Origin of the sequence: Bifidobacterium simiiventris, assembly GCF_019331715.1 — a bacterium.
In the GTDB taxonomy this organism is placed as follows: domain Bacteria; phylum Actinomycetota; class Actinomycetes; order Actinomycetales; family Bifidobacteriaceae; genus Bifidobacterium; species Bifidobacterium simiiventris.
Genome location: NZ_JAHBBG010000012.1, coordinates 1 through 89,569 on the forward strand (window position 1 = coordinate 1; position 89,569 = coordinate 89,569).

An 89,569-nucleotide genomic window follows, 5' to 3' on the forward strand; every position below is an offset into this window, starting at 1 on the left:
CACGCGCATGCTGCTGACTCATCGACACACTAACACTGCTACCCTTGACCACGGAGGCTCCTTCGCTAGAACGGTTAGGTTTAAGGCACCACCCATTCTGCCTAGAAGCCTCTCGTCATACCAACCCATCCATCAAAACAACAAACACGGTCCACGGGTCTTTTTTCATGATCGCTGAACCTTCCTGTTGTATTTTTGTATCGGAAGGAAAGTTGAGGAAAGTTAAATCCGATAAGGCTGTTCATGATGAGACCGTTGGAATTTCAACGATCATAGGATTTTTGTGAGTGATGCGGTCAAAGGGAAGATGCCGGATTGGAAAGTTAGGGAAAGTTAAATCCGCTGGTAGGTGACTCGCGCTGTGCTGCTCTGCTCATCGTCTCGGATCCGAGGTTCGGGACATGTGTCTCGGGCATGATATGTTGGGGCGTCCGCATTCTTCTGGTACGCGGGCTCTTCTGGAAGGATCCGGACGCTGCGGCGGCGTATTGAGGGCGTTTGCTCCTAGGATGGCCGTTTTCTGGCGGAATCCGGACGTTCGGGGTCGGATCGGTGTCCGTTTTCTCCTAGAAGGAGGTTTGATATGTGGGGTTCTGTGTGGGATTGCTGGATTTCCTGCTGGATTTCCACCCCGTCGTCGGATACAGGAAAGCCCCGAACCGTTGGTATTTCAACGGTTCGGGGCTTTCGCTCCTGCGTGCGAGTGGGGGAGTTGAACCATCCGGGATTGTTGCTATTGGGCCGTTTTTGTTGATATTTCAACGTTTCTCTATGATTGTTTATCACTGTAAATCACTGTAAATCAACGTTGATTGTCATATTTTTGTCATATCAGGCGATACCCGCAAGTCTTCCGGCATCTACGTTTTTCGGTGCTAGACTTGCTTCTTGGACAATGCGAGGTCTTCGCCTTCGGGTGGGAGTTCTCCGGCCCCGTCTCCGGGCGGGGCTTTTTCATTTGTCACGTATGGTTTGGATGTATCGGGCGGCTTCTTCGATGGTGTGGAACCCGCTTTTGCGGTGTCTGCGCCCGTTGATGCGTATGGCGACTAGGTAGCAGTTTCGGTCTTTGCGCCATGTGACGCCGCGAACGCCGGTGGTGCTGAGGCTGGACGCCTTGCGGCGCGTGGCGGCTTGCGAGCGTGTCACGGCTTCGAGGTGGTCGGGGTTGACGCAAGCGGGGACGCCGCATGTGGCGGTTACGACCATGCCGGCCGGCATTGTGCCGTGTGCGAGTTCGTAGGCGATACGGCGGGCCTGTCGGGGCTTGTTGCCTATGGATATGACGGGGTGCCCGCTTGAGTCGGTGTGCGCCGTCCATATCCAGTGCCCGCCCGCCTGTTTGTCGGTCTTGGCGTCGATGCGTCGGCGCAATCGTTCGGCTTCGGTGTCGTTCATGTGCCTTGCCTTCCCTTGGTTATGGTTTTGTTACGCTTGAACGGCGGTATTGCAACGTTTTCGGGTATTGCCGGCGTGGTGGCGTTCCGGTTTTCGCCTGTGTATGCCGTTGCCGCGTGGCGTGTATCGGGTCTGGTGGGGGTATGGGAAAGCCCCGGAAAACGGCCGTTATGGCGGTTTCCGGGGCCGTGGCGGCTTTTCCCCTTGGGATAAAACCGCCTTGCGGGGGTATCGGGCCCTATGACCCGAGAGGGGCTAGGCGGGCGGGGGAGGGTATACCGCCCCTATGCCTTCGCGGCCTTGCCGCTCGCGGCGGCTCCCACGGTGAGCTTGGCGAGCCGGTCGGGACGCAGCACGCCGAAGCCGAAGCGGAACGTGAGACGGATCGCGTAGTTGTCCGAGTCGAAGTAACGCTGATCCGACACGGCCACTTCGAGCTGTCCCACGGCGCTGAGTATCTGCGACTGGTCGATGAGCAGCAGCGTTCCGGCCGGCGTGTTCTTGTTGATGACGACCGGAAGACCGGCGAGACGCAGCGCCGTGGCCTCGGCGGGCGAGCCGATAAGCGGCGTGTTGTAACCGCTGCCGGCCTTCATCTTCTGGATGTACGCCCACGCGGTCGGGCTGGCGATGATGTGCGTCGGCTCGGCCCCGTTGGTCTGCACGGTGGCGATGGCGTCGGTGAGCGCGTCAAGGTTCGTGTCGATGTTGCCGCCGTCCACGATGCCGGCCGTGTTCACGAGTCCGATGGGGCCGGCCTCTCCCTCGGCGGGCTTGTTGGCGAGATAGATCGCGTCGGCCTTCTTGATGACGGCGCGGCCCAAGCTGTTGGTGAGCAGTTCGCCCACGCCGGCGTGCGAGTACGCCTCGCGGCTGATCCTGTGTAGCACCGAAAGCTTGTGCGTGTTCACAGTCAGCTCGGTAAGCTCGGGGTCGGCCTCGCTGATCTGTTCGCCTTCCTTGACGATATCGGCTTCCGGGTCTTCGCTGACGAACGGGACGCGCACGCTCGGCGCGTCGCCTTCCACGTTCGCGCCGATGCTGCTGGTGGAGATGATAAGCGCCTCGGGGATGATGTCCTCCGGTGCGAAGCGCTGTACGTCGGGGAAAGCGCCCTTGTTCTGGCTGGTGATCGTAAATGCCATGATGAATCCTTCACGGGTATGAGAAAAACATGCGTGTATGCCTGCCGCGCGCACTGTCGCGCCACGGTGCCCCGCAAGGGCCGAAGAAAACGGACGGCGGGGCCTCAAGCCACATCGGACATCCGTATCAATGCCCAAGTGTAGCCCAAAGCCCCGCCGCGCTCACGATGATTTCCGATCATCCGAAAAGGTCTTCGGCCATCTTCGCCTCCCAGTCGGGTATCTCTCCGCTCCTGTGCTTCTTCCGCATATCGTCCAGAAAAGCCTCGTTTTTCGAGTCTATCTCTTGGTGGGCTATGCGGTATTTGGCCTCCTTCGCCTTATGCATCGGATCGTCTGGGGTTGACATCCCCATGTCGTACCACAGCAGCCGCATACGCCAATAGACGTGCCCGTCGTAATGCTTGTTGTATTCGCTGGCGAGCGCCGCGAGCTGTTGAAGGTCGATGTTGCCGTGTTCGTCTATGACCGTCTCGATGTGCATGGTCTGGAAGAACCTGTTCATGTGCCGGGCCTCGGCCATCTTTGTCTTGGCGCTTGTGTCCCGGAGAAGATAGCTTATCGCCCTGCTGCCTATGAGGTTGTGTCCTTGCCATGCCTTGTCCGCGCGGCTCATGGCGGCGGCGTACCGTTTGCGGTATTTCTCGGTCTGCATTGCCGCTTTCGTCTTTCTCATTGCCGGCCTCCCGCGCTCATGATGGTGTTCCTGAACCGTTCCTTCGGCGAGCCGCCGAAGTCATATGACCTGTCGTGCATCGGCATATGCGGTATAGGGTGGCTGCGATGCCAGATGATGTCTGGGTGGTATGCGCTTTTCAGCTCTTGCACTATCCGTTTTCCTTCCTCGGTTAGTTCTTCGTCTTCCGTGAAGTACGCCTGTATGTCCATTTCGGCGAGGTCTGCGGCGAGGTCGGGGGCCGTTTCGTGCCATCCGTAGCCGGCTATGTCCCTTCCGAGCTGTTCGATACGGTAGTCGTGTAGTTTCCGCTCCATCCGGTCGGCGAGCGCTTCGGCCTCCTTCGCCTTGATGCGCCATTTCGCGGCCTCGCTGTTCTCGTCGTCCGGCTCTTCGCCGTCTTCGGTCTGTTCGGCTTCGTCCGCTTCGTCGGCGTCGGCCTGTTCCCCGGCGTCGTTTTCGGTCGTCTCCGTGGTTTCCTCGCTTGTCGCGGTCTCTTTGTCGTCCGTCGCCGGTTCGGCCGTCTGCGGCGTGGTTTCGTCGGTTTGCGGCGCGGCCGGCGCGTCCTGCTCCGGCGTGGCGTCTGGCGTCTGTTCCATGATGGTTGATCCTTCCTTGATGGTCGGTGTATGGTTGCCTGTATGTGATCGATCACTAGCCCTTGTCTTTCTGTCGGCGGTGGGACAGGGGCGAGCATGGTTGGCCGGGCGTCGTCCGTGGAAGGCGACGCCCGGCCTTCTCTTTGCCTATGAGGCCAATTCCGTCACCTTCTTTCCCTTGATCGTGGCGGCGTCCACGAGTCCGCGAAGCGATTCGTTGGCGAGCGCCACGTATATCTGCGTGGTTTCGGTGCTTGCGTGGCCTAGGGCGGTGCTGACGGCGAGCATGTCGTGCGAGTGCTGGTACGCGACGGTGGCGAACCGGTGGCGTAGCTTGTGCGGGCCGTATCCTTCCGGCAATAGGCGTGATATGTGCTTGCCTATGTGCGATTCCTCGCAGTGGCCCTTCCACCGTCCGGGGAACATCCAGCCGCCGCAATGCGTGACCGTCTCGGCGAGGTCGTCGGGAAGGGGCACTATGCGCTGTTTGCCGCCCTTGCCGTGCACGACGAGCGAGTACGCGCCCGGCGTGCCGATCACGTCGTCCCGGTGCACTTGGGCGATCTCGGCGCGGCGCAACCCGCATTCCGCCGCCAAGAGGATCATGACGCGCTCGGCGCTCGTGGCCTTCTCCAATGCGGCGGTGATGTACCGGTCTGGGCACGGCTTGGGGTGCGGGCGCGGCTTCCTGACGTTCGGCAGCGTCGCGGCCGGGTCGTGGTCGGCGAGTCCCGCCGCCTTCATCCAGCGGAAGAACGTGGCGAAGCAGTTGCGCAACCCCTTGCGCGAGTCCTGCGAGCGCCCGTCAGCGAGCGCTTCCACGAGCTGCCCGGTCGTGACCCGTTCGGGCGGCGTGCCGAACGTGTCCGCGAAGTGCCGTAGCTGGTAGTAGCGGGTGAGCAATGTTTTCTCGCTGCAACCGCCAGCACGCTTGTACTCGATGAAGCCCGCCACGGGATCACGCCACGAGACGGGTAGTTTGCTCATATCCATGTGTGCCATATGCCGCCCTTCCCTAGAACAGGGTCAGTTGCTCGCCTTGCCCGGCGTCGTGTCTGCGCGTGTCGCCGGGCATGGCCTCGTATCCCATCTCGATCAGCGTGGCGCGAAGCTCGCACAGGGGGCACATGACCCAATCGCCCCGCTGCGTCTCGTTCGTCCGCTCGTGATCCGTCTCGCACGGCAGCCCGCACAGGGTCACGGCCTTCATGTGGTCGCGCTGCTGGAACGTGTGGTGAAGCACTGTGGTTTCGACGCTCATGATTCCTCGCTTTCCGGGAACAATCCAAGGTCTTGCGTGTTCTGTTCCGCGTTCCTCGCGCGCGCGGGGGCTTGAAACGCGGAAGTATTCGCGGAAGTAATCGGAGGCGTTGCAATCATTGGGGTTTGATTACTTCCGTGATTACTTCCGCGTTCTGTACCCCCGCGCGCGCGAGGGGCGGCGGTAGTATCCGCGAGCGCCCATAGCCGTTTCTGTCCGCGTCCCTCGTAGGTCGGGTCTGGGACGGTGATGATACGGCCGTCCGAGCGTTCGCGGGCGTTGGTGAGCTGCCGTCTGCTGTAGCCTTCGACGTTCGCCGCCGCCGCTATGTCCTTGAACGCCACGGGGCCGTCCTTGAGGTAGTCGGTGAGCCATTCGAGCACCTCGCCGCGTTCCGTGTGCGTCGTGTCGCCGCCCGCCGCCTGTATGTTGCGGTTTATCACCTCGTTCACGTCGCGTTCGGTCTTCATGAAGCCCGTGACCTTCGGAACCGCGAACGTTTCCCCGTGATCGTCCGCCACGTCAACGGACATAAGCCCGTAGCTGTATGACGTGCCCTGAGCCGTCGTGTAGCTGCTCTTGTCGATCGTGGCGACGCAATCGCCGTTGTCGTCGTCCTTGGCGATAAGCACCAGAGAACGGATCACGTCGCGGAACGCATGACTGCCGCTGATCTTGTCCGACGCATAGCCGCCGCCCTTGTTGAAGTGAAGGATGCCGACAATCGCCATGTCCAAGTCGTCCGCGAGCGCGGCCAACGGGTCGAGCGCCCGGCGCACGTCGTCGCGCTTGTTGCTGTCGCCGTCCATGCACGAGGTTATCGGGTCGATGATCCACAGGCGCACGCCCTCGGCCCTGAACGAGTCCGCGAGCGCCGGCAGATCGTCAGGCAGTCTCACGCCGGTATCCGTGCCGTTGCCGTCGCTGTTCGTGTCGAGCATGGACAGAAACCGCACGCGATCCAAGTCCGCGCCGGCCGCTTCCAGCCTCATGCGCTGAATCGACTTCGAGTCCTCGATGCCGCTGATGGCCACGGTGGCGGGCTTGCCCTTCCAATCGCCATCGAGAAGGCCGCGAGTGGCGAGCGCGGCACGGTACAGGCTCAGCGTGCTTTTAGACACGCCAGCACGTCCGGCCATAAGCGTCAGCGTCCCGGTCGGAATCATCGGATAGTCCAAGAACCTCGGCCGCTGCTTCGCCACGGTGGACGCCGGCACGAGCAGCGGCGTACGCCCCTTATAGGGCACGGCGAGCGTATGCGCCGCCGTGGTGGCCGGCATGTCGTCCAACGCGGTGAAGTAATCCGTGAGCGTCGCCCGCTGATCCAACGTCAACGCGCTCATATCAAAATCGATCGTCATGGCAGCAACGCCCCTTTCACACGATTCATCGTCCCGTCAGCGCCTTCGCAAGCGCCCTGTTGCATCCCGCCGTATACCCGTTCGCGTACGTCCGCCGCGAACCCTGCGGCCACACGCCATGAAGGTATTCCAGCTCCCTCAATTCCGCCGCCCGGTTCAGATACCGGTAATACGCGGCCACGTCCTCCATGTAACGGCGCTCGCCTGTGTAGTCCCGTGTGGGTAGACTGGACGACACGAGGGCTTCGGGTTTGTCCAAGGTTCGGAACCTCTCTCTCACTGCCCGGCGTCGGCTCCCCAAAATTCCCGACGCCGGGCGTTTCCATAAGCCACAGGCACAGTCCTGTGACGGCGAGCGCCGCGAGCGCCGGCCCGTAGTCCTCGGCTTGGGTGAAGCCGATAGAAGCGATCCAGCACACGGCGGCGAGAATGCGGACAATCATCACAATGCCTGCCGTCATCGGTTCCCGCCTTCCGTCATATGCCGGTACATCCAATCGACCACATGTCGGCGTTCGTACACGGTTGCGCCCTTTACCTGCGTCTCATACGTCGGCCCGACGCCGTGACGCCGCCAGTCGGCGAGCGCCGTCACCGTCACGCCCATGCACGCGGCCGTGCCCGGTTCCGTGCAACGCTTCGGCATGGCCTTCGCGTCCTCTATCTGCCGTGCCGTGAAAACCGGTATCGGAATCATCTGCACCCCTCCCCGCCAAGGAACGCCACGAGGTCGCCGACCTGAGACGGCGACAGGCTCACGGGATGAGCCGTCAACGCCTCCGCGCCGATCCGAAACACGTAGAAGCCGGCCGGGTAACGGTCAACGATCAACGGACGATCCGGGTCGTACTCGTTCTCGAAACGAATCGTGCCGCTCATGCCGTCGCCCCCTTGCCCGCGAGCGCCTTGCGCTTCGAGCGGCCGGCATCGCTGCCGAGCCATGCGTCAACGTCGCTTTTCTTGTACACGACCTTGCGGCTGGTCGGCTTGTAGAACCTCGGCCCCTTCTTCGCATAGCCCATCGTGGCCAAGGAACCCGCAGAGGTCTTCGCGTACGCCGCCACCTCCTTCCGGGTCATCCACACGTCCCCGCTATCGATCGTCGGCAATGGGCCGGTAGCTATTGCTGCCATCTTCAATACCTCCAATGATTCAATCGACATCAATTTGATGTTTTCAACATCATGTATACTCATTTTGTCTCAAAAATGTCAAATTGAGCTCATCGGCGTGTTGCGTGATTCATCACACATCAATTTGATGCGTTATGCTGTTTGGTATGGATGATGCAGCAAAGAAAAAACGTTCTGTGAACGGTGTAGATGCCACGGGGCGGCAAGTGGCCGCTAATGTCAAGCGGTTGCGTGGCGGCATGACATACAAGGAATTGTCGCAAAAGATGGCAGCTGTCGGACGAGAGATAACAGTACTAGGCTTGCGACGTATTGAGTCGGGTGAGCGGAAGGTGGACGTGGACGACCTTGTGGCGTTCGCCGTCGTGTTCGATGTGTCGCCGTTAACGCTGCTGCTGCCTGAAAGCGGGTCACGCGACGTGAAGACGCACATAACCGGCCGTCCCGACGCTCTGCGCTGCAATCAGGTGTGGAACTGGGCGACCGTCGTGCAGCCGTTGCCGAGCCTTGAACGGGACGAGAAGGCGGAAGAACTCATAGAACGCCGCGCCGCGTTCCGCGAGCGCTCCAAGCCACAAATCGACTCGGCGCGCATCAGCGAGGATACCGACGCCGACAACGGGGCCAAAGCGATAACGAGGATGCTTGCCGAAGCGATCGGCGGAACTGGGGTGCCGGTGTCCGGCGATACGCTGAAGGACGCACTGGCCGCTATGGCGTCCGGGGTGTAGTCATGGTTTCGTTCGAGTCGTACGGCCTTAAGGACGGTTCTAGGCGTTGGCGCGTGTGGTGGTACGACCCCGACCACGTCCACAAGAACAAGAGCGGTTTCAAGACGAAGCGGCTTGCCCAAGACTGGGCGGCGCGGTATGTCACGGCCGCGATGAACGACGGCGCATATGTAGACCCCCAAGGCTCCAAGGCGTTCATAGAGCCGTTGGGGGACGAATGGGTGGCGGCGCACGAGAGCGTATGGAAACCGTCGCATTACAACAGCGTCGAAACGTCGTGGCGCGTTCATGTGCGGCCCAAATGGGGGCATAGGCGGCTGGGCGAGGTCACGCACTCGGAGATTCAGCAATGGGTGAACGACCTCAGCAAGACAAGAAGCGCGTCGGTGGTCATCCGGGCGTTCGGGATCATCAAGAACATCTATGAGACGGCGGTAAGGGACGGCCGCATAGTCCGCACGCCGGTAACGGATATCCAACTGCCGAAGAAGACACGCAAGCCACGAACGTACCTCACGCCGGCGCAACTGGCGAAGCTGGCGGAATGCTCCGGCGAATACCGGCCGCTTATCCTCGTTCTCGGCCTGTGCGGGCTTCGGTGGGGCGAGGCCACGGCGCTCAACGTGGAAGACGTGGACTTCGAGAAGAACCGTCTTCATATCACGAAAAGCGTCACCAAGGTAAGGAAGGTGTACAAGCTGGGCACGCCCAAAAGCAACCGGTCGCGGGACGTTCCCATGCCGGAACCCGTGCGCGAGGCGTTGCGGGCGCATGTCTTGGGCAAGCGCTCCGACGAACTCGTGTTCGTCGGTGACAAGGGCGGCTATGTGGCCCCTCAGAGTCTTGGCAAGAATCATCGTTGCTGGTACAAGACGGCCGTCATCAAGTCCGGGGTGCCGCCGCTGACGTGCCACGACCTGCGGCACACGGCGGCGAGCATCGCCGTGCATTCCGGCGCGAACGTGAAGGCCATACAGCGCATGTTGGGCCATTCGTCAGCCGCCATGACCTTGGACGTGTACGCCGACCTTTTCGACGACGATCTAGACGAGCTTTCCGGCCGGATAGACGCCGCCGTGGGCGAGTTGTTCAATTTGAATCAATCTAGCTCAATGTAGATTGTCATTTTTTCCGTCATATTTTGGCGGTTTCATCATATACAGGAAAGCCCCGAACCGTTGGTATTTCAACGGTTCGGGGCTTTCGCTCCTGCGTGCGAGTGGGGGGAGTTGAACCCCCACGAGCATACACTCACTGCCACCTGAAGACAGCGCGTCTACCATTCCGCCACACTCGCAGACAATCGACTAACTTACACCCGACTTGTATTTTGCGCCACTTCGGCGTGTCGCGATGGGTGCCGGATGCGGCGCGGTGGGGAACGCGGCGGAAAGCACGGTGAAGCGATGTGTCCAAAAGCGAGTGTTTTCGCCGTTTTTGGCGCGTCGCGTGGGGATGGCTGTTTGTATGGTGGGATCGTATCGTCCAAGTTGTGGGGTGGAGAGACGAAAATGAATCGGCTGCAATCTCGATCGCGGTGCATGATGCTCATGTGCGCCATGTTCGTGGGCGCGGTCATCCTATTGTTCTGCTCGTGGTTCGCGACGGCCGCACTGTTCGCCGTCGCAGCGGCTGTCACGGGCCTATGCTCGCTGCGTGAATGCCGCATCTGCCACCGGTTCGCCACCCTGATCCGCACTGACCAATACGGTCCGATCTGCCCTACCTGCCAGCGCATGATCCTCGAAGGCCGTCAGCAGGAACTGCTGGAGCGGCGAATCGGTTGAATGGCATGAGCTGCGTCCTGAAAGGATGCCTGACTTGCCTGCGATTCGGCCTGACATGACAGCGGTAAGGCACAGCTCGGCCGGAGCGGCCGCGCGGTAACGGTATCTTGTCGCGACGATAAACCAGCATAAGTTCGCCGGTCAGTCGATCCGTGTCTACGGCTGAATTCCTGACTCAACGCCGTATCGGCGGCCGAATCCGACTACCAGCACGCGATATTGCTGTCGGTGCGCGACTCGGTGCCGCCGACCAGCGAGATCGGCTCGGCGGACGACCCTGATGCGCCGCCGCCATGACCGCCGCGATCGTCGTCGCCGCAGCTGCGGCAGCCGTCCACCCGCATGATCATCTGTCCGCGCCCGAAATCGGCCGTTTCCAAACCGACCGTCACCTCGTGCCCGCGCCGTGCCAGCTCCCGTGCGACCGCCGCGTCGAACCGTGTCTCCACGCGCATCTCGTTGCCGTGATCCCATCGCCAGCGCGGCGCGTCGAGCGCCTGCTGCGGGTCCATGCCGAAATCGATCGCGTTCATCGCCACTTGCACATGCCCCTGCGGCTGCATATACGCGCCCATCACGCCGAACGGCCCGATCGGCCGGCCGCCCCGCATCAGAAATCCCGGAATGATCGTGTGATACGTGCGCTTGCCCGGCTTGAGCGCGTTCGCGCGCGTCGGATCGAGCGAAAAATCGGCCCCGCGGTTCTGCAGCGCGATCCCCGTCCCCGGCACGACGATGCCCGAGCCGAATCCCATGTAATTCGACTGGATATACGACACCATGTTTCCTTCGCTGTCCGCGCAGCACAGATACACGGTGCCCGAGCTTGACGGTGTGCGCGTCGTGCGCACCTCGGCCGTCTCGCCGATCAGCCGCGCCTTCGCCTCGCCGTATTCGGGCGTGAGATACCGCGCGTAGTCGAATCCGGTGTCGTCCGGATCGCTGACCGTGTCGAACGCGTCCGCGAACGCGAGTTTGATCGCCTCGATCTGACGGTGGTACGTGAGTACGCGGTCGTCGTGCGCGACGTCGAAATTGCGCAGGATGTTCAACGCCATGAGCGCGACGATGCCCTGTCCGTTCGGCGGGATCTCGCATACCTGCCAGCCGTCGCGGTAGTCGAGCCGCATCGGATCGACCCAGCGCGGCGCGTATGCGGCCAGATCGTCGTATCTGAGATAGCCGCCCGCCGCGCGGCTCGCTTGGTCGATCGCGCGCGCCAGGTCGCCTTCGTAGAACGAGCGTGCGTTGGTCGCGCCGATCTCGGTCAGCGAGTCCGCATGATTCGGCAGCGTGACGATGTCGCCGGCCTGCGGTGCATGATGATCGTCGCCGTACGTGAATGTGCGGAACCATTCCGCGAACCGGCCATCGTTGTCATCGCTGCCACCGTTCGCACGGCGGTAACCGTCGGCTCCGCGCTGCCACCAGTAGGCGAGGTTCGGATTGGCCGCGTAGCCGTTGCGCGCGTAGTCGATGGCCGGCGCAAGATCGTCGGACAGGGAGAGATTGCCGTATCGTTCGTTGAGCGCGGCCCATGCGGCGGGCGCGCCCGGCACGGTGACCGGCGTCCAGCCGAGGTACGGCATGCGACCGTTCGCAGTGATGTTGCCGTCCGCGATGACGCGGTCGATGGAGATTCCGCGCGGCGCCGGGCCGCTGGAGTTGAGACCGACGAGCCGCTGATCGCGGGCGCTCCAGGCGATGCAGAACGCGTCCGATCCGATGCCGTTCGACGTCGGTTCGACCACGGTGAGTGCGGCCGCGGCGGCGACCGCCGCGTCGAACGCGTTGCCGCCCTTGAGCATGACCTGCAGCCCGGCTGCCGACGCCTGCGGTTCGGAACAGTTGACCATCGCGCGGTTCGCGTAGATGGGGCAGCGCTGGGACGGGTAGCGCTGGGTGAGCGGATCGAAGGTTGCGGATGCCATGCGTCCATTATCGCGCCGTCGGGCCGTTTGTCGCCGTATTCGGCATGCGTTGCGCGACTGGATGGGGAGATGCCCGCAAGCTCCGCGTGCGTCGCGAAAAAATTCTTATGGGAATCGGGAATAAAAAGTTGCGACACAAAGTTGAGTGGTGTAGGCTCAAGTTTTGGAAAACAAAAAAGGCCGACATCCTCGAGACGAGGGCGGTACGGCGGCGATCATGAGATCGCGGCCGCGCGGCTTCCCGAAACTTGAGCGAAGAAACGTCAACGAATCATCAACCAAAGGAGCACATTATGGGACGTGCAGTAGGTATTGATCTTGGTACTACGAACTCCTGCATCGCTACGCTGGAAGGCGGCGAGCCGACCGTCATCGTGAACGCGGAAGGCATGCGTACCACGCCGTCCGTCGTCGCGTTCTCCAAGTCCGGCGAGATCCTCGTCGGCGAGGTCGCCAAGCGTCAGGCCGTCACCAACGTCGACCGCACTATTTCTTCCGTCAAGCGTCACATGGGCACCGACTGGACCGTCGAGATTGACGGCAAGAAGTGGACCCCGCAGGAGATCTCCGCGCAGATCCTGATGAAGCTGAAGAGGGACGCCGAAGCGTACCTCGGCGAGCCGGTCACGGACGCCGTCATCACCTGCCCGGCATACTTCAACGACGCCCAGCGTCAGGCCACCAAGGACGCCGGCACGATCGCCGGCCTGAACGTGCTGCGCATCATCAACGAGCCGACCGCGGCCGCGCTGGCGTACGGCCTCGAAAAGGGCAAGGACGACGAGCACATCCTCGTCTTCGATCTGGGCGGCGGCACCTTCGATGTTTCGCTGCTGGAGATCGGCAAGGACGAGGACGGCTTCTCCACCATTCAGGTGCAGGCCACGAACGGCGACAACCACCTCGGCGGTGACGATTGGGATCAGAAGATCATCGACTGGCTGGTCGGCGAGGTCAAGAACAAGTATGGCGTTGATCTGAGCAAGGACAAGATCGCGCTGCAGCGTCTGAAGGAAGCCGCCGAGCAGGCGAAGAAGGAGCTGTCTTCGTCCACCTCGACCTCCATCAACATGCAGTACCTGGCCATGACCCCTGACGGCACCCCGGTTCACCTCGACGAGACGCTGACCCGTGCGCACTTCGAGGAAATGACCTCCGATCTGCTCGGCCGTTGCCGCACGCCGTTCAACAACGTGCTGCGCGACGCGGGCATCGGCGTGAGCGACATCGACCACGTCGTCCTCGTCGGCGGTTCGACCCGTATGCCGGCCGTCAAGGAACTCGTCAAGGAGCTGACCGGCGGCAAGGAAGCGAACCAGTCCGTGAACCCGGATGAGGTCGTGGCCGTCGGCGCCGCCGTGCAGTCCGGCGTCATCAAGGGTGACCGCAAGGACGTCCTGCTGATCGACGTGACCCCGCTGTCGCTGGGCATCGAGACCAAGGGCGGCATCATGACCAAGCTCATCGAGCGCAACACCGCCATCCCGACCAAGCGTTCCGAGGTCTTCTCGACCGCCGAGGACAACCAGCCGTCCGTGCTGATCCAGGTCTACCAGGGCGAGCGTGAGTTCGCCCGCGACAACAAGCCGCTGGGCACCTTCGAGCTGACCGGCATCGCGCCGGCTCCGCGTGGCGTCCCGCAGATCGAGGTCACCTTCGACATCGACGCCAACGGCATCGTGCACGTGTCCGCCAAGGACAAGGGCACCGGCAAGGAGCAGTCGATGACCATCACCGGCGGCTCCGGCCTGCCGAAGGACGAGATCGACCGCATGGTCAAGGAGGCCGAGGCCCACGAGGCCGAGGACAAGCAGCGCAAGGAGGAGGCCGAGACCCGCAACCAGGCCGAGGCGTTCGCCTACCAGACCGAGAAGCTCGTGAACGACAACAAGGACAAGATCTCCGACGAGATCGCCAAGGAAGTCACCGAGAAGGTCAACGCGCTGAAGGAAGCCCTCAAGGGCGACGACATCGAGAAGGTCAAGACCGCGCAGAGCGAGCTCATGACCTCCGCGCAGAAGATCGGCGAGGCGCTGTACTCGCAGCAGGCCGCGGCCGGTGCCGCCGGCGCTGCTGGCGCGGGTGCCGCTGCTGGTGCCGGTGCGTCGGGTGCCGCGAACGGTGGCGACGACGACGTGGTGGACGCCGAAGTCGTGGACGATGACGACGACAAGAAGGACAACAAGTAATCATGTCCGAGTTCAACAAGGATGATTACCTGAACGACCTGCCGGACGTGGACGACGTGGCTGCTGGCGCGGCTGCATCGGCCGCGGCCGGCTCGGCCGCCTCTGCCTCGGCTGACTCGGCGAAGACCGAGCAGCCGGCCTCGGATTCCGCGGCTGAGGGAGCGTCGGAGGACAAGCCCTCCACGAAGGAAGAATCGGCTGAGAAGCCTGAGGATTCCAAGGATGCTTCCGCTACTGCTGATGCCGCCGCTGACTCCGACGCCAAGTCCGACCAGTCCGCCGACGACACCCTCACCCCGCTTGGCAAGGCCAAGAAGGAGGCTGCCGACTACCTCGAGGCCCTGCAGCGTGAGCGTGCGGAGTTCGTCAACTACCGCAACCGCGCCCAGAAGGAGCAGGAGCGCTTCCGCCAGCACGGCATCATCGACGTGCTGACCGCGCTGCTGCCCGCCCTCGACGACATCGACCGCATTCGCGAGCACAGCGAGATGGACGATTCCTTCAAGGCCGTGGCCACGAAGATCGACAAGGCGTTCGAGAAGTTCGGCGTCGAGAAGTTCGGCGAAAAGGGCGAGGACTTCGATCCGACCAAGCACGAGGCGATCCTGCATCGTCCGGATGCCTCGGCCGAGAAGGAAACCGTCGACACCGTGGTGGAAGCCGGCTACCGCATCGGCGACCGCGTCATCCGTGCCGCCCGCGTCGTAGTAGCCTCCCCCCAGAACTAAATCCCATCCCAATCCCCAAATAAACAGTTTGTAGAAGTCGACCATCCCAATCATCAATCATCAGAGATCGGCTTCTACAAACCAGGGATCATGCATAACTGAGCGAACCGCTAACCAACGTGAGTTATGCACTTACTGAGCGAAGGCTGGCAGTATATGTTGCTCGACCGTAAGACTTGGCCGCTGAGCCGTTAAAGGAACAGTCCGGTGGACTGTTCCTAGGCGAAGTGAGCGGCTATGCCGCGAAGGCCGGCGTCAGCCGGCATCCGGAGCGTGTCGAGCGGCATATACTGCCAGCCTTCGCGGTTACCGGATAAAAAATATAAGCCGGCAGCTCTCGAACATTCTTAAGCTTTGACTACCCCTCAGTTTGCTTCGCAGACAGCTCCCCTGACAAGGGGAGCCAATCATGGGGGAGAAAGGAGACATAATGGCTGAAAATGAATGGCTGAGCAAAGACTTCTACAAAGTCCTTGGTGTCTCCAAGGACGCCAGCGACGCCGACATCACCAAGGCATACCGCAAGCTGGCCCGCAAATACCATCCTGATCTGAACAAGACCAAGGAGGCCGAGGAGAAGTTCAAGGACATCTCCGAGGCATACGACGTACTTAATAACAAGGAAACCCGCCAGAAGTACGACGCGATCCGCCAGTTCGGCATGGGAGGCGCGCGCTTCGCCGGCGGCTCCGGCAGCGGAGGATTCGACGCGTCCGGCTTCTCCGACGTCTTCGGTTCGATGTTCGGCGGTGGCAACGGCGGCAACATCCGCTTCTCCACGAGCGGCGGCGGCCCGACCAATCTCAACGACATCTTCTCGATGTTCGGCGGCGCGGCGGGTGCCGGCGCAGGCCGTGGCGGTTTCGGCCAGCAAGGCGGCCCGTACGGCCAGTACTCGCAGTACGAGTCCGCTCCCGAGCCGGAGAACGGCGAGGACCGCACGTCGAAGATCAAGCTGACGTTCCGTCAGGCGGTCAAGGGCGCGACGGTTTCGCTGAGCGTGGACGGCAAGAAGTTCAAGACGCATATTCCGGCCGGCGTGAAGGACGGTCAGAAGATCCGTCTGGCCGGTAAGGGCAAGCCGGGCCGCAACGGCGGCAAGGCCGGCGACCTGTATCTGAACGTGAGCGTGGCGGATGACCCGAAGTTCACGATGAACGGGCATGATCTGGTCGTGGATCTGCCGGTGACCGTGGGCGAGGCCGTGGCCGGCGCGAAGGTTGAGATGAAGGACATCGACGGCGAGCCGGTGACGTTCAAGGTGCCGGCTGGTTCGTCGAGTGGTACGGAAGTGCATGTTGCCGGTAAGGGCGTGAAGAACGGCAATGCGTTCGGCGACCTGATCGGGCGCGTGCAGATTCACGTGCCTGCCAAGCCGGGGCTGGGCCTGAAGCACGCGGCGAAGGAGTTCGACAAGGCGTCGGACGATTTCGCGGCGGAGCTGGCCGAGCAGCGGTGATGTGATTTCCTGTTATTGTGGCTGAGCGAGGCGAGCGGAGAAATCTTTTCAGGGGGAGTGACTCGATGAAGATTTCTCCGCTCGGCTGCGCCTCGGTCGACATGACAGGGGTGAGACTCTGCTCGGGTGACATGACGGGGCGTGGGTATGACGCTCCCTCAGTCTCGCTTTCGCGAGCCAGCTCCCTCAGCCGAGGGAGCCAAGAAACAGTAAGGAGATGAGTGCATATGGCGAGAATCGCGCAGGAAGTCAAGCGTGCCTACGCCGCGTGTGCGGCGGCGCTCGTCTCCGGTCGCGCCGATCTCGACGCGGTGGACTCGTTGGGATTGAACGTTGAGCTGCCGGTGTTCGCGGTCGGTCAGGCGGCCGAACTGGCGGGTGTGCATCCGCAGACATTGCGGCAGTACGACCGTCTCGGGCTGGTTGTGCCCAAGCGCACTGAAGGCGGTGCGCGCCGCTACACGTTGCGTGACATCGACCGGCTGGCCCAGGCTCAGCATCTGAGCCAGTCCGAGGGTATCAATCTGGCCGGTATCACGCGCATCCTCTCGTTGCAGGAGGAGAATCGCCAGCTGCGCCGGCAGAACCGTCATCTGCGTCGTCGGCTTGAGGGCGACAGCGTGTTCGAGGCCGGCATCGACGGCGAGGTCGTCGAAGTACGTCAGGCCAAGTCGAAGTATTACCGCATCTGGCGGCGTGGCAGCGGCAAGCCGTTGCAGATTACGGCCGGCCCGGCCGACGAGGCCGAGCTCATCCCCTCCGAGCTTGTGCTGCTTGGCGATTAGCCGGTCGGTCGCGGCCTCTTGTGCCGTCTTTCCGATCCTGATACGGGCCGATACGAAATCGACATTGCGCGGCGCGTGCTCGTCCGTGAGGTTTGGTGAGATAGATACAGCAAACCGATATCGAAGGAAAGGTGCCTTGCGATGCTGCTCAAAGCCGTGTTCTGGGATATGGATGGCACGTTGATCGACTCCGAGCCGTACTGGCATGCCGGGGAAATGGAGATCGCCAAGGCACATGGCGGCTACTGGGATCTCGACCTCGCATGGCAGGGGTCGGGCACGCCGGTGCCGCAGGTCGCGCAGCGCATGGTCGACCACGGATGCCAACTGTCGATCGAGGAGATCGGCAAGGGCATGATCGATTACGTGGCGAAGGCCGAAGCCGCGCACATGCCGTGGATCCCCGGCGTGACCGCCGTGCTCGAATCGTTGGTCGCCGCGGGCATCCCGTCTGTGCTGGTCACCACGTCGCCGCGCCATCTGGCTCAGGGACTGGTCGATCAGGCGCCGAAGGACGCGTTCGCCGGGTTCATCTGCGGTGACGACGACGTGGAGAAGAAACCGTCTCCCGAACCGTATCTGGCCGCGGCCAAGTTACTGGGCATCGCGCCGGAAGACATGGCATATTGCGTGGCGCTGGAGGACTCGATGAGCGGCCTGAAGTCGGCGGCCGCGTCGGGCGCGACGTTGATCGCGCAGACCGGATACATCAACACGGATACCTCCAACGGCCCGCAGTTCGCGTCGATCTCCTCGTACGACGGCGTGACGGCCGACGTGCTCGACGGCTACGTGCGCCAGCGTGTCGGCGCGTGATGGTTATTAAACGTGTGAATGGGTGTGACGCTCCCCCAGTCAGCTTCGCTGACAGCCCCCTCAGCCGAGGGGGCCAAGATTCTTCCAATGTCGCAAGGCGTTTTGACCGCTGAAGTCGCGTGAAAATATAGCTTGCGCGGAGTAGGCTGGTCAGTGACCATACACGCGTATTAAGGAGGCGTATCATGGCTGATTTTGATTTTGGCGATGGCCTGCGCAAGGTGTTCCTTGCAGGCGTCGGTGCTCTTGCCACCACCGTGGAGAAGAGCCAGGAGATCGTCGACGATCTCGTCAAGAAGGGTGAACTGACGGTCGAACAGGGCAAGGCTCTCAACACCGAGCTCAAGCGCAAGGCCGCCGAGGTCAAGGAGGAGTCCGCCAAGAAGGACGCGGCCGCCGAGGAGCCCAAGGCCGAGTGACCGCAAGGTCATTCATCGTCATTTCGACCGAACGTCAGTGAGCGGAGAAATCCTATGAAGCCTACCAGCGCATAGGATTTCTCCGCTTGTCATATCAACCGTCATATCAAGCTCAGGGGTGCTTATGGCCAACGGAATCAACGCATACACGCAGACTGAATGGTCGGGGGAAACGCTCGACCTGTTCGGTCCGCGCCGCGACGTGTTCTCCGAACGCTACCATCTCACCCGCTGGGGCAAGATCAAGCGGCTCAAGCAGATCGCCGGCATCGCCAAGCAGTTCGACGTCGCCCACGGTCTAACCCCGGTCAAAATGCGGCTCATGCTCGAGGCGCTCGGGCCCACGTTCGTCAAAGTCGGCCAGATCCTGTCGATGCGTTCGGAAATGCTGCCGCAATCGTTCTGCGACGAACTGGCTAAACTGCGCGCCGACGCCGATCCGATGCCGTACGAAACCGTCGTCGAAACGCTGTCGCACGAATACGGCCGCCCGGTCGACGAGATCTTCGAGCACATCGACGCCACACCGCTCGGTTCCGCATCGCTCGCACAGGTCCACCGCGCCACGCTCCTCACCGGCGAGGACGTGGCCGTCAAGGTCCAGCGACCCGGCGTGCGAGAAACGATGGCACAGGACGTGTCGATCATGCGATCGATCGCAAAAGTCGCCACCAAAGTCGTCTCCACCGCGCAGGTCGTGGACCTCGGCGGCGTGGTCGAGGAACTGTGGGACACGTTCGAATCCGAAACCGACTTCCTCGTGGAGGCGCGCAATCTCGCGGAATTCAAACGATTCTGCGAGCCGTACAAGTACATGGACTGCCCGAAGCCGTACATGGACCTGTGCACTGAACACGTTGTCGTGATGGACTACATCGAAGGCATCTCCGTCTCCCATCCCGACCGGCTCATTGCCGCCGGCTACGATCTCAAGGAAATCGGCACCAAACTCGTCGACAACTACGCCACGCAGATATTGGACGACGGCTTCTTCCACGCCGACCCGCACCCCGGCAACATCATGGTCGCCGGCGGACAGATCGTCCTGCTCGATCTCGGCATGACCGGTCGGCTCAACATGAAGACGCGGCAGGTCATGAAACAGATGATCTTCGCCGTTGCCAAGCAGGACACGCCTGCGCTCGCCGACGGTTTGCTGCGGTTCGCCGGATCTGCCAATAATCCTGAGGACTATCCCGCGCTGCTTGCCGATCTCGACACGATCGTCGCCGAGTACGGCACGGTCGATCTGTCCGATCTGGACATCGCCGCGTTCATCACCGAACTGACTCAGCTCGCGCAACGGCACGGGATCGAGGTGCCGAGTTCGGTCACGACGGTCGGGCGCGCGTTGGTGACGCTCGAGGGGTTGCTCGACGAGTTCATTCCCGACGTGAACATGATCGAGATCATCTCGAAGCACATCGCGACGAGTAAGTCGCCCAAACAGGCGGCGCGAGACGAACTGGAGTCACTTGGTGTCGAGGGACATCTCGCGCTGCACGGGCTGCTGAGCGCGCTGGCCGAGGCGAAGACCGCGTCGCGCATGCTTACGCGCGGGCAGTTGCGCGTCAATGTGGAACTGATCGGTGCGGAGGAGCCGATGAACAAGCTTTCCGACATGGTGAACCGCTTAACTATGGCGCTGATCGTCGTTGGGCTGTTCGTCGGGTCATCGATCGTGTATTTCGCCGGCATGAAGCCGATCATTTTCGGCATCCCGGTGGTTGGTTTTATGGGCTACGTGGTCGCGTTCGTGCTGTCCGCGTGGATCGTCTTCGACATCAACTTCAAGCGCCGCAAGAAGCGGTGAGCGCTGGGCGGTACTCGTGTTCGCAACTTCATAAGTCAGTTATGAAGTTATGGACCAAACTTCATAAAAATTTTATGAAGTTGCGGTGGTGTCAGTTGAGTGCCGCGAGAATGTAAGGGTCGGTGAGCGCGGGCGGTACTTGGTCTACGGTGGCGCCATCGTTGTCATTTCGACCGAGCGCAGCGAGCGGAGAAATCTTCCGCGGATTTGCGTTTTCGGAAGATTTCTCGACTCGGCTTCGCCTCGCTCGAAATGACATGAAGACAGCTTCGCTCCGCTTGAAATGACACAAAGACAGGTTTGACTCACTCAGAATGACGTGGAGACAGCTTCGCTCCGCTTGAAATGACGTGGAGATGTATGGGCTTCCGCTGTTACCGGCGGCGGGAGGAGATCCACCAGTTGAGGATGGAGCCGGCGGCGACGAGGAGCGCGCCGCACCAGAACGGCAGGGACAGCGCGAGACCGAGCAGGACAGCGCTGGCGGCGGTGGACAGAACTGGTGCGGCGTAGCTCGCCATTGCCAACGTGCGCATGCTGCCGTGCAAAATGCCGTGACCCCAGCAGGCGTAGCCGCCCGCGATCGACGCCGCCGCGCCGAGCACGGCCAGCCATCCCCAGATCGACGGGGCGGCTGGAGGCCAGCCCTCGCCCGACGTGAAGTGAATCACCCACAATGCCACCGCCACGAACGGGAAGAACACGGACGTGCCATCCTTGCCGTCGGCCATCGCGGGCGTGAACACCGCATACACCGACCATGCGGACGCACCTGCGAACGCAAGCAGATACGGCAGGGGATTGCTTGCGATGTGCTGCGCGGCCAGTCCCCAGTCCAATCCGCTGTTGCCGCCGACCGCCAGCACCACGCCGGCCGTTGCGACGATTGCGCCCGGCAACACGCGCAGTACGGAGCGCAGTCGGCTGGGACGCGTGTTGCCGTCGCTGCGCCCGCCGACGCCATCGGCGGTGCCATCGTTGGCAGCCGCGGCGATATCGCGGCGATCTGCCGCAACGCCGCGTCGCCGCACGGTCGGGAACACGGCGGCCGTCAGCAGCACCATCATCGTCGGCCACAGATAATTCACCAGACTCACCTCGACCGACGATTCGGCCGTGCTCGCGAGCCCGATCGACAGCGAGATCGACGATTCGTAGAACACGAACAGCAATCCGCCGAACAGCAGATACCTGCGCGGGTATTCGCGCAACGGCGCGGGACGGTGGAAGATCATGAGCAGCACGACGCCGGTCGTGTAGATGAGCGCCGAGCCGAGCGTCGCGCCGAACGAGTCCGCGACCACGCGCACGAGACCGGTCATCATGCTCCACAGCAGAATCGCGCACAAGCCGACCGTCGTCGCGGCCGACGAGATGGGGTGGCCGGTAGGGGAGGGATGGGTTGCCGGCGGTTGCGGTTGGCCGGATTGCTGCGGACGGTTGGTCATGGCGTGGTCCTTCGGCTGGGATGATGCTGATGCCAGAGCCATTCTATGTGGGATGGTGCCGGGCTGGGCCTGGATGCGCGGAACGACTTGCCGACGGTTTCTCGGAGCTGCCCTCGCAGGTATGGGGCGGGTGCGTGCGATGGAGAGCAGGCGTCACCCGCCTTGGCGACTGAAGATGCGGCCGGTGCTTTCGAGCGGGGTGCGGCGCGTGGGGTCGGTGGACTCGCGCACGACCATCGGGCATTCCACGGTGAACACCCCGTGATGCGGCCGCCCGGCCAGCGCATCCAGCAGATACCGCGCGGCCATCTTGCCGAGCATCGGAATGTTGTTGTCGAACGTGGTCAACGTCGGATGCGCGTTCGCCGCGAACACGAACCAGTTGTCGTGCCCAACCACGGCCACGTCCTGCGGCACGCGTTTGCCGGCCGCCATCAGCCCGCGCACCGCCCCACGCGCGATCTCGTCGCTCAAACAGTAGATCGCGTCGAGATGCGGGTGCTGCTCGATCAGCAGTTGCGCCGCCCGCTCGCCCCACTCCTCGCTCCACGCGTCGAACAGCACCGCCACGGGCCGGAAATCGTACAGTGTGAACGTGCGCCACGCCCCGCGCGCACGGTCCTTCGCGGCCTGGAAATCCTCCGGCCCGGCGATGATCGCGATATACCGCCGACCCAGGCTGAGCAGGTACTCGATCGCCTGCGCGCCCGCGCCAACGTTGTCACAGATGATCGAGCAGTCGGCCGGATCGCGCGACGGATCGTACGCGTAGATGACCGGCAGTCCCATCGTGGTCTTCGGATCGAGCGGAGGCCGCGGGTTCGTCGTGCTGCCGACGACGATCAGGCCGTCCACGCCATGCGCCGCGAGCCGGTCGATATGGCTGCGTTCGAGCGCGGGTCGGCCGTGCGAACTCATGAGCAACGCGGCGTGATTGGAGGCTCCCAGCGTGGTCTCCGCGCCGGTGAGCATCGGCAGGGCGAATCGGCCGTTGTAGTCGGAGGTGATGAGTCCGACGAGTCCGGAGCGTTGGCGGTGGTGCGGCGACGACGCGGAGGCGGATTCGGTCGATTTGCGATAGCCGAGCTGCTGGGCGGCTTCGATGATCGCGCGCTGCGTGCTCGCGGAGACGCGGTCGGTGCGGTTGGGCGCCTTCGATGCGGTGGCGATGGATACGTTCGCAAGACGCGCGACGTCGGCAAGGGTGGGACGGCGGCGTGACGGTTGCGGGGCGGGAGGGAGATTTCTCGACTCGCTGCGCTCGCTCGAAATGACAGGGGATGGAGAGTGGCGTGCCGACTGATGCGATTGCGACGGTGCGATATCGGCGATGGTTGCGTGAGCGTTCACAAATAATAGGGTATGCGAAAATTTTCGCATTCGCAAGACCCGCGGACGCGACGGTTAACGCTCACTTAATATCGTCATCGACAACAGCCGAAAGGGCGCCACCGCATGGCAGCGGACCTCTCCGACGGCCGGAAACAACAGCAGTAAGCAGTACCTACAGTGTCGAAAGGACGCACCATGACTACGCAACATGTCACGGTCACTTCGCCGTTCTGGAAGCGGTATCGTGAGAACGTTGCCAAGGAAGTGATCCCCTACCAGTGGGCGGTCATCAACGACGAACAGAAGATCGACATCCCGCGCGACCCGTCCGGCGCCAAGCAGGACATCGACTACCACTACAGCCGCGCCGTGCGTAACCTGCGCATCGCCGCCGGCGACGAGAAGGGCGAGTTCAAGGGCTTCGTCTTCCAGGATTCCGACGTGTACAAGTGGCTCGAGGAAGCCGCGTACTCGCTCGCGTACGAGCCGGACGACCAACTCAAGGAGCTGTGCGACAAGCTCGTCGACCTCATCGCCCGCGCCCAGCGCCCCGACGGCTACCTCGACACCCCGTACATCATCAAGTCCGGCGCGTTCGCCAAGCGCAACCGCTTCACCCAGATCCAGCAGTCCCACGAGATGTACGTGATGGGCCACTACATCGAGGCCGCCGTCGCGTACTACGAGGTCACCGGCAACCAGCAGGCGCTCGACGTCGCCAAGAAGATGGCCGACTGCCTCGACGCGAACTTCGGCGAAACCGACGGCAAAATCCCCGGAGCCGACGGCCACCCGGAGATCGAACTCGCGCTCGCCCGCCTGTTCGAGGTCACGCACGAAGACAAGTACCTGAAGCTCGCGCAGTTCTTCATCGACGTGCGCGGCAAGGACCCGAGCTTCTACGACAAGCAGAACGAGAAGATCGGCGACGGCTCGACCGACATCTTCCCGCAGATGCGCGGCTGGACGCACGAGTACACGCAGACCGCACGTCCGATCCGTCAGCAGCTCACCGCCGAAGGCCACGCCGTGCGCGTCGGCTACATGCTCACCGGCGTCGCCCACGTCGCCCGTCTGACCGGCGACACGGAACTCGAGGAGACCGCCAAACGCCTGTGGCACAACATCGTCACCAAGCGCATGTACATCACCGGCGGCGTCGGTTCGACGCACGTCGGCGAGGCGTTCACCTACGACTACGACCTGCCGAGCGACACCATGTACGGCGAGACCTGCGCGTCCGTCGCCATGAGCTTCCTCGCGCACCAGATGCTCGAACTCGAGACGCGTGGCGAATACGCCGACGTGCTCGAGAAGGAGCTGTTCAACGGCTCCATCGCCGGCATCGCGCTCGACGGCAAGCACTTCTACTACGTTAACGCGCTCGAGGCCGACCCGCAGGCTACCGAGCACAACCCCGACCGCTACCATGTGCTCATGCACCGCGCCGAATGGTTCGGCTGCGCGTGCTGCCCGGCCAACATCGCGCGACTCATCGCGTCCGTGGACCGCCACCTGTACACCGTGCATGAGGACAAGCGTGAGATCATCGCCCACCAGTTCATCGCGAACGACGCCGAGTTCTTCGACGGCGTGAAGGTCTCGCAGAAGTCCAACTTCCCATGGGACGGCCACATCGAGTTCACGGTGAGCGTGCCGGAAGGCGCGCAGCCGGTTCAGTTCCTCGTGCGCATCCCGTCGTGGTCCGCATCCAAGCACGAGATGACCGTGAACGGCGAGGACGCGCGCCGCCTGCCGGTCGTGGACGGATTCGTGACGATTGCCGCGGCCGCCGGCGAGACGACGACCGTGACGCTCGACCTGGACATGGCCGTGAAGTTCATGCGTTCGAAGACGCTGGTTCGCCACGACATCGGCAAGATCGCCGTGATGCGCGGACCGATCGTGTTCTGCGCCGAGGAAACCGACAACACCGCACCGCTGTGGAACTACCACATCGGCAGCCACGACGCCGACCGCGCGAAGGCCGAATACCACTTCGGCGAACTCGACGGCGTGGAGGTCATCACGATCCCGGCCACCAAGCGCACGCATGACGGCGACGACTTCCCGCTGTACGCGGACGTCGAGGAGCACCCGGTCGGGGAGAAATCCTACGACTTGAAGCTCATCCCGTACTACGCGTGGGCCAACCGCGAGATCGGCCAGATGCAGGTCTGGTTCGACTCCGACTTCTGATCCCCGTCCTGGCCCCTCGGCCGAGGGGCCGTCGCCCTGTCATTTCGACCGGGCGAATTGACCCACCTGTCATTTCGACCGAGCGCAGCGAGCGGAGAAATCTTACGAGAGCGTATCGCATCGAAGGATCTCTCGACTGCGCTTCACTCCGCTCGAGATGACAGTGAAGTGACTTCACTCCGCTCGAGATGACAATCCGACAGTTTTTCACCAATCAACGAAGAAGGAAACAACAACAATGAGTGCTGCAACTCAGGACGCTTCCGCAGTGAAGCTTTCTACGAAGGAGAAGATCGCCTACTCCTTCACCGACATGGCCGGCAACCTGCTGTACGTGACGATCTCGTCGTACATCATGTACTTCTACACCAACGTCTTCCACATCCCGGCCGCCGGCGCGCTGGGCGCGGCGACCATCCTGCTCGTCGCCCGCTTCGCCGACGCGATCTCCGCCATCGTGTGGGGCTCCATCGTCGACCACACCAACACCAAGTGGGGCCAGTCCCGCCCGTGGTTCCTGTGGCTGTGCGTGCCGTTCGCGGTCACCGTGTGGATCGCGTTCACCGCGCCGAGTCTGCCTGAAGGCGCCCCGAAGTTCGCGTACGCGCTGATCACCTACATCCTGGCCGCCGGCGCCGTCTACACCGGCATCCAGACCCCGATCACCGCCATCCTGCCGAACCTCACCTCCGACCCGACCGAGCGCAACAACGCCAACTCCTTCCGCATGGCCGGCGGCCAGATCGGCTCCTTCATCACCTCGTCCTTCACCATCCCGCTGGTCGGTGTCTTCGGCACCATGGTTGGCGGCGGCGACAAGGCCGGCTTCATGATCGTCACCGCGATCTGGGGCGTCATCGCCATCGCGCTGCTCCTGTTCTCCTTCAAGAACCTCAACGAGCGCAACTACCACCCCGAACTCAACAAGCCGATCCCGCTGAAGGACTCCTTCAAGGCCGCCAAGGGCAACTGGCCGTGGATCATCCTCGTCGTCGCGTTCGTGATCTACTGGGTCGCCCAGTCCACCCGTAACGGCGTGTCCACCTACTACGCGCAGTACGTGCTCGACAACCGCAACCTGACCTCGCTGTTCAACGGCGTGCAGGTCCTCGGCCTGCTCGGCACCATTGCCATGCCGATCATCGCCAACAAGACCAAGAACAAGACCCTGACCATGATCATCGGCCTCGTCATCGGCGGCGTCGGCCAGGCGCTCATGCCGCTCGCCGGCACCAACGTCCCGCTGCTCGTCATCTTCTGGACCATCGGCGTCTTCGGTGCGGCCATCGCCATAGGCATGCCGTTCGGCATGCTCGCCGACACCGTCGACTACGGCGAGTGGAAGACCGGCGTGCACGCGGCCGGCTTCCTGACCGCCGTCGGCTCCGCGTTCTGCATCCAGGTCGGCTCCGGCTTCGGCGCGTTCCTGCCGCTCGAGATCATGGGCGCGGCCGGCTACGACGCCAACAAGGAAGTCCAGTCGCAGTCCGCGCAGGACGCGATCAGCTTCTGCTTCATCTGGCTGCCGGTCATCGTCTACGTCATCGTCGGCGTGATCATGTGCTTCTACCGCAAGTACGAGAAGATGGAGCCGCAGATCAAGGCCGAGCTGGCCGAGCGTCACGCGAAGGCGCTCGCCGAAGCCGGCGAGTGATCCCGCCTCGGTCGGTCTGTCAGCCGATCGCAACAGCCGAATGCCGATAACTGAATAACCAAACGGATTCCGCGTGGAGCGTGACCCGGTGCGCGATTGGCCGGGGCGTCACCCGCGCGGGATCCGACTCGTCATCCGCAAGCCGTGTGTATGTAGCGTTACGCCCCGCCGCATCCGCACGGCTTGCGTCGTATCCGGCTGCATTCCGAATCGGTGATCCTTGGCTAGGTTCGCTGAGCGTCCGTTTTCTGTCAGGATAGTTCCGGTTCTTGTGGGAAGCGGACGCTGATCGTTCTTCTTACGTCCGTTTCTCGCTAGGATCACGCCGGTTCTTGTGGGAAGCGGACGCTCTTGCCGTGCTTAGCGTCCGCTTTCGTCCAGTAGTGGGGTGGTCCTGGACGAAAGCGGACATATCCGTATGTGCCGGCAGCCGGGGCAGTGGGTGGGCTAGGCTCGGAATGGAAATCCAAGCGGGTGGCCTAAGGGAGGAAACCATGGCATCCAACACGTTCCTCAAGCATCTTCTCGTCGGCGGCGCGGTGGCCGCCGGAGCCGCGGCATGGGCGATCAAGCCGCGTTCGTTCACCGACAAGCAGCACAACTACGTGCCGTCCGTGCCGGACGTCTGGTACGCGCACCGCGGCCTGCACGACGCCGGTTCCGGCCTGACCCCGCAGTACGCGATCGAAAGCGGCGAATACGTGGCCCGCGCGCGCCGCATGGCCATGAAGGCCGGCTACGGCGACCCGTCCGTCACCACGTCGATCGCGCCGGAGAACTCGCTCGCCGCGTTCGCCGCCGCCGCCGAGGCCGGCTACGGCATCGAGCTTGACCTGCAGTTGAGCGCGGACGGCCAGGTCATCGTCGTACATGATCCCGACTTGCTGCGCGTGGCCGGCGATCCGCGCCGCGTGGCTGATCTGACGTACGACGAGCTGACCCGCATCCCGCTGTTCCCGAACGATGCTCCGGGCACTGCGGTCGCGTCCGAACTACCCGGCGCCGACGATCCGGCGACCGTCACGACCCCCGCGAACCCGCCGGCCGGCTACTACCAGCACGTGCCGCTGTTCTTGGACGTGCTGCGCGTGGTCGCCGGCCGTGTGCCGCTGATCGTGGAGTACAAGTTCGACGACAACGCCGCGTTCGGTTCGCGCGAAGAAGAGCTGATGGAGAAGGGCGACGCGCTGCTGCAGGCGTACGACGGCGCGTATGTGATCGAATCGTTCAACCCGCGGGCCGTGGAATGGTACAAGAACCACCGTCCGGAAGTGTGCCGCGGTCAGCTGGCCGGTGGTGTGACGCTCGAGGAAGACGGCTGGCTGGAGTGCGTGGCCGGACTGTTGATCTTCGACTGGATGTCGCGGCCTGATTTCGTGGCGTATGACTGGCATGGCGGCAACTATCCGCAGGTTCGTGCGTCCCGTGCGATGGGCGCGACGGCCGTCTCATGGACCGTGCGCAGCAGCGATGAGCTGGCTCAGTGCGATGACTGGTTCGACCGTCACATCTTCGAGGCGTTCGTGCCCGAGCGCTGAGGCGGGGTGCCCATCTCATCCCATAGGTGGGTGAAATAGGACACCGAAAATCATAAGTGGGTATTTGTGGACTAGTTAGGGCCCGATTAGAAGTCCAACTAGTCCACAAATACCCACTTTCGTTATTTCGAGGTGTGGGATGGTCCGGATCTACCCACCTTTGCCGTTGTGAGATCCGGATTCACCCACTTTCCGTCTTTCCCCGATCCGGGTTCACCCGTCCGTCATCCTGTGAGGTCCGGGTTTGCCCACTTATCATGTCACGTATCACTGTGACGATCGGTTGATCGGTTCCGTGTACGACTTCGTCAGTCGACGACGCCGTAGAGGCGGTCGCCGGCGTCGCCCAGACCCGGCACGATGTAGCATTTCTCGTTGAGCTTCTCGTCGACCGCGCACACGACGACCTTGAAATCGATGGACGGGTCGATGTGCTCCTGCACGAACTGGATGCCTTCCGGCGCGGCGATGATGCACACCGCGGTGACGTCCTTCGCGCCGCGTTCGGCCAGATAGTGCGTGGCGGCGACGAGCGTGCCGCCGGTGGCGAGCATCGGGTCGATGAGGAAGCACTGGCGGCCGGTCAGGTCGTCGGGCAGGCGGTTCGCGTAGGTGATCTGCTGGGTCGGGTGCTCCTCGTCGCGCTTCATGCCGAGGAAGCCGACTTCGGCGGACGGGATCATCTTGGTCATGCCGTCGAGCATGCCGAGGCCAGCGCGCAGCACGGGCACGATGATCGGGCGGGGTTCGGCGATGTGCTTGCCGATCATCGGGGCGACCGGCGTTTCGATCGGCTTGTCGACCACGTCGAGGTTGCGGGTCGCTTCGTATGCCTCCAGCATGACGAGTTCGGAGACGAGCTCGCGGAAGGTGGCGGAGGAGGTGTTCTTATCGCGCAGGACGGTGAGCTTGTGCTCAACCAGCGGGTGATTCAAAACAGTGAGTTCCATAAGACCCAAGCGTACTACGAAAGCCCCGCGCAATCGCTGGCCGGGGAGGGGTGCCGCGCCGGACGTTTTGGGATGGCGGCGGGCGGGGACGTGCGTCTCGCCGGACGGCCTGCCGCGCCGGATGATTGCGTCGATACGTTGACGCACCGCGCGTCTATTCGGACGCCGGCGCCGCATCGTCCGGCGCCGTATCGTTCCGACATCGCCCGGAATCGGACGGATTGTGCGACGGTCACGACGGACGGCATACAATAGCGGCCATTGCATACGGTTGCATCGATTGGCGATACATGAACCGGTGCACGCCCGACCGAACGGCTCCCTGCAACGAGAGCAAGAGAGAAAGAAGCAAGATGGCAGCATCACCCGCCCCAACCACGTCTCGCCACCCACGCGAGACCGACGACGTCCCCGTCCCCGCAACCCTGCGAAAATCGCTGAAAAACCGCCACATCCAGCTCATCGCCCTCGGTGGCGCGATTGGCACCGGCCTGTTCTACGGTTCGAGTGAGTCGATCAGCCTCGCCGGCCCGAGCATCCTGCTCGCCTATCTGGTCGGCGGTCTCGCGATCTTCATGATCGTGCGAGCGTTGTCCGAAATGTCGGTCGAAGACCCGAAGGCCGGCGCGTTCAGCTACTACGCCACCCGCTACTGGTCGAAGCGCGCGGGCTTCGTCTCCGGCTGGAACTACTGGTTCAACTACATCCTCGTGTCGATGGTCGAGCTGTCGGTCGTCGGCTCATTTGTCAACTACTGGTTCCCGAACATCCCGCAGTGGGTGTCCGCGGCCGTGTTTCTCGTCGTGATCGCCGCCGCGAACCTGCTCGGCGTGAGCAAGTTCGGCGAGTTCGAATTTTGGTTCGCGATCATCAAGATCGTGGCCGTCGTCGCGATGATCCTCGGCGGTCTCGCGGTACTCGTCGCCAATCTCCCGACCGCGTCCGGCATCAAGGCCAGCTTCGCGAACTGGTTCGCGATCGACGGCGGTTTCTTCCCGCACGGCCTCATGCAGCGCACGGCCGACGGCCAGTGGACCGGTCTGCTCATGGCCCTGTGCGTCGTGATGTTCAGCTTCGGCGGCACCGAACTGATCGGCATCACCGCGGGCGAGACCGAGAACCCGCGCACCACGATCCCGCGTGCCACGAACGGCATCATCTGGCGCATCCTCGTGTTCTACATCGGCGCGCTCGGCGTGATCATGGCCGTGGTGCCGTGGAACACGATCGACGGCAAGTCCAGCCCGTTCGTGCAGATCTTCGACTCGGTGGGCGTGCACGCGGCCGCCGGCATCCTCAACTTCGTGTGCCTGACCGCCGTGATGAGCGTCTACAACTCCGGCCTGTACGCGAACTCGCGCATGCTGTACTCGCTCGCCAAGCAGGGCAACGCACCCGCGTACCTCGGCAAGCTCAACTCGCGCGGCGTGCCGGTCGCGGGCGTGATCACCTCCGCGATCATCACCGCGCTGGCCGTAGTTGTCGTGTTCCTGTGGCCGGAGTTCGCGTTCAACTATCTCATGTCGATCGCGACGATCGCCGGCGTGATCAACTGGTCGATGATCATGATCACGGAAGTGCACTTCCGCAAGGTCGTCGCGGCCGGCGACGGTCCGGCCGAACTTGCCGGACTGCAGGGCAAGACGGCGTTGGACGCGATCCACTTCAAGCTGCCGTTCGCGCGCGTGATGCCGTATATCGTGCTCGCGTTCCTTGCGCTCGTCGTGGTGCTCATGTGCTTCTCGCCGAGCTACCGCGTGGCCGTGGTCGCCGGCGTGATCTGGCTGGCGATTCTGCTCGCCGCCTACCAGATCACGCAGGTGCGCAAGTAATCACGCGCGGTAATCACTTGCTGGCAGAGAGATAGTCGGCCGCGTTGGTCGGGCTGGACGGCACCGCATGACCCTCGGTCACGGTGCCGAGGCCCGCAAGATACGCTTCGCGGCCGGCCTCGATCGCGTGCTTGAACGCGCGCGCCATCACCGGGATGTTGCCCGCGGACGCGATCGCCGTATACGCCATCACCGCGTCCGCGCCCATCTCCATCGCCTCGGCGGCCTGGCTCGGCCGGCCGATACCCGCGTCGATGATGACCGGCACATGCGCGTTGGCGATGATCACCTCGATGAAATCGCGCATCCGCAGCCCCTTGTTCGAGCCGATCAGCGAGCCGAGCGGCATCACGCACGCCGCGCCCGCCTCCTCAAGCTGCCGCGCCGCGATCGGGTCCGGGAACATGTACGGCATCACCACGAACCCCTCCTTCGCGAGCATCTCGGTCGCGCGGATCGTCTCCGCGTTGTCCGGCAACAGGTACTTCGTCTCGTGCTCGATCTCGACCTTCACGAAATCGGTCTGGCACACCTCGCGGGCGAGTCGCGCGATGCGCACCGCCTCTTCCGCGTTGCGCGCGCCCGACGTGTTCGGCAGCATCGTGATGCCCTTGGGGATGTAGTCGAGCAGGTTGTTCTCGGTGGTGCGGCAGCGGCGCAGCGCCATCGTGACGATCTGCGTGCCCGCGTTCTCGATCGTGGCCTTGATGAGGTTCAGATCGTAGCGGCCCGAACCGAGGATGAACCGGCTCGTGAACTTGTGCCCGCCGAGGATGAGCGGATCGGCGTCGCCGGTCGCAATCGCGTCGTAGGCGTGGGCGTCCGGCTCGGGCAGCAGCGCGGTGTTCGTGGCAGTGCCGACGAGTTCGTCGAGCGTCGGTTCGGTGGGCGAAACGTTGGGTTCGGTGGATGGTGCAGTCATGGTTACTCCAGTCATGGTTACTCCTTCGTATTCGATGTCGTATGGATGCCGTTGGTTGCCGCGGCATGCCCGTTGCCGGTCGTCACGGCCGTCACGGCCGTCAGCCGCCCTGCACGAACGTGACGATCTCCACGGTGTCGGTGCCCTTGAGCATCGTCTGCGCGCGCTTTGCCCGCGGCACGATCTCGCCGTTGAGCTCGACGGCCACACGGGCCGGCTTGAATCCCTTGCGCTCGATGAACTCGGCGACACTGATCGGCCCGTCGAGCTGCTCCTCCTGACCGTTGACGATCATCGGTTCCCCTTCCCCGGCCGCGCCGGATTCGAAAAAAAGGGTCGCTGAAGCAGCCGTACCCTGTGAGGTGGTGCGCCCCTTCATGACCCTTGTCGTAAGTATCACTGGTTGTTCTTGAATTATGTTGAGTTGTCGCGCAAACGATCATCCGAACAGCGGCGCGGCGACACGGTGACGAGTCCGCGCGCAACGACGATGCAACGGATGCGAAAACCCGCGCAGACTGAAAAAATGATCGCGAACCGCCGCGCATCGATTGCGACGGCGAAACAACCCGTTTCCTTACGGCGGCATGACCCGCATCAAGTTGACGGTCGAAGTTCGCGACTTCCTCTCAGCCCAGCCGGGCTCCCGTTCGGTTGCGTGACCATCATAAGCCCCGGGGTGCGACAGGGCATCCAGCGGCGGTGCGATCCGCCGTGAAACGATGAAGCAGCGTATCCGCGTCAGGGGCTCGCACGATGATGGGCGGTATGACGACGTTGCAACATGGCACTGATTTCGCGAACACGGTCGATTTCGCGGGGCATCGCATCTCCAGGCTCGGCATGGGCACGATGGCGCTCGCCATCGAGGGACGTCCGGACCGTGAGACGGCGATCGGCACGATCCACGCCGCGCTCGACGCCGGCGTGCGCTACCTCGACACCGCGTGGTCGTACTACCTGCCGACCGCTCCGGGCGCGGACGGCACGGGCGTTCCCGGCGATTTCGGGTACGGCGAAATGCTGGTGCGCGACGCGCTCGCCAGTTGGGACGGTCCGCGCGGCGAGGTGCTGGTGGCGACGAAAACCGGATACCGGCGCACGATCGACACGGACGTCGCGGCAGGGGAGGCTGTGGCGCAGGACGACCGCCAACGATTGCAGGCGGCCGGCAGCCGGTACGGTTGGATGGCCGATTCGCGGCCCGAGACGATGATCCGCGACGCGAAGGAATCGGCGCGTCACCTTGGCGTGGACGCGCTCGACCTGCTGTATTCGCACGGTCCCGATCCGGCCGTGCCGTACGAGGATCAGATCGGCGCGCTCAGGACGCTGCTCGACGAAGGCGTGATTCGCTACGCCGGCATCTCCCGCGTGAACAACGCGCAGATCGACACGGCCCGCGCGATCCTCGGCGACAAGCTGATCGCCGTGCAGAACCAGTTCTCGCCCTCGCACCCCGATCCGGAACATACGATGGAGCATTGCGCCGAACTCGGGCTTGATTTCGTGTGCTGGTCGCCGCTCGGCGGGTTCCTCGACCCGTTCGACCGGCATGCGTACGATCCGTTCCGTGCGGTTGCTGCCGCGCGTGGCGTCTCGTACCAGCGGGTGGTGCTCGCATGGGAGCTGACCCGGTACGACCGTCTGTTCACGATCCCGAGCGCCCGCAATCCGCATGAGATCAACGATTCGTTCGCCGCGACTGATCTGCGGCTGACCCCGGACGAACTCGCGCTGCTCGGCTGAGACCGGGCGAAACAACAGAGGCGTGGCGGTTTTCTCTCGCTGAGCGCTGGCTCAGCGAGAGAAAACCGCCACGCCTCATAACAGCGCGCTGTATGCGGCCGCGATGGAGCTGTGACAACTAACTAGAAGTTGCCGCCGTTCCACCCCCAGTCCGTCGTCGCCGTGTAGCGGATGTACGTGCGGTCCTGCGGAATGCCCAGCGTGCCCTCGAGCGCCGCCATGATCGACTCGGTCAGCTTCTCCCACGCCGAACCGGGCACGGAACGACCGAACACGTTCACCTCGACGTACGCCGCCGGCTTGTCGTCGGATCCGGCGAAGTAGATCGGCATGTCGTCCTCGAACGGGCACATCAGCCAGCCTTCGGACTTGCCGGGCACCGCGCTGATCGCCTTGCCGTACGCGGCCTTGAGCGCCTCGCGCTGCTCGGGCGTGGTCTTGACGGAGACGTGGGTGTGAATAACGGGCATGATTCCTCCTTGATACGTGTGTATCGTTGCCGCTTCCATCCTAATCGCCGTCGCGGCGGCGGAACAGCCGTGCGTCAGCCGAGGATGACGAAGGACTGCGGAGGCAGCGTGAGCGTGGCGCCGTCGACCGCGGGTTCGCCGATGGCGAGGCGGACGGCGGGGGACTGCGCGGCGAATTCGGTCGGGAGCGTGACCGTTTCGGTCTCACGACCGGGATTCATGGCGATGAGGAGGGGAAGACTGCCTGACTCGTTGCGCTCGCCCGAAGAGTCGACCGGAGTGCGCAGATAGGCGAAGACACGGCCGGATTCAGGTGCAGCGACCGGTTCGAACGCCGCGTTGGACCTCAGCGCGGGGGAGTCGGCGCGCAATGCCAGCAGCGACGTGATCCAGTGGTACAGCGAGTCGGCGCGTGCGGATTCCGATGCGACCGTAGGAACGGTCACAGGCGAGACGGCGCCGGTTGCGTCATGGGCCGTATCACCCGCCGGTTCGACCGGCAGATACAGCGCATCGGCGGGCGCGGCGGAGAAGCCAAGATTCGGCAGATCGCCGTCCCACTGCATCGGCGTTCGGCTGCCGGTGCGCGTGTAGCCGCCTTCCTTCGTGGGCAGGTCGCGGTATCGCATGCCGATCTCGTCGCCGTAATACACGAACGGGCAGCCGGGCATCGTCAGCAGCATGCCGAAGGCGATCTTGCGCTCGCGTTCGGTCAGTCGCGGCGCGAACCGTCGCGTGTCGTGGTTGCAGGAGATCAGATCGAAGAGGCCGCCCGCGCGCTCGCAGTCGCGCAACTGCGGCAGGTACTGGTCGAGGAACGGCTTGATCGACGCGCCGGAATCCGCGTTGAAGTAGCTCAGATCGCCGTCGTGGTCGAACGGGGTGTCGGTGTTGCGCAGGAGCATGTTGTAGCCGTTCGGCTTGCCGTCCCAGCGCCAGTCGAGGTAGAAGTCCATGTCGAAGCCGGCCTGCATGGACTCGTAGGGGCGGCCCCATTCGGAGACGAACGCGGCGGCCGGGAACTCGGGGCGGATCTTCGAGAACATGTACTGCCAGGTACGGATGGTGGCCGGCTTGCCTTCGTCGTCGTGCTTGACGAGGCTATCGGCCATGTCGACGCGGAAGCCGTCTGCGCCGCGCGACAGCCAGAAGCGCATGACGTCGACCATCGCGTCGCAGGTGGCGAGGGCTTCGGGGCCGAGTGCGGCGTGCTGCCAGGATTGGCGCGGGTGCGCGAAGCCGTAGTTGAGTGCGGGCTGGCATTTGAAGAAGTTGATGATATAGGTGCCGTCGCGTGGGGTTTCGCCGCCGATGAAGGGCAGGCCGTCGCCGCCGGCGATCCACGAGTCGGTCCAGATATAGCGGGAGGCGAGGGTGGGGTTGTGATCAGTGATTGTTCCCGTATTGTCATCTCGATCGGAGCCGGCTCCCATGTTGTCATCTCGACCGGAGCGTAGCGGAGTGGAGAGATCTTTGGCGGGGACTGCCTCGGTAAGATTTCTCGACTCCGCTTCGCTTCGCTCGAAATGACATTTAGTGGGAGTGCCTTCGTTCTGCTCGCAATGACAATCAGAGGAAGGGGCGGCGGAGGGAATGATCTCGCCGCGATTGGTCGTGTTGGGTTGGGAGGAGGCGTGGAACCAGGGGTGTTCTTCGCTGGTGTGGCCGGGGACGAGGTCGAGCAGGACTCGGATGCCGCGTTCGTGGGCGGCGGCGAACAGGGCGACCAGATCGTCGTTGGTGCCGTAGCGTGGGGCGACGCGCGTGTAGTCGCGTACGTCGTAGCCGGCGTCCTTGAAGGGGGAGTCGAAGAGCGGGTTCAGCCACAGTGCGTTGCAGCCGAGATTGCGAACGTAGTCAAGATGATCGATGATGCCGTGGATGTCGCCGATGCCGTCGCCGTTCGAGTCGGCGAACGACTGAGGATAGATCTCGTAGAAGACGGCGGTGTCGAGCCACGTGCGGTCGGGGGTGGAGGGGGTGTTCATAGTGTCATCTCGACCGGAGCGCAGCGGAGTGGAGAGATCTGTGGAGGGGACTGCGTTGGTAAGATTTCTCGGCTCCGCTTCGCTTCGCTCGAAATGACAAGCGGGGGAGGGGGTGTGGGGGGCTTCGGCGTGTTGCGTTTGGGTCATGACTGCAATCCTTTGCAATTCTTGCGGTTTAGCGTTATCAATGACATCGTTTGTCGTAAATAATTTTGCCACGAATTGCCAACGTTTGCAAAACCGTGCTATAGTAATAACCACTGATGCACTGCAAGGGAGTTGCACGAGGAACGCATTAGCCGTGAGAATCACGCCGATGTGAACGTATGCAATACCTAGCTCTGCAAAAGGGCTGCAACGTATGCAGTGCATAAGAGAAAACGCAACGATGTAAGTAAAGGAAAGGAAGATCGATGAAGATCAATTGGAAGAAGGCTATCGGCCTTACTGCTGCCGCCTCCATGCTGCTGCCGCTCGCCGCGTGCGGCGGCGAGACCGCCAACAACGCCGGCGGCGAGAACAAGACCTCCGGCACCACCGAGGTCACCCTGAGCGTCTGGGCCCCGCAGGAAGACCAGGCCAAGGGCAAGGACGGTTCCGAGTCCTGGCTGGCCCAGGTCGAGAAGAAGTTCGAAGAGGCCCACCCGGACTACAAGATCACGTGGAAGAACGACGTCGTCTCCGAAGCCGACGCGTCCAAGACCGTGATCGGCGATCCGGCCGCCGCCGCCGACGTCTACATGTTCGCGAACGATCAGCTGGGCACGCTGGTCAAGGCCGGCGCCATCGGCGAGCTGGGCGAGAACGAGGCCAAGCAGGTCAAGGAGCAGAACTCCCAGGTCCTCGTCTATTCCGTGACCGGCACCGACGGCAAGCTCTACGGCGTGCCGTACACCGCCAACACCTGGTTCATGTACTACGACTCCTCCGTCTTCTCCGCGGACGACGTCAAGAACTGGGACACCATGCTTTCCAAGGCCGCCGTCTCCTTCCCGATGACCAACGGTTGGAACATGGCCTCGTGGTTCACCAAGTCCGCCGACCTGACCTTCTTCGGCGACAACTCCAACCCGACCGACGCCTCCAAGGGCGTCTCCGTCGACGTCGACAAGCTCACCGCAACGACCAAGTACCTCGTCAACATGGCCAACAACGCCAACTTCATCAACGATGACGACACCTCCGGCATGGACAACCTGAAGGCCGGCAAGGTCCACGCCTACTTCTCCGGCACGTGGAACGCCTCCGCCGTCAAGGACATCCTCGCCCCCGACAAGGATGAGGACGGCAAGGCCGACTTCGACCACTACGCCGCCGCGCAGCTGCCGAAGTTCACCGTGGACGGCCAGGAGTACCAGATGGACGCCTTCGCCGGTTCCAAGGCCGTCGCCTACAACCCGAACGCCAAGAACACCAAGGTCGCTTCCCAGTTCGCCGCCTTCCTCGGCTCCGCCGACGCCCAGAAGCTCCACTGGGATCTGCGCGGCGTGGTGCCGTCCGACAACTCCCTCGCCGACTACGAGGGCAACGGCTCCGACTTCGGCTCCATCGCCAAGGACCCGGCCGCCCAGGCCCAGATCAACACCATCGCCAACACCTCCATCCTGCAGCCGTCCATCGCGGCCATGAATGAGTGGTGGGACCCGGCCAAGGCCTACGGCGCTTCCATCGTGAACAAGGAAACCACCGTCGACAACGCCGCCCAGAAGGCCGCCGACTTCGCCAAGCTGCTTGCCGCGATGACGAAGACCGAATGATCGTGATCGCCGCCGGTCCCACACGCAACACAGACTCTGGTCCGGCGGCAATCATCCAAACAACACATAACTGAACATCCCCTCCCAGCCGAGGGGAACCAACTCTTGAGGGTCCGATAAGGTACGCCACTGCGGAGCGGATGTCACGAAACCGCGCAACCGCTCCGCAGCCTCAACCAACACAGCGGTTTCATCCAAAACTTACCTCTCCTCCTTCTCCTCCATTGCCGACAGAGTCCGGGCGCTGAATATGGTTCGGCACCCGGGCTTTATCGGTTCTACGGGGTTATGACGAAGGGGGATGACGCAAACGTAAACGATACAAGGAGAGGCGGTAGGGTTTCATGACAACGGCAACCCTTTCCCCGCGGGAGATGAAGCGGCGCAAGCGAATGGGCGCCGACTACGTGGCTCCTTCGCCGTATTCGGTGAAGGCCGCGCTGACCCAGGGCGACGTGCTGACCAAGCTGTCGGCGGTCGTGTTCGGTCTGGGCAACCTCGCGCACAAGCAAATCGTCAAGGGCCTGCTCCTGCTGGCCGGCGAGATCGCGTTCATCGCGTTCATGGTCACCAGTGGCGCGGGCTATCTCAGCAAGCTGCCGAGCCTGGGCACGCAGAAGCAGGGCAAGGTGCTCGTCGACGGCTACTGGGAGTACACCGCCGGCGACAACTCGGTCATCATCCTGCTGTACGGCGTGTGCTCGATCGTCGCGATCATCGCGTTCGTCTACCTGTGGACGCTCTCGCTGCGCTGCGCGTACAAGGCCGAATGCCTCGCCAAGGCCAACGACGGCAAGGTGCCGTCCTTGATGGACGACATCGCCACCCTCAAGGACGCCAAGGCGCACGAACTGCTTATGTTCCTGCCGACGCTCGGCATCCTCATCTTCACCGTGCTGCCGCTGATCTTCATGATCTCGATGGCGTTCACGAACTACGATCACAGCAACGTCGTCCTGTTCGACTGGGTCGGCCTCGACACGTTCAAGCAGGTGTTCTCGGGCGGCGCGGGCGCCACCGTCAACGCGCAGCTGTTCGTGCAGGTGCTCGTCTGGACGCTCGTGTGGGCGTTCTTCGCCACCTTCCTCAACTTCTTCTTCGGCATGTTCTTCGCGATGATCATCAACCGCAAGACCACCCGCTTCAAGGGCTTCTGGCGCGCGGTGTTCTCCATGTCGATCGCCGTACCGCAGTTCGTCTCGCTGCTGGTCATGCGCACCATGCTGCGCCAGCAGGGCATCATCAACCGCATGCTCGAATCCGCCGGCCTGATCGACGCGCCGCTGCCGTTCCTGACCGACGCGACGTGGGCGCGCGTCACCGTCATCGTGATCAACCTGTGGATCGGCATCCCGTACACGATCATGCAGATCACCGGCATCCTGCAGAACATTCCGGCCGATCTGTACGAGGCCGCGCGCATCGACGGCGCGAACTGGTGGCAGATCTTCGTCAAGATCACCATGCCGTACATCTTCTTCGTCCTCACGCCGTACCTGATCACGACGTTCACCGGCAACGTGAACAACTTCAACGTGATCTACCTGCTGACGGCAGGCGACCCGGTGCCGGTCGGCGCGTCCGCCGGCAAGACCGACCTGCTCATCACCTGGCTGTACAAGCTGACGGTCGACAAGGGCGACTACAACCTCGGTGCCGTGATCGGCATCATGACCTTCATCGTGCTCGCGGTGGTGTCGCTCATCACCTACCGCAGCTCCGGTTCCTACAAGAATGAGGAGGGATTCCGGTGAGTAATCACAGCATTCAGAAGGATCAATCGCATAGCCTGCTTCACGACGCGCGCAAGCGCCGCATCCTCGGCGACGTGCTGGCCCACCTGTTCCTCGCCGTGATGGCGGTCATCTGGATCATCCCGGTCGTGTGGGTGTTCGCGGAAAGCTTCAACCAGGACAAGTCGCCGTCGCAGAGCTCCTTCTTCCCGAAGGCGTACACGCTCGACAACTACATCGAACTGTTCACCGACCGCACGGTCATGAACTTCCCGCGCATGTACATGAACACGCTGATCGTCGCGTGCTTCGTGTGCGTGATCTCGATCTTCTTCGTGCTCTCCGTGGCGTACTGCATGAGCCGTCTGCGCTTCCGTACGCGCAAGACGTTCATGAACGTGGTGCTGATCCTCGGCATGTTCCCGGGCATCATGGCCGTGACCGCCATCTACTTCATTTTGAAGGCCATGGGCCTGACCGAGGGCAACACGTCGATCATCGCGCTGATCCTCGTATACTCGGCTGGCACCGGCGCGGGCTTCTACGTGATGAAGGGCTTCATGGACACGATCCCGACCTCGCTCGACGAGGCCGCGATGCTCGACGGCTGCACCCGTCTGCAGGTGTTCTACAAGATCATCATCCCGATCTGCAAGCCCATGATCGTCTACCAGGCCATCATCGGCTTCCTGACCCCGTGGCTCGACTTCGTGATGGCGAAGGTCATCTGCCGCACGCAGACGAACTACACCGTCTCGCTCGGCCTGTGGCTGATGCTGCAGAAGGAGTACATCAACAACTGGTTCGCGAAGTTCGCGGCCGGCGCGGTGCTCGTCTCGATCCCGATCGCGATCCTGTTCATCGTGATGCAGCGCTTCTACCAGGAGTCGATGTCGGGTTCCGTCAAGGGCTGAGCCGTGACGGACAGTCCAGTGGACTGTCCGTAGGCTCAGCCTGAGCGAGCCGATAGGCGAGCGAGGGCAGCATTGAGTCCGAGCGTAGCGAGGTCCGCTGTTGCAGCGCCGCAGGCGACGCGTAAAGAAGCCTCAGCCCGAGCCGAGTCCTCCAAGATTGTCATTTCGAGCGAGGCGTAGCCGAGTCGAGAAATCTTACGAAACCGTTGTGCTGTGGAAGATTTCTCCGCTCGCTGCGCTCGGTCGAAATGACAGGGGAGCGTGTCGGCTTGGTCGAAATGACAGGGGGCGCGCTCGTCCAGTCGAAATGACGGGGTGATGCGCTATTCGTCCGACCGCGCCGGCAAACGCCGACGACCCACTAGCAATCCCAAGGCTCCTCTCTCCGTGGGGAGCTGCTGAGCGACAATAGCCGGAAGTAAAAGTAGAGTTCACACGCATAGCCGCTTTCGGTTGCGTCTCGCTCGGCGGCTCCCTCCGGGGAGGGGAGCCTTGTCATGTCTTGGCGCATATCATCGGCGCACATATCCGCATACCTTACGAAAGGAAACCACGATGGAGCAGCTTGTTGACGCCCCGGCCGTGGCCGCAGGCACGCCCGCCGAGCAGGCGCAGCCGTGCCCGGACTACCCGGTTTACACTGGCGACGACCTCGGTGCGTTCCCGGATGCTTCCGGCACCACGTTCCGCGTCTGGGCGCCGAGCGCCAGCGGTGTCACGCTGCGCCTGTTCACCAGTGGTTCCGCGGTCGAGGACGCTGCGAACGCCATCACCGATCATGACGGTGTCCACGCGCCCGGCCGCACTCCCGACCGTGCCGTTGCCAACGATGGCATGACCGCGGCCGACGAAACCGGTCCGATCGCATCCGTCGATCCGACCGAAACGCACGAACTGACCCCGGGCGCGAACGACACATGGCTCGTGCGCTGCGACGGCGTCGGCCACGGCACCTACTACGACTATCTCGTCCGCTTCGCCGACGGCACGATCAACCGCACCGCCGACCCGTGGGCGCGCGCGGCCGGCGTGAACGGCCGTCGCAGCATGGTCGTCGACCTTGCCCAAACCAATCCGGACGGCTGGGAACGCGACGCCCGTCCGCACACCCCCGCCAGCGATCTGGTCATCTGGGAAACACACATCGGCGACTTCAGCAACGATCCGCACAGCGGCATCCCCGCCGACCATCGCGGCACCTATCTCGCGTTCACTGACAACGACAGCAGCGTTGACAACGCTGGCAAGTTCCCGACCTGTGTCGCGTATCTCAAACGGCTCGGCATCACCGCGGTCCAGCTCATGCCGTTCTACGACTACGGTTCGATCGACGAATCACTGCCGCGCACCGACCCGAAGCACGGCTTCAACTGGGGCTACGACCCGCTCAACTACAACGTGCCGGAAGGCTCGTACAGCACCGACCCGTTCCACGGCGAGGTTCGCATCCGCGAATGCAAGCAGATGATCCAGGCGCTGCACGCGGCCGGCATCAAGGTCATCATGGACGTGGTCTACAACCACATGTTCTCGACCGACAACTGGTTCGAGCGGATGATCCCCGGCTACGCGCTGCGCCGCCGCGCCGACGGCAGCTTCGCGAACGGCTCGGCCTGCTCGAACGACGTGGCCTCCGAGCGCGCGATGATGCGCAAGTACATCGTCGATTCGGCCGTGTACTGGGCGAGCGAATACCATATCGATGGCTTCCGCTTCGACCTGATGGGCCTGATCGACGTGGACACGATGAATGCGGTGCGCGCGGCGCTCGATGCGCTGCCGGACGGCGCGAGCATCCTCATGCACGGCGAACCGTGGGCGGCCGGCCAGACCGCGCTGCCGGCCGGCGTCGTGCTCGCCGATAAGCGCGGCATGCCGTACCTCGACCCGCGCATCGGCGCGTTCTGCGACTCGACGCGCGACGCGGTGCGCGGCCACATCTTCTACCACTGGGTGCCCGGTTACCTGACCGGCGCGGCCGCCGACTACGCCGAGGACATCCGCCACGCCGAGAACGGCTGGCGTGGCACCAAGCACGAGACCGCAAGCGTGGCGCAGGTCATCCAGTACGTGTCCGCGCACGACGACCTGACCTTGTGGGACAAGCTGTGCGCGGTCATGCGCCGCATGCCGAACGAGACCGACTACTCGGCCGATGACCCGTCGTGCGCGGATCTCATGCGTGCGAACCGGCTGGCCGCGGGCATCGTGTTCTCGGCGGCCGGCGTGCCGTTCCTGCTCGGCGGCGAGGAGTTCGCGCGCACCAAGCACGGCAACTCCGACTCGTACTGCAGCCCGGCTTCGCTCAACCAGCTTGACTGGCGGCGCGCGGAACGTTTCAGCTCGCTGGTCGACCATTACGCGGCGCTGATCCGGCTGCGGCGCGGCAATCCCGCGTACTTTGGCGGCGCGCGCATGATCGTGCCGCGCGTTGACGAGACGGTCGTGTTCCGCGTGGGCGACGACTGTATCGCGATCAACCCGACCGCGAAGACGCAGCTGCAACTGACGGTTGATCTGGAGAAGACCGGCCCGTACGGCGAACTGTCGCCGATCGCGCCGGACGAATGGTCGTGCGTGTACTGCTCCTCGCCGGACGCGCCGACCGCGGTGGAGAACCGGCGGCTGTCGCTGCCGCCGTACAGCTTCACCGTCTGGCGGCGCAAGCGTTGAAAGGTGTTGGCTTATGCGATACGACGCGGTGCTGTTCGATCTGTACGGCACGTTGGTGGACATCCGAACCGACGAATGGTCCGATGACGCGTGGAGCGCGTTGCGCGACGGTCTGATTTCGGTGGAGTCCGACCGCGGCCCGAGCTGGGGCGGCGGTCGCGGCTCACTGTTCGCGGACGTGTCGGCGGACGCGCATGCGGCCGTGTCCGGGCGGGCCTCGTGGCGAGATTGCGACGCCGCGACGGTGCGCGACGTGTTCAACAAGGTCGCCGCGCCGATCCGGGCCGAGGCGGTCGCGTCATACGGCAAATGGGCGGAACCCGACCTGCTGCCGGTGTATGCGCAGATGGCCGGCGTCGGCATCTCGGCGCAGGCTTCGCGTCTGGCGTGGACGTTCCGCCAGGCCAGCACCCGCAAGCTGCGGCTGTATCCGGGTGCGTTGCAACTGTTGGGGGACTTACACAAGGCCGGTCTGCGCGTGGTGCTCGTGAGCAACGCGCAGGCCTGCTATACGAGGCCCGAACTGCTGAAGCTCGGCCTGAACCACGTGTTCGACCGCATCGTCATCTCCAGCGAGGAGGGCGTGCGCAAGCCATCACCCGAGATCTATCAGCGCGCGCTGGCTCGCGAGGGGCTGCGGCCGGAACGCGCGGTCATGATCGGCAACGACGAACGGGCCGACATCATCGGCGCGCGGTCTGCCGGTATCGATGGCATCTATCTGCGCACCGAGATCTCCCCGTCCGACGATCCGACCGTGAGTTCCTACGCGTTGCAATCGTTCGCAGGCGCCGACTATGCTGGAGTCCTGCGGTTTCTCGGGATACGTCGCTGACCGTCGTACGCGTCGTACGTTGCGTTGCGCCGTATCCTGCAACGGAAGCCGTCCGAGACCGCCGATGCGTGCCGCGAACGGCATGCGCGAGGCACGCCGATTGCGAGGGAAAGGCAACCATGAACGACATCGAGATGGCGAAGATCCGGCGCGAATCCGGCGAGACCAGACGGCGCAGGGGATTGAGCGTATTCCGACTCAAGGTGATCGGCGCGGTGTTCATGGCACTGTCGGTTGCGTCCACCACCGTCATCCCGCTGATTTTCGGCGCGCCCGCCGCGGATAACATGACCGGTCTGACCGCCGCGGTCGTGTGCGAGGTCGCGTCGTGGTGCGCGGTGCCGATCTATTCGTGGCTGGTCTACAACGGCTGGAAGCACACGCGCAACCGTATGCAGTATGCGGGCCGTCTGTTCGTCGTCGCGATGCTGGCCGGATTGCCGTACGACAAGATCATGACCGGGCATTGGTTCGATGCGCACACGCACAACCCGGTGTGGGGACTGTTCTTCGCGTACGTGGTGCTGGTGGCGGTCGACTGGATCGCGCGGCACTACGCGGGCGCGGTACGTTGGGTGATGACCGTGGCACTGATCCTCGCGGGCGTACTGTGGAACGTGATGCTGCAGATTGGCGTGAGCCAGCGGGTGATGTACACGGGCGTGCTGGCCTTGGCGTTCGTGCTGGTGTTCTACTTCCTGAGCGCACATGAGAACACGATGATGTTCACCGCCGGTCTGCTTGGTGCGGTGATGTGCATCACGCCGGGCATCGGCGTGGCGTTCCTGCACTACCGCAACGACCGGCTCGGCTACGAGCAGCCATGGGCGAAGTGGGTGTTCTACGCGCTCTACCCGGCGATGCTGCTGCTTGGCGCGCTACTGACGCTGTGACCGATCGGTGGCGGCTAGGTCTTCCCGGTGCGCCGTCCCTTCCCGGGCTTACGGCCGTTCCGAGGTGTCAAACCGGCCGTAAGCCCGGGAAGGGACGGTTCTGATGTGGCCTGTTCCCGGGCTTACGGCCTGTTCGGGTTGTGATAACGGCCGTAAGCCCGGGGATGATGGTTGGTTGGGCCAGTTCCGGAGACCCCTTCCCGGGCATAAGGCCAGTTTGAGGGGCCGGGGAGGCCTTAAGCCCGGGAAGGGATGGGTGTTGGGTCAGTCCTGGGGTGCTCTTCCCGGGCATACGGCCGGTTTGGAAGGATAAAACGGCCGTAAGCCCGGGGATGATGGTTGGTTGAGCCGGTTCCGGAGTCCTCTTCCCGGGCATATGGCCGTTTCGAGGGGTCGGAACGGCCTTAAGCCCGGGAAGAGACGGCCCCGGTAGGTCGGTAGAGGGCTAGTTCGGGGCGGCCCTGATAGGGGTGCGGTCAGCCCTGGTATGGGGCGTCGGTGCCGCGCAGCACGAGCTGGGCGTCGACCACCTCGTGCGGGGTGGTCAGCGGCTCGCCGTTGATGAGCTTGAGCGCCTTCGTGGCGGCCGTGCGGCCCATGCCGTACGGATCCTGGCGCATGGTCGTCAGGTTGATCGTGTCGGAGTAAGGGCTGTCGTCGAAGCCGACGATCGAGTAGTCGCGCGGGGTCAGATGGCCGTAGCGGCCGAGCTTGATGACCAGCGGGATCGCCATCATGTCCATCTGGCAGCAGATCGCGTCCGGGAACTCGTCGAGCGCGAGCAGCGCGGACAGCGCGGAGTCGGCGAACGACGGGCCGCGCGGCACCGTGAGCACCTGCCAGTTGATGTCGTGCTTGTCCTGCGCGTCCTCGCAGGCGCGGATGAAGCCGCGGGCGCGCGAGTCGATCGATGAGCTCATGGTCGCCGCCTCGGAGCATGGGTAGACAATGCGCTTGTGACCAAGGCTAATGAGGTGCTGCGTGGCCGTGTACATGCCCTTCTCGTCGTCGATGCTTACGGTCGCATCGAATCCCTCGAGCGACGGCGTGTTGATGCCGATGATCGGCACATGAATACGTTTGAGCTGTTCGACTTCATGCGGGTCGATGGCGAACGACGCGACGAACACCGCGTCGACGTTGCGACGGACCGGCAGCTCGCTGAAGAACTCATGTCGGTTCTCCGCGGTGTCGATGTGCTGGAACAGCGAGATGTCGTAGCCGGCCGGGTGCATGAGCGACTCGATGCCGGCGAACACCTGCGTGTTGAACCAGCTGGTGATCTCCTCGTTCATGAGCATCGCGACGCGGTAGGTCTGCCCGGACTTGAGCGCGGTGGCCGAACGGGAGATGTTGAAGTCGAGTTTGTCGGCGATCTCCAGGACCTTGCGGCGGGTCTTCGCCGAGACCAGTTCCGGCCGTGTGAACGAGCGCGAGACGGTGGAGATGGAAACGCCGGCCGCCTTGGCTACCTCGTAGATGTCTGCTTTACTCACTGTGCCCTCCAAACCGGTTGGTATCGCTGACGTTGTATACCGCCGACGTCCATCGTCAGGCAATCTACCCGTTGCGCGGTATGCCATATCACTATTGGTTCTATCATACACTGCAAACGTTATCGACGCTTTCATTGATGTCAGTGGTCGCGTTGTGGTACGCTGAGCGAGACGATCATTTGCGAACGTATGCAGATGGCAAGAGAAAATTCGGCCTTGGATTTTCCCTTGCGATCTTTTGCAAAAGAGATGCAAACGTTGTCAAGACAAGGGGCGCGACGATCGGCCCGGGGCGACCCGGAACACCGATCGAAACAGCCGGTTCGGCAGAACAGCCGGACCGGGAATCCCCGGGACGAAGGAATCACCTTCGGCACTCGGCTGTGCCGGAACGGGACTCAAGGATGAGATGAAAGGAAGCACATGGTCGCACGACGATTCAGTTCGTTCGCCAAACGCACTGCCGCGATAGGCATTGCGGTGGCGATGTCCGCGACGACGGTGGCAGTGATGCCGGCGTTCGCGGACGAGACCGGCACCGCGGGGCAGTCCGCGCAAACGGTCAAGACCATCCAAACGAACGCGCAGGCCGCGAAGGCCGGAGAGAAGGACGTGATCGCCATCGCGTTCCAGACCAACTGGAACTCCGTGGCCAAGGAATGTACCGAAGTATACGGCCCCGAAGGCGTGGGCTACGTGCAGATCTCCCCGCCGCTGGAAACCATCCAGGGTACCGAGTGGTGGACCTCGTACCAGCCGGTGAGCTACAAGTTCGACTCCAAGCTGGGCACCGAGGCCGAACTCAAGACCATGATCAAGGTGTGCAACGCGGCCGGCGTCCAGGTCATCGCCGACGCGGTCATCAACCACACCACCGGCGTCGACCGCGGCACCGGCACCGGCGTCGCCGGCAGCACGTTCGACTCGAACGGCAACTTCCCCGAAATCCCGTACACCAAGGAAAACTTCCACGACTGCACCAAGAACATCGGCGACTACACCAACGCCGACGAGGTCCAGAACTGCCGTCTGACCGGCCTGCAGGATCTCGACACCAGCCAGGAATACGTGCAGGACAAGCTCGCCGACTACATGAACCGTCTGCTGCAGCTCGGCGTCTACGGCTTCCGCGTCGACGCAGTCAAGCACATCGCCAACAAGGACGTGGCCGCGATCAAGGCCAAGCTCGCCGAAAAGTCCGGCCGCAACGCCGACGACATCTTCTTCGAGCAGGAAGTCATTGGCAACGCGAGCGAGGCCGCCGCCATCCAGCCGAGCAACTACGTCGGCAACGGCAAGGTCTCCGAATTCAACTACAACGCGCACCTGTCCGCCGCGTTCGCGTCCGACATCACCAGCGACGCCAAGGGCCTCGGCAAGATCGGCGGCAACGGCTGGCTGACCTCCGACCAGGCGGCCGTGTGGGTCACCAACTGGGACACCGAGCGCAACTCGTCCGCGATCACGTACAAGAAGGGCTCGAAGTACCTGCTGGCGAACGCGTTCATGCTCGCGTACAACTACGGCCAGCCGCACATCTACTCCGGCTACTACTTCGACAACAACGACGACGGCGCGCCGGGCGCGACCGACACGAGCGTGCCGGACATGGTCTGCCCGACCGACGGTTCGATGACGCCGGGCACGTGGCAGTGCGCCGACCGCTGGACCGCGATCCGCGGCATGATCGGCTTCCACAACGCGGTCAACGGCACCGACGTGAACAACTGGAAGGCGTACGACAGCAACGTGCTCGGCTTCGGCCGCGGCAACGTCGGCTATCTTGCGCTCAACAACAGCGCGAAGGATTCGACGCAGACGTTCACGACGTCGCTGCCGGCCGGCGAGTACTGCAACGTGTACGCGACCGGCGATTGCTCGCAGACCGTCACGGTCAACGCGGACGGCACGTTCGACGCGACGCTCGCGGCGAACTCGGCCATCGCGATCTACGCCGGCGCGACCAAGGACAGCTGGACCGGCACCGCAAAGTCCGATCCGTCCGATCCCGACCTGACCGTCAACGACGAGGCCGCGAAGGCCGCCACCGACACGAGCCGCACCGTCTACTACAAGCTCCCCGACGGTTGGACGCAGGCGTACATCCACTATGGCATCAACAACTGGGCCGAGATGGGCCACGAGCTGATGGAGGACGCCGGCAACGGCTGGGTCAAGTACACGGTCGACCCGAAGGGCCAGTCGTTTGAATACGTATTCACCGATGACAACGGTAGCTGGGACAACCCGAACGGCGGCGGCAACTACACCGCGCAGGGCCACTGGACCGCAGTCGCGAACCACGAGGCCAACGCCGGCGTGCCGGAGGACGTGAATGCCTACCAGCCCAAGACCAAGGTCGTCGTGCACTACAAGCCGGCGGATGGCGACACCGTCGCCGACCGCGGCGTGTACATGTGGGGCACCGACAAAGACGGCAAGTCGATCGCGGCCGGCTGGCACGCGTTCACCGGCGAGGACTCGTACGGCAAGGTGTTCGAGACGACCATCGACGGCGCGTACGAGGCCGACAAGATCGGCGTGATCGTGACCACCGAAGGCTGGGACAAGGTCGGCGGCGACCGTCTGATCGACGGCTCGACCGGCACGGCCGAGATCTGGGTCGACGGTTCCGCCCCCGACACGACGCTGACCGCCGCTCCGGAAGGCTATGCCAAGGCCGCCGACACGATCAACGTGACCATCCACTACCACCGTCTCGCCGACGACTACGCGAGCGAGGACGGCATGAAGGCGTGGGACATCTGGGGTTGGGCCGACGGCGTCAACGGCGCCGCCTACCCGTTCACGTCCCACGACGACTACGGCCTGACCGCCAAGTACACGCTCAAGGGCGGCGCCATGAGCGTGCCGCAGTTCATCGTGCGCTACGGCGGCGACGGCTGGGAAGCCAAGGACCCGGACGACAACAACCGCACCATCCCGCAGTCCGCGATCACGCTGAACGACGACGGCACGGCGAACGCCGAGATCTGGGTCGTGCAGGGCGACCCGACGATCTACACCAACGGCACGCTGTACAACGCGGCCGGCACGATCGTCTCCGCGTCGATGACCGACTTCACGACCATCACCGCGAAGCTCAACAAGTCGATCGCCGCCGAGGATCTCGCCTCCAAGGTGTCCCTCGATGGCGCGAAGATCAAGGACGTGAAGGCCGACGGCAACACCGTCACCATCACCACTGCCGAGGAGCTGAGCGTGACCAAGCCGTACACCGTAACGATCGAGGGTTACGGCACCCAGTCCGTCTCGCTCGGTGCGATCGTTCGCAGCGACGCATTCGATGCAAAGTATGCATACGATGGCGATGATCTCGGCGCGAACTACACGGCCGGCAAGACCACGTTCAAGCTGTGGGCGCCGACCGCGACCAAGGTCACGCTGCGCACGTACCGCGACTCCACCGATCCGAACGCCGAACAGACCGACGCGGTCACGCTCGACCAGTCCGGCGACAAGGGCGTGTGGACGTTCCCCGTCAAGGGCGATCTCAAGGATTACGCCTACGACTACGAGCTGACCTTCGCCGACGGCACGGTCAACACGTCCCCCGACCCGTACGCGACCGCCGCCGTGGCGAACGGCGAGCGTTCCGTCGTCCTGTCCGACGAGGAGAAGGGCGACGCGGGCGACCGCATGCCGGCGTTCAGCAAGTCGACCGATGCGATCGTCACCGAAGCGAACGTTCGCGACATGACGATCTCGCCGACCTCCGGCGTCTCCGCCGACAAGCGCGGCAAGTACCTCGGCTTCGTCGAGGAGGGCACCACGGTCGACGGCAAGGCCGGCGCGGCGTCCACCGGCATCGACTACTTGAAGTCGCTCGGCGTGACCCACGTGCAGATCCTGCCGGTGTTCGACTACGGTTCCGTGGACGAGACCGGCGACCTGAGCTACAACGCGGCCGGCGCGCAGAACTGGGGCTATGATCCGGAGAACTACAACGTGCCGGAAGGCTCGTACTCCTCCGATCCGACCGACCCGGCCGCGCGCGTGACCGAGATGAAGCAGATGGTCAAGGGGCTGCACAAGAACGGCCTGCGCGTCGTGATGGACGTCGTGTACAACCACGTCTACAACGCGAGCGAGCACGCCTTCAACAAGACCGTCCCCGGCTACTACTTCCGTTACGACGCGAACGGCAACCTGACCAACGGTTCCGGCTGCGGCAACGACGTGGCCTCCGAACGCGCGATGGCCCGCAAGTACATCGTCGACTCGGTCACGTACTGGGCGAAGGCGTACAACGTCGACGGCTTCCGCTTCGACCTCATGGGCCTCATCGACCAGACCACGATGAAGGAGGTCCGCGCGGCGCTCGACAAGATCGACCCGAGCATCCTCGTCATCGGCGAAGGCTGGGACATGACCGACGCGATCGGCGACCAGGAGACCACCCAGCCCAATGCCAGCAAGGTGCCGGGCGTGGCGTTCTTCAACGACTCGCTGCGTGACGCGATCAAGGGCAGCGTGTTCTCCGACGAGGACACCGGCTTCGTGACCGGCAAGGCCGGCAAGGAGAACCTCATCGCGACCAACGTGCTCGGCTGCAACAACGCCCGCGAAGGCATCGACGACACCGGCCACTGCAACAACGGCACGGCGGATACCAACTACGGCGGCGCCGACCAGGTCGTGCAGTACGTCGAGATCCACGACAACCTCACGCTGTACGACAAGCTCGTCAAGAGTGCGCCGGCCGACAGCGAGGAGACCCGTCTCGCGCGCGCCAAGCTCGCCGACTCGCTGATCTTCCTGTCGCAGGGCATCACCGACATGCAGTTCGGCCAGGAGTTCCTGCGCACCAAGGGTGGCAACGGCAACAGCTACAACGCGGGCGACGCGGTCAACGCGATCGACTGGAACCGCGTGGTCGAGCAGTCCGACTCGGTCGACTACGTTCGCGGCCTGATCGCGCTGCGCAAGGCGATCGGCAACCTGCACCTGAGCTCGTACGACGACATCGCGGCGAACATGACTGTGCTGCAGCAGTCCGACGGCGTGGTCGCGTACCAGCTCAAGGACGGCGACGACACGTACGTGGTGATCTTCAACGCGAACGAGGATGCTGCGACAGTGGCCGCCGTGCCGGCTGGCAAGTACACGACGCTTGCCGCCGACGGCAAGGTGACGCTCGAGGACGGCGCTAAGGTGACCGTGGGCGCGGACGGCTACCAGGCCGGTGCTCTGGCGGCGACCGTGCTCAAGACGGTCGCGAAGGACGACGGCGGGGACACGCCGGTCGACCCGACGCCGGACCCGGATCCGACGCCCGATCCCGAGCCGACCCCGGATCCCGAGCCGACCCCGGATCCCGAGCCGGAACCCACTCCGGATCCCGACAAGCCGGGCACCGACGATGGCGATGGCACGGATAAACCGGGTACCGACGATGGCGACGCCGATGACAACACCAAGCCGGGCGACGATGCGAACAAGCCGTCTGACGGTGACGACGACGCCGACAAGCCGGGCACCGATACCGACAAGCCGACCGACGGCGACCAGGATGATACGGATGACTCGAACAAGCCGTCCGATCAGCCGACCACTCCGGATGATGCGAACAAGCCGTCCACGGATGACTCGAACAAGCCGACCACGGACGACGCGAACAAGCCATCGACCGACCAGTCGGACGACAAGCAGTCCGGCACCGATCAGTCCGACGGCAAGCAGCAGGCGGGCAGCAAGTCCGACTCCGGCAAGACCGACGGCAAGCAGACCGAAGCCAACGGCCAGAAGTCCGAAGGCCAGAAGGTCGCCGACACCGGCGTCTCGATCGTGAGCGCGCTCGCGATCACGCTGATGCTGGCGCTCGCCGGATCCGCCACCTTCCTCTTCACCAAGACCGAAGAGGATTGATCGCCGCGCGGTGCAAACCGCATAGTGGCTAGATGAATTGCCCCGCTGAGACCACTCTCGGCGGGGCAATTTCATGAGCGGGCAGACGATATGCACCGCGGAGAAGAAGCCGACGCGCCAAAACGACATGACGTGTTCAACCGGGGTTCGTGTTGATGTCGACCTGGCGTTGCTTCGCGGCGATAGCGTCGGACGCGGAACTACCGGTATGGGGGTTCTCCAACGGAACCGGATGGGGGAAACGAAGTTCGATTTCGGGGGAAGGTTCAGGCGGCCGCCGCACGGATACGACAATGATGCGGCCCACGCCATGAATGGAAGAAGATCCATATGAATATGAAGCAAGTCGCGAAAGGCGCCATCGCCGCGCTGACCTCCGTGGCCGCGCTCGGCGCGCTGACCGCCCCGGCTCTCGCCACGGACGGCGCCGGCGTCGATGTGCTCTCGCAGCACGGCGGCGCACAGCGCATCGCCGGCGTGTACGGCAACGCCAAGGCCAAGAACGTCATTCTGTTCATCGGCGACGGCATGGGAGACTCCGAAATCACCGTGGCCCGCAACTACCTGCACGGCGTGAACGGCTCCTTCGACGGCCTCGACAAGATCGGTCAGCCGAACCTCAACCCCGGCGTCGAAACCGGCGTCGGCCAGTACACCACCTTCTCGCTGGGCAACAACTCCGGCGACTCGCTCATGGCCAAGGACAAGAGCGGCAACCTCGCCGGCTCCACCACGGCCGGCGTGATCACCCCCGTCACCGACTCTTCCGCCTCCGGCTCCGGCTGGTCGACCGGCACCAAGACCTACAACAACGCGGTCGACGTCGACGTCAAGGGCAACCCGCAGCTCAACCTCATCGAACTCGCGAAGGCCGCCGGCAAGGCCACCGGCAACGTGACCACCGCCGAAATCCAGGACGCCACCCCGGCCGTCCTCGAATCGCACTCCACCGAGCGCGCCTGCTACGGCCCGCAAGGCAAGTGGGACGGCAAGACCGACACCAACGGCGACGGCAAGATCGATCCGGCCACCGACGGCAACCAGGCCAAGAACTGCCTCGCCAACCAGCTCAAGGCGAACGGCGGCATCGGCTCCATCTCCGAGCAGCTGCTCGACACCCGCGCCGACGTGACCATCGGCGGCGGCTCCAAGTACTTCAACCAGTTCGGCCTCGACGGCAAGACCCTGTGGGAGCAGGCCAAGGACCGTGGCTTCCAGACCGTCGAATCCGGTGACATCGCCGGCTTCAAGGCCCTGAAGGAAGCCGACCAGAGCAAGCCGGTCCTCGCGCTGCTCGGCGACGGCAACCTGCCGACCCAGTTCAACCCGTCCGTCGCCACCAAGTACAGCGCAGATAAGGACGCGAACCCGACCGTCTGCACCCCGAACGACAAGTGGCTCGGCAACCAGGGCGCCTCGCTCGCCGACTTCACCAACAAGGCCATCGACCTGCTGTCCGCCAACCCGAACGGCGCCAAGAACGGCTACTTCCTGCAGGTCGAGGGCGCGTCCATCGACAAGCAGGACCACAACGCCAACGCCTGCGGCCAGATCGGTGAGACCGACGACCTCGACAAGGCCATCTCCGCCGCGCTCGCCAAGGTCGACCTGAGCAACACGCTCGTCATCGTGACCGCCGACCACGCGCACACTTCGCAGATCGTCGAAGCCCAGCCGTACTACGCGCTGAGCACCGTGCTCAAGAACCACGACGGCTCCAAGACCGTCATCTCCTACGGCACCTCCGACGAGCCGGTCTACCAGGACGAGAACGGCGACCCGATCGACAACGACGAGTACACGCAGGGCGAGAACGGCGACGCCGACACCGATAAGAAATTCGACGGTGCTCAGGGCAACATGAGCCACACCGGCACGCAGCTGCGCATCGCCGCCTCCGGCCCGAGCGCGTCCCGCGTGGACGGCCTGACCGACCAGACCGACAACTTCTACACCATCGCCAACGCACTGGGCCTCGCGGCCGACACCGACGCCCAGAAGGCGCTGTCCGACAGCGCCAAGGTCGAGGTCAAGAAGAGCGCCGACGGCAAGTACTTCGCCGAGGCCAACGGCTTCAACGGCGACGCGGTGCTTTCCTACAAGCTGACCGACAAGGCCTCCGGCAAGGTCGTGGCCCAGTCCGCCGACAACGACACCAACAAGACCCCGGTCGCCGGCGTGCGCGTCGCCACCGCACAGACCACCGAGATCACGCTGCCGGCCGACTTCACCCCGGCCGAGGGCGCGAACTACACGCTCACCGTGACCGGTCGCCAGTCCGGCAAGGCCGTGGCCGTCGACTTCGCCGGCCAGAAGGCCTCCGCCGAGCAGCAGCCGGGCGTTGAACCGAACAACGGCGGCGCTCAGGGCCAGCAGAACGGCCAGTCCGGCAAGACCGACGCCAAGGGCAACCAGACCGTCGCCAGCGGCGAGGTCAAGAACCCGGCCGCGCCGCTGAGCAAGACCGGTTCCGCGGTGCTCGGCATCGCGCTGCTGGTGCTTGCGCTCGGTGCCGGCGCGCTGTGCATCCGGTTCGCCAAGTCCAGCCGTCGCTGAACGATCGGCTGACCGACTGATCACCCAATAACGATCGGGTCGTGGCCTTTCCGACAAGGGAAGGTCACGACCCGATTTCGTATATGCGTCGCCGTTGCCGAGTCGTGCTGTATCCGTACGGACATGACCGGCGCGACCTGTGCGGGATGATCAGCCGCGTGATCCGTTCGCGTAGAACCGTGCGAGCGTGGCGTCGCGGAACTCGTCGAAGTAGCCGCCGTCGATCGAAGCGCGGATGTCGTCGAGCAGCTTGATGAAGAAGTGCTCGTTGTGGATCGTCGCCAGCGTGAACCCGTTGAACTCGCGGGCGCGCAGCAGATGATCGACGTACGAGCGCGAGTAGTGCGTGCAGGTGTAGCAGTCGCAGCCCTCCTCAAGCGGTCCGAAATCGGACTTGAACTCGGCGCGCTTAACGTTGTACCGCCCGTCGCGCGTGAAGATCGCGCCGTTGCGACCGCAGCGCGCCGGCGCCACGCAGTCGAACGTGTCGCCGCCGTTCTCCACGCACGCGAAGATGTCGTCCACCGCCGCGATGCCGAGCACGTGACGCGGCCGGCTTTCCGGCATCGCATCGCAGATCCACGCGCAGGTCTCGCCGATGATCCGCTTCTCGATCGCGCCGCCGATGCCTACGCCGTCGAAGTCCAGCGAGGCGATCTGCTCGGCCGCATGCCGGCGCAGATCCTCGTAGTTCGCGCCCTGCACCACGCCGTACAACGCCTGATACGGTTTGCCGAGCCGTGCCTCGGTCAGTCGCTGATGTTCCGCGACGCACCGCTGCGCCCAGCGGTACGTGCGTTCCACGGACCGTTCCTGATACGAGCGCGTGTTCATCAACGTGGTCAGCTCGTCGAACGCGAACATGATATCCGCGCCGATCTTGTGCTGGATGCCCATCGAGATCTCCGCGCTGAACCGGTGCAGCGAACCGTTGAGCGGCGACTTGAACGTCACGCCATCCTCGTCCACGAATGCGAGCCGTTCCTTGCCGTCCGCGATCACGTCGTCCGACTTCATGCCGGTCACGTCCATCGCCAGCGTCTTCTTGAATCCCGCGCCGAGCGAAAGTACCTGGAAACCGCCCGAATCGGTGAACGTCGGGCCGTCCCAGTTCATGAACTTCGCAAGACCGCCGGCGGCGTCAAGCACGTCCTCGCCGGGCCGCTCGTACAGGTGGAAGGCGTTCGACAGCATGCACTGCGCGCCCTCCGCCTTCATCGTTTCCGGCAGCACGGCCTTCATCGCGGCCTGCGTGGCGACCGGCACGAACGCGGGCGTGTGGATGTCGCCGTGCGGCGTGTGCAGGATGCCGGTGCGGCCGTATCGCGCGCCGCCGCGGCCCTTGCCGTTCGCCGCATCGGGCAGTCGGGTGATCGTCTCGAAGCTGAATGCGCTGCGGTCGCCGGGTTTGCCGGGCTGCGCGCCGCGCGGATGATCCACAAGGTTCGTCTGATTCGTGTCCGCAAGATTCGTCATGTGATTCACTCTAGGCGAAGCCCATAACGGACGTGCGGAATGGCTGATTTCGTCGGTATTCCAAGCTGCCGGAGTCTCCTTCACGAAGCCGGAAGCAAACTGTTGCGTTTCTTCCAACGAACATTCAGGAAACTTCCAGAGCAAGTATCTTTACTCTTAGGTAGCAGTTCACCGGGAGGCGCGACATGATACGCGCGCGCCCGGCAAACAACGTTTAAGGAGCAGCAATGGCTGAAGAGAACAACAACGACTGGCGTGCCCAGACCGGCAGCCAGCCTGCGCAAGGGGACGCGCAGCAGGCCGCGCCGGTGAACGACGGCCAGACCGCCCCGATCCAGACTTCCGCGGCGGGCGATGCCGGCGGACAGCCGACCGTCACGCTGCCGACGACCCCCGACGCGACGCCCGCGTCGCTGAGCGAGACGACGCCGATCGAACCGCTGACCGGCACGTTCTCGCACGTGCCGTCCACGACATCCGAATCCGCGCCGACGGCCCCGACCGCGTCCGCGTCGTCCGACGATACGCCGAACTACGCGGCGGCGGCCGGCGAAAGCACGGTCGTCTCGTCCGCGCCGACGTCGCAGCCGGCCGGCGATCAGCCGTCGAATGAGCAGCCGACCCAGCAGTACCGTCCGGCACCGGAATACGGTGCGTACGGTCCGACCCCGACCGTGCAACCCGGACAGGGCGGCGCTCAGCCCGTCGGTCAGAACGCGCAGCAGCCGTCCGGCCAGCCGCAGCAGAACCAGCCGTTCGGCGGTCTGTTCGGCAATCCGTTCGGGCAGAACCCGACCAACGGCCAGACCGAATCCAACCAGCAGAACGCCGGCCGCAATCCGTTCGGCAACCCGTTCCTCGCCGGTCAGAACCAGACCAACCAGACCAACGCGGCCCCGAACGCGGGCCAGCAGCCGGCCAACGGCCAGCAGCCGCCGTTCCCGCCGTACGGCAATCCGTTCGGCCCGGCCAACGGCCAGCCCGGTCAGCCCGGCGCCCCTGCCGCCAAGACCGGTTCCAAGACCGCCAGCGGCGTGGTCATCGCGGTCGTCGCTGCGCTCGTCTCCGCTGCGCTGTGCCTCGGCGTCGGCTATTACGGTCTGACCAACGGCTGGGTCACCATCCCGAACTCCAGCTCGCTGGCCAACGTCAACTCCAACAAGTCCGGCTCCGGTTCGGCCACCACCAAGAGCGGCGAGGCCGTCGACTGGTCGTCCGTGGCGTCGAGCGTGTCCGACTCCGTCGTTTCCATCACGACCACGCTGTCGAACGGCACTGCCAAGGGCTCCGGCGCAATCCTCGACACCGAGGGCCACATCGTCACCAACAACCACGTGATCTCCGGCGCGCAGTCCATCGCCGTCACGCTGGCCAACGGTAACATGTACAGCGCGAAGGTCGTCGGCACCGACACCACCACCGATCTTGCGGTCATCAAGCTCGACAATCCGCCGAGCGACCTCAAGGCCGTTGAATTCGCCGATTCCGACAAGCTTGCGGTCGGCGAGGCCGTGATGGCCATCGGCAACCCGCTCGGCTACGACGACACCGCCACCACCGGCATCGTCTCCGCGCTCAACCGCCCGGTGACCGTGACCGACGACAACAACAATCAGATCGTCACCAACGCCGTGCAGATCGACGCGGCCATCAACCCGGGCAACTCGGGCGGCCCGACGTTCAACGGCGCCGGCCAGGTGATCGGCATCAACTCGTCCATCGCGTCCACCGCCACCTCGTCCGAATCGGCCGGCTCGATCGGCATCGGCTTCGCGATCCCGGCGAATCTCGTCAAGCGAGTCGCCGATGAGATCATCAAGGACGGTTCCGTCACGCACGTCGCGCTCGGCATCACCGTGACCACCGACACCGTGACCGCGGACGGCGTGACTCGTTCCGGCGCGAAGATCACGCAGCCGTCCAGCGGCGGCTCCGCGGTCGTCTCCGGCGGCCCGGCCGACAAGGCGGGACTCAAGGCCGGTGACACGATCGTGGCGTTCAACGGCAACGCGGTCAACAGCCACTATGCGCTGCTCGGTTTCGTGCGCGCCTCGGCGCTCGGCGACAAGGTGACGCTCACCATCGTGCGCGACGGCAAGACCATGGACGTCGACGTGACGCTTGATCAGGAGGAGTCCTCGGTCAATGGCTCCAGCTCGTCGAACGGTTCGTCCAACGGCAACTCCAACGGCAACTCCGGCGGATCCGATGGATCCAATGGGTATGGCAACGGTTCCAACGGATACGGCAACGGATCCGACGGCAACTCGAATGGCAACAATGACGGCGGCACGGGCGACGACGGCGGGTTCTCCGATCCGTTCGGCCTGTGGTGATCGGCCTGTGTCAGATCGATCGGTGTGGGCGTGACCTAGCCTGAATCAATCGATCCGGCCCGTCTGAACGGCCGTAAGTCAACAGTAACGTGATGGTTCTGTTGACTTACGGCCGTTTTTCGTATGGGAGGCGGCCGTAAGTCAACATGATCACGATGCTGATGTTGAGTTACGGTCTTTTTTGCGTGTGCGGACGGTCGTAAGTCAACAGGAGTGTGGCGATCGTGTTGACTTACGGTCGTTTTGGATGACGGGCTCGGGCGGATGCCGACGGAGTCGGGTGCCGGTGAAGTCGCGGGGCTCCGGCATGATGAGAAGCGATAACTGAAGATGTCATTTTTACGCCGTGTATCGGATGATCGCGCCGGGCTCCGCAGTGGAGCGGGCAACGTCGCCGGTGGGTTAACAAGGCGTGACCGAACTGCCGATCGAGGCCGGTCACGCGTCTGCATACCCGCGTCGCCGCCGCGATCGACTCCGTATGCGAGCGTAAGGAGCGTGTGATGAGTGCACTCATCAGTGTTTTTCCCAGATTCTTCCAAGCTGTGCTGCGCATCTGTCGAATGGTGCCGATGCTACCGATTGTGATCGTGGCGGCGATTCCGTTGGCGTTGCTGGGCGAGTGGCGGCCGGTTGGGCTGTCGTTTGTCCGGCTGTCTGTACTGGGCGATCCCGGCGTGGGACAGTGGTTGATCATCGCGCTGGTATTGATCGTTGTGTTCGACACCGTGCGCGGCATGATCGACGATATCCGGCACGGTCAGGTCGGAGTGGATCTACTTGCGGTCGTGGCGATCCTGTCCACCGTGGCGGTGCGCGAGTATTGGGCGAGCTGGGCGGTCATGCTGATGATCGCGTCCGGCGAAGCGATCGAGGAATACGCGCAGGCGAAGGCCGAACACAGCCTGACCGCGCTGATGCAGGCCGCGCCGCAGACCGCGCATGTGGTCGCGCTGCCGGGCGTGGGACGCGGCGACGGGACAGCGGCTGGTGACGGGGACGGAATGCGGCCGGTCGTGTCCGATGACGGATTCCGGCGAGTGAACGAGTCGTCGGGGGATTCCGATGCCTCGGTCGCGCGGCATCTGCGCACCGTGCCGGTCGATCAGGTGCGCGTAGGCGACGTTCTTGTGGTCCTGCCGGGTGAAACCGTGCCGGTCGACGGCGAACTCATGTCCGTGTCGGCTACGCTCGACTTGAGCGCCATCAACGGCGAGCCGGTGCCGCGCGAGGTGTTCGCGGGTGCGCGCGTCATGTCGGGAGCGGTCAACGGTGCGACCGCGATCACCATGCGCGTTACTGCGGTGGCCGCCGATTCACAGTACCAGCGCATCCTGTCTCTCGTATCCTCCGCGCAGGAATCCCGTCCGGCCGTCGTGCGGACCGCCGACCGGCTGGCCGTCCCGTTCACGGTGCTGTCGCTGGTGATCGCGGGCGTTGCGTGGGCGGTGTCAGGCGTGCCGACCCGGTTCGCGCAGGTGCTGGTGCTGGCCACGCCGTGCCCGCTGCTCATCGCCGCGCCGGTCGCGTACATTGCCGGAACCGGGCGGCTCGCGGCGGCCGGTGTGCTCATCAAGACTCAGGATGTGCTCGAACGGCTCGGGCAGGTCACGCAGGTGTTCTTCGACAAAACCGGCACGCTCACGGTCAAGCAGCCGCAGGTCGTGCGTGTGGAGATGTTGCCGGGACTCGAGACGCGGTTGGACGAGGATCACGTGCTCATGATGGCCGGCGTGGTGGAAGGATATTCGGTACACATTCTCTCGCGTGGCATCGCGGCGGCCGGCGAGGCGGCGATGAGGCGGTTGCGGGCGCGGTTTGCGGACGGGCAGCGGGACTGCCCGGACCCCGGGGCGGACGCGTTCGGCCATGGGCGGGATTTGCCGGTCGTGAAGGAGGTTCGGGAGGACGCTGGGCGCGGCGTATCCGGATTGGTGAACGGGCACGCGGTGCGAGTCGGCCGACTGTCGTTCGCGAACGCCCGAGACGACGGATTCCAGCCGGTTGCGGCGGATGATCGTGTTGTGGCGTCCCGGAGGCAGGCGATCGAGCACGAGACGACGGTCGTCGGTGATTCGTCGCGCGACGACGTGGCGATTCGTACGAGGTTCGGCATGCTGGCCCCGGATGAGATGGCGTCGTATGTGTCGATTGACGGGCAGCTGATCGCGCGTATCGTGCTGCGTGACGTGCCGCGTGCGAACGCCCGTGAGGCGTTGGCGCGTCTGCATTCGCTGGGCGTGAGCCGGCTCATTATGCTGACCGGTGACAAGCGGGCTTCCGCTGAGATCATCGCCCGCGAAGTCGGCATCGACGAGGTGCACGCCGAACTGTTCCCGGAGGACAAGGTTGCGGCAGTGCGGGATGCGGGCGGAGCTGCGGAACGTGCCCAGAGCGTTCGGAATGATATGAACGACGCGGGCCTGTCTCATGGTGGGAACAGGAAGTCCGAGCATGACGGTTCCGGCCGGACGCAACGTGGCCGGGCCGCGCGTCCGATCACGATGATGGTGGGCGACGGCGTGAACGACGCGCCCGTCCTCGCCGTCGCAGACATCGGCGTGGCCATGACTGATGGCACGTCCACCGCCGCCTCCCAATCCGCGCAGGTCGTCATCATGAACGATCGTCTCGCCGCCGTGCCGCAAGCCATCGCCATTGCCCGCCGTACCAAGCGCGTCATGCTCCAAGCCGTGCTCCTTGGTCTGGGTCTTGCCCTCATCGGCATGCTCGCCGCCGCCTTCAACCTCATCCCGGTCGTCGTCGGCGCTTTCCTCCAAGAAGTCATCGACGTCGTCTCCATCCTCTGGGCCCTCACCGCCCTCCTGGACCGGGACTGATTTTTGGAGGAAATAGCCCGGGTGTGGGCTCTTACGATCCCTTTGGACGGATTTTTCCGCCTTTGAGTGTATTATTGTGCCCATTCGATATGTCAGTGAAGATCAGACGGAGGAAATCCCATGCCTCAAATAACGGATTATGCAGGTGCCGCTAAGACAGATGGTCGTCTGGCTTATCCGTCTATACCGCTTGGCACAGCTCTTCAGATTAATCGTCAGATAATGAGTGAGTGTAAGCATGACTATATTGATGGAACCATCAACAATGCAAAGATAGCTCGAATACTCAAGCAAAAGTCCACAAGTGGTTCTTTTAAAGGGAAAGTATACGCGCTGAACAAATATGGACTGAGCATTCGGGAAGGCCAGTTGAACCGTGTTACAGCGCTTGGCCAACGTCTTGCTGAGCAGGCGTTGCCTCAGGATATATTTACGGCCTTCAGGAGTTATGTGCCATTTGATGAGCTATACAGGCGTTTGGAAAAGAACCACGTGATCGAGATAGCGGCTTTAGAAGAAGAGGTGGCTCGATGTCATCGTTTCGATGCGGGGAAGACGAAAGAATTCAGCCGTGTATTTCTGAAAAGCCTAGAAGCAACTGGCAAGCTGGAACGAATCAAAAATACTGAGATCTGCATACTTCCGGATGAAGAAGAATCGATAAAAACCGATGCGGGTGCGATATTGGATACAGACGTTAATGGATTAACAGAAATGACGGTCGGACAAGATGCTCCGGTATTGGAGTCCTTGGTTGGTTTTAACGGAATGGCGGAGGAACAGACACAGTTAACTGTTGCGAAGATTCCGGCGGGGGAAATCCGGTTAGTTGTTGCTCAAGGGGCCTCTTATGCTGATATTGGAGAGGCTGTGATGTCTTTACTTCAGCTGTCAGGGAAGCTGAACAAGGAAAGTTCCAACAAGCATGTTCGATGAAAAACAAGCGGCCTCCGAGGAGGCCGCCGACGTAGAGCGCTCCAGCCTAACGCCGAAGCTGCCGTTCCAGGATAGCACCGATCATTCGCCTGAGGAAATGCCGACAGCTGAATTACTATTAAGCAGACCGCGACTTCAGCCTTATCTGGATGCGGCGGAAGGGAAACTTGACGACGCTGTTTCCCTGTACCGGTGGAATCAAGAGTTCATCAGTGTAGTGCTCAAACATAGTTCCGATGTGGAAATGGCCGTGAGGAATGCGATGGATCGGCAGCTGCGGCACTTGTCTCGGAACCGATACAACATGCCCGATTGGATCGGAATCGAAGATAACTCCACGCCGGACGAGATCTATTCGGTGCTGGGCAAAGGCATTCGCGATGCCCGTGTCCATGCCAAGACAGAGGCTCACCAACGGCCGAAAGACCATCCTCGTTTTGGTGTGCGGCCAACGCGGGATGATGTTTTAGCTCAATTGACTTTTGGGACTTGGGATATTCTGCTCGGGTCGAACATCTCCGTGCGGGAAACCACGTCAGTTCCGCAACTATTGTGGGCTGAAGGATTATGTGAGGCTTTTCCTGGAATGTCGGCTGACGACCTAGCTCGTCGGCACTTGAGTCTTAAACTCAAGCGTATTCGGACTCTTCGCAACCGTGCGGCGCACGGTGAGAATCTTTTACGCGTGGAGCCAGAAAGACGACTCACGGATATGCTGTCGATATTGTCGGTGATCAATCCGGGATTTCCGCAGTGGTCGATGCAGCATAGCAGGTATCGTGCCGTGGCCAAAAAGCGTCCCCGATTTCCATTGCAAGGAAAAGTGTAGACTAAATCGCCTCTTCCGCGATTCGGCGGCTTGCGATAGGCTGGGACGCGTGACTGAAACTGTGAATACCGAACTTCGTATTGCTGTGATCGGCGCTGGCCCGGCCGGCGTCTACTCCTCCGACATCTTCCTGCGCCAGCTCAAGAAGCTGGGCGAGGAACTCGGCCTTGGCACCAAGGCCCGCATCGACCTGTTCGAGAAGCTGCCCGTGCCGTTCGGCCTGGTCCGCTACGGCGTGGCTCCCGACCACCCGTCCATCAAGTTCATTGCCGACGCGCTTGAGAAGACGCTCGACAACCCCGACATCCACCTCTACTGCGACGTGGAGTTCGGCAAGGACGTGACGCTCGACGAGCTGCTGGAACGCTATGACGCGGTCCTGTTCGCCACCGGCGCGGTTAAGGACAAGCCGCTCGGTCTGCCGGGCGCGGACCTCGACGGCGTGTACGGTGCGGCCAAGTTCGTCGAGTGGTACGACGGCTACCCGACCGGCGCTCGCGAATGGCCGCTGACGGCCGAGAACGTGGCCGTGATCGGCGGCGGCAACGTCGCGATGGACGTGGCCCGCGAGCTCATGCGCAACGCGGACGACCTCAAGGCCAAGACCGACATTCCGGACAACGTGTACGAGGGCATCCAGCGCAACAAGGCGAAAACCCTCCACCTGTTCATCCGCCGCGGCGTCGCGCAGGCGAAGTTCAGCGTGCAGGAGCTGCGCGAGATGGAGAAGCTGCCCGGCGTGCAGCTCATCATCAACGAGGACGACTTCGAGCTGGACGACGACACCATCGAGGTCGCCGGCAAGGACAAGCTCACCCGCCAGATGGTCGAGGAGCTGTTCGCGATCCGCGAGATGGCCGAGGACATGGAGGACGACGGCGACGTCGACTTCGAGGGCAACCCGGCCGACCGCAAGTACTACATCCACTTCAACTCTGCCCCGACCGAGGTGCTCGGCGAGGACGGCAAGGTGACCGCGATCCGTGTCGAGCGCACCGAAACCGGCGCCGACGGCAAGATGCACCGCACCGGCGAGTTCACCGACTACCCGGTCGAGGCCGTGTACCACGCGATCGGCTACAAGCCGGCCGAAGCGCCCGGCATCGTGTACGACGAGAAGGGCGCGCACCTGGCCAACGCGAACGGCGACGGCCGCATCACCACCGCCGCGGACGGCGGCGAGGTGCGCGAGCGCCTGTACGCGACCGGTTGGGCCAAGCGCGGTCCAGTCGGCCTGATCGGCTCGACCAAGTCCGACGCGCTGATGATCGTGACCAACATGCTCGAGGATCTCGCCAAGGCCGCGGAAGGCGGCCGCGTGGCCGCCGACCGTGATCCCGAGTCGATCGACCGACTGCTGGAAAGCCGCGGCATCAAGCCGATCGACTTCGCCGGCTGGAAGAAGGTCGACGCGTTCGAGCGCGCGGAAGGCGCGAAGGAAGGACGCGAGCACAAGAAGGTCATCGACCCGGATCAGATGCGCGAACTCGCGCACGCCTGATCGTGCGGCCGGTCACGGCCGTGCATGACGGATGAACGACGACGGAGGACGGTCCCTGCGCTCTGCGGGGCCGTCCTCCGTGGTTTTTCGGGCCAAGCGGACGAGGAGGGCGGGCGTACGGATCGCCGGCGCGTCACGGTGCGCCGCGATCCGTGCATTCACCGACTTCCCAGACCGCTTCCAGCAAACGCGGCATGGTGGCCGCGTATATTGGGCACCGCAACCAACCTGTACCAGATGTTCCGGGAAGTGCCATGCCGAATCGCAATCGTTTTCAGCGTCCGACCGCGCCGCGTGGCCGGGGCGATCGTCCCGGCCGGTTCCGTCGCGCGATGCATACGTGGGCGTCCAATCTTGCGCAATCTCCCGTGTACCGTCGCCGGCTCGTCGGCGTCGTCTGCGCGACGCTTGCGGTATCGGTCGCCGCATATGGCAGCGTGCGGTATGTTTGGCACGACGCGGCGGACGAATCCGAAGCCGTTGCTTCCGCGACCGACGAAGCCCGGCAGCAGGGGACGGTCGATTCCACCGAATCGTCCGTATCCGCGCACAGTGAGCCCACGCCGACCGAAACCGTGTTGGCGGGCATCGGCCAGATCGACGGCGCCGCGCAGATCTCCACGGCTGGGTTCACGCTCGATCCGGAAACGCAGGTGCAGCTGGAGAATGAGCTGAATACGTTCGCGTCATATGGATATGGCGTCTCGTTCGTGATGGTCGACGTGGCGTCCGGCAAGACGCTCGCCTCGTACTCGGGCACGGAGAGGTATTCCGCGTCCGCGATCAAGGGGCCGTATGTGCTGTCTCTGGCCGAGACGGGAACGATCGACCTCAATGCGGTGTATGCGGCCGAAACCGACGCCGACGCGACGACGCAATACCTGATCGACCAGGCGATCACCGTGTCCGACAACGACGCGTACAAGGAACTGCACGACACGTACGGTTCGGATGCGTTCGCGCGATGGTCGGCGGCTGCGAACGTTGGCGTGGATGTGACGCAGGGCGCGTATCTGAATATGGCTGCGGCCGATCTTGCTCGGATGTGGGCTGCGGGATATGGGTACCTGTTCGGTTCGGACGATGCGGCGGCCGATGACACGACCGGCGGCACGGGCAATGGTGCGACGGCTGCGAACAGTGCGACCGACAACACCACCCAGACCGCGGCCGACCTCGACTCCGCCGCACGCCAATGGCTGGCAGGCGAGTTCTCCGGCACGCTTAACTCCACGATCAGCATGGCGCTCGGCGGCCAGTACTCCGTCTACACCAAGGCCGGCTGGATCAACGGCGAGGGCGACTACTACGCGCTCAACGACGCCGGCATCGTGCGCTCCGGCTCCGGCGACTACATACTGGCCGTGATGACCAGCGCTGCCGACGAATACGATCTCGTGACCGGCCTGATTTCCATGCTCGACACGATCCATTCCGCCGCCATGACCGCGTGATTCGTGCGCGAACCGGCGCGCGCCGCCGTCCAGCGGATCGTCCGCAGGAGCGCGCGGCGGCGCACGGAAGCGCCGTTACGCTTGCGGCTAATCGCCCTGCAATATCCGGCAATCTCCAGCCAACATCCAGATAGTGAATTTACTGTGAGGATCATGAACGGCAAATTGCGAGTGCACGGCCATTACAACGGCCTGAAAACGACACTGCTTTTCGCCCTGATGTGGGCGGTGATCATGCTGATCTGGTGGGCCACCGGCGGCCGCCGCAGCACGCTCAGCGTATATATTCTTATCGGTCTGGCCACCACGTTCTGCTCCTACTGGTTCTCCGACAAACTCGCTATCGCCTCGATGCGCGCCCGTGAGGTCTCCGAAGCCGAAGCCCCCGCGCTGTACCGCATCGTGCGCGAGCTGAGTGCGAAGGCCGGCAAGCCGATGCCGCGCATCTACATCGCGCCGACCATGAGCCCGAACGCCTTCGCCACCGGCCGCAACGAACGCCACGCGGCGGTCTGCTGCACGCAAGGCATCCTGCAGATGCTCAACGAGCGCGAGATCCGCGGCGTGCTCGGCCACGAGCTCATGCACGTCTACAACCGCGACATCCTGACGTCCGCGATCGCGTCTGCGATGGCCACGGTGATCACGTACCTCGGCTATTCGCTGATGTATCTCGGCGGCGGCTCGCGCGACGATCGTGACGGCGATTCGGGCGGTGCGCTCGGTCTGATCGGCGTGCTGCTGTGCTCGATTCTCGCGCCGATCGGCGCGTCGCTGATCCAGATGGCGATCTCGCGTACGCGCGAATACGATGCCGACGAAGACGGTAGCGTGCTGACCGGCGATCCGGAGGCGCTTGCGTCCGCGCTCAACAAGATCTCGACCGGCGCACAGATGAATCCGATGCCACAGACCGCGGGCACGCAGTCGGTGGCTGCGATGATGATCGCGAATCCGTTCTCCGCACAAGGTCTGTCGAAGATGTTCTCCACGCATCCGCCGACCGAACAGCGCATCGCGCGGCTCATGCAGATGGCCCAGGAGATGCGCGCCCAGCAGGACGGTTTCGTGAGCGGCGGAACCGATTACGGTGCACAGATCCGGTACTAGTCATCTGCTACACTAATCACTTGTGTCTCGCGCAGGCGAGGCGATGCGAATGTAGTTCATCGGTAGAACGACAGCTTCCCAAGCTGTAGAGGCGGGTTCGACTCCCGTCATTCGCTCCACTGAGAACCGTTGGAATTCCAACGGTTCTCTTGGTTTCTGGCTGCATAGATGACGCAGTATGACAACACACAGGGCCACGAGGCGTGGGGTGCCCGCCCAGTCGTGGTAGCCTCCCGGGCATACGGCCGGTTTGGGGTGTGGAACAGGCTGTATGCCCGGGAAGTGACCGGGATGACATCCCGGGTAGGCATTGTTCCCGGGCATGCGGCCGGTTTTTGCCCGGGAGACGGCCGTAAGCCCGGGAGGCGTCTTGCAAGTCGATATGGCTCCCGGGCATGCGGCCGGTTTCGGGTGCGGAAACGGCCGTATGCCCGGGAGATATCCGCGCTCACCGCCCGCTGAGCTTGATGAGCTGGTCGATGGTGGCGAACTCGTATCCGGCCTTGCGCAGGTCGTCGATGATCTGCGGCAACGCCTCGACGGTCTGCGAACGATCGCCGCCGCCGTCATGCATGAGCACGATCGCGCCGTTGTGCGCGCCGTTCAGCACCGCGTCGTGGATCGCGTCCGCGCCGGGCAGCTTCCAATCCTCGGTATCGATGTCCCACAGCACATTCACGCTGATCAGATCGCTGGCCGCCGCCCACTGCTTCACCCCGAACGCGCCGTACGGCGAGCGGAACACCTTCGTACTCACACCCGATGCGGCCTTGATATTCGCGAACCCGTCCGTGATATCGGTCCGCATCTCGGACTCGCTCAAATCGGGCATGTTCGGATGCGTGTTGCTGTGGCTCGCCACCTGATGCCCCTCGGCCACCATGCGCTTCTCTGCGGCCGGCCATGCCAGCGCCTGCTCGCCGAGGTCGAAGAACGTGGCTTTCGCCTTCTTCTCCTTGAGTACGTCGAGCACCTTGTCGCTGTACTGGCTCGGCCCGTCGTCGAAGGTCAGCGCGATCACCTTGCGTCCGGCCGGGTTCGGGTTGAACGAATCGACCACGAGATCGACCGGCTGCTCGATCACACCCTTATCGACTTCGATGCCGGACTTCGAGCCGACCCAGACCTCGCGTGTGCCGTTCTTGCCGGCCTGCTTGAATCGTTGGATGACGCCGGTCAGGTTGACCTTGTCGGTGTCGTATGTGACCGTGTCGTGACGCACGGTGTGCGATTCGGTCACGTCGGCGCCGTCCGCGACCGTGATGTCGGCGTGTTCGGGAACCGTGATCTGCGAACGTTCGCCAACCGGAATCTCCTGACCGCCGATCGTGACGGAGATCGGCTTGCCGCCGGTCTCGTCGATCACCGAGCCGTCGATCGCCAGCAGACGTCCCGGCTTATGCCCGAAAGAACCGTTGTTCTCCAGTAGCACATCTACGGTCGCGCCGATATGCGTGCGAACGTTCTCGCTGCCGGTGCCGCTGTCCACGGTCACGTCGATCGGCCGCCAACGCGTGTCCCACATCCACCACGTCGCCCCGCCGCCCGAAACCAGCAGCGCCGCGACGAGCACGCCGACCAGCACGCGCAGCCACGTTCTCGAACGGCGAGGATTGTTCGGATTCCCGCCGTTGCCCGCGTCGAAATCGTCCATCGTGGAGTACGGGATGCGCGACGGCCGCGCGGCCCCCGCAAACGACAGCTCCTCGATCGGCTCCCGCGATCGCTCGGGTGTGAATGACTGTGGTCGTGCGGAATTGCGTTTCGGCGGAAACGACTGCGGCTGCGATGCGTCGCCGTCGCCGCGCTGCCGGTTCGCCTGCTGATCTGGCGGTTGCGGAACGGTCATGATGCCCCCTTGCCTCGGTCGACGCGGTCCGGTTGACACGGCGTCGGTCGGTGCCGTCACGAGTCGGTACCGACCGTGCGGATCACGTCACCATTATCCCGCGCGTCGCTGGGACGCACGCATACGACATGCGGTCGGCATTGCCAAGCCGAGGGCGATCGCAGGGAGACGCAGATGATCGCATTGCCCATCGGCGCAATGCCGTCCGCGCAATTCAGACCAAATTGATCCAGTAACGGCGTACGTCAGGGAATCCGGGGTGCGGCACGACGGCTTCGAGCACGCCGTGATTCCTTTCGATCACCTTCGCCGAGGCGACGTTCGTCTGGTTGCAGGTGACCAGTATGCGCGGGAATCCCAGTTCTCGCGCCTTGAACAGGGTGAGCCGCAGGATCTCGTGCGCGTATCCGCGGCCGCGGTCGGACGGGCGTACGCTATAGCCGATCCGGCCGGCGAAATGATCGATGAAATCGTTCGGTTCCAGACGGATGTCGGAGATGCCGACGATATGCGGCCTGCCATCCGACGGATTGTCGGCCGCGTCCACTGCCAGAAACACCTGCTCCCGGACCTTGCCGTAATGCGGCGGATAGTCGCCGGCGAGCCAGCGCCCGTAGTCCTCGGCATGTTCCAGTCCGACGCCTCCGCTGATGCGCTCGCCTCGATCGATGAATTCCCTGCGGAACTCCATCACCGCCTGCTCGGTGCCGGCGTCCGGTGATATAAGCTTGAGCATGATCCCGCCTTTCGTAAGTGCGTTTCGTGAGTACGGACGATACCGTTCGTGCGCCGGCTACAGGCGCTCGTAGGGAATCTTGTCGCCGGCGGTCACGGCCGCGGGCAGCGTGTTCTCCAGCGGAGGCATCTCGCAGGTGCAGAAATCCGTGTACGCGCAGAAGTAGTGCGTCGCGCGGTTGAAATCGATTTCGGTGACTTTCGCGGGATCGGTGATCGGGAATCGCAGGATACGCCCGCCGCCGTAGGTCTCCTTGCCGGACGTGGCGTCGCGGAAGATCACCAGACCCTGGCCGTGCGTGTTGGCCTGGAACACCTTCAACGCATAGTCCTTGCCGTCGATGGTGACGGTGAGCTCGCCGACCACCTTCTCGATATGCTGCAGGTTCGCCATGGATGCGCCCACCGTTTCGGTGTAGGACCGGTCGAACGGCTTATAGGACGCCGGCACCACCCACGCGCGGCTTGGCGCGTAGTACGGGGTGCTGCGGAAGTTGCGGCGCAGCGGGGAGTTGGGGTCGCGTACGCGCACCGCATACTTGTTGAGACCGCCGACGCGTTTGATGAGTTCGGCCTGAAGGTCGCCGAAGTCGATCTTCACCACGTTGGCGTCCTCGTCGCCGGGCACCGTGAAGATGCGTGGACTGGAGAGCTTGAGCAGGTTGATCTTGACGATGCTGCCGTCCTCGGGCGTGTAGGTGACGGTGTTGCCTTCGGCCAGCCAGGTTCCGGGGAAGTTGTCGAGTCGGCGTTCGACGCCGTCCTCGAGCCAGTCGATGCTGACGATGGACAGGAACCCGAGCGGCGCATTGACCGCGTCGTCCTTCTCCTTGTGCCATGTCTCGAACTCGTTCGCGAATTCCTGATCGGTGAGGGTGTCGGCTGAAACCATGATGGTCCTTTCGGCGGAGATTGATGGGGATGGGTGATGGGCGGAACGAATGATGCGACTGCGCCGATCACCTGATCGGTTGGCCGGCGGGGTCCCCAACTACTCGTCCGTCGGCTGTTCCACACCATACCAAGCGAAATTCGTCGTCGGTTTACATCGATATATGTTTTCTTTATAGGCCACTATCGGATGGTGCTGTCATGCGCGAAGGAGCTAACGATAATCCCTGTAATTCACCTTCTGTTCAGACCGGTATTCGAACATATGACCGCGTATAAGAATTACCGATAATCCATGCGGATGTCGTCTGTGACGAGGCGCATATAGTGGGGCGCGTCGATCGGGTCACGCCGGTTCGGTCCATCATCGGTGCCAATGAAGTCGGGCACGTGCACGAACACACCTTGCGAAACGGCCATGTGAAAGTAACGGACGCGACAACATTCCGGTCTGGTGAACGCGGGCGGCTCCCGATGCCCTTGCGCGGGCGGGCCGGGGCGCCGAGAGGCTCAATGCTCCGTCCGCAGCGCGGGCCGTTTACACGGCGGGTAGAGACGATAGGGTAACCTGTTCGTCGGCAGAATAAGGCGATGTGGCGGAGGTACGTTATGGCTGGAATCGTGTTGATCGGCGCTCAGTGGGGCGACGAAGGCAAGGGCAAGGCGACCGATCTGATCGGTACGAAGGTCGATTATGTCGCGCGCTTCAATGGCGGTAACAACGCCGGGCACAGCGTGGTCGTCGGCAACGAGTCCTATGCGCTGCACCTGCTGCCGTCCGGCATCATCAGCCCGAACGTGACCCCGGTGATCGGCAACGGCGTCGTCGTCGATCCGGAAGTCCTGTTCGAGGAGATCGACGGCCTGCAGTCGCGCGGCGTCGACTGCTCGCGCCTGCTCGTCTCCGAGGCGGCGCACGTCATCGCGCCGTACCACCGCGTGCTCGACAAGGTCACCGAACGCTTCCTCGGCAAGCACAAGATCGGCACCACCGGCCGCGGCATCGGCCCGGCCTACGCCGACAAGATCAACCGCGTCGGCATCCGTGTGCACGACCTGTTCAACGCCGACCACCTGCACGACAAGGTCGAGGCCAGCCTGCACCAGAAGAACCAGATCCTGGTCAAGCTGTACAACCGCCGCGCCATCGACGTCGACCAGACCACCGACGAACTGCTCGCGCTCGGCGAGCGTTTGAAGCCGTACGTCGCCAACACCGGGCTCATTCTGAACAAGGCGCTTGACGAGGGCAAGACCGTCCTGTTCGAGGGCGCGCAGGCCACCATGCTCGACGTGGACCACGGCACGTACCCGTTCGTCACGTCCTCCAACCCGACCGCGGGCGGCGCGTGCACCGGCACCGGCGTCGGCCCAACCAAGATCAACCGCGTGATCGGCGTCTCCAAGGCGTACGTGACCCGCGTGGGCGAAGGCCCGTTCCCGACCGAACTGTTCGACGAGTCCGGCGACTGGCTGCGCGCGCAGGGCCACGAGTACGGCGTGACGACCGGCCGTCCGCGCCGCTGCGGCTGGTTCGATGCGGTCGTCAACCGTTACGCGAGCCAGGTCAACGGCCTGACCGACATCGTCCTGACCAAGCTGGACGTGCTCACCGGCCTCAAGGAGATCCCGATCTGCGTCGCGTACGACGTGGACGGCGAGCGGTACGACGACATGCCGACCGACCAGGCCGCGTTCGCCGCCGCGAAGCCGATCTACGAGACGATGCCGGGCTGGAGCGAGGACATCTCCGCCGTCCACTCGTTCGAGGACCTGCCGGCGACCTGCCAGGCGTATGTCAAGCGTCTCGAGGAGCTGTCGAACTGCCGCATCTCCGCGATCGGCACCGGTCCGCAGCGCGATCACATCATCTCCGTGCACTCGCTGATTGACTGATTCGTATCTGATTGACGATATGACCGGCCGGCTCCGTTGATGGTGCGGCCGGTCGCATCGTTCGTAGTACTTGAGGATTGAGAGGAAGCCGTGACCGACGAGGAACTGCCGTCGCTTGAGATGCCGATTTTCAAGCCGGTCATGCCCGCAGACAAGGAGGGGGACAAGATCGAGGATCTGTCCCCGTCCGATCGACCGGACGAAGACAACTCTTCCTTATCATTTCGACCGAGCGAAGCGAGCGGAGAGATTTCTCCCGCCGTCACCACGTCCGACCCGGAAGCAAGATTTCTCGACTCCGGCCTGCGGCCTTCGCTCGACATGACAGAAGACGAAGGCGCCTCGCAGTCCGCTGTGGACGAGGCGGCGGACGACGCGTCCGCAATCTCCGCAGCCGCCGAATCCGCCCCCACGACCCAGGAATTCGCGTCGACCCGCGTCAACGCGTCCTCCGGCCATCCCATCGTTTCGATTCTCGGCAAGGGACAGCCCGCGCCCCCGCAGATCCCGCTCGCCCCGATGAAGCGCATGCAGGCCCGTTTCAATCCGCTTGCGGACGGCATGCTGTACCTCGTCGTCTTCCTCGGCGGGTTCGTCGGCACCGGCATGCGCTACGGGCTGAACCTGCTGCTGCCGAATCCGGCCGCGCCGAGCGGTTTCTTCCACGCGTTCCATCCGGCCACGTTCATCGCGAACATGTGCGCGTGCTTCATCTTCGCCGCGCTCAGCGCCTACATGTCGCAGGCGTCGTGGATCCGCAAGCGCGCCCGTGAGCTGACCAGCCGCGGCGTCGGCATGGGCATGTGCGGCGGCTTCTCGACCCTGTCCGCGATGGCCATCGAGGACCTGACCTCGATCCACAACACGCAAATCGGCGGCTTCCTCTTCTACACGCTCGTGAGTTTCGCGTGCGGTCTGCTCGTGGCGTGGATCGGTACGAAACTGGCGTTGCGCATGGCCGCCAAGCGTGCGGTCAGGGCGATACACGAGCAGATGGCATTGGGCGACGGCTCGCATATCGCGCGATCCAGCGCGCCGGGCGGCGACTACGGCCAGCCGACGGGAGACCTGCCTGATGGTGTAGGCCCGGTAAGGACTGCCGAAGGACATGCGTCCGCCGGCGATGCGCAGACGGCCGCGGGAGCGGGCGGTGAGGACGAGATCGCGTTCGTGCCGTCCTTCGAACCCGACCCGGTGACCGATGAGATCGCCATGGTCGCCGATCCGGTGCGAGGGGAGGCTCACGCACGATGACCCCGATAACGACTTTTCTGCTGGTCGCCGTTTGCGGCGGCGTCGGAGCGGTGACGCGCTTCGTGCTCAATACGTCCATCCAACGCATGTGGAACAACGCGTTCCCGCTGTCCACGTTCATCATCAACGTCATCGCCACGTTCTGCGCGGGCATCGCGGCGGCCGCCTACGCGTATCAGACCGTCGACCACGGTACGTATCTGCTGTTCGTCACCGGCTTCCTCGGCGGTTTCTCGACGTTCTCCACCGCTATCAACGAGATGGTGTCGCTGGCCCGCAAGGAGCGGTTCGGCATGGCGGCGCTGTACTGCGCGCTGACGATCATCGTGCCGCTGCTGTGCGTTGCCGCCGGCTGGTTCTGCATCGCGGCCTCGCAGGCGTGACATCCGTTCGGGCGTCCGTCGTCGGCTGTACCTGAGTGCCTGAATTCACGGTGCATCATCGGCGGCGAGGACGGTGCTGCACTATCAGCCAATATCGGCCAGACCGCGCCACGGATAGCGAACCGGTTCGATTCGATCGAGTAGAATATTCGTGGAGTGTACCGAGGCGGTCCCGAGGTCGGGGAACCGCGCGAGATTTCGATGCGGAAAGGCGGTGTGCCGTGGTAGGCATGCGTGACGTGGCCAAGAAGGCGGGGGTGTCCCTGAGCACGGTGTCGCTGGTGGTCAACGGCACCGGATACGTGTCCGACGACATGCGCGAGCGCGTCACCGAGGCGATGCAGTCGCTCAACTACATCCCCAACGAGCTGGCCCGCAACCTGTACCGCGACCGCACGAACATGATCGGCGTGATCGTGCCGACCATCCGTCACCCGTTCTTCGCCACGTTCACGTCCGTGCTGCAGCGTGAGTTCTCCAAACGCGGCCTGCGTACGATGCTGTGCTCGACCTCCGACTCCGACAAGGGCGAGTCCGAATACGTCGACATGCTGCGCAGGCACATGATGGACGGTCTGGTCATGGCCTCGCATACCGCGCATCCGTCCGACTACTGGACGTCGATCGGCCGACCGGTCGTCGCGTTCGACCGGTACCTCGGCCCGGGCATCCCGGCGGTCGGCTCGGACCACGAGCAGGGCGGGCGCATGATCGCCGAACAGCTCATCCGATCCGGCGCGAAGCACGTCGTGATGATTGGCGGGCCGCGCTCGCAGTTCCACGATCTCGCGGCGGGCGGTGCGGACACCGTGGGGGACGGCGTGCGGGACACGACCTTCCCGACTGTCCGGTACTACCTGACGCTGGAGCGCGAGCTGACCGCGGCCAGCGTGCGCTGCGACTACGTGGAGGTCGGTGAAGTCAGTGATTTCGAGGGGTATGCGGTGGCCGCGTGGCATGTGGTCGACTGGTTTGCGATGACCGACGACGCGCGGGACGACACGGCTGCCGGCGAGTCCGGCGATGGTGATCGGGAGAGGGGCCGTGCCCGCGGCGAAGGCGCGGTGGACGCGATCGTCAGTTCGGATCTGGGCGCGGCGTATGCGGTGCAGGCCGCGTTGCGTTGCGGTCTTCGCGTGCCGGACGACGTGCAGATCATCGCGTACGACGGTACGTATATGGCCGGTGCTGCGGGCATCCGGCTGACTGCGGTGCGTCAGGATTTCGATGCGATCGCTACGGCCGTCGCCGACCGCATGATCGGTCTGATCGAGCAGGAAAGCGGCGATGGGGCGGCTGATGCTGCCGGCATGGTCGGCGCTACGTCCGATCTGATCCCGCTGAGCCTGCACATCGGCGATACCACGCGCTGACCGTTTTCCTCCCGGGCTTACGGCCGGTTCCGGGGTGTAAACCGGCCGTATGCCCGGAAGGGTGTGCGGATTCTGGGCTGCGTCCCGGGCATACGGCCGTTTGCGGTGCGGGAAATGGCCGTAAGCCCGGGAAGGTGTGTGGTTTCCGGTTCGGTTCCCCGGGCTTACGGCCGGTTGTGACGTGGAAACCGGCCGTAAGCCCGGGAGGAGTGTATGCCTGAGTGGACTGTAAGCCCGGGCGGGGTGTATGCCCGGAGGGTGTGTTGGTTTCCGGCCCCGGGCTTACGGCCGTTTGCGGGGGCTGGAACGGCCGTAAGCCCGGGAGCGGAGGGGCGTTACAGGTAGGAATGCGCGGGAAGGTGTCCGGGAAGAAGCGGCGGCGTGTCGAACCTGTTCGAGTTTGACCGAGTCGAACCGGTTCGATACAATATAAGCCGTGCGGCGAGGACGGCGAGCGACGTGATGTGACTCCCAACCAAACCCCAGACAATCGCAAACAACGCAGTTATCAACGTAGTTATCAAAAAGGGGATAATTATGGCGAGCACAGCAGTCGTGCACGATCCGGCGGTATCCGCCGACGGTCACCGTCCAACCAAAGCAGAAGTCGTCCGTCTCGGCGTCGGCTTCACCGTCTCCGCGGTCGCCTGCGCCATCCCGTGGGTCGCGCTGAGCTCCATCATCCTGCCGGCCGTGCTCGAAGGCATCGATCCGGCCACCAAGGAACCGATGCTCGGCCTCATCAACGGCATCGGCTCGTTCGTCGCCCTGCTGGCGAACATCGTCTTCGGCACGTTCTCCGACCTGACCCGCTCGCGCTTCGGCAAGCGCACGCCGTGGATCATCGCCGGCGGCATCGTGACCGGCCTGTCGATCGGCGCGATCGCATTCGTCCATACGCATGTCCTGATCATCCTGCTGTGGAGCCTTGCCCAGCTCGGCTACAACATGATGCTCGCCCCGTACGTCGCCACTATGTCCGATCGCGTGCCCGACCAGTACCGCGGCGCCGTCGCCGGATTCTACGGTGCCGGCATCGTGGCCGGACAGACCATCGGTTCGTTCGTCGGTGCGCAGCTGCTCAGGAACGGCGACGCCGGCATCTTCACCGGCTGGATGATGGGCCTGGTCATCTTCGGCCTGTGCGGCATCGTCGTCGTGATCATCTAGCCACGTGAGAAGGCGAATCAGGACGAGGCCCGCGAGGCCGTCACCGCCAAGTCCGTGCTGCTCAGCTTCCGTCCGCCGAAGAACGCGCCGGACTTCTACTACGCGCTCGCCGGCCGCACCCTGATGATGGGCGGCTACTGGATGATCAACACCTACCAGCTGTTCATCGCGCAGGACTACGTCTTCGCCGGCGACCCCGACTCCAAGAACAAGGCCGCGTCCGTCATCGTCACGATGTCTCTCATCACGCTCGTCGTCTCGCTGGTCTCCGCCGTGTTCGCCGGCCCGCTTACCGACAAGCTCGGCATGCGCAAGCTGCCGGTCGCGCTCGCCAGCTGCCTGTTCGCCCTCGGTGCGCTCATGCCGTTGCTGTTCCGCTCCGAAATGGGCATGTACCTGTTCGCGGGCATCGCCGGTCTCGGCTACGGCACCTACAACGCGATCGACCAGGCGCTCAACGTGTCCGTACTGCCGAACCCGGAGGAGGCCGGCAAGGATCTGGGCATCCTGAACCTCGCCAACACGCTGTCCACCGTGATCGGCACCGCGATGACCTCGCTCATCGTCGTGATCGTCAAGTCCGTGCTCGGCGTGACCCAGACCCCGCCGGCCGCGTACTCGGTGGTGTTCATCGTCGCGATCGTGATCGTGCTGATCGCCGCCTGGCTCATCATGCGCATCAAGAACGTGAAGTAGTCCGTCGATCCTTCCTTTCCTCTCATCCATCCAGTAAGTGGGTGTTTGCCTACCGCGAAAAGGCCGAATTACGGCTTCCGTGGTAGGTGAACACCCACTTTTTCGCATACTTGGTCGGATTCGGACGATCCGGTGGGGAAGGTCGAACCGATCGGTTCCGATCATGCTGTATCCGCTGACCATTACCATATCTGCGTAGAGAGAATCACGTAGATACAGGGAGAGGTGGCCGAACCATGACCGACAGTCAGTCCAATCCGCAATCCGCAAGCCAGACGCCGCAACCGCCGCAAGAACCGCAGACCCCGCCGCAGCCCAAGCCGCTGCCCGGCCAGATCTACATCCGCCCCGGCATCGACGACCGCCCGGACCTCGACAAGGCGCTCACCCCCGAAGACAAGAAGGCCATCGCGCGTCTCGCCGTCCGCATCGAACGCGAAAAGCCCGACGACTCCGCCGCCCACGCCGAGACGCAGGCCGTGCGCATGTCCACCGCCGGCTCGCCCGCCGTCGCAACCGCTGTCGCGCCCACGCCGATCGCTGACGCGTCGTCCGCCTTCCTCGACATGCGCGACCCGATGGTCGCCGCCGATGGCACCAAGCCGAGCAAGCCGGCGGTCCACCGTCTCACCGCCGCCTTTACGCTCGCCGCGCTGCTGCGCACCCTGCCGTGGGCGATGCTCAACGTGGTTGCCCTGCCGGCCCTCATCGACCGTCTGTACGGCAGCCCGTTTGGCCACCGTGCCGCGACCGGTGCTGCGGCTGTGGAATCCGCCCACATCGCCGGCATCGCCCCGCTGCCATGGCTCGCTCTGATCGTCGCCCTCGGCTCGATCGTCGGTCTGCTGGCCAACGTGGTCATCGGCGTCCACTCCGACCACACGCGTACCGCGATCGGCCGCCGCACCCCATGGATCATCGCCGGAGGCCTGCTCAGCGCCCTGTTCGTGCTGCCGCTCGGCGCGCTCGGTTCCGCCGGCGCCCTGCTGTTCTTCTGGCTGCTGCTGCAGATCACCTACGCCATGCTCGCCGCGCCGCTCGCCGCCGCATTCGGCGAACGACTGCCCGACAAGTTCCGCGAACATGCGATGCGCTGGCGTGGCGTCGGCCTCATGGTCGGCCAGATGGTCGGCGTTGCGCTCGGCGCGGGCGGTCTCGCGCTCGACGGCGAGCTGCCGTTCGGTCTGACCTCGCTCACGTTCATCCTGTGCGCCGCCGTGACGCTGCTCGTGTGGCCGAAGGAAGGCTCGAGCGAGTCGATCGCGTCCGTCAAGTTCAACTCCCGTCCGGCGCTCGCCGCGATGTTCAAGCTGCCGGCCGGCGACGAGAACGCCGCGTTCCGCCGCGCGTACTTCGCCCGCATCTGCATGATGACCGGCGTCGGCCTGATGACCGTGTTCCAGTGGATGATCGTGCGGCACTACGTGCTCGCCGCTTGGCTGATGGATGCGCGTTCGGCCGCGACGTCCACGCCGGCGATCCTGCCGGTGTGCATTGCGATGATGATGATCGCGGTCGGCGCGTTCGTCGGCGCGGCGGTCGCGGCCGCTTGGTCCGAGCGACTCAGCGAGTGGTGCGAGGGGAAGAACGTGGACACGCGCGTCGTCGTGATCGTGGCGTGCGCGGTGTACGCGGCGGCGATCGTGCTCCCGCTCGTACTGGGCATTCTGCTGGCACCGGCGGTCATCAACGTGGGACTGTTCGTGTACGGTCTGCTGACCGGGTTCTCGTTCGGTCTGTACGACGTGTTCAACCAGGATATCGTCGCCGAGTCGATCCCCGATCCGCGCGACAACGCGCGCTATCTCGCCGTGCTCAACGTGGCGAACACGTACGGCACGGTGATCGCGTGCTGCCTTGGCGTGCTCGCCGTGATGTCGGCCGGTTACGTCGCGCTGCTGGTGGTTGCGATCGTCGCTGTGCTCGCTGCCGCCGCGCTCACGCCCAAGGCCGCGTGAGACCTGGTCACATAGTGAACATGCGCTGGTTCGTCGCGGCGGCCGCTCCTATCGTGTGGAACCAGTCGAGCACACAGCTCGGTGGTTTCGTTCGATACCGAAAGGAGGTTCGCCGCGATGACTGGATACACTGCAATGACCGTTGAGTCCAATAGCAACGCTCTGCTGTCCGCACGAATTATTATTCCGTCTTCGTTGGCGGACTGATTCGGCATACAGCTTGAAGCCCCGCCAACGAAGGCAGGGCGCAAGCGAGAAGTCGCGATCTTTGCAATAAGCCCTGCCTGAACGGCGGGGCTTTTTTGATACGCCCCACAAGGTCACCGGTCAAATCACAAGCAGCAAGCGAACGCAATCACATACGACGTAACGAACAACACACAGACTACAGGAGCATCACATGCCAGCAGTGGAATCCACGACGGGCAACGCCGTGGCCGGCAAGCTGAAATCCGCCGCACGCGACTCGGTCAAAACCGTCATCGCAGCCTCGATGGTCGGCACGGCCATCGAATTCTACGACTTCTACGCCTACGGCACCGCCGCGGCGAACTACTTCCCTCACATCTTCTTCTCCGACAAGACCAACCCGACCGTCGCCATGCTGGCGAGCTTCCTCACGTTCGCGATCGCGTTCATCGCCCGCCCGCTCGGCTCGCTCGTCTTCGGCCACTTCGGCGACCGACTCGGCCGCAAGGCCACGCTGGTGGTGTCCTTGATGACGATGGGCGTCGGCACGTTCCTGATCGGCTGCCTGCCGACGTACAAGACGGCCGGCGTGGGTGCGGTCGCGATGCTGTGCCTGCTGCGATTCGTGCAGGGCGTCGGCCTCGGCGGCGAATGGTCGGGCGCGGCGCTCGTCGCCACCGAGAACGCGCCGGAAGACAAGCGCGCGCTGTACGGCTCGTTCCCGGAGCTGGGTGCGCCGATCGGATTCTTCCTGTCGAACGGCACGTACTTCGTGCTCGAGTCGTTCAACGATTCCGATGCGATGCTCGCATGGGGCTGGCGTGTGCCGTTCCTGCTGAGCGCGGTGCTCGTGGTCGTCGGACTCGTTGTGCGCGTGCAGATGGAGGAGACGCCGATCTTCCGCATGGCCCAGGAGAAGCAGCAGGTCGTCAAGGCCCCGGTCGTGGAGGTGTTCCGTAAATCGTGGAAGCAGGTGCTGCAGGCGACGTTCCTCGTGGCCGTCACGTACACGCTGTTCTACACGCTCGCCACGTGGTCGCTTGCGTGGGGTACGAAGACCGGTGCCGAGGGCGGCGGTGATCTCGGATTCACCAATCAGGAGTACCTGCTCATGCTCATGATCGCGATCTGCGTGTTCGCCGCGTTCATCGTGATCTCATGCGTGAACGCCGACAAGTTCGGCCGTCGTCGCGTGATCGTGACCTCGTCGGTGCTGCTCGTCGTGTTCGCGCTGCTGTTCCCGTTCCTGCTCAACGGCCAGGTCGTCGGTCAGCGCAACTTCCTCGCCAACATGGTGTTCCTGTGCGTCGGCTTTGCGCTGATGGGCACCGCGTTCGGGCCGATCGGCGCGTTCCTGCCGGAACTGTTCGACGCGAACGTGCGCTACTCCGGCTCCGGCATCGGCTACAACCTCGCCGCGATCGTCGGCGCGGCGTTCGTGCCGACCATCGCCACGTGGCTGAGCGCCCACTGGGGCGTGCACTCCGTGGGTCTGTATCTCGGCGTGATGGCTGTCTGCTGCCTCGTCGCGGTGCTGTCCTGCAAGGAAACCAAGAACGTCGATTTTACCAAGTAAAAAGCGAGCGAAGCGAGCCTCGGCTCCCTCGGTCGAGGGAGCCGAGGTTCCGTATCATCGCCGCCTCCTCAATCTACGCAAAAGTTACCACTCAAACCAATCATTCAATATTTGGACGTGACCATTCACGCCAACCCCTACCGGACTAGAACAGTGCGGCAGGAGACGATGACTTTCCCCTACGGGACACAATCCCAACGTCGAAAGCCCTACCAATCTCACCGATTGTCGGGCGCCTTACCAACGCCCACAAGCAACATAAAGGAGTGCCTATCATGGCAGCAACTATCTGGTACGAAAAGGACGCCGATCTCTCCGTGTTCGATGGCAAGAAGGTCGCCATCCTCGGTTACGGCTCGCAGGGCCACGCCCACGCGCTGAACCTGCGTGACTCGGGTGTCGACGTGGTCGTCGGCCTGCGTCCTACCTCCAAGTCCGTGGAGTTCGCCAAGGAGCAGGGCCTCGAGGTCAAGCCGGTGCCGGAAGCGGTCGCCGAGGCCGACGTCGTGATGATCCTGCTGCCTGACCAGTACCAGGCCAAGGTCTACAAGGAGGACGTCGAGCCGAACCTGAAGCCGGGTGCCGCGCTGGCGTTCGCTCATGGTTTCAACATCCACTACGGCTACATCAAGCCGTCCGAGGATCACCCGGTCTTCATGGTTGCCCCGAAGGGCCCGGGCCATATCGTTCGTCGTGAGTACGCCGCTGGTCGTGGCGTCCCGGTCGTCGTGGCCGTCGAGCAGGACCCGGATGGCAAGACCTGGCCGCTGTGCCTGGCTTACGCCAAGGCTCTGGGCGCGCTGCGTGCAGGCGCTATCAAGACGACCTTCACCGAGGAGACTGAGACCGATCTGTTCGGTGAGCAGGACGTGCTGATGGGCGGCATCAACCACCTGTGCGACATGGGCTTCGACGTGCTGACCGAGGCCGGCTACCAGCCGGAGATCGCCTACTTCGAGGTGTTCCACGAGCTGAAGATGCTGGTCGACCTCGCCAACGAGGGTGGTCTGAACAAGGCCCGTTGGTCCTGCTCCGACACCGCCCAGTACGGCGACTACACCTCCACGGTCATCACCGAGGAGACCAAGAAGCGCATGGAGTACCAGCTCAAGCGCATTCAGGACGGCTCCTTCGCCAAGGAGTTCATGGATGATCAGGCCGCCGGCGCTCCGAAGTTCAAGAAGCTGCAGGAGGAGTACTCGCACCCGCACCTCGAGACCGTCGGCCCGAAGCTGCGCGCCATGTTCTCTTGGAACAACGGCCCGGCCAAGGATCAGGACGAGGCCGAGTCCTTCAACGGCAAGATCGCTCGTACCCAGGTTCAGTGACTTCCTGCCGCTAGGCACAAGTAGTCGATAATCAGCGACTCACATAGCAGCCGTCGACTCCCGTTCGTTCGGGAGCGGCGGCTGTTTGCGTTTGACGTTCGGCGCTCATCGTTGCAAACCGTCACTATGTTCGAGTGATTACGATGTCGCCGCGTACATAGTGACGTTTCGGGGTGCGGGACCGTCACTATGTACGAGTTGCTGTACCGATCACTCGAACATAGTGACGGTTATATTGCAGTCGTGACGTCGATGATGACGAGACGGTCGGATGTCCACGTTTGGAACGTGACGTGGCTCACGTTGTGGACGATGACCGGATGGCGATGCGGTTATCGGTAGGATGGGGAGCAGTTCCGAGGACAAAATCCTCACGCTTGAGATCGTCCGGGCCAGACGCCCGGACACCCAAACGCGCAGAATGGTGTACACAACACATAATGCGCAACCACACAACACCGTGTGCCGCGCCACGTCCCCGTGCGAGGCGGCACGCAAGTACAAGGAGTACTTACATGGCTGCACAAATCTGGTATGACAACGACGCCGATCTGTCCGTGCTCGACGGCAAGAAGGTCGCCATCATCGGCTACGGCTCCCAGGGTCACGCCCACGCGCTGAACCTGCGCGATTCCGGCGTCGACGTGGTCGTCGGCCTGCGCCCGACCTCCAAGTCGGTCGAGTTCGCCAAGGAGCAGGGCCTCGAAGTGAAGTCCGTTCCGGAAGCTGCCGCCGAGGCCGACGTCATCATGATCCTCGCCCCCGACCAGTACCAGCGCACGATCTGGGCCAATGACATCGAGCCCAACATCAAGCCGGGCGCGGCCGTCGCGTTCGCTCACGGTTTCAACATCCACTACGGCTACATCAAGCCGACCGAGGATCACCCGGTCTTCATGGTCGCGCCGAAGGGCCCGGGCCACATCGTTCGTCGTGAGTACGCCGCCGGCCGTGGCGTCCCGGTCGTCGTGGCCGTCGAGCAGGATCCGCGCGGCGACGGCTGGGCGCTGACCCTGGCCTACGCGAAGGCTCTGGGCGCCCTGCGCGCCGGCGCCATCAAGACCACCTTCAAGGAGGAGACCGAGACCGATCTCTTCGGTGAGCAGAACGTCCTCATGGGCGGCGTGAACAAGCTCGTCGAGATGGGCTTTGAGGTTCTCACCGACGCCGGCTACCAGCCGGAGATCGCCTACTTCGAGGTCTGCCACGAGCTGAAGATGCTCGTCGACCTGATGAACGAGGGTGGTCTGAACAAGGCCCGTTGGTCCTGCTCCGACACCGCCCAGTACGGCGATTACACCAACACCGTCATCAACGAGGACTGCCGCAAGCGCATGGAGTACCACCTCAAGCGCATCCAGGACGGCTCCTTCGCCAAGGAGTTCATCGACGACCAGGATGCCGGCGCCCCGCACTTCAAGGAGCTGCAGGAGAAGTACTCCAACGAGCGCATCGAGACCGTCGGCCCGAAGCTGCGCGCCATGTTCTCTTGGAACAAGGACGGCGTGAAGGACGCCGACGAGGCCAACTCCTTCACCGGCAAGATCGCCCGCGCCCAGGTGCAGTGACAACTCGGCAGGGACAACGCCGTTAGTCCTTGATAGCCGCCGTTTCCGTCTCTTCGGAAGCGGCGGCTTCTGTATATTCGGAGACACATGCTCGCGTGTCTCCATTCGCACGAGTCTCATACGGTCGTAATGGTAGCGTTATCATCGATACCGGCCAACCAGCCCGAAGGAGCGCCGAACCCATGTTCATCCCACGGTATTACGAAAACCTCGACACCTCGCACGTCGGCACCGAGCCGAACCGTGCCTACTACATCCCCGCCTCGCACCGCATGGACACGGTCGGCGAGCGGCGCGCGGACTCCGACCGGTTCACGCTGCTCAACGGCGACTGGGATTTCAAGTACTACGCCAGCATCTACGACCTGGACGACGACGTGCGCAGCGCCCACGCGGCCGGTCTGCCGGCGTTCTTCGACGACGGATTCGACGGGGTCGGCACCGATGCCGACGCCGAGGTTTGGGAGCACCGCGCGGCCGTCAGTCACGGTCGCGAAGCCGCCGGCTTCACCGCGATCCCGGTGCCGAGCGTGTGGCAGAACCACGGCTTCGACGGCCACCAGTACACGAACGTCAACTATCCGTTCCCGCTCGACCCGCCGTTCGTCCCGCACGACAACCCGTGCGGCGTCTACATCCACGAGTTCGACCATACGCCGAACCCCGACGCGCCGCGCACCTTCCTCAACTTCGAGGGCGTGGACTCGTGCTTCTACGTGTGGCTCAACGGCACGTTCATCGGCTACTCGCAGGTCTCGCACTCCACGAGCGAGTTCGACGTGACCGACGCGCTCGTCGACGGCATGAACATGCTCGCCGTGCTCGTGCTCAAGTGGTGCGACGGCAGCTATCAGGAGGATCAGGATAAGTTTCGCATGTCCGGTATCTTCCGCGACGTCTACCTGCTCGACCGTCCGGAAGACGCGATCCGCGACTACTTCGCGCACACGTCGATCTGGCGCAACGTCGATCCTGACAAGCTGGACGACCTGACCGATGCCGAATACGACGCGTCGCCGGTCGATCACGCGACCGTGGACGTCGACTTCGCGTTCTACGACAATGTGGACGTTCCGGTGACCGTGCAGTTGTTCGATGCGGACGGCGAGTTGGTTGCCGAAACGCAGTCCGAGCCGATCGATCTTGCGAACGCTGGCACGACTGCGAACGATGGCGACGATGCGGCGGACGACCTTGAGGAAGGTGCCGTCGAGTCCATCGACGAGATCGCGGACGAATCCGAGCCGTCCGATGCGGAATCCGCGCTGCACATCGCGATCGAAACCGGCACCGCATCGCCGATGATCATCGACACGGACACCGCCGCCGGCGACAGCGCGTTCCTGCCGACCGCGCACGCGCGGCTCGTCGTCGACGACCCCAAGCTGTGGACGGCCGAGACCCCGTACCTGTACACCGTCGTCTACACCACGGCGAACGAGACGATCACCGATCACGTCGGCATCCGCGAGATCAGCGTCGATGGCAACGTCGTCAAGGTCAACGGCAAGCCGATCAAGATCCACGGCGTCAACCGCCACGATTCCGATCCCGTCACCGGCTACACCATCAGCGAGGCGCAGATGATACGCGACCTGACGTTGATGAAGGAGCACAACGTCAACGCAATCCGCACCAGCCACTACCCGAACGCGCCGCACTTCTACGACCTGTACGACCGGCTCGGCTTCTACGTGATCGGCGAGGCCGACGACGAAAGCCACGGCACCGACGTCGCGATCGCCGAGGACAACGACTGGGACGCGCAGGCCGCCCGCTGGCCGCGCATGATCGCGGACAACCCGGCGTTCACCGCGCCCACCGTGGATCGCGTGCAGCGCTGCGTCGAGCGTGACAAGAACCGTCCGAGCATCATCTTCTGGTCGATGGGCAACGAATGTGCATACGGTTGCACGTTTGAGGCCGCGCTCGCGTGGACGCAGGCGTTCGATCCGAGCCGGCTCACGCACTACGAGTCCGCGCGCTATGTGACGGCCGATCGCGAGTACGATTTCAGCCATCTCGACATCCACAGCCGCATGTATCCGCCGATCTCGGACATTGACCAGTACTTCTCCGAGGAAGGCCCGCGCACGCCGGACGGCAAGCACGACGGCACGTTCGGTGGCGACGATGGTGACAACGGTGTCAAGCCGTACTTCATGTGCGAGTTCTGCCATGCGATGGGCAACGGTCCGGGCGATCTTGAGGACTACTTCGACCGCATCCAGCGCTACGACGGCTTGGTCGGCGGCTGCATCTGGGAATGGTGCGACCATGCGATCGACCGCGGCACGAATGCGGCCGGCAAGCGCGAGTACGCGTACGGCGGTGACTCTGGCGAATACCCACACGACGGCAACTTCTGCATGGATGGCCTCGTCTACCCCGACCGCACGCCGCACACCGGCCTGCTCGAGTTCAAGAACGTGTACCGGCCGGTGCGCGTCGCCGGCTTCGACCCGGCCGCGGGCACGGTCACGCTGCACAACTACTACGACTTCCTCAACACCGCCGACGCCGGCCTGTTCCTCGACTTCACGCTCGTGGTCGACGGACGGCCGACCGTGAACGCCGTGTGGGAGGAGGATGCGGCCGCCGGCGACGCGTTCCGCGTGGAGCATCCCGGCAGCTACGCGCCCGCGATGCCCTCGATCGAGCCGCACGGCGAGACGACGGTGGAGCTGCCGACCGCGATCCGTGACGCGATCGCCAAGCTGGGCGAGTCGGCCGGCAAGGTGACGCTGCTCGTGCGCACGTATCGTCTGACCGACGACGGCGTGCTGCTCGCCGGTTTCCCGCTCGGATTCGACGAGATCGCGGTGCCGACTGCCGATCCGCGCAACCAGACCGTCGTTGCGCTGCTGGAGGCGGTGCGCGAGGATGAGGTCGCCGAGGATGAGGTCGTTGGTGAGGAATCTGACGAGGAACTTGGCGAGGATTCCGGTGAGGATTCCGACGGCTGCGCAGGCGACTGCGAATCCGAACAGTGCGCGTGCGGCGGCTGCGCATGTGCCAAGGCGGCGCCGTCCGGCGCGGACGAACTGGGGGAGTGCCGCCCGGCCTACGCGGCCGGCACCGTCATCCCGCCGCTGCTTACCGTGTCCGATACGTCCCGCACGATCACCATCGAATCGCCGGACTTCCGGTACGAACTCGACAAGCGCACCGGTCTGTTCTCGTCGATGACGTTCGCGAACCGTTCGTTGCTTGACCGTCCGATGGAGGTCAGCATCTGGCGTGCACCCACCGACAACGATCGCAACATTCGCCACGAATGGGAACGTGCGCAGTACGATCGCGCGTATGTTCGCGCATACGAGGTCGGTGTGCTGGTCGACGAGGATGACGTGATCTCGCCGCAGAATGATGCGGATTCGGTGTCCGACATGGATATGGTCGCGCCCGACGTCGCCGCGCAGTCCGAAGGCGAGCCGGAATTCGTGGCATCGTTTGGCGACGCGAACGATCGCAGCGCCGCGGCGCCTGACGTCGATGCGGTGTCCGTCGCCGGCGACGTGACGATTCACGCGCGACTCGGTCTGGTCGCGCCGATCATCCAGCGCATCGCCGACATCGACGCGACGTGGACGATCCACGTCAACGGTGCGGTCGAACTGACGATGGACGTGACACGCGACACCGCATTCCCGTTCATGCCGCGCTTCGGCCTGCGCCTGTTCGTACCCAAATCGATGCACGACGTGACGTACTGCGGCCTCGGTCCGGTGGAAAGCTACGTCGACAAGCGCCGCGCCAGCTGGCACGGCGTGTTCTCCGGCACGCCGGCCTCGCTGTTCGAACCGTACATCAAGCCGCAGGAGAACGGCAACCACCACGACTGCGACTGGGCGTCCGTGGCTGGCGACGGCGTGACGCTCACGTTCTTCGGCGAGCAGACGTTCGACTTCCAGGCGCTGCCGTACACCGCCGAGGAACTGACGCGCAAGACACACAACAGCGAACTGGAACAGGCGGATTCGACCGTGGTGAACGTGGACTACGCGCAGTCCGGCATCGGATCGAACAGCTGCGGCCCAGCTTTGGCCGAGCAGTACCGGCTCGACGCGGAGCAGTTCTCGTTCACGATCGGACTGTTGCCGTCCGCACGATGACCGGCCGGGCATAGAAAAAGCCCGTGCCCCGCGGAAATCCACGGGGCACGGGCTGATGCTTAAGCTCAGACTGTTATTGATCTGTCAGTCTGGAAGTCCCGGCGAGACAAGCCCGCCGGAACGGGTCACTCGGCGACGACCTTCACGAAGAAGGACGCGGTGATCTCCGGGTGCAGGGCAACCTTGGCCGGGAAGTCGCCGGTGGTCTTGATCGGCTCAACCTCGATGTTCTTCGGGTTGACGGCGGCCTTGTCGGACAGGGCGATCGCGATCTTGTCGGCGGAGATGCCACCGAAGAGCTTGCCGGACTCGGAAACCTTGGCGGCGATCTCGACGGTGGTGCCCTCGATGAGCTCCTTGGCGGCGACGGCCTCTTCACGGGTGGCGACGGCCTTGGCCAGGCGGGCGCGCTTCATCGCCTCGACCTGAGCGGCAGCGCCCTTGGTCCACGCGAAGGCGAGGCCCTGCGGGAACAGGTAGTTGCGGGCGTAGCCGGACTTGACCTCGACGACGTCACCGGAGTGACCGAGGTTGGCAACGGTTGCAGTGAGGATAACCTTGGTATCAGCCATGTTCCTTTACCTCCTCAAATCAGCGGCCGGAAGTGGCGTACGGCAGCAGAGCCATCTCGCGGGCGTTCTTGATCGCCTTCGAGATCTCGCGCTGCTCCTGCACGGTCACGCCGGTGATACGACGGGAACGGATCTTGCCGCGATCGGAGATGAACTTGCGCAGCAGCGCAACGTCCTTGTAGTCGATCGTGGTGATCTTGGCAGCCTTCAGCGGGTTCGGCTTCTTCTTGAACGGCTTGACCGGCGGTTGCGGCCTCTTGCGTGACATGATGTTCTCCTTAAAACGTTAGGTTTGATGCGCTTCGTGAGTAGCGCCCGGTGGTGCGGTGCGATCGCAGGCGGAATCAGAATTCCGGCTCGTCGGAGCTGCCACCGAAATCGGTGCTGCCGCCGAACGTCGAGAATCCGCCGCTCGCGGAGGCATCCGACGACCACGGATCGGTCGCGGGGGCCTGCGGGGCGGGTTGTGCGGGAG

General features: G+C 63.6%; 64 protein-coding genes, 2 tRNA genes, 1 pseudogene and 1 riboswitch. Of the genes and pseudogenes, 41 read left to right on the forward strand and 26 right to left on the reverse strand.

Annotated elements, in window-relative coordinates; translation table 11 throughout:
- Positions 1–954 precede the first annotated feature (954 nt).
- From KIH76_RS09565 to KIH76_RS09610, 10 genes are all read right to left on the reverse strand, one after another.
- Complete coding sequence (locus KIH76_RS09565) at positions 955–1,398, reverse strand: HNH endonuclease (RefSeq protein ID WP_214377759.1); 444 nt, start codon at positions 1,396–1,398, stop codon at positions 955–957.
- Between the two features lie 284 nt (positions 1,399–1,682).
- A complete protein-coding gene (locus KIH76_RS09570) occupies positions 1,683–2,543 on the reverse strand; it encodes a phage major capsid protein (protein WP_219070477.1) in 861 nt (286 codons plus the stop codon).
- A 178-nt stretch (positions 2,544–2,721) separates the two neighbouring features.
- Positions 2,722–3,219, reverse strand: coding sequence for a hypothetical protein (locus tag KIH76_RS09575; RefSeq protein WP_219070479.1), 498 nt, complete (start codon positions 3,217–3,219; stop codon positions 2,722–2,724).
- Positions 3,216–3,818 carry a hypothetical protein gene (locus KIH76_RS09580; protein WP_219070480.1) on the reverse strand — a complete coding sequence of 201 codons (603 nt, stop codon included), beginning with the start codon at positions 3,816–3,818 and terminating at the stop codon, positions 3,216–3,218. The genes KIH76_RS09575 and KIH76_RS09580 overlap by 4 nt, the downstream gene beginning before the upstream one ends.
- A 147-nt stretch (positions 3,819–3,965) precedes the next feature.
- Positions 3,966–4,820 carry a tyrosine-type recombinase/integrase gene (locus KIH76_RS09585; RefSeq protein WP_219070482.1) on the reverse strand — a complete coding sequence of 285 codons (855 nt, stop codon included), beginning with the start codon at positions 4,818–4,820 and terminating at the stop codon, positions 3,966–3,968.
- Positions 4,821–4,833: 13 nt separating this feature from the next.
- On the reverse strand, positions 4,834–5,079 hold the full coding sequence (locus tag KIH76_RS09590; RefSeq protein ID WP_219070484.1) for a hypothetical protein: 246 nt from the start codon (positions 5,077–5,079) through the stop codon (positions 4,834–4,836).
- Positions 5,076–6,440: an AAA family ATPase gene (locus KIH76_RS09595; protein WP_219070486.1), complete on the reverse strand. Its 1,365-nt coding sequence runs from the start codon at positions 6,438–6,440 to the stop codon at positions 5,076–5,078. The genes KIH76_RS09590 and KIH76_RS09595 overlap by 4 nt, the downstream gene beginning before the upstream one ends.
- A gap of 457 nt (positions 6,441–6,897) precedes the next feature.
- Entirely contained in the window at positions 6,898–7,137 is a 240-nt protein-coding gene (locus tag KIH76_RS09600; RefSeq protein WP_219070488.1) for a hypothetical protein, read from the reverse strand.
- Positions 7,134–7,319 carry a hypothetical protein gene (locus KIH76_RS09605; RefSeq protein ID WP_219070490.1) on the reverse strand — a complete coding sequence of 62 codons (186 nt, stop codon included), beginning with the start codon at positions 7,317–7,319 and terminating at the stop codon, positions 7,134–7,136. The genes KIH76_RS09600 and KIH76_RS09605 overlap by 4 nt, the downstream gene beginning before the upstream one ends.
- The gene (locus KIH76_RS09610) at positions 7,316–7,573 is read right to left on the reverse strand and encodes a helix-turn-helix transcriptional regulator (protein ID WP_219070492.1); all 258 of its coding nucleotides are present in this window, start codon (positions 7,571–7,573) and stop codon (positions 7,316–7,318) included. Before KIH76_RS09610 ends, KIH76_RS09605 begins: the two co-directional genes overlap by 4 nt.
- A 134-nt stretch (positions 7,574–7,707) precedes the next feature.
- On the opposite strand from KIH76_RS09610, the gene KIH76_RS09615 reads away from it, so the two are divergent.
- Positions 7,708–8,304, forward strand: coding sequence for a helix-turn-helix domain-containing protein (locus KIH76_RS09615; protein ID WP_219070494.1), 597 nt, complete (start codon positions 7,708–7,710; stop codon positions 8,302–8,304).
- A 53-nt stretch (positions 8,305–8,357) separates the two neighbouring features.
- Entirely contained in the window at positions 8,358–9,422 is a 1,065-nt protein-coding gene (locus tag KIH76_RS09620; protein ID WP_338023653.1) for a tyrosine-type recombinase/integrase, read from the forward strand.
- Between the two features lie 96 nt (positions 9,423–9,518).
- Here KIH76_RS09620 and KIH76_RS09625 read toward each other — a convergent pair.
- Positions 9,519–9,601, reverse strand: a tRNA-Leu gene (locus tag KIH76_RS09625).
- Positions 9,602–9,815: 214 nt separating this feature from the next.
- On the opposite strand from KIH76_RS09625, the gene KIH76_RS09630 reads away from it, so the two are divergent.
- Positions 9,816–10,091: a hypothetical protein gene (locus tag KIH76_RS09630; protein WP_219070498.1), complete on the forward strand. Its 276-nt coding sequence runs from the start codon at positions 9,816–9,818 to the stop codon at positions 10,089–10,091.
- Positions 10,092–10,294: 203 nt separating this feature from the next.
- On the opposite strand, the gene KIH76_RS09635 is transcribed toward KIH76_RS09630, so the two are convergent.
- Positions 10,295–12,022 carry a gamma-glutamyltransferase family protein gene (locus KIH76_RS09635; protein ID WP_219070500.1) on the reverse strand — a complete coding sequence of 576 codons (1,728 nt, stop codon included), beginning with the start codon at positions 12,020–12,022 and terminating at the stop codon, positions 10,295–10,297.
- Between the two features lie 293 nt (positions 12,023–12,315).
- Between KIH76_RS09635 and dnaK the strand changes: the two genes are divergently transcribed.
- From dnaK to KIH76_RS09670, 7 genes are all read left to right on the forward strand, one after another.
- Entirely contained in the window at positions 12,316–14,211 is a 1,896-nt protein-coding gene (gene dnaK, locus KIH76_RS09640; protein ID WP_214374072.1) for a molecular chaperone DnaK, read from the forward strand.
- Between the two features lie 2 nt (positions 14,212–14,213).
- Complete coding sequence (gene grpE / locus KIH76_RS09645; protein ID WP_219070502.1) at positions 14,214–14,939, forward strand: nucleotide exchange factor GrpE; 726 nt, start codon at positions 14,214–14,216, stop codon at positions 14,937–14,939.
- A 430-nt stretch (positions 14,940–15,369) separates the two neighbouring features.
- Positions 15,370–16,398: a DnaJ C-terminal domain-containing protein gene (locus KIH76_RS09650; RefSeq protein ID WP_214374098.1), complete on the forward strand. Its 1,029-nt coding sequence runs from the start codon at positions 15,370–15,372 to the stop codon at positions 16,396–16,398.
- Positions 16,399–16,625: 227 nt separating this feature from the next.
- Complete coding sequence (locus tag KIH76_RS09655) at positions 16,626–17,183, forward strand: heat shock protein transcriptional repressor HspR (protein WP_214374074.1); 558 nt, start codon at positions 16,626–16,628, stop codon at positions 17,181–17,183.
- 141 nt (positions 17,184–17,324) lie between these two features.
- Positions 17,325–17,999, forward strand: a complete 675-nt coding sequence (locus KIH76_RS09660) for an HAD family hydrolase (protein WP_214374075.1) — start codon at positions 17,325–17,327, stop codon at positions 17,997–17,999.
- Between the two features lie 185 nt (positions 18,000–18,184).
- Positions 18,185–18,418, forward strand: a complete 234-nt coding sequence (locus tag KIH76_RS09665; RefSeq protein ID WP_214374076.1) for a phasin family protein — start codon at positions 18,185–18,187, stop codon at positions 18,416–18,418.
- A 124-nt stretch (positions 18,419–18,542) separates the two neighbouring features.
- Positions 18,543–20,231: an ABC1 kinase family protein gene (locus tag KIH76_RS09670; RefSeq protein ID WP_214374077.1), complete on the forward strand. Its 1,689-nt coding sequence runs from the start codon at positions 18,543–18,545 to the stop codon at positions 20,229–20,231.
- 374 nt (positions 20,232–20,605) lie between these two features.
- Here the strand turns inward: KIH76_RS09670 and KIH76_RS09675 are convergent, their stop codons facing one another.
- Positions 20,606–21,679, reverse strand: a complete 1,074-nt coding sequence (locus tag KIH76_RS09675) for a drug/metabolite transporter permease (protein WP_420829272.1) — start codon at positions 21,677–21,679, stop codon at positions 20,606–20,608.
- Positions 21,680–21,832: 153 nt separating this feature from the next.
- The gene (locus KIH76_RS09680; RefSeq protein WP_338023654.1) at positions 21,833–23,029 is read right to left on the reverse strand and encodes a LacI family DNA-binding transcriptional regulator; all 1,197 of its coding nucleotides are present in this window, start codon (positions 23,027–23,029) and stop codon (positions 21,833–21,835) included.
- Between the two features lie 177 nt (positions 23,030–23,206).
- Here KIH76_RS09680 and KIH76_RS09685 point away from each other — a divergent pair, with 177 nt between their 5' ends.
- The 3 genes from KIH76_RS09685 (at position 23,207) to KIH76_RS09695 (ending at position 28,402) form a co-directional block, all read left to right on the forward strand.
- Positions 23,207–25,210 carry a glycoside hydrolase family 127 protein gene (locus KIH76_RS09685; RefSeq protein WP_214374079.1) on the forward strand — a complete coding sequence of 668 codons (2,004 nt, stop codon included), beginning with the start codon at positions 23,207–23,209 and terminating at the stop codon, positions 25,208–25,210.
- 238 nt (positions 25,211–25,448) lie between these two features.
- Positions 25,449–26,864 (forward strand): MFS transporter, encoded by a 1,416-nt coding sequence (locus KIH76_RS09690; RefSeq protein ID WP_214374080.1) that lies wholly within the window; start codon positions 25,449–25,451, stop codon positions 26,862–26,864.
- Positions 26,865–27,358: 494 nt separating this feature from the next.
- Positions 27,359–28,402, forward strand: coding sequence for a glycerophosphodiester phosphodiesterase family protein (locus KIH76_RS09695; RefSeq protein ID WP_219070506.1), 1,044 nt, complete (start codon positions 27,359–27,361; stop codon positions 28,400–28,402).
- A 308-nt stretch (positions 28,403–28,710) separates the two neighbouring features.
- Here the strand turns inward: KIH76_RS09695 and upp are convergent, their stop codons facing one another.
- A complete protein-coding gene (upp, locus tag KIH76_RS09700; RefSeq protein WP_163232729.1) occupies positions 28,711–29,352 on the reverse strand; it encodes a uracil phosphoribosyltransferase in 642 nt (213 codons plus the stop codon).
- Positions 29,353–29,705: 353 nt separating this feature from the next.
- Here upp and KIH76_RS09705 point away from each other — a divergent pair, with 353 nt between their 5' ends.
- Entirely contained in the window at positions 29,706–31,184 is a 1,479-nt protein-coding gene (locus KIH76_RS09705) for an amino acid permease (RefSeq protein ID WP_219070508.1), read from the forward strand.
- Positions 31,185–31,197: 13 nt separating this feature from the next.
- Here KIH76_RS09705 and KIH76_RS09710 read toward each other — a convergent pair whose 3' ends face one another.
- Both KIH76_RS09710 and thiS read right to left on the reverse strand, forming a co-directional pair.
- Positions 31,198–32,106 carry a thiazole synthase gene (locus tag KIH76_RS09710; protein WP_214374100.1) on the reverse strand — a complete coding sequence of 303 codons (909 nt, stop codon included), beginning with the start codon at positions 32,104–32,106 and terminating at the stop codon, positions 31,198–31,200.
- A gap of 100 nt (positions 32,107–32,206) precedes the next feature.
- Entirely contained in the window at positions 32,207–32,401 is a 195-nt protein-coding gene (gene thiS, locus KIH76_RS09715) for a sulfur carrier protein ThiS (RefSeq protein WP_214374083.1), read from the reverse strand.
- 261 nt (positions 32,402–32,662) lie between these two features.
- A riboswitch (TPP riboswitch) is annotated at positions 32,663–32,766 on the reverse strand.
- 108 nt (positions 32,767–32,874) lie between these two features.
- Here thiS and KIH76_RS09720 point away from each other — a divergent pair.
- Positions 32,875–33,855 carry an aldo/keto reductase gene (locus KIH76_RS09720; protein ID WP_214374084.1) on the forward strand — a complete coding sequence of 327 codons (981 nt, stop codon included), beginning with the start codon at positions 32,875–32,877 and terminating at the stop codon, positions 33,853–33,855.
- 122 nt (positions 33,856–33,977) lie between these two features.
- Here KIH76_RS09720 and KIH76_RS09725 read toward each other — a convergent pair whose 3' ends face one another.
- Together KIH76_RS09725 and KIH76_RS09730 are read right to left on the reverse strand one after the other, a co-directional pair.
- The gene (locus KIH76_RS09725) at positions 33,978–34,325 is read right to left on the reverse strand and encodes a phenylpyruvate tautomerase MIF-related protein (RefSeq protein WP_214374085.1); all 348 of its coding nucleotides are present in this window, start codon (positions 34,323–34,325) and stop codon (positions 33,978–33,980) included.
- 74 nt (positions 34,326–34,399) lie between these two features.
- The gene (locus KIH76_RS09730) at positions 34,400–36,313 is read right to left on the reverse strand and encodes an alpha-amylase family glycosyl hydrolase (RefSeq protein ID WP_214374086.1); all 1,914 of its coding nucleotides are present in this window, start codon (positions 36,311–36,313) and stop codon (positions 34,400–34,402) included.
- A gap of 413 nt (positions 36,314–36,726) precedes the next feature.
- Between KIH76_RS09730 and KIH76_RS09735 the strand changes: the two genes are divergently transcribed.
- The 6 genes from KIH76_RS09735 to KIH76_RS09760 all read left to right on the forward strand — a co-directional run bounded on the left by KIH76_RS09735 (position 36,727) and on the right by KIH76_RS09760 (position 45,118).
- Positions 36,727–38,070 (forward strand): extracellular solute-binding protein, encoded by a 1,344-nt coding sequence (locus KIH76_RS09735; RefSeq protein WP_214374087.1) that lies wholly within the window; start codon positions 36,727–36,729, stop codon positions 38,068–38,070.
- A 374-nt stretch (positions 38,071–38,444) separates the two neighbouring features.
- Positions 38,445–39,824 (forward strand): carbohydrate ABC transporter permease, encoded by a 1,380-nt coding sequence (locus KIH76_RS09740; protein WP_219070528.1) that lies wholly within the window; start codon positions 38,445–38,447, stop codon positions 39,822–39,824.
- The gene (locus KIH76_RS09745; RefSeq protein WP_219070510.1) at positions 39,821–40,717 is read left to right on the forward strand and encodes a sugar ABC transporter permease; all 897 of its coding nucleotides are present in this window, start codon (positions 39,821–39,823) and stop codon (positions 40,715–40,717) included. The genes KIH76_RS09740 and KIH76_RS09745 overlap by 4 nt, the downstream gene beginning before the upstream one ends.
- 555 nt (positions 40,718–41,272) lie before the next feature.
- Complete coding sequence (pulA, locus tag KIH76_RS09750; protein ID WP_219070512.1) at positions 41,273–43,390, forward strand: type I pullulanase; 2,118 nt, start codon at positions 41,273–41,275, stop codon at positions 43,388–43,390.
- Between the two features lie 13 nt (positions 43,391–43,403).
- Positions 43,404–44,225 (forward strand): HAD family hydrolase, encoded by an 822-nt coding sequence (locus tag KIH76_RS09755; protein ID WP_219070515.1) that lies wholly within the window; start codon positions 43,404–43,406, stop codon positions 44,223–44,225.
- A gap of 119 nt (positions 44,226–44,344) precedes the next feature.
- A complete protein-coding gene (locus tag KIH76_RS09760) occupies positions 44,345–45,118 on the forward strand; it encodes a TraX family protein (protein ID WP_219070517.1) in 774 nt (257 codons plus the stop codon).
- Positions 45,119–45,594: 476 nt separating this feature from the next.
- On the opposite strand, the gene KIH76_RS09765 is transcribed toward KIH76_RS09760, so the two are convergent.
- Entirely contained in the window at positions 45,595–46,614 is a 1,020-nt protein-coding gene (locus KIH76_RS09765) for a LacI family DNA-binding transcriptional regulator (protein WP_219070519.1), read from the reverse strand.
- A gap of 423 nt (positions 46,615–47,037) precedes the next feature.
- On the opposite strand from KIH76_RS09765, the gene pulA (KIH76_RS09770) reads away from it, so the two are divergent.
- Together pulA (KIH76_RS09770) and phoA are read left to right on the forward strand one after the other, a co-directional pair.
- On the forward strand, positions 47,038–52,503 hold the full coding sequence (gene pulA / locus KIH76_RS09770; protein ID WP_236036965.1) for a type I pullulanase: 5,466 nt from the start codon (positions 47,038–47,040) through the stop codon (positions 52,501–52,503).
- Positions 52,504–52,833: 330 nt separating this feature from the next.
- Positions 52,834–55,059 (forward strand): alkaline phosphatase, encoded by a 2,226-nt coding sequence (phoA, locus tag KIH76_RS09775; protein ID WP_219070520.1) that lies wholly within the window; start codon positions 52,834–52,836, stop codon positions 55,057–55,059.
- Between the two features lie 150 nt (positions 55,060–55,209).
- Here phoA and tgt read toward each other — a convergent pair whose 3' ends face one another.
- On the reverse strand, positions 55,210–56,535 hold the full coding sequence (gene tgt / locus KIH76_RS09780) for a tRNA guanosine(34) transglycosylase Tgt (protein WP_219070521.1): 1,326 nt from the start codon (positions 56,533–56,535) through the stop codon (positions 55,210–55,212).
- Between the two features lie 227 nt (positions 56,536–56,762).
- Between tgt and KIH76_RS09785 the strand changes: the two genes are divergently transcribed.
- From KIH76_RS09785 to KIH76_RS09820, 8 genes are all read left to right on the forward strand, one after another.
- Positions 56,763–58,871: a S1C family serine protease gene (locus KIH76_RS09785; protein ID WP_214372725.1), complete on the forward strand. Its 2,109-nt coding sequence runs from the start codon at positions 56,763–56,765 to the stop codon at positions 58,869–58,871.
- A 503-nt stretch (positions 58,872–59,374) separates the two neighbouring features.
- Entirely contained in the window at positions 59,375–61,711 is a 2,337-nt protein-coding gene (locus KIH76_RS09790; RefSeq protein ID WP_214372723.1) for a heavy metal translocating P-type ATPase, read from the forward strand.
- Positions 61,712–61,831: 120 nt separating this feature from the next.
- The gene (locus KIH76_RS09795; protein ID WP_214372721.1) at positions 61,832–62,647 is read left to right on the forward strand and encodes a hypothetical protein; all 816 of its coding nucleotides are present in this window, start codon (positions 61,832–61,834) and stop codon (positions 62,645–62,647) included.
- Entirely contained in the window at positions 62,637–63,476 is an 840-nt protein-coding gene (locus tag KIH76_RS09800) for an Abi family protein (protein ID WP_214372719.1), read from the forward strand. The genes KIH76_RS09795 and KIH76_RS09800 overlap by 11 nt, the downstream gene beginning before the upstream one ends.
- A 49-nt stretch (positions 63,477–63,525) precedes the next feature.
- On the forward strand, positions 63,526–64,977 hold the full coding sequence (locus KIH76_RS09805; protein WP_214372717.1) for an FAD-dependent oxidoreductase: 1,452 nt from the start codon (positions 63,526–63,528) through the stop codon (positions 64,975–64,977).
- Positions 64,978–65,231: 254 nt separating this feature from the next.
- Complete coding sequence (locus KIH76_RS09810) at positions 65,232–66,431, forward strand: serine hydrolase (RefSeq protein WP_214372716.1); 1,200 nt, start codon at positions 65,232–65,234, stop codon at positions 66,429–66,431.
- Between the two features lie 153 nt (positions 66,432–66,584).
- On the forward strand, positions 66,585–67,541 hold the full coding sequence (gene htpX / locus KIH76_RS09815) for a zinc metalloprotease HtpX (protein WP_219070522.1): 957 nt from the start codon (positions 66,585–66,587) through the stop codon (positions 67,539–67,541).
- A gap of 45 nt (positions 67,542–67,586) precedes the next feature.
- Positions 67,587–67,660 (forward strand) — tRNA-Gly (locus KIH76_RS09820).
- 329 nt (positions 67,661–67,989) lie between these two features.
- Here the strand turns inward: KIH76_RS09820 and KIH76_RS09825 are convergent.
- From KIH76_RS09825 to KIH76_RS09835, 3 genes are all read right to left on the reverse strand, one after another.
- Positions 67,990–69,390 (reverse strand): polysaccharide deacetylase family protein, encoded by a 1,401-nt coding sequence (locus tag KIH76_RS09825; protein WP_236036966.1) that lies wholly within the window; start codon positions 69,388–69,390, stop codon positions 67,990–67,992.
- A 214-nt stretch (positions 69,391–69,604) separates the two neighbouring features.
- Entirely contained in the window at positions 69,605–70,126 is a 522-nt protein-coding gene (locus tag KIH76_RS09830) for a GNAT family N-acetyltransferase (protein ID WP_214372714.1), read from the reverse strand.
- A gap of 57 nt (positions 70,127–70,183) precedes the next feature.
- Positions 70,184–71,017: a DUF1684 domain-containing protein gene (locus tag KIH76_RS09835; protein WP_214372713.1), complete on the reverse strand. Its 834-nt coding sequence runs from the start codon at positions 71,015–71,017 to the stop codon at positions 70,184–70,186.
- A 608-nt stretch (positions 71,018–71,625) separates the two neighbouring features.
- On the opposite strand from KIH76_RS09835, the gene KIH76_RS09840 reads away from it, so the two are divergent.
- The 10 genes and pseudogenes from KIH76_RS09840 to KIH76_RS09885 all read left to right on the forward strand — a co-directional run bounded on the left by KIH76_RS09840 (position 71,626) and on the right by KIH76_RS09885 (position 88,522).
- A complete protein-coding gene (locus KIH76_RS09840) occupies positions 71,626–72,912 on the forward strand; it encodes an adenylosuccinate synthase (RefSeq protein WP_214372712.1) in 1,287 nt (428 codons plus the stop codon).
- A 90-nt stretch (positions 72,913–73,002) separates the two neighbouring features.
- Entirely contained in the window at positions 73,003–74,166 is a 1,164-nt protein-coding gene (locus KIH76_RS09845) for a fluoride efflux transporter FluC (protein ID WP_420829273.1), read from the forward strand.
- The gene (locus KIH76_RS09850; RefSeq protein WP_214372711.1) at positions 74,163–74,549 is read left to right on the forward strand and encodes a fluoride efflux transporter FluC; all 387 of its coding nucleotides are present in this window, start codon (positions 74,163–74,165) and stop codon (positions 74,547–74,549) included. Before KIH76_RS09845 ends, KIH76_RS09850 begins: the two co-directional genes overlap by 4 nt.
- A gap of 221 nt (positions 74,550–74,770) precedes the next feature.
- The gene (locus KIH76_RS09855) at positions 74,771–75,922 is read left to right on the forward strand and encodes a LacI family DNA-binding transcriptional regulator (protein ID WP_214372709.1); all 1,152 of its coding nucleotides are present in this window, start codon (positions 74,771–74,773) and stop codon (positions 75,920–75,922) included.
- A 555-nt stretch (positions 75,923–76,477) separates the two neighbouring features.
- Positions 76,478–77,788 (forward strand): annotated as a pseudogene (locus KIH76_RS09860) (MFS transporter); the annotation flags it as partial.
- Positions 77,789–78,024: 236 nt separating this feature from the next.
- On the forward strand, positions 78,025–79,746 hold the full coding sequence (locus tag KIH76_RS09865; protein ID WP_214372707.1) for an MFS transporter: 1,722 nt from the start codon (positions 78,025–78,027) through the stop codon (positions 79,744–79,746).
- Positions 79,747–80,146: 400 nt separating this feature from the next.
- Entirely contained in the window at positions 80,147–81,511 is a 1,365-nt protein-coding gene (locus KIH76_RS09870; protein WP_219070523.1) for an MFS transporter, read from the forward strand.
- A 275-nt stretch (positions 81,512–81,786) separates the two neighbouring features.
- Complete coding sequence (ilvC, locus tag KIH76_RS09875) at positions 81,787–82,839, forward strand: ketol-acid reductoisomerase (RefSeq protein WP_219070524.1); 1,053 nt, start codon at positions 81,787–81,789, stop codon at positions 82,837–82,839.
- Positions 82,840–83,354: 515 nt separating this feature from the next.
- Positions 83,355–84,407 (forward strand): ketol-acid reductoisomerase, encoded by a 1,053-nt coding sequence (ilvC, locus tag KIH76_RS09880; protein WP_100497085.1) that lies wholly within the window; start codon positions 83,355–83,357, stop codon positions 84,405–84,407.
- A gap of 182 nt (positions 84,408–84,589) precedes the next feature.
- A complete protein-coding gene (locus tag KIH76_RS09885; RefSeq protein WP_219070525.1) occupies positions 84,590–88,522 on the forward strand; it encodes a glycoside hydrolase family 2 TIM barrel-domain containing protein in 3,933 nt (1,310 codons plus the stop codon).
- A gap of 125 nt (positions 88,523–88,647) precedes the next feature.
- Here the strand turns inward: KIH76_RS09885 and rplI are convergent, their stop codons facing one another.
- Both rplI and rpsR read right to left on the reverse strand, forming a co-directional pair.
- Entirely contained in the window at positions 88,648–89,094 is a 447-nt protein-coding gene (rplI, locus tag KIH76_RS09890; protein ID WP_033496390.1) for a 50S ribosomal protein L9, read from the reverse strand.
- A gap of 19 nt (positions 89,095–89,113) precedes the next feature.
- Entirely contained in the window at positions 89,114–89,362 is a 249-nt protein-coding gene (gene rpsR, locus KIH76_RS09895) for a 30S ribosomal protein S18 (protein WP_033496388.1), read from the reverse strand.
- Positions 89,363–89,569: the final 207 nt, after the last annotated feature.

Bases quoted from the DNA above. Each gene is read 5' to 3' on its own strand.
- KIH76_RS09615 (WP_219070494.1), top strand. From the start codon at position 7,708: ATGCTGTTTGGTATGGATGATGCAGCAAAGAAAAAACGTTCTGTGAAC.
- upp (WP_163232729.1), bottom strand. From the start codon at position 29,352: ATGGAACTCACTGTTTTGAATCACCCGCTGGTTGAGCACAAGCTCACC.
- KIH76_RS09575 (WP_219070479.1), bottom strand. From the start codon at position 3,219: ATGAGAAAGACGAAAGCGGCAATGCAGACCGAGAAATACCGCAAACGG.
- pulA (WP_236036965.1), top strand. From the start codon at position 47,038: ATGGTCGCACGACGATTCAGTTCGTTCGCCAAACGCACTGCCGCGATA.
- KIH76_RS09885 (WP_219070525.1), top strand. From the start codon at position 84,590: ATGTTCATCCCACGGTATTACGAAAACCTCGACACCTCGCACGTCGGC.
- KIH76_RS09760 (WP_219070517.1), top strand. From the start codon at position 44,345: ATGAACGACATCGAGATGGCGAAGATCCGGCGCGAATCCGGCGAGACC.
- KIH76_RS09580 (WP_219070480.1), bottom strand. From the start codon at position 3,818: ATGGAACAGACGCCAGACGCCACGCCGGAGCAGGACGCGCCGGCCGCG.
- KIH76_RS09675 (WP_420829272.1), bottom strand. From the start codon at position 21,679: ATGACCAACCGTCCGCAGCAATCCGGCCAACCGCAACCGCCGGCAACC.
- KIH76_RS09730 (WP_214374086.1), bottom strand. From the start codon at position 36,313: ATGAACACCCCCTCCACCCCCGACCGCACGTGGCTCGACACCGCCGTC.
- ilvC (WP_100497085.1), top strand. From the start codon at position 83,355: ATGGCTGCACAAATCTGGTATGACAACGACGCCGATCTGTCCGTGCTC.
- KIH76_RS09785 (WP_214372725.1), top strand. From the start codon at position 56,763: ATGGCTGAAGAGAACAACAACGACTGGCGTGCCCAGACCGGCAGCCAG.
- KIH76_RS09825 (WP_236036966.1), bottom strand. From the start codon at position 69,390: ATGACCGTTCCGCAACCGCCAGATCAGCAGGCGAACCGGCAGCGCGGC.
- KIH76_RS09810 (WP_214372716.1), top strand. From the start codon at position 65,232: ATGCCGAATCGCAATCGTTTTCAGCGTCCGACCGCGCCGCGTGGCCGG.
- KIH76_RS09595 (WP_219070486.1), bottom strand. From the start codon at position 6,440: ATGACGATCGATTTTGATATGAGCGCGTTGACGTTGGATCAGCGGGCG.
- KIH76_RS09650 (WP_214374098.1), top strand. From the start codon at position 15,370: ATGGCTGAAAATGAATGGCTGAGCAAAGACTTCTACAAAGTCCTTGGT.
- KIH76_RS09690 (WP_214374080.1), top strand. From the start codon at position 25,449: ATGAGTGCTGCAACTCAGGACGCTTCCGCAGTGAAGCTTTCTACGAAG.
- KIH76_RS09755 (WP_219070515.1), top strand. From the start codon at position 43,404: ATGCGATACGACGCGGTGCTGTTCGATCTGTACGGCACGTTGGTGGAC.
- KIH76_RS09660 (WP_214374075.1), top strand. From the start codon at position 17,325: ATGCTGCTCAAAGCCGTGTTCTGGGATATGGATGGCACGTTGATCGAC.
- KIH76_RS09735 (WP_214374087.1), top strand. From the start codon at position 36,727: ATGAAGATCAATTGGAAGAAGGCTATCGGCCTTACTGCTGCCGCCTCC.
- KIH76_RS09705 (WP_219070508.1), top strand. From the start codon at position 29,706: ATGGCAGCATCACCCGCCCCAACCACGTCTCGCCACCCACGCGAGACC.
- KIH76_RS09655 (WP_214374074.1), top strand. From the start codon at position 16,626: ATGGCGAGAATCGCGCAGGAAGTCAAGCGTGCCTACGCCGCGTGTGCG.
- KIH76_RS09570 (WP_219070477.1), bottom strand. From the start codon at position 2,543: ATGGCATTTACGATCACCAGCCAGAACAAGGGCGCTTTCCCCGACGTA.
- phoA (WP_219070520.1), top strand. From the start codon at position 52,834: ATGAATATGAAGCAAGTCGCGAAAGGCGCCATCGCCGCGCTGACCTCC.
- KIH76_RS09870 (WP_219070523.1), top strand. From the start codon at position 80,147: ATGCCAGCAGTGGAATCCACGACGGGCAACGCCGTGGCCGGCAAGCTG.
- KIH76_RS09850 (WP_214372711.1), top strand. From the start codon at position 74,163: ATGACCCCGATAACGACTTTTCTGCTGGTCGCCGTTTGCGGCGGCGTC.
- rpsR (WP_033496388.1), bottom strand. From the start codon at position 89,362: ATGTCACGCAAGAGGCCGCAACCGCCGGTCAAGCCGTTCAAGAAGAAG.
- htpX (WP_219070522.1), top strand. From the start codon at position 66,585: ATGAACGGCAAATTGCGAGTGCACGGCCATTACAACGGCCTGAAAACG.
- KIH76_RS09635 (WP_219070500.1), bottom strand. From the start codon at position 12,022: ATGGCATCCGCAACCTTCGATCCGCTCACCCAGCGCTACCCGTCCCAG.
- KIH76_RS09830 (WP_214372714.1), bottom strand. From the start codon at position 70,126: ATGCTCAAGCTTATATCACCGGACGCCGGCACCGAGCAGGCGGTGATG.
- KIH76_RS09790 (WP_214372723.1), top strand. From the start codon at position 59,375: ATGAGTGCACTCATCAGTGTTTTTCCCAGATTCTTCCAAGCTGTGCTG.
- KIH76_RS09630 (WP_219070498.1), top strand. From the start codon at position 9,816: ATGAATCGGCTGCAATCTCGATCGCGGTGCATGATGCTCATGTGCGCC.
- dnaK (WP_214374072.1), top strand. From the start codon at position 12,316: ATGGGACGTGCAGTAGGTATTGATCTTGGTACTACGAACTCCTGCATC.
- KIH76_RS09685 (WP_214374079.1), top strand. From the start codon at position 23,207: ATGACTACGCAACATGTCACGGTCACTTCGCCGTTCTGGAAGCGGTAT.
- ilvC (WP_219070524.1), top strand. From the start codon at position 81,787: ATGGCAGCAACTATCTGGTACGAAAAGGACGCCGATCTCTCCGTGTTC.
- KIH76_RS09610 (WP_219070492.1), bottom strand. From the start codon at position 7,573: ATGGCAGCAATAGCTACCGGCCCATTGCCGACGATCGATAGCGGGGAC.
- KIH76_RS09720 (WP_214374084.1), top strand. From the start codon at position 32,875: ATGACGACGTTGCAACATGGCACTGATTTCGCGAACACGGTCGATTTC.
- KIH76_RS09670 (WP_214374077.1), top strand. From the start codon at position 18,543: ATGGCCAACGGAATCAACGCATACACGCAGACTGAATGGTCGGGGGAA.
- KIH76_RS09835 (WP_214372713.1), bottom strand. From the start codon at position 71,017: ATGGTTTCAGCCGACACCCTCACCGATCAGGAATTCGCGAACGAGTTC.
- pulA (WP_219070512.1), top strand. From the start codon at position 41,273: ATGGAGCAGCTTGTTGACGCCCCGGCCGTGGCCGCAGGCACGCCCGCC.
- KIH76_RS09840 (WP_214372712.1), top strand. From the start codon at position 71,626: ATGGCTGGAATCGTGTTGATCGGCGCTCAGTGGGGCGACGAAGGCAAG.
- KIH76_RS09585 (WP_219070482.1), bottom strand. From the start codon at position 4,820: ATGGCACACATGGATATGAGCAAACTACCCGTCTCGTGGCGTGATCCC.
- rplI (WP_033496390.1), bottom strand. From the start codon at position 89,094: ATGGCTGATACCAAGGTTATCCTCACTGCAACCGTTGCCAACCTCGGT.
- tgt (WP_219070521.1), bottom strand. From the start codon at position 56,535: ATGACGAATCTTGCGGACACGAATCAGACGAACCTTGTGGATCATCCG.
- KIH76_RS09600 (WP_219070488.1), bottom strand. From the start codon at position 7,137: ATGATTCCGATACCGGTTTTCACGGCACGGCAGATAGAGGACGCGAAG.
- KIH76_RS09665 (WP_214374076.1), top strand. From the start codon at position 18,185: ATGGCTGATTTTGATTTTGGCGATGGCCTGCGCAAGGTGTTCCTTGCA.
- KIH76_RS09795 (WP_214372721.1), top strand. From the start codon at position 61,832: ATGCCTCAAATAACGGATTATGCAGGTGCCGCTAAGACAGATGGTCGT.
- KIH76_RS09590 (WP_219070484.1), bottom strand. From the start codon at position 5,079: ATGAGCGTCGAAACCACAGTGCTTCACCACACGTTCCAGCAGCGCGAC.
- KIH76_RS09565 (WP_214377759.1), bottom strand. From the start codon at position 1,398: ATGAACGACACCGAAGCCGAACGATTGCGCCGACGCATCGACGCCAAG.
- KIH76_RS09605 (WP_219070490.1), bottom strand. From the start codon at position 7,319: ATGAGCGGCACGATTCGTTTCGAGAACGAGTACGACCCGGATCGTCCG.
- KIH76_RS09695 (WP_219070506.1), top strand. From the start codon at position 27,359: ATGGCATCCAACACGTTCCTCAAGCATCTTCTCGTCGGCGGCGCGGTG.
- KIH76_RS09725 (WP_214374085.1), bottom strand. From the start codon at position 34,325: ATGCCCGTTATTCACACCCACGTCTCCGTCAAGACCACGCCCGAGCAG.
- KIH76_RS09740 (WP_219070528.1), top strand. From the start codon at position 38,445: ATGAAGCGGCGCAAGCGAATGGGCGCCGACTACGTGGCTCCTTCGCCG.
- thiS (WP_214374083.1), bottom strand. From the start codon at position 32,401: ATGATCGTCAACGGTCAGGAGGAGCAGCTCGACGGGCCGATCAGTGTC.
- grpE (WP_219070502.1), top strand. From the start codon at position 14,214: ATGTCCGAGTTCAACAAGGATGATTACCTGAACGACCTGCCGGACGTG.
- KIH76_RS09710 (WP_214374100.1), bottom strand. From the start codon at position 32,106: ATGACTGCACCATCCACCGAACCCAACGTTTCGCCCACCGAACCGACG.
- KIH76_RS09800 (WP_214372719.1), top strand. From the start codon at position 62,637: ATGTTCGATGAAAAACAAGCGGCCTCCGAGGAGGCCGCCGACGTAGAG.
- KIH76_RS09865 (WP_214372707.1), top strand. From the start codon at position 78,025: ATGACCGACAGTCAGTCCAATCCGCAATCCGCAAGCCAGACGCCGCAA.